At 66.1% G+C, this 113539-nt stretch carries 96 protein-coding genes, 3 tRNA genes, 3 rRNA genes and 2 pseudogenes (2 of these 104 running past the window's edge); 36 read left to right on the top strand and 68 right to left on the bottom strand.

Annotation, left to right across the window (positions count from 1 at the left end; translation table 11 throughout):
- The 6 genes from nadD to ABRZ00_RS10315 all read left to right on the top strand — a co-directional run.
- On the top strand, window positions 1-544 hold the 3' portion of the coding sequence (gene nadD / locus ABRZ00_RS10340) for a nicotinate (nicotinamide) nucleotide adenylyltransferase (RefSeq protein ID WP_368642072.1). It extends 62 nt beyond the left edge of the window; 544 of the gene's 606 nt are visible here — the last part of the coding sequence; the start codon falls outside the window, past its left edge; it ends in the stop codon at window positions 542-544.
- Window positions 541-936 (top strand): ribosome silencing factor, encoded by a 396-nt coding sequence (gene rsfS / locus ABRZ00_RS10335; RefSeq protein ID WP_343838982.1) that lies wholly within the window; start codon window positions 541-543, stop codon window positions 934-936. Before nadD ends, rsfS begins: the two co-directional genes overlap by 4 nt.
- Window positions 933-1403, top strand: coding sequence for a 23S rRNA (pseudouridine(1915)-N(3))-methyltransferase RlmH (rlmH, locus tag ABRZ00_RS10330; RefSeq protein ID WP_343838979.1), 471 nt, complete (start codon window positions 933-935; stop codon window positions 1401-1403). Before rsfS ends, rlmH begins: the two co-directional genes overlap by 4 nt.
- A 15-nt stretch (window positions 1404-1418) precedes the next feature.
- Window positions 1419-2861: a pyruvate kinase gene (gene pyk / locus ABRZ00_RS10325; protein ID WP_368642073.1), complete on the top strand. Its 1443-nt coding sequence runs from the start codon at window positions 1419-1421 to the stop codon at window positions 2859-2861.
- A gap of 1 nt (window position 2862) precedes the next feature.
- The gene (locus ABRZ00_RS10320) at window positions 2863-3498 is read left to right on the top strand and encodes a nucleoside triphosphate pyrophosphatase (RefSeq protein WP_368642074.1); all 636 of its coding nucleotides are present in this window, start codon (window positions 2863-2865) and stop codon (window positions 3496-3498) included.
- A gap of 153 nt (window positions 3499-3651) precedes the next feature.
- A complete protein-coding gene (locus ABRZ00_RS10315) occupies window positions 3652-5118 on the top strand; it encodes an Nramp family divalent metal transporter (protein ID WP_368642075.1) in 1467 nt (488 codons plus the stop codon).
- A gap of 83 nt (window positions 5119-5201) precedes the next feature.
- Here ABRZ00_RS10315 and ABRZ00_RS10310 read toward each other — a convergent pair whose 3' ends face one another.
- From ABRZ00_RS10310 to ABRZ00_RS10295, 4 genes are all read right to left on the bottom strand, one after another.
- Entirely contained in the window at window positions 5202-6479 is a 1278-nt protein-coding gene (locus ABRZ00_RS10310; protein WP_368647689.1) for a TRAP transporter large permease, read from the bottom strand.
- Window positions 6476-7015 carry a TRAP transporter small permease gene (locus ABRZ00_RS10305; protein ID WP_368642077.1) on the bottom strand — a complete coding sequence of 180 codons (540 nt, stop codon included), beginning with the start codon at window positions 7013-7015 and terminating at the stop codon, window positions 6476-6478. Before ABRZ00_RS10305 ends, ABRZ00_RS10310 begins: the two co-directional genes overlap by 4 nt.
- Before the next feature lie 64 nt (window positions 7016-7079).
- A complete protein-coding gene (locus ABRZ00_RS10300; protein ID WP_368642078.1) occupies window positions 7080-8081 on the bottom strand; it encodes a TRAP transporter substrate-binding protein in 1002 nt (333 codons plus the stop codon).
- 65 nt (window positions 8082-8146) lie between these two features.
- Window positions 8147-9148: a TRAP transporter substrate-binding protein gene (locus tag ABRZ00_RS10295; RefSeq protein ID WP_368642750.1), complete on the bottom strand. Its 1002-nt coding sequence runs from the start codon at window positions 9146-9148 to the stop codon at window positions 8147-8149.
- A gap of 164 nt (window positions 9149-9312) precedes the next feature.
- Here ABRZ00_RS10295 and ABRZ00_RS10290 point away from each other — a divergent pair, with 164 nt between their 5' ends.
- Entirely contained in the window at window positions 9313-11325 is a 2013-nt protein-coding gene (locus ABRZ00_RS10290) for a nitrogen regulation protein NR(II) (protein ID WP_368642079.1), read from the top strand.
- 51 nt (window positions 11326-11376) lie between these two features.
- Entirely contained in the window at window positions 11377-11967 is a 591-nt protein-coding gene (locus ABRZ00_RS10285) for a response regulator transcription factor (protein WP_368642080.1), read from the top strand.
- 95 nt (window positions 11968-12062) lie between these two features.
- On the opposite strand, the gene rrf is transcribed toward ABRZ00_RS10285, so the two are convergent.
- The 6 genes from rrf to ABRZ00_RS10255 all read right to left on the bottom strand — a co-directional run bounded on the left by rrf (window position 12063) and on the right by ABRZ00_RS10255 (window position 18372).
- Window positions 12063-12175: ribosomal RNA gene (gene rrf / locus ABRZ00_RS10280) — 5S ribosomal RNA — on the bottom strand.
- 191 nt (window positions 12176-12366) lie between these two features.
- Window positions 12367-15253 (bottom strand): 23S ribosomal RNA (locus ABRZ00_RS10275).
- 331 nt (window positions 15254-15584) lie between these two features.
- Window positions 15585-15660: transfer RNA gene (locus ABRZ00_RS10270), tRNA-Ala, on the bottom strand.
- 37 nt (window positions 15661-15697) lie between these two features.
- A tRNA-Ile gene (locus tag ABRZ00_RS10265) sits at window positions 15698-15774 on the bottom strand.
- Window positions 15775-15871: 97 nt separating this feature from the next.
- Window positions 15872-17412, bottom strand: a 16S ribosomal RNA gene (locus ABRZ00_RS10260).
- Together the 16S, 23S and 5S rRNA genes with 2 tRNA genes alongside form the textbook arrangement of a ribosomal RNA operon.
- 741 nt (window positions 17413-18153) lie before the next feature.
- Window positions 18154-18372, bottom strand: coding sequence for a hypothetical protein (locus ABRZ00_RS10255; protein WP_368642081.1), 219 nt, complete (start codon window positions 18370-18372; stop codon window positions 18154-18156).
- 177 nt (window positions 18373-18549) lie between these two features.
- On the opposite strand from ABRZ00_RS10255, the gene rng reads away from it, so the two are divergent.
- A complete protein-coding gene (gene rng / locus ABRZ00_RS10250; RefSeq protein ID WP_368642082.1) occupies window positions 18550-20022 on the top strand; it encodes a ribonuclease G in 1473 nt (490 codons plus the stop codon).
- A gap of 31 nt (window positions 20023-20053) precedes the next feature.
- Here the strand turns inward: rng and ABRZ00_RS10245 are convergent, their stop codons facing one another.
- Both ABRZ00_RS10245 and msbA read right to left on the bottom strand, forming a co-directional pair.
- Window positions 20054-20488, bottom strand: coding sequence for a hypothetical protein (locus ABRZ00_RS10245; protein WP_368639315.1), 435 nt, complete (start codon window positions 20486-20488; stop codon window positions 20054-20056).
- A complete protein-coding gene (msbA, locus tag ABRZ00_RS10240) occupies window positions 20485-22356 on the bottom strand; it encodes a lipid A export permease/ATP-binding protein MsbA (RefSeq protein ID WP_368642083.1) in 1872 nt (623 codons plus the stop codon). Before msbA ends, ABRZ00_RS10245 begins: the two co-directional genes overlap by 4 nt.
- Before the next feature lie 149 nt (window positions 22357-22505).
- On the opposite strand from msbA, the gene ABRZ00_RS10235 reads away from it, so the two are divergent.
- Both ABRZ00_RS10235 and ABRZ00_RS10230 read left to right on the top strand, forming a co-directional pair.
- Window positions 22506-23423: a glycosyltransferase family 9 protein gene (locus tag ABRZ00_RS10235; RefSeq protein ID WP_368642751.1), complete on the top strand. Its 918-nt coding sequence runs from the start codon at window positions 22506-22508 to the stop codon at window positions 23421-23423.
- Window positions 23420-24184: a YdcF family protein gene (locus tag ABRZ00_RS10230; protein ID WP_368642084.1), complete on the top strand. Its 765-nt coding sequence runs from the start codon at window positions 23420-23422 to the stop codon at window positions 24182-24184. The genes ABRZ00_RS10235 and ABRZ00_RS10230 overlap by 4 nt, the downstream gene beginning before the upstream one ends.
- Window positions 24185-24205: 21 nt before the next feature.
- Here the strand turns inward: ABRZ00_RS10230 and ABRZ00_RS10225 are convergent, their stop codons facing one another.
- From ABRZ00_RS10225 to hrpA, 9 genes are all read right to left on the bottom strand, one after another.
- Window positions 24206-25384 (bottom strand): glycosyltransferase family 4 protein, encoded by a 1179-nt coding sequence (locus ABRZ00_RS10225; protein WP_368642085.1) that lies wholly within the window; start codon window positions 25382-25384, stop codon window positions 24206-24208.
- Window positions 25385-25410: 26 nt separating this feature from the next.
- On the bottom strand, window positions 25411-26517 hold the full coding sequence (locus ABRZ00_RS10220; RefSeq protein WP_368642086.1) for a glycosyltransferase: 1107 nt from the start codon (window positions 26515-26517) through the stop codon (window positions 25411-25413).
- Between the two features lie 27 nt (window positions 26518-26544).
- Window positions 26545-27327, bottom strand: coding sequence for a polysaccharide deacetylase family protein (locus tag ABRZ00_RS10215; protein WP_368642087.1), 783 nt, complete (start codon window positions 27325-27327; stop codon window positions 26545-26547).
- Between the two features lie 63 nt (window positions 27328-27390).
- A complete protein-coding gene (locus tag ABRZ00_RS10210) occupies window positions 27391-28137 on the bottom strand; it encodes a glycosyltransferase family 2 protein (protein ID WP_368642088.1) in 747 nt (248 codons plus the stop codon).
- Window positions 28138-28140: 3 nt separating this feature from the next.
- On the bottom strand, window positions 28141-28977 hold the full coding sequence (locus ABRZ00_RS10205) for a polysaccharide deacetylase family protein (RefSeq protein WP_368642089.1): 837 nt from the start codon (window positions 28975-28977) through the stop codon (window positions 28141-28143).
- On the bottom strand, window positions 28974-30074 hold the full coding sequence (locus tag ABRZ00_RS10200) for a glycosyltransferase family 4 protein (RefSeq protein ID WP_368642090.1): 1101 nt from the start codon (window positions 30072-30074) through the stop codon (window positions 28974-28976). The genes ABRZ00_RS10205 and ABRZ00_RS10200 overlap by 4 nt, the downstream gene beginning before the upstream one ends.
- Window positions 30071-30841, bottom strand: coding sequence for a glycosyltransferase family 25 protein (locus ABRZ00_RS10195; protein WP_368647688.1), 771 nt, complete (start codon window positions 30839-30841; stop codon window positions 30071-30073). The genes ABRZ00_RS10200 and ABRZ00_RS10195 overlap by 4 nt, the downstream gene beginning before the upstream one ends.
- Entirely contained in the window at window positions 30838-34317 is a 3480-nt protein-coding gene (gene dnaE, locus ABRZ00_RS10190) for a DNA polymerase III subunit alpha (RefSeq protein WP_368642092.1), read from the bottom strand. The genes ABRZ00_RS10195 and dnaE overlap by 4 nt, the downstream gene beginning before the upstream one ends.
- A gap of 14 nt (window positions 34318-34331) precedes the next feature.
- Entirely contained in the window at window positions 34332-38174 is a 3843-nt protein-coding gene (hrpA, locus tag ABRZ00_RS10185; RefSeq protein WP_368647687.1) for an ATP-dependent RNA helicase HrpA, read from the bottom strand.
- 148 nt (window positions 38175-38322) lie between these two features.
- Here hrpA and argA point away from each other — a divergent pair, with 148 nt between their 5' ends.
- The 4 genes from argA (at window position 38323) to ABRZ00_RS10165 (ending at window position 42058) form a co-directional block, all read left to right on the top strand.
- A complete protein-coding gene (gene argA / locus ABRZ00_RS10180) occupies window positions 38323-39678 on the top strand; it encodes an amino-acid N-acetyltransferase (RefSeq protein ID WP_343838901.1) in 1356 nt (451 codons plus the stop codon).
- On the top strand, window positions 39675-40775 hold the full coding sequence (gene rfbB / locus ABRZ00_RS10175) for a dTDP-glucose 4,6-dehydratase (protein ID WP_368642094.1): 1101 nt from the start codon (window positions 39675-39677) through the stop codon (window positions 40773-40775). Before argA ends, rfbB begins: the two co-directional genes overlap by 4 nt.
- Entirely contained in the window at window positions 40772-41707 is a 936-nt protein-coding gene (rfbD, locus tag ABRZ00_RS10170) for a dTDP-4-dehydrorhamnose reductase (RefSeq protein WP_368642095.1), read from the top strand. Before rfbB ends, rfbD begins: the two co-directional genes overlap by 4 nt.
- A gap of 75 nt (window positions 41708-41782) precedes the next feature.
- A complete protein-coding gene (locus ABRZ00_RS10165) occupies window positions 41783-42058 on the top strand; it encodes an oxidative damage protection protein (protein WP_343838895.1) in 276 nt (91 codons plus the stop codon).
- Window positions 42059-42070: 12 nt separating this feature from the next.
- Here the strand turns inward: ABRZ00_RS10165 and phoU are convergent, their stop codons facing one another.
- Both phoU and rpiA read right to left on the bottom strand, forming a co-directional pair.
- Entirely contained in the window at window positions 42071-42838 is a 768-nt protein-coding gene (phoU, locus tag ABRZ00_RS10160) for a phosphate signaling complex protein PhoU (RefSeq protein ID WP_368642096.1), read from the bottom strand.
- A 155-nt stretch (window positions 42839-42993) separates the two neighbouring features.
- Window positions 42994-43674, bottom strand: a complete 681-nt coding sequence (rpiA, locus tag ABRZ00_RS10155) for a ribose-5-phosphate isomerase RpiA (RefSeq protein ID WP_368642097.1) — start codon at window positions 43672-43674, stop codon at window positions 42994-42996.
- A 141-nt stretch (window positions 43675-43815) separates the two neighbouring features.
- Between rpiA and ABRZ00_RS10150 the strand changes: the two genes are divergently transcribed.
- The gene (locus ABRZ00_RS10150) at window positions 43816-44625 is read left to right on the top strand and encodes an EcsC family protein (protein WP_368642098.1); all 810 of its coding nucleotides are present in this window, start codon (window positions 43816-43818) and stop codon (window positions 44623-44625) included.
- A gap of 119 nt (window positions 44626-44744) precedes the next feature.
- Window positions 44745-46220 (top strand): inorganic phosphate transporter, encoded by a 1476-nt coding sequence (locus tag ABRZ00_RS10145; RefSeq protein WP_368642099.1) that lies wholly within the window; start codon window positions 44745-44747, stop codon window positions 46218-46220.
- Here the strand turns inward: ABRZ00_RS10145 and ABRZ00_RS10140 are convergent, their stop codons facing one another.
- The 9 genes from ABRZ00_RS10140 to alr form a co-directional block, all read right to left on the bottom strand.
- Entirely contained in the window at window positions 46221-47027 is an 807-nt protein-coding gene (locus tag ABRZ00_RS10140) for an ABC transporter permease subunit (protein WP_343838885.1), read from the bottom strand.
- Complete coding sequence (locus tag ABRZ00_RS10135; RefSeq protein WP_368642100.1) at window positions 47024-47929, bottom strand: ABC transporter permease subunit; 906 nt, start codon at window positions 47927-47929, stop codon at window positions 47024-47026. The genes ABRZ00_RS10140 and ABRZ00_RS10135 overlap by 4 nt, the downstream gene beginning before the upstream one ends.
- 47 nt (window positions 47930-47976) lie before the next feature.
- On the bottom strand, window positions 47977-49104 hold the full coding sequence (locus ABRZ00_RS10130; RefSeq protein WP_368642752.1) for an ABC transporter ATP-binding protein: 1128 nt from the start codon (window positions 49102-49104) through the stop codon (window positions 47977-47979).
- Window positions 49105-49109: 5 nt separating this feature from the next.
- Window positions 49110-50207, bottom strand: coding sequence for a polyamine ABC transporter substrate-binding protein (locus ABRZ00_RS10125; protein ID WP_368639327.1), 1098 nt, complete (start codon window positions 50205-50207; stop codon window positions 49110-49112).
- A gap of 14 nt (window positions 50208-50221) precedes the next feature.
- On the bottom strand, window positions 50222-50926 hold the full coding sequence (locus ABRZ00_RS10120; protein WP_368642101.1) for a 3-deoxy-D-manno-octulosonic acid kinase: 705 nt from the start codon (window positions 50924-50926) through the stop codon (window positions 50222-50224).
- A 127-nt stretch (window positions 50927-51053) separates the two neighbouring features.
- Entirely contained in the window at window positions 51054-51830 is a 777-nt protein-coding gene (locus tag ABRZ00_RS10115; RefSeq protein ID WP_368642102.1) for a sulfite exporter TauE/SafE family protein, read from the bottom strand.
- Window positions 51831-51840: 10 nt separating this feature from the next.
- Window positions 51841-53196 (bottom strand): DNA repair protein RadA, encoded by a 1356-nt coding sequence (gene radA / locus ABRZ00_RS10110; RefSeq protein WP_368642103.1) that lies wholly within the window; start codon window positions 53194-53196, stop codon window positions 51841-51843.
- Window positions 53196-53912: an SDR family oxidoreductase gene (locus ABRZ00_RS10105; protein ID WP_343838874.1), complete on the bottom strand. Its 717-nt coding sequence runs from the start codon at window positions 53910-53912 to the stop codon at window positions 53196-53198. The genes radA and ABRZ00_RS10105 overlap by 1 nt, the downstream gene beginning before the upstream one ends.
- A gap of 10 nt (window positions 53913-53922) precedes the next feature.
- Window positions 53923-55050: an alanine racemase gene (gene alr, locus ABRZ00_RS10100; protein WP_368642104.1), complete on the bottom strand. Its 1128-nt coding sequence runs from the start codon at window positions 55048-55050 to the stop codon at window positions 53923-53925.
- Between the two features lie 143 nt (window positions 55051-55193).
- Here alr and hpnC point away from each other — a divergent pair, with 143 nt between their 5' ends.
- The 3 genes from hpnC to hpnE are packed head-to-tail and all read left to right on the top strand — an operon-like array spanning window position 55194 to window position 58257.
- Window positions 55194-56075, top strand: a complete 882-nt coding sequence (hpnC, locus tag ABRZ00_RS10095) for a squalene synthase HpnC (RefSeq protein WP_368642105.1) — start codon at window positions 55194-55196, stop codon at window positions 56073-56075.
- On the top strand, window positions 56072-56935 hold the full coding sequence (hpnD, locus tag ABRZ00_RS10090; RefSeq protein WP_343838868.1) for a presqualene diphosphate synthase HpnD: 864 nt from the start codon (window positions 56072-56074) through the stop codon (window positions 56933-56935). The genes hpnC and hpnD overlap by 4 nt, the downstream gene beginning before the upstream one ends.
- Window positions 56932-58257, top strand: coding sequence for a hydroxysqualene dehydroxylase HpnE (gene hpnE, locus ABRZ00_RS10085; protein WP_368642106.1), 1326 nt, complete (start codon window positions 56932-56934; stop codon window positions 58255-58257). Before hpnD ends, hpnE begins: the two co-directional genes overlap by 4 nt.
- Here hpnE and ABRZ00_RS10080 read toward each other — a convergent pair.
- From ABRZ00_RS10080 to alaC, 4 genes are all read right to left on the bottom strand, one after another.
- A complete protein-coding gene (locus tag ABRZ00_RS10080; protein ID WP_368642107.1) occupies window positions 58230-59315 on the bottom strand; it encodes an ornithine cyclodeaminase in 1086 nt (361 codons plus the stop codon). The two genes, hpnE and ABRZ00_RS10080, sit on opposite strands and share 28 nt — an antisense overlap.
- Window positions 59316-59515: 200 nt before the next feature.
- Complete coding sequence (thrC, locus tag ABRZ00_RS10075) at window positions 59516-60916, bottom strand: threonine synthase (protein WP_368642108.1); 1401 nt, start codon at window positions 60914-60916, stop codon at window positions 59516-59518.
- The gene (locus tag ABRZ00_RS10070; RefSeq protein ID WP_368639334.1) at window positions 60913-62217 is read right to left on the bottom strand and encodes a homoserine dehydrogenase; all 1305 of its coding nucleotides are present in this window, start codon (window positions 62215-62217) and stop codon (window positions 60913-60915) included. Before ABRZ00_RS10070 ends, thrC begins: the two co-directional genes overlap by 4 nt.
- Entirely contained in the window at window positions 62214-63401 is a 1188-nt protein-coding gene (gene alaC / locus ABRZ00_RS10065; RefSeq protein WP_368642109.1) for an alanine transaminase, read from the bottom strand. Before alaC ends, ABRZ00_RS10070 begins: the two co-directional genes overlap by 4 nt.
- Before the next feature lie 168 nt (window positions 63402-63569).
- On the opposite strand from alaC, the gene ABRZ00_RS10060 reads away from it, so the two are divergent.
- The 4 genes from ABRZ00_RS10060 to pdxA are packed head-to-tail and all read left to right on the top strand — an operon-like array spanning window position 63570 to window position 67296.
- The gene (locus ABRZ00_RS10060; protein ID WP_368642110.1) at window positions 63570-64019 is read left to right on the top strand and encodes an Mth938-like domain-containing protein; all 450 of its coding nucleotides are present in this window, start codon (window positions 63570-63572) and stop codon (window positions 64017-64019) included.
- Window positions 64016-64486, top strand: coding sequence for a peroxiredoxin (locus tag ABRZ00_RS10055; RefSeq protein ID WP_368642111.1), 471 nt, complete (start codon window positions 64016-64018; stop codon window positions 64484-64486). The genes ABRZ00_RS10060 and ABRZ00_RS10055 overlap by 4 nt, the downstream gene beginning before the upstream one ends.
- Before the next feature lie 22 nt (window positions 64487-64508).
- Window positions 64509-66293 (top strand): PhoH family protein, encoded by a 1785-nt coding sequence (locus tag ABRZ00_RS10050; RefSeq protein WP_368642112.1) that lies wholly within the window; start codon window positions 64509-64511, stop codon window positions 66291-66293.
- Window positions 66274-67296 carry a 4-hydroxythreonine-4-phosphate dehydrogenase PdxA gene (gene pdxA, locus ABRZ00_RS10045; protein ID WP_343838850.1) on the top strand — a complete coding sequence of 341 codons (1023 nt, stop codon included), beginning with the start codon at window positions 66274-66276 and terminating at the stop codon, window positions 67294-67296. The genes ABRZ00_RS10050 and pdxA overlap by 20 nt, the downstream gene beginning before the upstream one ends.
- Before the next feature lie 50 nt (window positions 67297-67346).
- On the opposite strand, the gene ABRZ00_RS10040 is transcribed toward pdxA, so the two are convergent.
- From ABRZ00_RS10040 to ABRZ00_RS10000, 9 genes are all read right to left on the bottom strand, one after another.
- Entirely contained in the window at window positions 67347-68717 is a 1371-nt protein-coding gene (locus ABRZ00_RS10040) for a replicative DNA helicase (RefSeq protein WP_343838848.1), read from the bottom strand.
- Between the two features lie 110 nt (window positions 68718-68827).
- Complete coding sequence (gene rplI, locus ABRZ00_RS10035) at window positions 68828-69283, bottom strand: 50S ribosomal protein L9 (RefSeq protein ID WP_368642113.1); 456 nt, start codon at window positions 69281-69283, stop codon at window positions 68828-68830.
- A gap of 16 nt (window positions 69284-69299) precedes the next feature.
- Window positions 69300-69572, bottom strand: coding sequence for a 30S ribosomal protein S18 (rpsR, locus tag ABRZ00_RS10030; RefSeq protein WP_066456389.1), 273 nt, complete (start codon window positions 69570-69572; stop codon window positions 69300-69302).
- A gap of 46 nt (window positions 69573-69618) precedes the next feature.
- Window positions 69619-69912, bottom strand: coding sequence for a primosomal replication protein N (gene priB, locus ABRZ00_RS10025; RefSeq protein ID WP_343838844.1), 294 nt, complete (start codon window positions 69910-69912; stop codon window positions 69619-69621).
- 20 nt (window positions 69913-69932) lie between these two features.
- Complete coding sequence (rpsF, locus tag ABRZ00_RS10020; RefSeq protein WP_325123994.1) at window positions 69933-70301, bottom strand: 30S ribosomal protein S6; 369 nt, start codon at window positions 70299-70301, stop codon at window positions 69933-69935.
- A gap of 149 nt (window positions 70302-70450) precedes the next feature.
- The gene (folE2, locus tag ABRZ00_RS10015; RefSeq protein ID WP_368642114.1) at window positions 70451-71263 is read right to left on the bottom strand and encodes a GTP cyclohydrolase FolE2; all 813 of its coding nucleotides are present in this window, start codon (window positions 71261-71263) and stop codon (window positions 70451-70453) included.
- The gene (gene dxs / locus ABRZ00_RS10010) at window positions 71260-73122 is read right to left on the bottom strand and encodes a 1-deoxy-D-xylulose-5-phosphate synthase (RefSeq protein WP_368647899.1); all 1863 of its coding nucleotides are present in this window, start codon (window positions 73120-73122) and stop codon (window positions 71260-71262) included. Before dxs ends, folE2 begins: the two co-directional genes overlap by 4 nt.
- A gap of 5 nt (window positions 73123-73127) precedes the next feature.
- Entirely contained in the window at window positions 73128-74045 is a 918-nt protein-coding gene (locus ABRZ00_RS10005) for a polyprenyl synthetase family protein (protein WP_368642115.1), read from the bottom strand.
- Complete coding sequence (locus ABRZ00_RS10000; protein ID WP_368642754.1) at window positions 74042-74320, bottom strand: exodeoxyribonuclease VII small subunit; 279 nt, start codon at window positions 74318-74320, stop codon at window positions 74042-74044. The genes ABRZ00_RS10005 and ABRZ00_RS10000 overlap by 4 nt, the downstream gene beginning before the upstream one ends.
- A 278-nt stretch (window positions 74321-74598) precedes the next feature.
- Between ABRZ00_RS10000 and ABRZ00_RS09995 the strand changes: the two genes are divergently transcribed.
- Window positions 74599-75759: an aromatic ring-hydroxylating dioxygenase subunit alpha gene (locus ABRZ00_RS09995; protein WP_368642116.1), complete on the top strand. Its 1161-nt coding sequence runs from the start codon at window positions 74599-74601 to the stop codon at window positions 75757-75759.
- Between the two features lie 59 nt (window positions 75760-75818).
- Here the strand turns inward: ABRZ00_RS09995 and ABRZ00_RS09990 are convergent, their stop codons facing one another.
- Together ABRZ00_RS09990 and ABRZ00_RS09985 are read right to left on the bottom strand one after the other, a co-directional pair.
- Window positions 75819-76682, bottom strand: a complete 864-nt coding sequence (locus ABRZ00_RS09990) for a sulfurtransferase (protein ID WP_368642117.1) — start codon at window positions 76680-76682, stop codon at window positions 75819-75821.
- Window positions 76679-77593 carry a DMT family transporter gene (locus ABRZ00_RS09985; RefSeq protein ID WP_343838832.1) on the bottom strand — a complete coding sequence of 305 codons (915 nt, stop codon included), beginning with the start codon at window positions 77591-77593 and terminating at the stop codon, window positions 76679-76681. Before ABRZ00_RS09985 ends, ABRZ00_RS09990 begins: the two co-directional genes overlap by 4 nt.
- 84 nt (window positions 77594-77677) lie before the next feature.
- Here ABRZ00_RS09985 and htpX point away from each other — a divergent pair, with 84 nt between their 5' ends.
- Window positions 77678-78553 (top strand): protease HtpX, encoded by an 876-nt coding sequence (gene htpX, locus ABRZ00_RS09980; RefSeq protein WP_343838830.1) that lies wholly within the window; start codon window positions 77678-77680, stop codon window positions 78551-78553.
- A 12-nt stretch (window positions 78554-78565) separates the two neighbouring features.
- Window positions 78566-80221 (top strand): Na/Pi cotransporter family protein, encoded by a 1656-nt coding sequence (locus ABRZ00_RS09975; protein WP_368647686.1) that lies wholly within the window; start codon window positions 78566-78568, stop codon window positions 80219-80221.
- Between the two features lie 37 nt (window positions 80222-80258).
- Here ABRZ00_RS09975 and polA read toward each other — a convergent pair whose 3' ends face one another.
- A complete protein-coding gene (gene polA, locus ABRZ00_RS09970; protein WP_368642119.1) occupies window positions 80259-82979 on the bottom strand; it encodes a DNA polymerase I in 2721 nt (906 codons plus the stop codon).
- Between polA and ABRZ00_RS09965 the strand changes: the two genes are divergently transcribed.
- The 5 genes from ABRZ00_RS09965 to ABRZ00_RS09945 all read left to right on the top strand — a co-directional run bounded on the left by ABRZ00_RS09965 (window position 82978) and on the right by ABRZ00_RS09945 (window position 86933).
- Entirely contained in the window at window positions 82978-83649 is a 672-nt protein-coding gene (locus ABRZ00_RS09965) for a TIGR00730 family Rossman fold protein (protein WP_368642120.1), read from the top strand. The genes polA and ABRZ00_RS09965 overlap by 2 nt on opposite strands.
- Before the next feature lie 149 nt (window positions 83650-83798).
- Complete coding sequence (locus ABRZ00_RS09960; protein WP_343838822.1) at window positions 83799-84587, top strand: transporter substrate-binding domain-containing protein; 789 nt, start codon at window positions 83799-83801, stop codon at window positions 84585-84587.
- Between the two features lie 161 nt (window positions 84588-84748).
- Complete coding sequence (locus ABRZ00_RS09955) at window positions 84749-85438, top strand: ABC transporter permease (RefSeq protein ID WP_368642121.1); 690 nt, start codon at window positions 84749-84751, stop codon at window positions 85436-85438.
- The gene (gene hisM, locus ABRZ00_RS09950) at window positions 85435-86145 is read left to right on the top strand and encodes a histidine ABC transporter permease HisM (RefSeq protein WP_368642122.1); all 711 of its coding nucleotides are present in this window, start codon (window positions 85435-85437) and stop codon (window positions 86143-86145) included. The genes ABRZ00_RS09955 and hisM overlap by 4 nt, the downstream gene beginning before the upstream one ends.
- 20 nt (window positions 86146-86165) lie before the next feature.
- Window positions 86166-86933, top strand: a complete 768-nt coding sequence (locus tag ABRZ00_RS09945; RefSeq protein ID WP_368642123.1) for an ABC transporter ATP-binding protein — start codon at window positions 86166-86168, stop codon at window positions 86931-86933.
- 3 nt (window positions 86934-86936) lie between these two features.
- On the opposite strand, the gene ABRZ00_RS09940 is transcribed toward ABRZ00_RS09945, so the two are convergent.
- Both ABRZ00_RS09940 and ABRZ00_RS09935 read right to left on the bottom strand, forming a co-directional pair.
- Complete coding sequence (locus ABRZ00_RS09940; RefSeq protein WP_368642755.1) at window positions 86937-87374, bottom strand: GNAT family N-acetyltransferase; 438 nt, start codon at window positions 87372-87374, stop codon at window positions 86937-86939.
- Between the two features lie 24 nt (window positions 87375-87398).
- A pseudogene (locus ABRZ00_RS09935) lies at window positions 87399-88025 on the bottom strand (YqiA/YcfP family alpha/beta fold hydrolase); the annotation flags it as partial.
- A 191-nt stretch (window positions 88026-88216) separates the two neighbouring features.
- Between ABRZ00_RS09935 and ABRZ00_RS09930 the strand changes: the two are divergent.
- Together ABRZ00_RS09930 and ABRZ00_RS09925 are read left to right on the top strand one after the other, a co-directional pair.
- The gene (locus ABRZ00_RS09930; RefSeq protein WP_368642124.1) at window positions 88217-88891 is read left to right on the top strand and encodes a helix-turn-helix domain-containing protein; all 675 of its coding nucleotides are present in this window, start codon (window positions 88217-88219) and stop codon (window positions 88889-88891) included.
- 120 nt (window positions 88892-89011) lie between these two features.
- On the top strand, window positions 89012-89923 hold the full coding sequence (locus tag ABRZ00_RS09925; RefSeq protein ID WP_368642125.1) for a DMT family transporter: 912 nt from the start codon (window positions 89012-89014) through the stop codon (window positions 89921-89923).
- Window positions 89924-89951: 28 nt separating this feature from the next.
- Here ABRZ00_RS09925 and typA read toward each other — a convergent pair whose 3' ends face one another.
- The 8 genes and pseudogenes from typA to scpB all read right to left on the bottom strand — a co-directional run.
- Complete coding sequence (gene typA / locus ABRZ00_RS09920) at window positions 89952-91772, bottom strand: translational GTPase TypA (protein ID WP_368642126.1); 1821 nt, start codon at window positions 91770-91772, stop codon at window positions 89952-89954.
- Window positions 91769-92527, bottom strand: coding sequence for a tRNA pseudouridine(55) synthase TruB (truB, locus tag ABRZ00_RS09915; RefSeq protein WP_368639349.1), 759 nt, complete (start codon window positions 92525-92527; stop codon window positions 91769-91771). The genes typA and truB overlap by 4 nt, the downstream gene beginning before the upstream one ends.
- A 35-nt stretch (window positions 92528-92562) precedes the next feature.
- Window positions 92563-92973 carry a 30S ribosome-binding factor RbfA gene (rbfA, locus tag ABRZ00_RS09910; RefSeq protein ID WP_343838807.1) on the bottom strand — a complete coding sequence of 137 codons (411 nt, stop codon included), beginning with the start codon at window positions 92971-92973 and terminating at the stop codon, window positions 92563-92565.
- A gap of 16 nt (window positions 92974-92989) precedes the next feature.
- On the bottom strand, window positions 92990-95872 hold the full coding sequence (gene infB, locus ABRZ00_RS09905) for a translation initiation factor IF-2 (protein ID WP_368642127.1): 2883 nt from the start codon (window positions 95870-95872) through the stop codon (window positions 92990-92992).
- Window positions 95873-95927: 55 nt separating this feature from the next.
- Window positions 95928-97412 (bottom strand): transcription termination factor NusA, encoded by a 1485-nt coding sequence (nusA, locus tag ABRZ00_RS09900; RefSeq protein ID WP_368642128.1) that lies wholly within the window; start codon window positions 97410-97412, stop codon window positions 95928-95930.
- Window positions 97409-97879, bottom strand: a complete 471-nt coding sequence (gene rimP, locus ABRZ00_RS09895) for a ribosome maturation factor RimP (RefSeq protein ID WP_343838802.1) — start codon at window positions 97877-97879, stop codon at window positions 97409-97411. Before rimP ends, nusA begins: the two co-directional genes overlap by 4 nt.
- Window positions 97880-98229: 350 nt before the next feature.
- Window positions 98230-99891 carry a pseudouridine synthase gene (locus ABRZ00_RS09890; protein WP_368642129.1) on the bottom strand — a complete coding sequence of 554 codons (1662 nt, stop codon included), beginning with the start codon at window positions 99889-99891 and terminating at the stop codon, window positions 98230-98232.
- A gap of 217 nt (window positions 99892-100108) precedes the next feature.
- A pseudogene (gene scpB, locus ABRZ00_RS09885) lies at window positions 100109-100636 on the bottom strand (SMC-Scp complex subunit ScpB); the annotation flags it as partial.
- 67 nt (window positions 100637-100703) lie between these two features.
- Here scpB and ABRZ00_RS09880 point away from each other — a divergent pair.
- Window positions 100704-100780, top strand: a tRNA-Met gene (locus tag ABRZ00_RS09880).
- A 43-nt stretch (window positions 100781-100823) separates the two neighbouring features.
- Here ABRZ00_RS09880 and ABRZ00_RS09875 read toward each other — a convergent pair.
- Both ABRZ00_RS09875 and ABRZ00_RS09870 read right to left on the bottom strand, forming a co-directional pair.
- Window positions 100824-103967, bottom strand: a complete 3144-nt coding sequence (locus tag ABRZ00_RS09875) for an EAL domain-containing protein (protein ID WP_368642130.1) — start codon at window positions 103965-103967, stop codon at window positions 100824-100826.
- A gap of 166 nt (window positions 103968-104133) precedes the next feature.
- Entirely contained in the window at window positions 104134-105552 is a 1419-nt protein-coding gene (locus ABRZ00_RS09870; RefSeq protein ID WP_368642131.1) for a 4Fe-4S binding protein, read from the bottom strand.
- Between the two features lie 219 nt (window positions 105553-105771).
- Here ABRZ00_RS09870 and ABRZ00_RS09865 point away from each other — a divergent pair, with 219 nt between their 5' ends.
- A complete protein-coding gene (locus ABRZ00_RS09865; protein ID WP_368644263.1) occupies window positions 105772-106791 on the top strand; it encodes a zinc-binding alcohol dehydrogenase family protein in 1020 nt (339 codons plus the stop codon).
- Between the two features lie 58 nt (window positions 106792-106849).
- Here ABRZ00_RS09865 and ABRZ00_RS09860 read toward each other — a convergent pair whose 3' ends face one another.
- The 8 genes from ABRZ00_RS09860 to ABRZ00_RS09825 all read right to left on the bottom strand — a co-directional run.
- Window positions 106850-107710, bottom strand: a complete 861-nt coding sequence (locus tag ABRZ00_RS09860) for an FTR1 family protein (protein ID WP_368642133.1) — start codon at window positions 107708-107710, stop codon at window positions 106850-106852.
- Window positions 107711-107725: 15 nt separating this feature from the next.
- Window positions 107726-108073, bottom strand: a complete 348-nt coding sequence (locus tag ABRZ00_RS09855) for a cupredoxin domain-containing protein (protein WP_343838790.1) — start codon at window positions 108071-108073, stop codon at window positions 107726-107728.
- Window positions 108074-108098: 25 nt separating this feature from the next.
- On the bottom strand, window positions 108099-108635 hold the full coding sequence (locus tag ABRZ00_RS09850) for an iron transporter (protein WP_343838788.1): 537 nt from the start codon (window positions 108633-108635) through the stop codon (window positions 108099-108101).
- Window positions 108636-108783: 148 nt separating this feature from the next.
- Window positions 108784-109359, bottom strand: a complete 576-nt coding sequence (gene phaR / locus ABRZ00_RS09845; RefSeq protein ID WP_343838786.1) for a polyhydroxyalkanoate synthesis repressor PhaR — start codon at window positions 109357-109359, stop codon at window positions 108784-108786.
- 2 nt (window positions 109360-109361) lie between these two features.
- Window positions 109362-110099, bottom strand: a complete 738-nt coding sequence (locus ABRZ00_RS09840; RefSeq protein ID WP_343838784.1) for a 3-ketoacyl-ACP reductase — start codon at window positions 110097-110099, stop codon at window positions 109362-109364.
- A gap of 13 nt (window positions 110100-110112) precedes the next feature.
- On the bottom strand, window positions 110113-111735 hold the full coding sequence (locus tag ABRZ00_RS09835) for a PHA/PHB synthase family protein (protein ID WP_368642134.1): 1623 nt from the start codon (window positions 111733-111735) through the stop codon (window positions 110113-110115).
- 81 nt (window positions 111736-111816) lie between these two features.
- On the bottom strand, window positions 111817-112647 hold the full coding sequence (gene pgeF / locus ABRZ00_RS09830) for a peptidoglycan editing factor PgeF (protein ID WP_368642135.1): 831 nt from the start codon (window positions 112645-112647) through the stop codon (window positions 111817-111819).
- Window positions 112625-113539, bottom strand: partial view of an RluA family pseudouridine synthase gene (locus ABRZ00_RS09825; RefSeq protein WP_368642136.1) — the 3' portion only. Its footprint extends 63 nt past the window's final position; only the last 915 of its 978 coding nucleotides appear in the window; its start codon lies off the right edge, out of view; its stop codon occupies window positions 112625-112627. The genes pgeF and ABRZ00_RS09825 overlap by 23 nt, the downstream gene beginning before the upstream one ends.

The following is a 113539-nucleotide window of genomic DNA, read 5'->3' as shown; positions in this document are numbered from 1 at the left end:
TATCGCCCTGGCGCAAGCCGCCCGGGATGCGCTGGGGCTGGCCCACGTCGAACTGCTGCCCGCCGCACGCCCCTGGCAGCGCGGCCGCCTCGGCGCCGCTCCGGCACACCGTCTGCGCATGTTGGAACTGGCCTGCGCCGGCGACCCGGGCCTGCGCGTCAATCCGATCGAATTGCATCGCGGCGGCGACACCTATACCATCGATACGCTCGCCGCCCTGCCCTCCACGGCCCGTTACACCTGGATCCTCGGCTCCGACCAACTGGCCAATTTCTGCACCTGGCATCGCTGGCGCGACCTGCTGAGCCACGTCCGGCTGGCGGTCGCCGAGCGCCCCGGCATTCCCGCCGCCCCGCCCTCCCCGCTGGCCCAAGCCCTGTCTCCCGGGGGGCTGGTCCGGATCCCCTTCGTTCCGCAACCGATCTCCGCCACGGCGATCCGGCAGGCCCTGGCCGCCGGACGGCCCGTCGACGCCGCGCTGGATCCGCGCGTGCTGGACTATATCCACGCCCACCGGCTCTATCAGGACTCCGCAAGCCTATGAATCTGCAAAAACAGCAACGCCTCGTCATCGATGCCCTGGAAGACGCCAAAGCCCAGGACATCAAGGTCTTCAACACCACGGGCCTGACCAGCCTGTTCGACCGCGTCATCATCGCCAGCGGCACCTCCAACCGCCAGACCCGGGCCATCGCCGGCCACGTGGCCGAACAGGCCAAAAAGCAGGGCCTGGAAATCGTCGCCTACGAGGGCGAGGATACCGGAGAATGGCTGCTGATCGATCTGGGCGACATTGTGGTGCACTGCATGCAGCCGGCCATCCGCGCCTATTACAATCTGGAAGAAATCTGGGGCGCCAAACCGGTGCGCGTCCGGCTGCTGTCCACCGGTCCCGCGCAGGCCGGCGCGTCGGGCGGTTTCGACGAAGACGAATGAAACTGCGGGTCTACGCTGTCGGCACCCGTATGCCGTCCTGGGTCCAGACGGCCTGGCAGGATTTCGCCAAGCGCATGCCGCGCGACTGCGCCCTCGAACTGCACGAGATCCGGCCGGAACCCCGCACCAGCGGCAAGACCCCGCAGCAACTGATGCATGCCGAAGCTCAGCGCATCGAAGCCGCGCTGCCCGCGCAGGCCTGGCGCGTCATCCTCGATGAGCACGGGCGCGACCTGACGACCCGCGACCTGGCCGGCCACCTCGAAACCTGGCGGGCCGGCGGCAGCGACATTGCCTTCATCGTCGGCGGGCCGGATGGCCTGGATCCGGCGATCAAGCAGACCGCGCGCCAGACGCTGAGGCTGTCCTCGCTGACCCTGCCTCATCCCATGGTCCGCATCCTGCTGGCCGAACAGCTCTACCGGGCCTGGACACTCCTGGCAGGCCACCCCTACCACCGCGACTGAAGGAGACTCGCCACCATGACCGCGCGCCGCCGCACCAAAATCGTTGCCACGCTGGGGCCTTCGACCTCCAGCCCCGAACGCATCGAGGCCCTGATCCTGGCCGGCCTGGACGTGGCCCGGCTGAATTTTTCCCACGGCACGGCCGACGATCACCGGGAACGGGTCCGGCTGGTTCGCGAGATCTCCGCCCGGCTCGACCGCCACATCGCCCTCATGGGCGATCTCCAGGGCCCCAAGATCCGCATCGGCCGCTTCGCCGATGGCGCCGTCACGCTGAATCCGGGCGACGCCTTCACGCTGTCCATCGAACATCCGCTGGACGCCGGCAACCCCGGGATCGTCGGCATCGAATACCCGCCGCTGGTCCAGGACTGCGCGCCCGGCGACGAATTGCTGCTGGACGATGGCCGCGTGATCCTGCGGGTCGAATCCGTGGATGCCGGCGCCGTCCACACGCGGGTCGAAGTCGGCGGGCCGTTGTCCAACAACAAAGGCATCAACCGCCGGGGCGGCGGCATCTCGGCGCCCAGCCTGACCGACAAGGACCGCCAGGACATCCGCCTGGCGGCCGAACTCGAACTGGACTACGTGGCGGTCTCCTTTCCCCGCGCCGGAGCCGACATCGAACAGGCGCGGCGCCTGGTGCGCGAAGCCGGCAGCCCGGCCTGGATCATCGCCAAGATCGAGCGCGCCGAAGCCGTGGCCGACGATGCCGCGCTGGACAATCTGATCCGCGCCAGCGACGGCGTGATGGTGGCCCGGGGCGACCTGGGCGTGGAAATCGGCGATGCCCGGCTCGCCGGCATCCAGAAGCGCATCATCCAGCACGCCCGCACCCAGAACAAGCTGGTGATCACGGCGACCCAGATGATGGAATCCATGATCGCCAGCCCGATCCCGACCCGCGCCGAGGTCTCCGACGTCGCCAATGCCGTGCTCGACTACACCGATGCCGTCATGCTGTCGGCCGAGTCGGCCTCAGGGCGATATCCCGTCGAGGCGGTCCAGGCCATGGCGCGGATCTGTCTGGGCGCCGAACGGGAACCCACCAGCATTCAATCCCACCACCGCCTGGGGGAAACCTTCTCGCGTTGCGACGAGACCATCGCGCTGGCCAGCATGTACGCCGCCAATCACTTCCCCGGCATCAAGGCCATCATCAGCCTGACCGAAAGCGGCCACACCCCGCTCATCATGTCGCGCATCCGCTCCGGCGTGCCCATCTACTGCTACACCCGGCACCCGGCCACCCAGCGACGCGCCGCGCTGTTTCGCGGGGTCTACACCATCCCCTTCGATGCGGCGGCGCTGCCGCCGGCCGAGGTCAGCGATGCCGCCATCGATATCCTGCGCAACCGGGGACAGTTGCAGACGGGCGACTGGATCATCCTGACCAAGGGCGATTTCTACAGCGACAGCGGCGGCACCAACGGGATGAAGATCCTGCGCGTGAGCTGACATGACGTCCTTCATCCTCCTGGCGTCCGCCAGCCCCCGACGCCATGAAATCCTGGATCAACTCGGCATTCCCCACGGCATCCTGCGCGTGCCCGCCCCCGAAGGCGAGGACGAGCCCCGCCTGCCGGGCGAGCCGCCCGCCGACTATGTCCGCCGCACCGCGCGGGACAAGGCCGAACGCGCCGCCGCCTGGCTGGCCACCGGGGGACAACCCGACCCGCTGCCGAGCGCCTGGCCCGCCGGCTGGCGCGAGGCGCCCATTCTGTGCGCCGACACCACGGTCATCCTGGACGGCGAAGTCCTGGGCAAGCCGCGCGACGCGGCCGATGCCGCCCGCATGTTGCGCCGCCTGTCCGGCCGCGCGCACGCAGTCCACACCGCCGTGGTACTGGCGGCCGGAGGCGGTTTCCACGAAGCGGTCAGCATCAGCACCGTCCATTTCCAGCCGCTGACGACCGGCGACATTGCCCGCTACGTCGCCAGCGGCGAGCCTTTCGGCAAGGCGGGCGGCTACGCCATCCAGGGCCGGGCGGCCGCCTTCGTAGCGCGCCTGGAAGGCAGCCACAGTGGCGTGATGGGCCTGCCGGCCCATGAAACCTTCCAGTTGCTGACGCTCAACCTTCAGTGTACTGGTTAACCCTTGATTGTCCTTCCCGACCTTGACCACCGCCGCGCACACTCCTAGCATGAACTGACGTCCCGCTGAATCCAGCGGGCGCGCGGTGGTGGCCAGGGCTGCATCGCATGGCCATCTCGGCAAATACCACTCACTCTCAGAGAGGTCTTGCACATGGTCGATTCAGCCGTCAGTCCAACGCCTTCCAACTCCCAGGTCGCCGAAGAGATCCGCAGTCGGAACCTGCCTCCCACCACTTACCGGGATCTTCCCGAACCCTTGCCGATGAAAAAAGTCATCGGCCCCAGCGTGCTTTTGCTGGCAGGCTCGATCGGTTCAGGTGAATTCGTGCTGTGGCCCTACATTTCCACCCAGACGGGCCTGGCCCTGGTCTGGCTGGCCACCATCGGCATCCTGACCCAGTATTTCCTCAACATGGAAATCACACGCTACACGCTGGCCACCGGGGAAACCGCCGTCACCGGCTTCACCCGGCTCTGGAAACCCTGGAGCTGGCTGTTCATCATCATGGCTGTCGTTCCCTGGATGTGGCCCGGATGGGCAACCGGCAGTTCCACCGCGCTGACCTATGCCTTCGGCCTGTCGGGGGACGCGGTGATCCCGATCACCATCGCCTCGCTGGTGCTGATCGGCATCATCCTGACCGTCTCGCCGGTGGTCTACCGAACCGTGGAAAAAATCCAGTTCTTCCTCGTCGCCCTGATCGTGCTGTTCATGATCTACATCGTCGTGGGCCTGCTCAACGGCGAGACCTGGGGCGCACTGGTTGCCGGCTTCACCACCGAGGTGCCGAAGATCCCCGAGGCCATCGGCAAGCTGCCCATCGCCTTGCTGTTGGGCGCCATCGCCTTCGCAGGCGCCGGCGGGGTCATGAATCTGGCCCAATCGAACTGGGTGCGCGACAAGGGGCTGGGCATGGGCGCCCATCTGCCGAAGATCGTCTCGCCCATCACCGGCCAGGAAACCACCGACGCCGCGATCGGTTACTTCTTCCGCCAGGACGAAGCCAATATGCGGCGCTGGCGCGGCTGGTGGAAAGTGGCCGACCGCGAGCAATTCATTACCTTCTTCCTGCTCGGCCTGTTTGCCATCATGCTGTTCATGATGCTGGCCTATCTCTACGTCGGCGTCGGCAGCACCGCGCAGAATTTCGATTTCGTGCGGCTGCTGGGCGAAAATCTGAATGAGCGGGCCGGCCCCTGGGTCGGGCCGGCATTCTGGTTCACCGGCGTGGTGGTGCTGCTTTCCACCAACCTGACCGTGCTCGACATGATCGGCCGGATCGTGGCCGACATCGCCAAGACCAACTGGCTGCGCGACAGCCAGACCTGGACGGAAAGCCGCCTGTACTTCCTGATCGTCTGGCTGATGGTGGCTTTCGGCTCCATCATTCTGCTCTCGGGCGTCAGCCAGCCGCTGCTGCTGCTGGTGATCGCCTCGGCGCTCAACGGCCTGGTGATGTTCGTGTACTCGGTGCTGCTGATCCAGTTGAACCGCTGCATGCTGCCGCGCGCCATCGGGCTGGGCGGCGTGCGCTTCGCGGCCATTCTGTGGGCGGTGCTGTTCTACGGCGGCTTCTCGATCTATCTGCTCATCGCCCAGTTCGGCAAGCTGTTCTGATCCCCGCCACGTCGCCTGTGCGGCATTGAAAAGGCCGGCCGCCCAGGGGCGGCCGGCCTTTTTTCAGCGCGGAGCCTGACCGATCAGCCCAGCAGGCTGGGCAGCCAGAGGCTGACGGCGGGCACGTAGGTGATGAAGACCAGGTAGACCAGCAAAAGGGACAGCCACGGGAACGCGGCCCGGATGACCTGCCCGATGCTCATCTTGGTAATGCCGGCCGTCACGAACAAGTTCAGGCCCACGGGCGGGGTGACCATACCGATTTCCAGGTTGACCACCATGATGATGCCCAGGTGCACCGGATCAATGCCCATCTGGGTGGCGATCGGGAACAGGATCGGGGCCAGGATCAGGATGATGCCGGTCGGTTCCATGAAGGCGCCGGCCACCAGCAGCAGAATGTTGACCACGATCAGGAACTGCCAGGCGCTCATGTCCCAGGCGATGATCTGCTCGGCAATGGCCTGGGGAATGCGTTCGGTAGTCAGCACATGGGCGAACAGCAGCGCGTTGGCGATGATGAACATCAGCATGATGGTCACCTTGGCCGCATCGATCAGGACCTCGGGCACCTGCTTGAAGCCAATGTCGCGATAGACGAAAACCGCGATGGCAAAGGCGTAGACGGCAGCCACGGCGGCCGCTTCGGTGGGCGTGAAGATTCCGCCGTAGATTCCCCCCAGGATGATGATGATCAGCAGCAGCCCCCAGATCGAGTCGCGGCCCGCGCTCAGGACCTCGCCGATCGAGGCGCGCGGCTGGCGCGGCATGTTGCGCACGCGCGCAACGATGTAGATGGCCACCATCAGCACCAGGCCCAGCAACAGCCCGGGAACGACGCCGGCCATGAACAGGGCCCCCACCGATGTCTCGGTGACCGCGCCGTAGACCACCAGAACGATGGATGGCGGGATAAGAATGCCGAGCGTACCGGCGTTACAGATCACCCCCGCAGCGAAACTTTCCGTGTAGCCGGCGCGTACCATACCGGCAATCACGATCGAACCCACAGCCACCACGGTGGCCGGTGAAGAGCCCGAAACGGCGGCGAACAGCACGCAGGCCAGCACCGAGGCAATCGCCAGGCCGCCGTGCAGATGGCCCACGGCAGCGATGGCAAAGCGGATCATGCGCCGGGCCACGCCGCCGGTCGTCATGAAAGCGCCCGCCAGCACGAAGAAGGGGATCGCCATCAAGGTAAAGTGCTCGGACGTCTCATAAAGCTTGAGCGAGAGCGAAGCCAGCGAATCGTGGCCGAAGGCCATGATGGTCAGCAGCGAGGACAGGCCCAGGGCCACGGCCACGGGCATGCCCATGAACATGAAGACGAACAGCAGGATGAAAAGGGCGGTGGTGGTCATGCGGCGTCTCCCTTGGAATCATCGCTGCGGTATTTCATGGCATCGGCGACCTCGTCACCCAGCAACGAGGCGTGCCCGCCCTTCAGCAGGTTCCACAGGACCTCGCCCAGGCGCCACAGGAGCAGGATATAACCCAGCGGCAGCACCACGCGCGGCACCCACTGCGGGACGGGCAGATCCTGGGCCAGGATGCCGATGGTGTAGATCTTGTCGACGTAGATCCAGGCGCCGTAGACGACGATGGCCGCATACAAGATGCACAGCAGGGTGCTGACGATCGTCACCGCATGGGCCGCCCGGGCGGGCAGAATGCGCACGAGCGCATCCACCCCGATATGCGCGCCCACGCGCACGCCGTAAGAGATGCCCAGGAAGATCAGGGCGCCGAAGAAAAACATGGTCAGCTCCAACGCCCAGACAAAGCTGTAGTTGAAGACGTAGCGGGCCACGACCTGGGCGAACGTCACCACGGTCATTGCCGCCAGGAGAAAGGCGATCAGGCCCTCCTCGATATGTTCCAGCCAGGTTCTAGGCATGGAGAACTCCTTTGTCAGGACACGAAACGGCCGCCTCCTGGCGGCCGCGCGATCAAGCCGATTCTCAGTCGCCGTTGGACGCCCGGGCCTTCGCGATCAGGTCTTCGCCGATCTGGTCGGAGAACTTCGCCCAGACAGGCCGGACGGCTTCGCGCCAGGCGGCGATATCCCGCTTGGTCAGGGTCTGGATCTTCGCTTTGCCGGCTTCGGCGATGCGCTTCTGGTCGCGATCGTTGATTTCGGCAGCCAGCTTGTTGGCATGCTCCGTCGCCCCCGCCATGGCTTTTTGCAGACCCGCACGGATATCCTCGGGCAGACCATCCCACCAGCCGGAATTGGTGATCACCATGTAGTCCAGCGCGCCGTGGTTGGTGACCGCGATGGTCTTCTGGACCTCGTGGAATTTTTGCGAGTAGATGTTCGACCAGGGATTTTCAGCGCCATCGACCACGCCGGTCTGCAAGGCCTGATAGACCTCGGCAAAGGCCAGCTTCTGGGGATTGGCGCCCAACTGGCGGAACTGGGCTTCCAGCACGTCGGAAGACTGGATGCGGAACTTCAGGCCCTTGATGTCTTCCGGACGGACAAGCGTGTCCTTGTTGCTGGACATCTGCTTCAGGCCGTTATGCCAATAGGCCAGGCCCTGGATGCCCTTGGATTTCATGGAGTTCAGCAGTTCCTGCCCGGCGTCGCTGGACTGAAAGCGGTCCAGCGCGGCCATGTCGTCGAACATGAACGGAAGATCGAAAATCTGCAGCTTCTTGGTATAGCGGTCGAACTTGGCCAGGGACGGCGCGATGATCTGCACGTCGCCCAGCAGCAAGGCTTCCATTTCCTTGCCGTCGCCAAAGAGCTGCGAGTTGGAGAACACCTGGACTTCGACCTTGCCCGGCAGGTTGGCCTCGGCCAGTTCCTTGAACTTGAGCGCGCCCTGCCCCTTGGGGGTGTTTTCGGCGACGACGTGGCTGAACTTCACGACGATGGGCTGATCGGCCAGCGCTCCGGAGGAAAAAGCCAGCGCGATGCAGACGCTCAAGGCCTTGACGGCGGGGATGCGGATTTTCATGACAAAGTCTCCCTATTTATGATGGGTCTTGAAATCAAACGCTAAAAACCTCGATCGGCCCCGCCCTAACGGGTTCCGATCGTTCGCCGGATATCGGCGATCAGTTGCCTGCCGATCACGTCTTCCATCTCGACGCTGACGGCGGACAGAGCTTTCTTCCATGCCTGACGCTCCGTTTCCGTCAGGACATGCACTTGCGTCTTGCCGGACGCACGGATCGCATTCAAGGCGCGGTCGTTCTCGGCTTGCGAAATCGAGGCGGCATAGGCCGTCGCCTTGCGCATGGCCTCTTCCAGCGCTTCGCGGACCTCGGAAGGCAGATCTTCCCAGAACTTCCGGTTGACGATCACCGCATAGCCCAGATAACCGTGATTGGACACCGTGAAGTGCGACTGCACGTCTTGCATGCCCTGGGTATAGAAATTCGAAGGCGGATTCTCGGTGCCATCCACCACCCCCGCCTCAAGGGCCGCGTAGACCTCGCCAAAACGCATGGTCATCGGCTGCGCGCCCAGCGCCCTCATCTGGGCATCGAGCACCCGGGAGGGTTGAATGCGCAGGCGCAGACCGGTCAGATCGGAAGGCGCGAGCAGCGGCCTGTTGGCCGAGAAAGACTTGAATCCATTGTCCCAGAACGCCAGACCGATGACCCCCTTGAGGCGCAACCGCTGCAGCATGCCGGCGCCGATCGGCCCATTCGTGATCTGGTGCAGCGCCGCTTCGTCTGGAAACAGGAACGGCAAATCAAAGACTTCAAACTCACGCACGCCCAACGGCCCGAATTTGGACAAGGAAGGCGCAATCATTTCGACCGCGCCTAACTGAAGCGCTTCCAGTTCCTCGCGGTCACGGTAAAGCTCGCTATTCGGATAGACCTGCACGCGCACCCGGCCGTTGGTTGCCTCTTCGGCCAGTTGCTTGAAGCGGACCGCCGCTTTGCCCTTGGGCGTATCCGCAGCCACCACATGGCTGAACCGGATGACAATAGGCTCCTGCTGCGCCTGAACCGCATGCGATGGCAACAGGCATGCGAATATCCAGGAGAACAGAATGGCAAATAATTTCATCACTGCGGCGGTATTCGGGCTTGGCATTCGCATCATTGATACATTTGCCGCCATTCTGAGCAACCGGGCCACTGCTTTCAACTGTGGAAATCCACAAGCGGGCCGGGCGCCGATCCAGCGCCGGGGCCGCAAGGCTCGGATACACTAAGAAAAACTCATCCGGCATGCCTCCCTTGACCGCCCACACTCCGCTCGTTCACCGGCGCACCTGGCAATGGCTGGTGCCGGTCCTGTGCGCGCTGTTGTTCCTGACCACCGTCATCTGGCTGCCGCATCAGGCGCAGCAAATGGAATCGACAGAGCGCCAGGAGCAGTTGATCGCCGATACGCTCTGGGTCGAGCAGACCATCCGCTTCCAGCTTGGGCGCAATGAAGACGATTTCCGTTCGCTGGCCAATGAAATCGCCGTCGGCCATCTGGCCGGCGAAAAGCTGCAGAAGCGGATGCGCTTTTTGCTGCGCACTCATCCCGAGCTCACGCGCATCATCTGGATCGGCGCGGACGGCCGGGGCGCGGGCTCCGACCGGAACACCTCTTTTTCACTGACCGAACTGCCCGAACCGCTGCGCTTGAAGCTGGACCGCATCCGCGCCACCCTGGCGCCGGAATACAGCCAGCCAGATCCGCCTGTAGACGATCAGCACCCCGCCGTCATGGATTATTTCTTTCCAATCCATCAGGACGGGCGCTACGCCGGCAGCGTGATCGCCACCTACTCCCTGACCGGCATCCTGGAACAAATGGTGCCCTGGTGGTTCGCCCAGAAGAACGAGATCCACCTCACCGACCGCTACGAGCGCACTTTGGGGCGGCGCACCGCGGGCGGCGCCGGGCGGGGCGTGTATACCTACGCGCACGACCTGCACCTGCCCTATGCGGACATCACGCTGCGCACCAACAGCGTCAGGGGTGCGCCCAAGCTGCTGCCCAACCTGTTGATCGTCGTCATCGTCGTCTTGACGTTGGGCCTGTTCTGGAGCCTCGCCGCCCTGTGGCGCGACATCAACCGCCGGATGGCCGTCGAACGCGCGCTGCGCGAACAGATCGCTTTTCGCACTGCCATGGAGGACTCCCTGGTGACCGGCTTGCGGGTGTACGACCTGAGCGGCAGGATCACCTACGTCAACCCCGCCTTTTGCCGCATGGTCGGCATCCCCGCCCAAGATCTGATCGGGCGTTCACCGCCCATGCCCTACTGGGCCCCGGAGGTCATGGATGAATACCAGGAACGTTTTGCCCTGCGCATCGCAGGCAAGATCAACACTCAAGGTTTCGAGACGATCTTCCTGCGCCGGGACCAGGAGCGCTTTCCCGTGCTGGTGTACGAATCCGCGCTGGTCGATGAAAACGGCCGCCAGACGGGCTGGATGGGATCGATCCTGGACATTTCCGATCGCAAGCGGTTCGAGGATCTGAACCGGCGCCAGCAGGAAAAGCTCCAGGCCAGCGCCAGGCTGGTGACCATGGGAGAACTCGCCTCGACCCTGGCCCATGAACTGAACCAGCCGCTGGCCGCGATCACCAGCTATACGACGGGGGCGCTCAACCTGCTGAACGATCCCGACGCGCAGCCGGGCGAGGCCCGCATGACCCTCATTCGGGAGGCCCTGGAGAAAGCCAATACCCAGGCGCAGCGCGCCGGGCATGTCATCCGCAGCGTCCACACCTTCACCAAACGGCGCGAACCCCATCGGGAGCCCGTGGAGTCGTCCGCCTTGATCGCCGATGTCGTCCAACTGGCCGAATTGCAGGCCAACCAGCATTTCATCACGATCAAGACCGACATCGCGCCGGACACGCCGCCGGTGCTGGCCGACCAGATGATGCTCGGGCAAGTGCTGCTCAACCTGACCCGCAACGCCATCGAATCGATGCGGGACATGGAGCCCTCCCGCCGGACCCTGCACATCGGCGCAGGCATCGACCCGCTTGTCCCCGGCAACGTGTTCATCAGCGTCACCGACCGCGGCTGCGGCATCCCGCAGCATGCCCGCGAGAAACTGTTTTCCCCCTTCTTTTCCACAAAGGTCGATGGCATGGGCATGGGCCTCAAGATATGCCGCACCGTCGTGGAATCACACGGCGGCACCCTGAGCTACGCCGACAATCCCGGCGGGGGCACGATCTTCCGTTTCTCGCTGCCCGCCGCTGCGTCCGCCGATCGCGTAAAGGCATAAAATGGCTGCACACACGCGGGCCGTGCGCGCCCCAGGGAGGGAAACGACAAGGTGCTACATATCGTTGACGACGAAGAGGTCATCCGGGACTCGCTGATCTGGCTGGCCCAATCCCGCCGCATCGAAGCCATGGGATACGATGGCGCCCAGCCCTTTCTCGACATGCTGGGCACGGACTTCGCCTTCAGCCACGAAGGAGACTGCCTGCTGCTCGACATGCGCATGCCTGACATGAGCGGCGCGCAGCTATTCGACGCCCTCGAGGCGCGCGGCTATACCCGGCGCATGCCGGTCATTTTCCTGACCGGCCACGGCGACGTCCCGATGGCCGTCGACAGCCTGAAACGCGGTGCTTTTGATTTCTTTGAAAAACCATTCAACGACAATTCGCTGATGGACCGCGTGCAAGAAGCGTTGCGGGCATCCCTGGAGGCCGGCGACCAGGCGCAAGTCCAGGCGCGCCTGGATTCGCTATCGGCGCGCGAGCGCGAGGTCATGGATCTGATCCTGGAGGGCAAGATGAACAAGGTGATTGCCGACATGATGGGGATCACCATGCGGACGGTGGAAGTCCACCGCGCCCACGTCTTCGCCAAAATGGGCGTGCGCACCGCGGTCGAGCTGGCGCGCCTGCTCAAGTAGCACCCGCCGCCTCGGCAACAGCCGCTGCCGCCATCGGCGACGGCAAAAAGACAAAGCCCCTGCAGAATACTCTGCAGGGGCTTTGCGGTATAGAAGCCTGACGATGACCTACTTTCACAGGTGTCCACCCACTATCATCGGCGCGAAGGCGTTTCACTGTCCTGTTCGGGATGGGAAGGAGTGGGACCGCCTTGCTATGGTCGTCAAGCATAACTGGTTGCGAATCAGTCTTTCGAGGGACTGGTTCGCCAATTTGGAAGAAGCACACAGGCGCGCGTCTTGCGAGGGCTGCATGGCAGCGGTCTCACAAGGGCGAAGCCCGGGGTTGCGTTGTTTCGTTCAATTGTGTCGGCTACTACACGATCACTCTAATTCCGTTGCGGTACTCCGCAAGGTTATAGGATCAAGCCGCACGGGCAATTAGTACTGGTTAGCTGCACGCGTTGCCGCGCTTCCACACCCAGCCTATCAACGTCCTGGTCTCGGACGACCCTTCAGGGGGGTCAAGCCCCCGGGATACCTAATCTTCAGACGAGTTTCCCGCTTAGATGCCTTCAGCGGTTATCTCTTCCGTACATAGCTACTCGGCAATGCCATTGGCATGACAACCGATACACCAGTGGTACGTCCACTCCGGTCCTCTCGTACTAGGAGCAGGCTCCGTCAAGTATCCAACGCCCACGGCAGATAGGGACCAAACTGTCTCACGACGTTTTAAACCCAGCTCACGTACCTCTTTAAATGGCGAACAGCCATACCCTTGGGACCGGCTACAGCCCCAGGATGAGATGAGCCGACATCGAGGTGCCAAACACCGCCGTCGATATGAACTCTTGGGCGGTATCAGCCTGTTATCCCCAGAGTACCTTTTATCCGTTGAGCGATGGCCCTTCCATACAGAACCACCGGATCACTATGACCTGCTTTCGCACCTGTTCGACTTGTCAGTCTCACAGTCAAGCACGCTTATGCCATTGCACTATCAGCACGATTTCCGACCGTACCTAGCGTACCTTCGTACTCCTCCGTTACACTTTAGGAGGAGACCGCCCCAGTCAAACTGCCCACCATGCACTGTCCCCAACCCGGATCACGGGCCAAGGTTAGAACCGCAAACAGACCAGGGTGGTATTTCAAGGTTGGCTCCACCGAATCTAGCGACTCGGTTTCAACGCCTCCCACCTATCCTACACAGGCCGGTTCACAATCCAATGCAAAGCTACAGTAAAGGTTCATGGGGTCTTTCCGTCTAGCCGCGGGTAGATTGCATCATCACAAACATTTCAACTTCGCTGAGTCTCAGGAGGAGACAGTGTGGCCATCGTTACGCCATTCGTGCAGGTCGGAACTTACCCGACAAGGAATTTCGCTACCTTAGGACCGTTATAGTTACGGCCGCCGTTTACCGGGGCTTCGATCAAGAGCTTGCACCCCATCACTTAACCTTCCGGCACCGGGCAGGCGTCACACCCTATACGTCGACTTTCGTCTTTGCAGAGTGCTGTGTTTTTAATAAACAGTCGCAGCCACCGATTCACTGCGGCCCCTTCATGCTCAGTGCGCAGGCACCTCACACTACCAGGGCATACCTTCTCCCGAAGTTACGGTATCAATTTGCCGAGTTCCTTCTCCTGAGTTCTCTCAAGCGCCTTGGAATATTCATCCCGTCCACCTGTGTCGGTTTGCGGTACGGTCTCGTGAGACTGAAGCTTAGAGGCTTTTCCTGGGACAACTTCCAATCAGTCCAGGAACCGAAGTTCCTGTCCAGCCACACCCTTGAATTCCGCGCCCGGATTTGCCTAAGCGCCTTCTATGGTGCAGCAACGGGGATATCCAACACCCCGATGACCTTCCGTCATCCGTCCCCCCATCGCATCTCACGACGGTGCTGGAATATTAACCAGCTTCCCATCAGCTACGCATCTCTGCCTCGCCTTAGGGGCCGACTCACCCTGCGCCGATGAACGTTGCGCAGGAAACCTTGGACTTACGGCGAGGGGGCTTTTCACCCCCTTTATCGCTACTCATGTCAGCATTCGCACTTCTGATACCTCCAGCAGCCTTTACAAGCCACCTTCGCAGGCTTACAGAACGCTCTCCTACCGCGTGCAATAAATTGCACACCCGCAGCTTCGGTAACTGGCTTAGCCCCGTTACATCTTCCGCGCAGGACGACTCGATCAGTGAGCTATTACGCTTTCTTTAAAGGATGGCTGCTTCTAAGCCAACCTCCTGACTGTCTATGCCTTCCCACTTCGTTTCCCACTTAGCCCGTTTTAGGGACCTTAGCTGGCGGTCTGGGTTGTTTCCCTCTTGAGTCCGGACGTTAGCACCCGGTGCTCTGTCTCCCACACTGTACTTGCCGGTATTCGGAGTTTGCCATAGGTTGGTAAGTCGCCATGACCCCCTAGCTATAACAGTGCTCTACCCCCGGCAGTAATCATGTGAGGCACTACCTAAATAGTTTTCGGAGAGAACCAGCTATCTCCAGGCTTGTTTAGCCTTTCACCCCTATCCACAGTTCATCCCCTAATTTTTCAACATTAGTGGGTTCGGTCCTCCAGCACGTGTTACCGTGCCTTCAACCTGACCATGGATAGATCGCCTGGTTTCGGGTCTACACCCAGCGACTGAATCGCCCTATTCGGACTCGCTTTCGCTACGCCTTCCCTATCCGGTTAAGCTTGCCACTGAATGTAAGTCGCTGACCCATTATACAAAAGGTACGCAGTCACCCCACAAGGAGGCTCCTACTGTTTGTATGCATACGGTTTCAGGATCTATTTCACTCCCCTTCCGGGGTTCTTTTCGCCTTTCCCTCACGGTACTGGTTCACTATCGGTCGATCACGAGTATTTAGCCTTGGAGGATGGTCCCCCCATCTTCAGACAGGATTTCACGTGTCCCGCCCTACTTCTCTGACGCTTAGTTCCACGCACTCGATTTCGTCTACAGGGCTATCACCATGCTGCGGCCGGCCTTTCCAGACCGTTCGACTATCGATTGCGCTAAATCGTCAAGGCTGCTCCGGTTTCGCTCGCCGCTACTGCCGGAATCTCGGTTGATTTCTTTTCCTCGAGCTACTGAGATGTTTCAGTTCACCCGGTTCGCCTCGTTACCCTATGTATTCAGATAACGATACGGCATCGCTGCCGTGGGTTTCCCCATTCGGACATCTGCGGATCAAAGCTTGTTTGCCAGCTCCCCGCAGCTTTTCGCAGGCTACAACGTCCTTCATCGCCTGTGATCGCCAAGGCATCCACCATATGCACTTATTCGCTTGATCCTATAACTTTGCAGATTACAGGAACTGAGTTTCGCGTGTTTGTGCCGTTCAATTCCAACAAGGTTCGTTCAATCCACCCTGGGTAGAGCAGATCGAAGTCTTTCTTGAGAACTTTTGAACAATTGATTTTGCAATCACAACCCGTAAATTACCCTGCTCGACAATCAAGTCGATCATGATATTTACATTGTTGTGCTTCTTCCAGATTGTTAAAGAACATGGTACTTCCACCGAGGGCTCATCTCGCGATGCCCCGCTCAGTCAGCAACACCCTAGTCGCCCAGGATGCTCTTGACTGAAGGCCTGATGCCCCGCTTTCCCCATGAATCGCTGGTGGAGGATGACGGGATCGAACCGACGACCCCCTGCTTGCAAAGCAGGTGCTCTCCCAGCTGAGCTAATCCCCCAGAACCCATCGCCAGCCTACCGCCCGACAATGAATCGTGGTGGGTCAAGATGGATTCGAACCATCGACCCCCGCCTTATCAAGACGGTGCTCTAACCGACTGAGCTACTGACCCCTTGAGTCTGCTTTTCATGCAGGCCTGGACTTCAGACCATGTACCAAACAGCCGATAAGCGTGGACGCTTCAATAACGAGCTTTGCTGTGAGCTCTTAAAGGAGGTGATCCAGCCGCACCTTCCGATACGGCTACCTTGTTACGACTTCACCCCAGTCATGAATCTCACCGTGGTAAGCGCCCCCCTTGCGGTTAGGCTACCTACTTCTGGTGAAACCCACTCCCATGGTGTGACGGGCGGTGTGTACAAGACCCGGGAACGTATTCACCGCGACATGCTGATCCGCGATTACTAGCGATTCCGACTTCACGCAGTCGAGTTGCAGACTGCGATCCGGACTACGATCGGGTTTCTGAGATTGGCTCCACCTCGCGGTTTGGCAACCCTCTGTCCCGACCATTGTATGACGTGTGAAGCCCTACCCATAAGGGCCATGAGGACTTGACGTCATCCCCACCTTCCTCCGGTTTGTCACCGGCAGTCCCATTAGAGTGCCCAACTTAATGTAGCAACTAATGGCAAGGGTTGCGCTCGTTGCGGGACTTAACCCAACATCTCACGACACGAGCTGACGACAGCCATGCAGCACCTGTGTTCCGGTTCTCTTGCGAGCACTCCTCTATCTCTAAAGGATTCCAGACATGTCAAGGGTAGGTAAGGTTTTTCGCGTTGCATCGAATTAATCCACATCATCCACCGCTTGTGCGGGTCCCCGTCAATTCCTTTGAGTTTTAATCTTGCGACCGTACTCCCCAGGCGGTCAACTTCACGCGTTAGCTGCGCTACTAAGGTTAATAAACCCCAACAGCTAGTTGACATCGTTTAGGGCGTGGACTACCAGGGTATCTAATCCTGTTTGCTCCCCACGCTTTCGTGCATGAGCGTCAGTATCATCCCAGGGGGCTGCCTTCGCCATCGGTATTCCTCCACATCTCTACGCATTTCACTGCTACACGTGGAATTCTACCCCCCTCTGACGTACTCTAGCCCGGTAGTTAAAAGTGCAGTTCCAAGGTTAAGCCCTGGGATTTCACACCTTTCTTTCCGAACCGCCTGCGCACGCTTTACGCCCAGTAATTCCGATTAACGCTTGCACCCTACGTATTACCGCGGCTGCTGGCACGTAGTTAGCCGGTGCTTATTCTGCAGGTACCGTCATTGACCCGGGGTATTAACCCGGGCTGTTTCTTCCCTGCCAAAAGTGCTTTACAACCCGAAGGCCTTCATCGCACACGCGGGATGGCTGGATCAGGGTTGCCCCCATTGTCCAAAATTCCCCACTGCTGCCTCCCGTAGGAGTCTGGGCCGTGTCTCAGTCCCAGTGTGGCTGGTCGTCCTCTCAAACCAGCTACGGATCGTTGCCTTGGTAGGCCTTTACCCCACCAACTAGCTAATCCGATATCGGCCGCTCCAATAGTGAGAGGTCTTGCGATCCCCCCCTTTCCCCCGTAGGGCGTATGCGGTATTAGCTGACCTTTCGGCCAGTTATCCCCCGCTACTGGGCACGTTCCGATACATTACTCACCCGTTCGCCACTCGCCGCCAAGAAAGCAAGCTTTCTCGCGCTGCCGTTCGACTTGCATGTGTAAAGCATCCCGCTAGCGTTCAATCTGAGCCAGGATCAAACTCTTCAGTTCAATTCCTGTAATCGTATTTCCTCAACCAATCAAGGTCGGTTCATACGTCGCTATGCTCAAAGAAAGACGAAGTTCGGTCAAAAACCTTACTTCTTCATTTCTGTAGTATGAGCACTTGGTTTGTTGCTTTGCTTCTCCGGCATTGCGACCGGTCCGTGAGAACCTATCGCACCGGTCAGCGTCGCTTGTCATCAAGCGCCCACACTTATCGGCTGTTAAGTTTTTAAAGAGCAATTCTGCAAGAAGCAGAGAAACGAGATTATGAAGTACTTTTTACGTCGTGTCAAGCGGCTGGCTTTTTTCGATCGGCCCGGACTTCGTCCGAACCACATCCCAACCCCCTGACCGACAAGGCCTTCATGCCTCGCTGTCGAGCCCGAAATTAAAACATTTATACGTTTCAATGTCAAGCCCCTTCAGGCTCCGGACCGGAACCGAAATCCCCGCCGGTCTTCGCTGCCGGTTTCGGTTCGGAAGCCGGGCCTACGCCTGCAAGCTTCTGAACTCCGGCCTGGCCCGCGGACCCTGATCCCTATCGGTAAAACCTAAGAATCTAGGGGTTAACCCGTGTGCCTGGCGGCGAAGAAACGAGACTATAGCACGCTTTTTTAAAGCCGTGCAAACCACCTCGAAAAAAGGCAGAAACGGAGTGGTCGCCGCCTGAGGCGGCGGCCGGCCGCTTCCGAAAGAACCGGCGAACCAAGCCCTTGGAAAGAAACGGGTCAGGTTCGCGCCGAATGGTCAGGCACTGGCCTTGGCGTCACGCTGCATGGTTTGCGCAATGAGGAATACCGCCGCGCCGACGGCCAGCGGGGGCCACGAGGGCAGGAACAAGGCGACAACACCCAGTGCGATGCCGGCCAGGGAACCCAGCATCAGGACGATGTCGCGCTTGCTCAGACAGGCGCCAATGGAAGTGCCGATGAGAATGGCCGCAAGAATCTGATAGATGGAATGCATGGATGCCCCCTCTTGTATTTCTAATGGAAGGGCGGGCGGCACGGAGCCTGCCCCCGCGTCGTCGTCCGTATCGGACGCCCCGAGTGTAGGACATCGGCCCCGGCCGGGCAAACATGGGGCCGCCGGTGGTGATAAATTGAGCCCATTGGAACCGATACGGCAGAATGACAGCGCCTCATGACAGAAGACATCCTCATCAACGTCACCCCCTTTGAAACCCGCGTCGCCCTGACCGCCCAGGGGGTGGTGCAGGAACTGCACATCGAGCGCAGCATCCAGCGCGGCCACGTCGGCAATCTGTACCTGGGGCGCGTCGCCCGGGTGCTGCCCGGCATGCAAAGCGCCTTCGTGGACATCGGCCAGGAACGCGCCGCCTTCATCCATGTCGCCGATCTGCGGCAGAACCGCCATGCCCGGATCGGCCACGGCGATCATCCGCAACAGACGCCCATCGAAAAATTGCTGTTCGAAGGCCAGCCCCTGCTGGTCCAGGTCATCAAAGATCCGCTCGGCACCAAAGGAGCCCGGCTGTCCACCCACATCAGCATCGCCGGCCGGATGCTGGTCTACCTGCCGCACGAACCGCACATCGGCATTTCCCAGCGCATCGGCGACGAGGCGGAGCGCAATGCCTTGCGGGAACGGCTGCTGGCGCTGAAACCGGAGGACGAACCCGGCGGCTTCATCGTGCGCACTCAGGCCGAGGGCGCCAGCGACGAAGAGCTGGCGGCCGACATCGCGTACCTGCGCACGCTGTGGGCCAACATCCAGGCGCGCGTCCGCCAGGCGGCGGCGCCCTCTCCCGCCTACATCGAACTGACTCTGGCTCAGCGCGTGCTGCGCGACATGGTCACGCCGGACACGGCCTCGATCACGGTCGATTCACGCACGGTGACCCAAGAACTGGTGGAATGGGCGCAGCGCTACACCCCTTCGGTCACGGACCGCATTCACCACTACAGCGGCAACCGGCCGTTGTTCGACATGGCCAATGTGGACGAGGAAATCGCCCGCGCCCTGTCCCGCCGCGTGGAGCTGAAGTCCGGCGGCTACCTGATCATCGACCAGACCGAGGCTTTGACGACGGTGGACGTGAATACCGGCGGTTTCGTGGGCGGGCGCAACTTCGACGACACGATCTTCAAGACCAACCTGGAGGCGGCGGTCGCCATCGCCCGCCAACTGCGGTTGCGCAACCTGGGCGGAATCATCGTGCTGGATTTCATCGACATGGACGACGCCGGACACCAGGCCTCCGTGCTGGCCGAATTGAACAAGGCGCTGGCCCGCGACCGCACCCGCACCACGGTCAGCGGCTTCAGCCAGTTGGGGCTGGTGGAGATGACGCGCAAGCGCACCCGGGATTCGCTGGCGCATCAGTTGTGCGAGCCTTGCCCCACCTGCGAATCGCGCGGCACCGTGCGCACGCCGCGCACGCTGTGCTATGAGATCCTGCGGGAAATCCTGCGCGAGGCGCGCCAGTTCAATCCCAGGGAGTTTCGCATCGTCGCCGCGCAACCCGTGATCGACCTGTTCCTGGAAGAAGAAAGCCAACACCTGGCCATGCTGGGCGACTTCATCGGCAAGCCGATCTCGCTGGAGGTGGAGGTCGGCTACAGCCAGGAGCACTACGACATCGTGCTGCTGTAGCGGCGCCCTGGGCCGCCGGGGCCTGACCGGGTCAGTCGCCGACGTCCAGCTTGTTTTCCCAACTGGTGTTCGCCTCGCAGGCATCCGGCTTCATCATGGCAGTCAGCATTTCATGGACCCGGTCCATCTGCCCGGCGCGGTAGCTGTAGGCTTTGACGTTGACGGTGCGGTTGTGCAGCCGCGTCAGGCTGAGCACGATGCTGTCCTCCCAGCCGGCGTCGGGGGCGGGGCGCGAGACGACGCGGGCGAAGGCCGACTCATTGGGCACCATCTCGAAGACATACGTCCGGCCGCATGCTTCAGCGTGCTTGAACAGGTTTTGCTGCACCTGCGGAAAATCGATGGGCAGGCGACGGCGCTCCGTCACCAGGTAGCGGTCGGTTTCCAATTGATCGACGGTCAGGCCGGCTGTGGAAGCGCAGGCGGTCAGGACCGCTAGCGCGGCCAGGGCGAATACGGTTTTCATGAAGGTCTCCGGGAATCCTCGCCATGATCGGCGGGGCTGGGCGCCAGGGGCACCGGGGATTGCGGGCGTTCTTCTGGATCGGCCGGCACGGACTGGGCATCGTCCCGGAACTGCAAACGATACAGCTTGGCATACAGCCCCGCGGCCGCCAACAGCTCGGCATGCCCGCCCTGCTCGACGATGCGGCCCTGGTCCAGGACGACGATGCGATCCGCCTTCTGCACTGTGCTGAGCCGATGGGCGATCACCAGCGTGGTGCGGCCGGTCATCAGGCGCTCCAACGACGCCTGGACCTGGCGCTCGGACTCGTTGTCCAGCGCCGAGGTGGCTTCGTCGAGGATCAGGATCGGCGCATCCTTGATGAGGGCGCGGGCGATGGCCAGGCGCTGGCGCTGGCCGCCGGACAGGGCACTGGCGTTGCTGCCGACAGGGGTGTGGATGCCTTCGGGCAAGCTGTCGACGAAAGCCAGCAGGTTGGCCGCGTCCAGGGCGGCGCGGATGCGGTCTTCGGACACGTCGCCCTGGACACCATAGGCCACGTTCTCAGCGATCGACCCCTCGAACATCACGACGTCCTGGCTGACCAGGGAGAGCTGGGAGCGCAACGCACGCAGGCGGAACTCCCGGATGTCGACGCCGTCGATCAGCACCTGCCCGCCGGTGGGCTCGATAAAGCGCGGCAGCATGTTCACCAGCGTCGTCTTGCCGCTGCCCGAACGGCCGACCAGCGCCACAGTCTGGCCGGCCGGAACGGAAAGCGACACCTGATCCAGCGTGTTCCGGGATGCGTCGGCAAAGCGGTGCGTGATGCCCCGGAAGACGACCTCGCCATTCAGACGCGCCTGGATATCCCGGGTGCCGGTGTCGGATTCGACCGGCTCGTCGATCAGGGCGAAGACGCTTTCGGCGGAAACCAGCATGCGCTGGGTTGCCCCGGCGATGTTGGTGAGCCGCTTCAGGGGATCGAAGATCTGCCCCAGCGCCGCCATGAAAGCCGCGAAACTACCCACCGTCAGCCCTTGGTGGTTGGCCTGGTACAAGGCCACGGCGACGACGATGGCGACGGACAAGGCGACGAAGAACTGGGAGATCGGCGACATGGCCGAATCCGCGCTGGCCGCGCGCATGGAAAAACGGCGCAGGCGGGCGTTGACATAGGCGAAGCGGCCGCGTTCGCGTTCGTAGCCATCGAACAGCTTGATGACCCGCTGCCCCGCGATCCCTTCGGAGACCACATGGGTCAGTTCCGCATTCATGTTGATGGTATCGCGATTGATGCGTCGCAGACGGCGGATGAAATAACGGCTCGTGATGACGGACAGGGGCAGCATCACCAGAACGATCAGTGTCAGTTGCCAGGACATGTACAGCAGCACCGCCAGCAACGCCACGACCGTCAGGGATTCGCGCACGATGACGCGGATGACCTCGGTGGACAGACCGCTGACGTTGCCGGCGTCGATGGTGAACCGATTGAGCAGCCGCCCGTGGTCGCGCGCCCGGAAGACTTCGTCGGACATCCCCATCAGACGGTCGAACATGTCGCGCCGCAAGGCCAGCAGCATGTTGTTCGCGACCCAGGACATCAGATAGGTGCCGCCGAAGGTGCACAGGCCGCGCAACAGCATCAAACCGACGACGGCCAGGGGGATGGACCAGATGTAGGAAGGCTGCGCGCCCGTGAAGCCCTCGTCGAGCAGGGGCTTCATGATGACGGCCAGCAGGGGCTGCGTCGCCGAGGCGATGCTGAGCAGCACCAGGGCCAGCGCCCCGATCTTCCAGTCCCGGCCGAGCCGGAGGTAGATCTGCCGCCACAGCTCCCGCCGCACGGGGCGGCTGTCTGCGGGATGATCGGAGGAGGTCTTCACCCGGCGCACTCTCTTATATACTTTGGGAATCACGCATTTTAGCCCGTTCGCGCCGCTTGGCTGCCGCGGGCGCCGGAGCCGACGCGTTGCCCTCCTGCCCCAATACCGCTTTGTACGTCCGCCTGCCCAACTGGGTCGGCGATGTCTGCATGAGCCTGCCCAGCCTGGAAGCCCTGCTGGACACCGGCCTGCCCGTCATCGCCTGCGCCCGGCCCTGGGCGCGCGACCTGCTGGCGGCTTATCCGCTGGCCGGCTTCATCCCCATGACAGGCGGCTGGCGCGCCGATCGGGCGGCCGTGCGCAACGTGCGCCGCCAGGCGCCGGCCGGACGGCGGCCGCTGGGCCTGCTGCTGCCCGATTCCCTGTCCAGCGCGCTGGTGTTCCGCTTCGCGGGCATTCCCTGCGCCGGCTACCGTGACGATGGCCGCAGCCTGATCCTGCGGTGGCCGTGCGCCAAACCGGCGGGGCCGCTGCACGCGGTGCAATCCTGGTACCACTTGACCCGCCACGCACTGGCGCAATGGCGCCTGGCGGAACCTGCGCCCCAACCCGCCGATGAATTGTGCTGGCGGGCCGCCGTCGCTCACGAGGATGAGGCCTCCCGGGCGCTTTCCCAGGCGGGGCTGGCCAGCGGGGGCTTTGTCCTGATCGCGCCGACGGCCACGGGCCTGCATAAAGGCCGCGTCAAGGTCTGGCCGGGCTTCGACAGCCTGACCCGGTCCCTGCAGGCGCGCGGCCTGACGGTCGCCATGGCGCCGCCCGAGGCCGAACGGCAGGCCGCGCGCGAGACGACTCCCACCGCCCTGCTGCTGCCGCCTCTGGGTCTGGGCGCTTTCGCGACCCTGACCCGCCGCGCCGCCCTGGTGATCTGCAACGACTCCGGGGTCTCGCATCTGGGCGCCGCCGCTCAGGCACGGCAGATCACGCTGTTCGGCGTCACCGACCCCGCCCGCACCGGCCCCTGGTCGAACCGGGCTGTGCGCATGGGCCGCATGGGCGCCTGGCCCGCCGCTGCGGAAGTCCTGTCCGCCGCTCTGGAAATCCTGGATACCTCGCCTGTCGCATGACGATCACTGTTTTTCTCGGAAACCTGCTGATTCCCCTGAACCTGTCCGTCACCCTGCTGGTGCTGGCCCTGCTGCTGTTCATCCTGCGCTGGCGCAAGACAGCCGGCCTGCTGGCCACCGGCGCTCTGGCCTGGGTCGTGTTCTGGTCCTTGCCGACCTCTTCGCTATGGGCCGGCGGCCTGCTGGAACAGCGCTACCCCTACGCGCCGGCGGCCCAGATGCCGGCGGCCCAGGCCATCGTGGTCCTGGGCGGCAATTCCGCCAACGGCCGGCGCAACTGGTTCGAGCCCTATGATCGCGACACCGCGATCCAGCGCACCGATACGGCCGCGCAACTCTATGCCGCGGGCCGCGCGCCACTGGTGGTCGTCTCCGGCGCGGCGCTGGACGGCGGGCAGAGCGAGGCGGCCATGATGGCTTCGGCGCTCGAGCGCAGCGGCGTCCCCGCCGAAGCCATCATGAAAGAAAACCAGAGCGACACCACGCGCGAAAACGCGGTCTACTCGGCGCAATTGCTGCGTGAGCGGGGCATCGAGCGTTTTCTTCTGGTCACGTCCGCCCTGCACATGCCCCGGTCCATGGCCAGCTTCCAGAAGCAGGGCCTGAATCCGATCGCGGCGCCCTCTCCGCCCCAGATCGTGGTTCCCGACGACCCGGACTTCGCATTCTGGCTGCCGGACATGCGCGCGCTGAACGCCAGCCGATCGATCATCAAGGAATATCTGGGCCTGCTGGTTTACTGGGCGCGCGGCTGGATCTGAGCCCGTTGCACGGCGCCGGATTCAGCATGCGGCAGCGCCGCGCTCCCGGAGGATATCCGCATAGATGTTCAGGTAACGGCGGGCGATTTCCGGCCAGGCATGGCGGGCCAGCACATCTTGCGCCCCCGCGCGCAGCCGGAGCCGCAATGCCGCATCCGAACGCAGCCGCCCGATGGCATGCGCGAGTTCGTCCGCTCGCTCGGGGTGGCTGAGGACCAGGGCTTCGGTTTCCGGCCTGACATACTGGGCGAAGCCGCACCAGGGCGCCGGGCTGAGAATCACCGGCAGGCCGAAGGACATGGCTTCCAGGGGCGCCATGCCGAAGCTGTCGTTCAAGGTGGGATGCACGTACAGGTCGGCCGCCTGGTAATAGGGTTCGACCTGCGAGGTTTCCGCCACCAGATGCACGCGGCCGCGCACGGATTCCGGAGCGCGGGACACGCAATCGCGCGCCGCGGCATTGGCGCCGACCACCAGCAGCAGCACATCGTCCGGCAGTTCGGCCAATGCCTGCAGCACGGTGGGCAGACCCTTGCGCATCGGATTGCGCGCCACCAGCAGGCACAGCGTGCCTTCTGCCGGCAGCCCCAGGCTGGCCCGCATCCGGCGGCGCAGTTCGTCGGTGACCGGTTCGGCCTGCGCCACGCCGGGAGCGATCACGGGGGCGTCCAGGCCAGGACCATAGGCCTGCGCCAACTGATGCGCGATCAACTGCGACACCGCCACGACCCGGTGACCGGCGCGCGGCGCCACGCGCCGGGCCTCCAGGCCCAGATAGGTCTGCACCCGGGGACTGACATAAGACAACATCCGGCGCAGCACGGACATGGAGCGCACCCGCCAGCGATAACGCACCGGCGTGACGTGCACCACTTCCACGTTGCCGCACCAGCCGTTCATGTGGGAATGGACAATATCGTAACCGCCGCGCGTGGCGCGCGCGGCGCGCCGAGCGAACAGCCAGACCCGGATCCAACTGGGCCAGCGCCGGCTGACGGCGATCGGCCGGAATGGCAACTCCAGGCCGCAGGCTGGATCGTATTCGCGTGCAAAAACCGTGACGCGGTGGCCGGCGGCCGCCAGTTCCCGCATGAGTTCGACGCCGTAGGCCTCCGCCCCGCCGAAACGATTGCCGAAGCGATCCACGACGAAGGCGATGGACAGGGGCTGGGCGACACCGGAGAATGCGGGATCAGGCATGGACGGATTATATCGGCCGGGCAGGCTCAGGCGCAGATTTCGCGATAAAGCGCCATGGTCCGCTGCGCAGCCTCCGGCATGGCAAAGCAGGCCAGCGCACGCAGCCGCGCGGACTCGGCCACCTCGGGACGCACCGGCACGTCGAGGCGCTCCAGCAGCCAGGCATGGAGGGCATCGACGTCGCCGGCCGGGACCACCCAGCCGTCCACGCCGTGTCGAACCAGTTCCGGCAAGCCGCCGGCATCGGACACCAGGGTCGGCAGCCCCATGGCCAGCGATTCGCACGTCGCATAGGATCCCGCCTCGTGCAGGGACAGCACGAAGCCCACGTGGCAGGCCGCCAGCACCCGTCGGGGGTCGGCCACCTGGCCCGGAAAGACCGTCGCGTCTCCCATGCCCAGCGCCTCGACTTCCTGTCTCAGGAGCGGCGGCGGCAAGTCCCCGGCGATCAGCAGGCGTAGACGCATGCGCTGAGCCTGGGGCAAGCGGGCGGCGGCCCGGACGAGAAAGATCCATCCTTTCTCCAGATCCGTGCCGCCCACGCTGCCCAGCACCAGCACATCCTGCGAAAGCTCCCCCAACAGTTCCCGGCGCGCCTGGGCGGCGGCGGACGGCGGAAGCGGCATGAAATGATCGGTGTCGACCCCCAGGCGGATCGTATGGACCGGCAGGCGTCCGTAGGATGAAGCCTGCAACTGGCGGCTCACGAAATCGCAGACCCCAATGACGCCCTCCGTGCCGCAACGGGCGCGGATCACGTTTCCGAGGCTTGAGACCGGTTTGGTATTGTGCTTGGTCCAGACGATGCGCGGCGCATGACTCAGGCCGAGGCGCGCCAGCATGATCTGCCGGTGGTCCGCCGAGCCGTTGACGTGCGCTATGTCGAAGCGCTCTTCGCGCAGCAGGCGCCGCAACCGGCGCGTTTCAGCCAGCATCGGCCACACCCTCGTACTGTAGGCCACATCCACGCAGCGCACTCCTGGTATCTGTCGGGCCAGCGCGAACAAACGGCTCGTGCCAGGCGTGGCCAGGACGATTTCATGTTCATCCTGAAAAGAGCGGATCAGATTGATGATGTAGGGCGCATGACCGCCGCTGCCCCGAGGGTGAAAATTGGTATAGAGGATTCGCATATGTTCACAGAGAGGGCGCAGGCCGGGTCAGTGAAGGTCTCCAGGGGGATGGGCGGCATCAGGGACGAGCGGCCGGGATGCTTGTTCATTCCGGATACGCTTGTTGTCTTCGAGCCGTGTCAGGCATTTTTGCAGGAAGCGCAGCAGATGCGTCGAGCGCATGACGGCGACACGCGGCAAGGCATAGGGATCATCGTCCAGCCGCGCCAGCCCGCGCGCGGTCGTCGTGGCGCTGTCGTAGCCGGCTTCGCGCGCGACCGCCGCCAGCGCAGCGTTGAAATGGCCGTAGGGATAACAAAACGCCCGCACCGGGGCGCCCGCGATCTGCTCCAGGGCCTCGCGTGAATCGCGGATCTCGTTGACGGCCAGTTCCGGCGAAATGCGCGACAGATCGGGATGGTTCAAGGTATGCGAGCCGACCTCGTGGCCGGCGGCCGCCCAGGCGCGCAAGCCGGCGGCATCCATGAGCGGCGAAGGCGGCACGCCCTCGTCGGCGTCCCAGACGTTGCTGCCGCCCAGTTGGCGGACGACGAAATAGTTGGTCGCCAGGAAGCCGCACTCTTCGAGCACCGGCACCGCGTTTTCCAGCACATTGGCGTAGCCATCGTCGAACGTGATGCCGACCACCTTGCCGTGTTTTTCTCCCCGCAAGTAGGGTATCAGCCGGGCCATCGACAAGCCCCGGTAGCCCAGCCGCCGCAGCCACAGCATCTGGCGCCGGAAATCCCGGGGATGCACGGTCAGGCCCCGGTAGGGCATGCCGCGCGGGCTGGGTTCACCGATCTGGTGATACATGAGGATGGGGATCATGGGCGGATTATAGGAAAGTCCGGACACGGCGCACAGGACATGCGGCGGGAGACCGCGGGATGCTTACAGACCGCGTCCGAGACGATACAGTTTGACGTAGCGATAGAAGCTGCCCGTCGCCGCCATGCCGGCCAGCACCAGCCCCTGCCAGCCGTCGAGGAAACCGCGCCGCAGAATGTAATGGCGGATGAACGTCCAGGCGGCATGCCCGAAAGGACCAAGCACGCTGGTGCGCCGTCCCCGCTCGAAAGCGCTGCGCGCCGCCTCGGTCGAGTAGCGATTGATCTTGTCGACGAAAACCTCAAGACTGGCATAGGGATCATGCAGGAAATGCCCTCGCAGCGTCCCCGTACGGCCTCGCACCTGCACCCGTTCATGTACGGCCGCATCGGTGAAGCGCCCCGCATCCCGGCGGAACAGCCGCACGACGTAATCCGGCCACCAGCCGCTATGCCGGATCCAGCGTCCGCAAAAGCGGGACAGGCGGGCGATCCGATAGGCATCGGCATCCGGCGCCTGCACCGCCGCCTGGATCGCCTGCGCCAGCTCGGGCGTCACTTGCTCGTCCGCGTCGATGGACAACACCCAGTCGCCTGTCGCCAGATCCAGGGCCCGGTTTTTTTGCGGTCCGAAGCCTGGCCAGTCCGCCGACGTCTCGACCCGGGCCCCATGCCGGCGGGCAATGGCGCACGTCTCGTCGGTGCTGCCGGAATCCAGCACGATGATTTCATCGGCAAACGAGACGGAAGCCAGGCAGGCATCGAGACGCTCCGCTTCGTTCTTGACAATGAGGATCACGGACAATTTCATGGCTCAATCCGTATAGCTCAGGCCGCGCTTCCAGCGTTTCCAGGCATTGAAGACGGGGGCCATCAGCGGGTGGGCGGCCACACGAATTCGGCGCCCCAGCGAAGCGCCCGTCGTATCGCGCACGGCAAACCGGAAAATCGAGGCGGGATCCGTACCCGGCCGGTTGCGGCCGAACGCGCGGGTCGTGTAAAGATGGCGAAACCCCGCCTCCTGCGCGATCCGCACATAATCCTGATCGAAATAGCCCTGCGGCCAGCACAATTGATCGGACACCTCGCCCAGGTTCTGCTCCAGGCACCGGCGGGACAAAATCAGCTCTTCGCGCATCCTGGCGTTCTTGTCGCCCTCTTGCAGATCCCAGCGGGTATGCGTGTGCGTATGGCTATGGAATTCCATGACGCCCTGTTCGCGCAAGGCCTGGATTTCCGACCACCGCATGATGACCTCGTCCGCACGGCCCTGGCCGATACGGTGTTCGCATTCGCGATGATCCGGCGTCTCGGGCAGGGGCTCACCACAGAAGAGATCGGGCCGCACAGGCCCCCGCCCCACCCAATCGGTCACCACGAACACTGTCGCCCGCATGCCGTACCGCCGCAGCAAGGGTGCCGCATAGACCCAGTTGTCCAGATAGCCGTCGTCGAAGGTGATCAGGACGGACCGGCGCGGCGCACCGCCGTGCGCCAGATGGCGGGTGAATTCCTCGGTGCCCAGCGTCCGGTAGCCGTGGCGGTCCAGCCAGCGCAACTGGTCTTCGAAATGCTCCGGAGTGGCCGCAATCATGCCTCCTCCGGGCCGGACATGATGGTACATCAGGACCGGAACGATATCCGCGCTCATGGTGCAAGCTCCTCCAGCCAATGCCGATAACAGGTTTCCGTCCGTTCGCCCAGGGCCGCCCGCGTGAAGCGGCCTTCTTCCAGACAATACCGGCGCCCCGCCTGGCCCATCCGCCGGCGCAAAGCGGGATCCGTGATCAGGCGGTCCAGTGCCGCAGTCAAGGCCGGAATATCGAACAAAGGAACCAGCAACCCGCTTTCATCCTCGCGCATCATCTCGGGCACGCCACCGACGCGCGTGCCGACGACGGGCAGACCGGCGGCGCCCGCCTCGACGAACGCCGTGCCCGAGGCTTCAATGTGCGTCGCCAGGGCGAACACATCGAAATCCGGCAGCAGCGCGGGAACATCGGACCGGGCTCCCAGCAAGTGGATCCGCCCGGCCATGCCGGCCGAGGCGGCCTGCCCGCGCAACCTGGACAGGGCGGCGTCGCCGCCGCCGACGATGACCAGATGGACGTGCGGGTACCGGCCCAGCAAGGGTTGCATGGCTTCGATCAGTTGTTCATGCCCTTTTTCGGTCCGCAGCACGCCGACGCTGCCGACGATGACCGCCTGGGCATCCAGTCCCAGCTCGGCCCTGAGCGCAGGCCGTGGCATGGGGTCGGGAAAATCCACCGCGGGCGGCACGACCGCCACATGGCCGGGAGGCACGCCCCGGTCGATCAGATGCCGGCGCACGAACTCGCTGGGTGCAATCACCCGCTTGGGCACGCGGGTGTACGACAGCAATGAACCCACGGGCTTGGCCAGATGCCGGGTCCGCACCACCAGCGGCACGCCGGCCAGCCGGGCGGCGGCGCCGACCAGCAGGGTCTCGCGGCGGCTGTGGGTATTGACGACGTCGAACGCGCCCCGCCGCAACAGGCCCACCAGATGCGGCAGCCCTTTCAAGTGATTCCACGGCCCGTCCATTTCCATCGCATCGACCTGAAACCCGGCCTGCCGCAGCTCGCGCGCCAGTTGGGCATGCGGCTGGCAGACGGCCTGCACGACGTGGCCGCGCTCCCGCAGCGCGTGCATCAGGCGGAAAATATAGCGTTCCTGTCCTGCGAACCCGGTCGCCGCCTCGGCGTGAAGGATACGCAAGGGCCTCATGAAACAGGCCGCCGGAAACGCAGGCGAACGCGCAGGTTGTGCCATACGCGCCGGATTTCGTCGCACGCTTTGTAAAATTCGCGGCGGATTTTGTCAGGCCAAGGCATGGGCCGGTTCTCCGCACCCCGGATATCCGAGGGCGAGTCGTGATCCTGGGCCACGCAAGGCGGCTGGAGCAGGATGCTCTCCACCCCGTGTTCGTAAAAACGGATCATCGTATCGTCCACCGGGTAAATCCAGGATCCGCAATGCGCCTGCAAGGCTTCGGCGCCCGCGGGGGACAACAGGTAGGCGACCGTGCAGGAATGGCGTTTGAGTTTGCGGACCAGCGTAAAGGGCCCCATCCGCCCGACCGCCATGACGGGATCCCGGCCGGACCGGTCGTACCCATGCAGCCAGATCAGAGGCCAGCGCTCGGCCAGTTGCGACGCCCGGATCAGCAAGTCTGGGAAATTGTCCTGCAAAAGCGCGTCATCCTCGACCACGACCATCGGCCGCCCGGACGCGGCGCACTCCTGCCACAGCAGGTAATGACTGGCAAAGCAGCCCAACTGGGACGGTTTCAAGTCCCGTCCACGCCCCTTGCGGCGCGCGCGCGCGGCCGGATCGTAATGGGCGAACAGCGGATGGTCGGGCTGCTCCTTGCCATTGACCGCATCCAGGAAGCTGTAGCCGGCCACGCCCAGGCGGGCGAACTGCTCCGCGACCTGCCGCCGCCGGTCGATGCGCGACGCCAGACTGATGACTCGAATCGGAATCGTGCTCATCCGTAGTGGACCTCTACATTGTCATGGGACAGCCACTGCCGGGCCTCGGCGATCAGGGTCTCGTCCATGCGCACGCGCCAGTCCTCGCCCAGGCGCAGCAGGCAGGAAAAGCGCGGGCCGCGCAGACGCAATTCGACGGGCACGCTGGATTCGGCTGATCGCCAGGGCGTCAGCAACGCCTGCAGACGGTCGGCGTCCAGACTTTCGGGGACGGACAGACGCAAGCTGCGGGCGCGGCTCTCGCGAATCCGCTGCAGATCGTACAGGTCGTCGGCCGACACGCGCAGGCCGCCGGAATAGTCATCGTGGCTGACGCGCCCCTGGATCACCAGCGGGCGATCCTCTTTCAGGCTTTCGCGGTGCTGTTCGTACAGTTCGTTGAAAATCGCAACCTCGACCTGGGCGCTGCCGTCGTCCAGCAGGGCATAGAGCATTTTGCCGCGCCGGGTCATGCGCACGCGCACTTCCGCCAGCACACCCGCCAGCCATTGCGGCCCGCGCGAGGGCGCCAGCCGCGCCAACGGCGTGGGCGCCACGCGGCGGATTTCGTCGCGCCAGGCATCGAACAGGTGGCCGCTGAAATAGAAGCCCAAGGCGGTTTTTTCTTCCCGCAGGCGGGTTTCCAGATCCCAGGGCGTGACGCGCGCGACCTCGTCTGCCACGAGTTCGTCCGTATTGTCGTCGAACAAGGAGACCTGGTTGGCGTTGCGTTCGGCCTGTTCGGCGGCCTCGATGGCGCTGCTCAGGGCTTCGAGCAGGGCGGCGCGGTTGGGTTCCAGCGCATCGAAGGCCCCGGCGCGGATCAGCGCCTCGATGGTGCGCCGGTTGACGCTGTGACGATCCACCCGGGCGCAGAAATCGAACAGGCCGGTGAAGGGGCCGCCCGCCGCGCGGGCCGCGATGATGGCCTCGACGGCAGCCTGGCCGGTGCCCTTCACCCCGCCCAGCCCGTAGCGGATGGTGCGCGGCGGGCGACCCTGGGCGGTGTGCTCGTCGGCCACCGGCGCGAAGCGATAGCCGGATTCGTTGACGTCCGGCGGCAGGACGGCGACGCCGTTTTCCAGGGCGTCGCGCCAGAAAATCTGGACCTTGTCCGTGTCGTCCATGTCCGACAGCATGGTCGCAGCCAGAAATTCGGCCGGATGGTAGACCTTGAGCCAGGCGGTCTGGTAGGAAATCAAGGCGTAGGCGGCCGAGTGGCTTTTGTTGAAGCCGTAGCCCGCGAACTTTTCCATCAGATCGAACAGATGGGTGGCAAGGTCCGGATCGTAGCCCTTCTTGACCGCGCCCTCCTGGAAGATCGCCCGGTGCTTGGCCATTTCTTCGGCTTTTTTCTTGCCCATGGCGCGGCGCAGCAGGTCGGCGCCCCCCAGGGAATAGCCGCCGATGATCTGCGAGATCAGCATCACCTGTTCTTGATAGACGATGACGCCGTAGGTGCTTTTCAGCACGGGTTCCAGATCGGGGTGGAAGTAATCGACCTCGGCACGGCCATGCTTGCGGTTGACGAAATCGACCACCATGCCGGACTCCAGCGGACCGGGACGGAACAGCGCCAGCAGGGCGACCACGTCTTCGAACGTGTTGGGGCGCATGCTTTTCAGCAGTTCCTTCATGCCGCGCGATTCAAGCTGGAACACGGCCGTGGTGTTGGCGGCCGACAGCAGGTCGTAGGTGGCCTGGTCGTCCAGCGGCAGGGCCATCAGGTCGAAATCGCGCTTGTCCGGATTGAATTCGCGCACGTAGCGCACCGCCCAGTCCAGGATCGTCAGGTTGCGCAAGCCCAGGAAGTCGAACTTGACGAGCCCGGCGGCCTCGACGTCGTCCTTGTCGAACTGGGACACGACGCTGGACTCGCTGCCGGGCTGGCAATACAGGGGGCAGAAATCGGTCAGCTTGCCCGGTGCGATCAACACCCCGCCGGCGTGCATGCCGATGTTGCGCGTCAGGCCTTCCAGCGGCCGCGCCAGATCGACGAGCGCCCGGATTTCTTCGTCCGTGTCGTACAGCTCGCGAAAGGCGGGTTCGTGCTCCAGCGTGCGGTCCAGCGACCAGGGATCGGCCGGATTGAAGGGAATCATCTTCGAGAGCCGGTCGCAGACGCTGTAGGGCATCTCCAGCACGCGGCCGACGTCGCGCACCACGGCTTTGGCGCCCAGAGTGCCGAAGGTGGCGATCTGGCTGACGGCGTCGCGGCCGTATTTTTCCTTGACGTACTCGATGACCCGTTCGCGGTTGTCCTGGCAGAAGTCCACGTCGAAATCGGGCATGGACACGCGCTCGGGATTCAGGAAGCGCTCGAACAGCAAGTCGTAGCGCAGCGGATCCAGGTCGGTGATCCCCAGGCTGAAGGCCACCAGGGAGCCCGCGCCCGAGCCCCGGCCCGGCCCCACCGGCACGCCGTGACTTTTGCCCCAGTTGATGAAGTCCTGCACAATCAGGAAGTAGCCGGGAAAGCCCATGTCGACGATGGTCCGGCATTCCAGGTCCAGGCGCTCCTGGTAGTCGGGCATCCGCCGGGCGCGCTCATCGGCGTCCGGGTACAACTGGACCATGCGGCGCTGCAGGCCCTCATTGGCCAGTTGCACCAGGTAGTCGTCCAGCGAGATTCCATCCGGTGTAGGAAACAGCGGCAACTGCGGCTCGCCCAGCGTCAGGGTCAGATTGCAGCGGCGGGCGATCTGCACCGCATTGGCCAGCGCCGAGGGCACGTCCGCGAAACGGCGCGCCATGTCGGCGCTGTCGGGCATGTACTGCTCGGCGGTAAAGCGCCGGACGCGGCGCGGATTGCCCAGCAGTTCGCCCTCGGCGATACAGACGCGCGCCTCGTGCGCGCGGAAGTCGGACGGCGCAATGAACTGGATCGGATGCGTGGCCACGACCGGCAGGCCGCAGTCCGCCGCCAGGCGCAGCGCCGACTGGACGTAGGCCTCGTCGCCGTCGAATCCGGCGCGCTGCAATTCGATGAAATAGCTGTCGGGAAAATCGGCCGCCCACTGGCGCGCCAGGCGCCGGGCCTCGTCCTCGCGGCCCGCCTCCAGCGCCTGCCCCACATCGCCTGCGCGGGCGCCCGACAGCACGATCAGGCCGTTTTTTCCCGACAGCCATTCGCGGCGGATTTCCGCCCGGCCGCGCTGGCTGTTTTCCGTCCAGGCGCGGGCCAGCAGTTCGCACAGATCCAGATAGGCGGCATGGCCCGAGGCCAGCAGCAGCACGCGAAAGGGCTTGTCCTCGTCGGCCGGATTGTGCAGCCAGATGTCGCAACCGGCGATGGGCTTGATCCCCGCCTTGCGCGCCGTCTTGTAGAACTTGATCCAGCCGAACAGGTTGGCCAGGTCGCTGATCGCCATGGCCGGCTGGCCGAATTCCCGCGCCCGCTCGATCAGTTCGGGAATGCGCGCGATCCCGTCCACCACTGAAAATTCGGAGTGGCTGCGCAGGTGGACGAACAGGGGGGTATCGGGGGACGTGGTCATGGGGTGGATTGTACCTATCGCGGCAGAGCCGCCCAGGCTTTCTCCAGGCGTTTGACCGAGACCGGGAAAGGCGTGCGCAGCGTTTGCGCATAGAGCGCCACGCGCAGTTCCTCCAACTGCCAGCGAAAGGCATCGAGCCGGGCGTCGGGCGCCCCCTTGAGCGCCGCCCGCGCGCGCTGCCAGGGCACGGTCAGGCGGGCGATGTCGGCCATCGCGGCGGCATCGCGGGCGGGGTCGGCGCGCAGTTTGTCGATGCGCATCTGCGCCGCCTTCAGGTAGCGCGGCAGATGCCCAAGCTGTTCCGGCGGCGTATCGCGCACGAAGCCGGGCCCCACCAGGGCGTCGAGCTGCTGGCGGATATCCTGCTGGGCCTGCGGCCAGGGCCGGGCCTGGGGCAGTTTCTTGACCAGCGCGGCGCGTTCGGCCAGGATGAGGCCCGCCAGGCGAGCCCGCTCCTGGGCCAGCAGGCCCAGGCGCGCGCGCCCTTCCGTGCAACGCTGCTCGAAGGCGGCCGCATCGGCGGGCCATGGTTCCGCCAGGCAGGCCTGGTCCAGGGCCGCATCGATCAACTGATCGCGCAGCTCCTGCTGCGTGCCCAGATCCATGTAGAGCATGCCCATACGGGTCAGATCCGGCAGATTTTTTTCCAGGTAGCGGACCTGTTCCCGCAGCGCCAGGCGGAACAGCCGCCGCAGGCCGACCGCATGCACGCGCCGGGCCTCCTGGGGATCGTCGAAGACGTCCAGGTCGCAGGACTCGCCGCGATCACGCAGCGCCGGGTAGCCGATCAGGGACTGGCCGCCGCGCTGGATTTCCAACAGTTCGGGCAGGACGCCGAAGGTCCAGGCCGTCAGACCCTCGTGGTCCAGAACCCGGGATGCCTGCTGATCGCGGGATGCCAACTGCTGGAAGGAAACCTGGGCCTGGCGGCCGTGCTCGGCGCGCAACTGGTCCAGGCTGCGCCCCCCGGACAGCATGCGGCCGTGCTCGTCCACCACCTTGAAATTCATGAACAGGTGCGGGGGCAAGGTCTCCAGCTTGAAATCGGTCGTCTGCACACGGACCCGGCATTGTTCCCAGATGTCCTGCGCCAGCGCATCCTGCAAACCCATGCCCGGATCGGCGGCACGCTCGAACCAGCGTTCGTGAAAGCCGGCCGCGTACTCCGGCAACGGCACGCAATGGCGGCGCAGCTTTTGCGGCAGGGATTTCAGCAACAGGTGGGCTTTTTCCTTGAGCATGCCCGGCACCAGCCATTCGCAGCGCGCGGCATCGATCTGGTTGAGCGCGAACAGCGGCACGGTCAGCGTCATGCCATCGCGCGGAGAGCCAGGCTCGAAGTGGTAGTCCACCGCCAGCTCGGTCCCGGCCCAGGCCAGACGGCGCGGAAACACTTCGGTGGTGACGCCGGCGGCGTCGTGGCGCATGAGTTCGTCGCGGCTCAGATTCAGCCGCGCGGCCGCCCGCGCGTCCAGCCCCTTGAACCAGGCCTCCAGCGAAGCCGTCTGACAGACGTCGGCGGGAATCTGCCCGTCGTAGAAAGCGTAGATCAGCGCGTCGTCCACCAGGATGTCCGGGCGCCGGCTTTGATGTTCGAGCCGCTCGATGGATGCGATCAGCCGCCGATTGTGAGCGATGAAAGGCAGCTTGCTGTCGATGTCCCCGGGCACCAGGGCATCGCGGATGAAGATCTCGCGCGCCGCCTTGGGATCGATGCGGCCGTAGTGCACGCGGCGGCCGGTATAGACCGGCAGGCCGTGTACGGTGCCGCGTTCGTTGGCGACGACCTGGCCGGCTTTTTTTTCCCAGCGCGGATCCGACCAGGCGCGCTTGAGCAGGTGCGCCCCCGCCCGCTCGACCCAGGCCGGTTCGATCTGCGCCACGCACCGGGCATACAGGCGGGAGGTCTCCACCAGCTCTGCGGCCAGCACCCAGCGGCCGGCTTTTTTCTGCAGCGGCGAAGCGGGATGGATGGCGAAACGGATGTCGTGCGCGCCCTGATACAGGCCGCCATCCTCGGATTTCATGCCGATGTTGCCCAACAGCCCCGCCAGCAGCGCCATGTGGATCTGTTCGCGTGTGGCGGGCGTCTGGTTCAGCCGCCAGCCCTGCTCCCGCGCCAGGGTCAGCAACTGCGTGTGCGTATCGTGCCATTCGCGCAAGCGGATCGGCGAAAGGAATTTGGCGCGGATCTGGTCCACCAGCTTGCGTTGGGAGGCTTTGTGAGCGACCTGCTCGCCATACCACTGCCAGAGCTTGAGCCAGGCGAGAAATTCCGACTGCTTGTCGTTGAACTGGGCGTGGGCGTTGTCGGCGGCCTCGCGCGCCTGCATGGGGCGGTCGCGCGGATCCTGGACGGACAGCACCGACGCGATGACGAGGATTTCGGCCAGACACTGCTGCTCGTGCGCGGCGAAGATCATGCGCGCGATACGCGGATCGACGGGCAGACGCGCCAGGGTGCGGCCCACGTCGGTCAGGCGGTTGCGCGCATCGAGCGCGCCCAGTTCTTGCAGCAGTTGATAGCCATCGGCGACGGCGCGGCCCGTGGGCGGTTCGACGAAGGGAAAGGCCTCGATATCGTCGAGCCGCAGCGACTTCATCCGCAAGATGACCGACGCCAGGGACGAGCGCAGGATTTCCGGATCGGTGAACGCGGGACGCTGCTTGAAATCGTCTTCGGCATACAGGCGCACGCACACGCCCGGGCCGAGGCGGCCGCAGCGCCCGGCGCGTTGGTTGGCCGAAGCCTGGCTTATGGGCTCGATGCGCAGTTGCTCGACCTTGCTGCGCCAGGAATAGCGCTTGATGCGCGCCAGACCGCTGTCCACCACATAGCGGATGCCCGGCACCGTGAGCGAGGTCTCGGCCACGTTGGTGGCGAGCACGATGCGCCGGGCGTTGCCGCGCGGATGGAAGATCTGTTCCTGTTCCGCACGCGAGAGCCGCGCATACAGGGGCAGCACCAGGGCGCCGGCCGGATGCCGCTTGCGCAGGGCTTCGGCGCATTCTCGGATTTCGCGTTCGCCGGGCAGGAAGACCAGCACGTCGCCGCTGCCGTGGCGGGCGCACTCATCCACGCCATCGGCCACGGCCTCGATCAGGTCGCGCTCCTCATCGCCCTGTGCCGGCTTGCGGCCGGCGGGGGCGCCGTCATCCGTGTCGCGCCGCACGGGACGGTAACGCATTTCCACGGGAAACAGCCGGCCCGAGACCTGGATCACCGGGGCCGGGCGCTCCGGCGTGCCGAAATGCCGGGCGAAGCGGTCGGCGTCGATGGTGGCCGAGGTGATGATCAGCTTCAGGTCCTTGCGGCGTTCCAGCAGGCGCTTGAGAAAACCCAACAGGAAATCGATGTTCAGGCTGCGCTCGTGCGCCTCGTCGATGATCAGCGTATCGTAGCGGCGCAGCAGCGGATCACGCTGCGTCTCGGCCAGCAGAATGCCGTCGGTCATCAGCTTGATCGCCGTCGCCGGGCCGGCGCGCTCCGAAAAGCGGATCTGGTAGCCCACCCAGTCGCCGATCTCGGTGCGCAGCTCTTCGGCCACGCGCTGGGCGACCGAGGTGGCCGCCAGACGGCGCGGCTGGGTGTGGCCGATCATGCCAGTGCGACCGCGCCCCAGCTCCAGGCAGATCTTGGGCAACTGCGTGGTCTTGCCCGACCCGGTCTCGCCGCAGACGATCACCACCGGATGCTGGGCGATGGCGCGCGCGATGTCCTGGCGGCAGGCGCTGACGGGCAATTCTTCCGGATACAGGATGGACGGCAAGGGGCGATCACCGGCGCCGGAGGCCGGGCGCGGCGCCGTAGCCCGGGCGGCTGCACGGCGGGCTGGCTGCGATGGATTTTCTGGCAAAACGTCGGGTTCCACGTAGGGATGGAGCGTGCTGTCCGCCCGGCGCCACGGAAACCGGCCGGGAAAAGACAATCGCTCATTATAATTTCGCTATTGCAAGACCCGGATCCGCCGTGCCGGGACCCGCCCTCCGACCTCTTCCGCCGCCATGAGTTCTGCTGAAACCGACACCTATTCCGCCCAGGACGCCCCCGAATTCGCCCCCGCGCAATTCGTGCGATGGTTTCGCGAGGTCGCGCCCTACGTGCACGACTTCCGCGGCAAGACCTTCGTCGTGGCGTTCGGCGGCGAGCTGATCGAAGACGGCGGCCTGGAGGACTTGGTGGCCGACCTGTCGCTGCTGTCCGCCTTGGGGATCAAGCTGGTCCTGGTGCACGGCTCGCGCCCCCAGGTCAACGAGCAGTTGCGACTGAAAGGCCAGACCACCCAGTTCGGCCGGGGCACGGAGCCCACCAGCCCGGAAGCGCTGGAATGCGCCAAGGAAGCCGCGGGGGAAATCCGGCTGGATATCGAGGCCGCCTTCAGCCAGGGGCTGCCCAATACGCCCATGTCGCACGCCAAGATCCGCGTCATCTCGGGCAACTTCGTGACGGCGCGCCCGGTCGGCGTGATCGACGGCGTAGACTACCGCCGCGCCGGCACGGTGCGCAAGCTCGATATCGAGGCCATGCGCAACGTCATCAGCCAGGGCGCCATCGTGCTGCTTTCGCCGTTGGGCTTTTCCCCCACCGGCGAGGCCTTCAACCTGGCCATGGAAGACCTGGCCACCAACGCCGCCGTGGCGCTGCGCGCCGAGAAACTGATCTTCCTGACCCAGAACCGGACCGTCACCGAAACCGACGGCTCGGTGGACACCGAGCTGGCCCGCAAAGACGCCGACGAACTGCTCGCCCAGGACATCCTGGACGAGGACACGTCCGCCTTTCTGCGCCATGCCTCGCTGGCGGTCAAACGCGGCGTGGCGCGCGCCCACCTGGTGCCCTACACCATGGACGGCAGCATCCTGCTGGAAATCTTCACCCACGACGGGGTGGGCACCATGGTGGTCGAAGACACGCTCGAAGACCTGCGCCCGGCGGTGGCCGACGACGTGGGCGCCATCGTCCAGTTGATCGAACCGCTGGAGGCGGACGGCACCCTGGTGCCGCGCGGCCGCGCCATGATCGAGCGCGATGTGGAAAAATTCACGGTGCTGGAACACGATGGCGTGATCTACGGCTGCGTGGCCCTGATCCCGTACCTGGAGGACGGCATGGCTGAAATGGCCTGTCTGATCGTGCATCCCGAATGGCAGGGCACGGGCGACGGCGAGAAGCTGCTGCGCCACGCCGAAACCAGCGCGCGCGCCCAGGGCGCCCGGCGCCTGTTCGTGCTCACTACACGCACTTCGCACTGGTTCCTGAAACGCGGCTTCGTGCAGGGCGGCGTCTCCGACCTGCCCCACGAAAAACGCGCCCACTACAACCATTCCCGCAACAGCCTGGTCTTCATCAAGCGGCTATGAAAATCCTCGTCACCGGCGGCGCCGGCTTCATCGGCTCGGCCCTGATCCGGCACCTGATCGGCCGCACCAGCCATGCGGTCGTCAACGTGGACAAGCTGACCTACGCCGGCAATCTCGAGTCCCTGGCATCCGTCGCGCAAGATCCGCGCTATGCCTTCGAGCATCTGGACATCTGCGACGCGGCGGGCCTGGCGGACGCCTTCGCACGCCACCGGCCGGACGCCGTCATGCACCTGGCGGCGGAATCCCACGTCGACCGCTCCATCGACGGCCCCGCCGCCTTCGTACAGACCAATATGGTCGGCACCTACACGCTGCTGGAAGCCGCCCGCGCCTACTGGAACGGGCTGGACGCCGCCGCACGCACCGCCTTCCGCTTCCACCACATCTCCACCGACGAGGTCTACGGCGACCTGGCCGGAACCCAGGACCCGTTCACGGAAGCCACGCCCTACGCGCCCAGCTCGCCCTATTCCGCCAGCAAGGCGGGATCGGACCACCTGGTGCGGGCCTGGCATCGTACCTACGGCCTGCCGGTGCTGGTGACCAATTGCTCCAACAACTACGGCCCCTGCCATTTCCCGGAAAAACTGATCCCGCTGATCATCCTCAACGCCCTGGAAGGCAAGCCCCTGCCCGTCTACGGCCAGGGCTTGCAGATCCGCGACTGGCTCTATGTCGAAGACCACGCCCGCGCCCTGCTGCGCGTGATCGAATCCGGCATGCCCGGTGAAACTTACAACATCGGCGGCCACAACGAACAGCGCAACATCGACGTGGTACGGGCGATCTGCGAACTGCTGGAGGAACTGGCGCCGGACCGCCCCGCGGGCGTGGCGCGCTATGCCGACCTGATCACCCACGTGGCCGACAGGCCCGGGCACGACCAGCGCTATGCCATCGATGCCGGCAAGATCGAGCGCGAACTGGGCTGGACGCCGCGCGAGACCTTTGCCTCCGGACTGCGCAAAACCGTCCAGTGGTACCTGGCGCACCGCGGCTGGTGCCGCCGCGTGCAGGACGGCAGCTACCAGCGGCAGCGCCTGGGCCTGGGCGACGGAACGGCTGCGCCGCCCGCCCGAGGACCGGCCGCGTGAGCCCGCGCGGCGCGCCCCGGAATGCGCTGCGGCCCGACGCGCCCCGCATCCTGGTCACGGGGGCGGACGGTCAACTGGGGCGCTCTCTGCGTGCGCTGGCGGCACAGGCTCCCGGCGCGGCGCGCTACACCTTTCTGAACCGGTCGCAACTGGACATCACGCAGGCCGGCGCCATCGGCGCCTGGCTGGACGCGCACCCCGCCGACTGCCTGATCAACGCCGCCGCCTATACGGCCGTGGACCGCGCCGCCAGTGAGCCGGATCTCTCCCGAGCCATCAACGCGGCCGCGCCCGGCCTGCTGGCCCGGGCCTGCGCGGCGCGCGGCCTGCGGCTGCTGCATGTGTCCACCGACTACGTCTTTGACGGCCGACTGGACCGCCCCTACCGGGAAGGCGATCCGACCGCGCCCCTGAACACCTATGGGCGCGGCAAGCTGGAAGGGGAGCACGCCGTCCTGGCTGCCGACGCGCGCGCCATCGTCGTGCGCACCGGCTGGGTCTTCAGCGCCTGGGGCGGCAATTTCGTGCGCACCATGGTGCGCCTGGGTTCACAACGCGATGCGTTGCGCGTGATCGACGACCAGGTCGGCGGCCCCACCTGGGCCGGCCATCTGGCCCGGGTCCTGCTCACGCTGGCCCTGCGGCCGGCCAACGAAACGCCGGGCGGCGTGTATCACTTCGGCGGCCAGCCCTGGGTCAGTTGGCATGGTTTCGCCCTGGAAATCCAGGCCAGGGCCCTGGCCTTGGGCCTGATCGCCTGCCGCCCCCGCGTGGAGGCGATCTCCTCGGCCGAATGGCCTTCGTCCGAACCCCGCCCGGCCAACGGCCGGCTGGATTGTGCCCGGCTGGAAGCCCTGCTCGGTCCGCTGGAGCGCGACTGGCGCATCGGCCTGGATCGGGTCCTGGAGACCTGGCGGTCGGAAGGGTCTTGAGACGGCCGGAGCCGGCGGGCAGGGCTACAATGCCCGTTTCCCATTGCACGATACGAGGCGCCCGATATGCCCGATATGGCAGTACGCATGATCCAATGCCGCAAGCTCAAGCGCGAGGCCCAAGGCCTGGACTACCCCCCGTACCCCGGCGAACTGGGCGTGCGCATCTGGCGGGAAATCTCCAAGGACGCCTGGGCCAAATGGCTGGACATCCAGACCCGCCTGGTCAACGAAAACCATCTCAGCCTGGCCGACCCCGAGGCGCGGAAATTCCTGGCCGAGCGCATGCAGGCATTTTTGTTCGACGACCAGGACGTCGACGCCCAGGGCTACGTGCCGCCCTCGGCCTGAGGGCCGGCGGAATCAGCCGCGCGGCGGATCGGACGACTCGCCGCGCGGCTGACCGGGCGATGGGTCGCGCGGTTCCAGCGGCTCGCCGCGCGCCAGGCGCTCGGTATTGGTGACGCCCGTGTGGCGCACGTCGTCGCCGCGCACCATGTAGATCACGCGCTCGGCCATGTTCTTGGCATGGTCGCCGATGCGCTCCAGCGCCCGGGCGATGAAGATCAGGTCGATGGAGTGCGAAATCGTGCGCGGATCCTCGATCATGTAGGTAATGATGTGGCGCAGGGTCGCCTTCCATTCCTTGTCGACGTCCTTGTCGTTGCGCACGACCTGGGCGGCGGCGATGGGATCCTCCCGGGCAAAGGCGTCCAGGGCGGCGCGGATCATGCTGGCCACCGCATCGGCCATGTGGCGCAATTCCACCACCGGCTCATAGGACGCGTTGGATTCATGCAGGCGGCGGGCGACCTTGGCGATTTTTTCGGCTTCGTCGCCGCAGCGTTCCATGTCGGTCAGCATCTTGGACACCGCCAGCAGCAGACGCAGGTCGCCGGCCGTGGGCTGGTTGCGGGCGATCAATTGGCTGATGCGCTCGTCGATGTCGACCTCGAACTGATTGACCTGCCGCTCGTGCTCGCGCACCCGGTCGACCAGATGCAGTTCGCCCTGCGACAAGGCGTGGATGCCGTCCAGCACCATGGATTCGACCAACCCGCCCATCTGCAGGAACAGGGAGCGCGTCGTTTCGAGTTCGCCGTGAAATTGCTTGTTGGTGTGTTCCAGCATCCGGGGCCTCTATCTGCCTGAATCCAGGCGCGTTCAACGAGCGCAAAGCGTACCATCACGCCCGCTGCTTGGAAAGAATGCCCCAGCATAGCAGGGCCATGTGACAAAAACATGACGGCGCGCCGGCCGGCCCGGAGCGGCGTCCGGATGCGGCCTCAGTCCTGCAATTCCAGCCGCGACACGCCTGCCTGCCCCGCCACCAGCGCCACCTGGGCGCCGGAGATCGCAAACAGGCCGCAGCAGACCACGCCGGGGATATTGTTCAGCAGCGCCTCGAATTCGGCGGGATCGTCATAGCGCAAGCCCGACACATCCAGAATCTGGTTGCCATTGTCCGTGGTGAAGCCTTCGCGCAGGCGCGGCTGGCCGCCCAGTTGGCGGAGTTCGCGGGCGACGGCCTCGCGCCCCAGGGGAATGACCTCGATCGGCAGCGGAAATCCGCCCAGGCGTTCGACCAGCTTGGATTCATCGACGATGCAGACGAAGCGATCCGCCACCGAGGCTACGATCTTCTCGCGCGTGAGCGCCCCGCCGCCGCCCTTGATCATGTTGAGCTGGTGGTCGATCTCGTCGGCGCCATCCACGTACAAGGCCAGCGAGGACACCCCGTTCAGGTCCAGCACTTCGATGCCCGCCGCCTGCAGGCGGCGCGTGCTGCGCTCGGAGCTGGACACCGCCGCGCGAAAGGCCGCGCGATGCGGCGCGAGCAAGTCAATGAAGCGGTCCACGGTCGACCCCGTGCCCACCCCCAGGATGCTGTCGGGCTGCAACTGGGGCAGCACATGGTCGAGCGCGGCCTGGGCCGCCTGTTGCTTGAGTTCGTCCTGGGTAAGCATGGGGATTCCGGTCAAAGGTCTGGGAGGCCTGTATTGTAAAGGCGCCAAAGCCTGTCCCGCATGCGCGGCGGCACACTGCACACGCCGCCGCGCGCAAGCGCCATAATGGCTTTACTTGCGCCAATCTTGCCGATTCATTCCATGGATGACATGCCCTTCACCCCGGCCGACCTCGAAGCCCTGCGCCGCGCGCATGCCCTGCTGGAGACGCCGGGCCTGGCCGTGCGGATCACGAACCTGATCGGCACGCCCGTCGAAAAGCTGCTGGACAGACTGCCCGCAGGCTGGAGCGGCCAGATCGGCAAGGTCACCCGGCTCGCCCTGAGCAAAGCCGCCGACGCTGCTCTGTTCACGCTGAACGACCAGCCAGGAAACAGCAGCTCGAACCGCTGGCACAAAATCGGCGCGGCCGCCACCGGAGGCGTGGGCGGCTTCTTCGGCCTGGCCGGCCTGGCGGTCGAGCTGCCGATCTCCACCACCCTCATGATGCGCTCGATCGCCGACATCGCCCGCAGCGAAGGCGAATCGCTGTCCGACCCCGGCACCCGGGTCGCCTGCCTGGAAGTCTTCGCCCTGGGCGGCAAGAGTGCGGCCGACGATGGGGCGGAAAGCGGCTACTACGTCGTGCGCACGGCCCTGGCGCGCGCCGTCAGCCAGGCCGCCGAGTACGCCGCCGGCCAAGTGGCGGTGGAACACGCCGCACCGCCCGCCCTGATGCACCTGATCACCTTGGTCGCCAAGCGCTTCGGCCTGCAGATCAGCGAAAAAGCCGCAGCCCAGGCGGTGCCCGCCCTGGGTGCGGCAGGCGGCGCACTCATCAACACCTTGTTCATCCACCATTTCCAGGACATGGCGAGAGGGCATTTCATCATCCGGCGGCTGGAGCGGCGCTATGGGAAGCAGGCCGTGCGGGCCGCGTACGAGGCGCTGGGCCAGCCCCAGGAAGACTGACTCTCCAGAGAGAAACCCGCCGGCCGGCGCAGCCGGAATGCCGCCGCGACAGGAATATCCAAACATTCCTTCACAAATTTGCAATAATTCGGCGTCTCCCGAACCTACCCCCCCCCACCATGTTCGACCTATTTTCCGGCTTGCACCTTGCGGTCGGGCTCAGCCTGGTCCTGGCTCTGTTTCTCGTCCTGGCCTTCGAGTTCATCAACGGCTTTCACGACACCGCCAACGCCGTCGCCACGGTCATCTACACCAAAGCCATGCCACCGCACCTGGCGGTGCTCTTCTCCGGCATCTGCAATTTCCTGGGCGTGCTGTTGGGCGGCGTGGGAGTGGCCTACGCCATCGTCCACCTGCTGCCCGTGGAGCTGCTGCTCAACCTGAGCGACGGGCGCAGCCTGGTCATGGTGTTCTCCATGCTGACCGCGGCCATCGTCTGGAACCTGGGCACCTGGTATCTCGGCATTCCGGCCTCCAGCTCGCACACGCTGATCGGCGCCATCCTGGGCGTCGGCCTGGCCAATGCGCTGCTGACCGACCTGCCGGTGGGCGCCGGCGTCAACTGGGGTAAGGCGCTCGACATCGGCCTGTCGCTGATCATCTCGCCCCTGGCCGGTTTCATCCTGGCGGCGCTGCTGCTGCTGGGCTTCAAAAAGCTCTTCGCCGGCTCGAAGATGCACAAGACGCCCGAAGAGCGCCGCGCCATCGACAACAAGAAGCACCCTCCTTTCTGGAACCGTCTGGTGCTGGTGCTGTCGGCCATGTGCATGAGCTTCGTGCATGGCTCCAACGACGGGCAGAAAGGCATCGGCCTGATCATGCTGGTGCTCATCGGCATCGTCCCGGCCAAGTTCGTGCTGGATCCGGCCAGCACCCCCTACCAGGTCCAGCGGACCTACGACGCCGTCGTCCATCTGGGTGATTTCTACCAGCGCAACGAAGCGGCCCTGGGCGATTTCCTGGCGCTGCGGCGCGAGCCCGGCGACGAACCGCCCGCCGCCTTCCGCTGCGATCCCCAAGACACCGTGTCCACGCTTCAGGCGGTACGCCGCGAGCTGGACGGCGTGCGCACCTACGACGCACTGCCGCCCGAGGCGCGCGGACGCGTACGCGGCTACCTGCTCTGCCTGGACGACACCGCCCGCAAAGTGGCCGGACTGGGCAAGCTGCCCGCCGGCGAACAGACCGACCTGCGTCGCCTGCGCGCCGACCTGACGGTGACGACGGAATACGCGCCGCTCTGGGTGATCGTCGCCGTCGCGCTGGCTCTGGGGATCGGCACCATGGTGGGCTGGCGCCGCGTGGTGCTGACCGTGGGTGAAAAAATCGGCAAACAGGGCATGACCTACGCCCAGGGGATGTCCGCCCAGATCACCGCCGTCGGCGCCATCGGCGTGGCCAACCTGTTCAGCCTGCCCGTCTCGACCACGCAAGTGCTGTCCTCGGGCGTGGCGGGCACCATGGTGGCCAACGGCAGCGGCCTGCACCGCAGAACCGTGCGCAATATCCTGCTGGCCTGGGTGCTGACCTTTCCGGCCAGCATGCTGCTGTCGGCGGGATTGTTCGGCCTGGCGGTGTGGGTGATGGGGGTGTAGCTACCCCGCCCGCTTCGTCGCCTGGATCTGCATGCGATTGACCGCCACCACGACCACGCCCACGGCCACCATGAACAGCGTCGCCAAGGCGTTGATTTCCGGCTTCAGACCCAGGCGCACGCGGGAAAAAACTTCCAGCGGCAGCGTGGTGTAGCCCGGGCCGGACAAGAACGAGGCCACCACCACGTCGTCCAGCGACAGGGTGAAGGACAGCAGCCACGCGGCCAGCAGCGCCGGGGCGATCAGGGGCAGCGTGATCAGGAAAAACACCCGCAACGGCGACGCGCCCAGATCCAGGGCGGCTTCCTCCAGCGAGCGGTCCAGGTCGCGCACGCGCGACTGGATGATGACGGCGACGTAGGCCGTGCACAGGGTCACGTGCCCCACCCAGATGGTGAACATGCCATTGCCGTCGGGCCAGCCGAACACCTTGGACATTTCCACGAACATCAGCAGCAGCGAGATGCCCAGGACGACTTCGGGCATGACCAGCGGCGCGCTGAGCATGCCGATGTACAGGCCGAAACCCCGGAACCGCCCCATGCGCGCCAGCACATAGCCGGCCCAGGTGCCGATGGCGACCGCCGCGGTGGCGGTCAGGGTGGCGATCAGCAGCGACAGTTTCGCCGCCGACAACAGCGCCTCGTCTTGGAACAGCTCCGCATACCAGCGCAACGAGAAACCCGACCAGGTCGTCATCAGGGTGGAGTCATTGAAGGAGAACACCATCAGGCAGGCAATGGGCACGTACAGAAAGCCGTAGCCGACCACCAGCGTCAGAAAGCGAAACCAGCCGCCGCGCTTCATGACCGCCTCCCCAACTGACGCGCCTGGTTGTACTGGAAGATCGACAGCGGCACCAGTAACAGCAGGACCATCACGCAGGTCACGGCCGCCGCCATCGGCCAGTCGGCGTTGTTGAAGAACTCGTTCCACATCACGCGGCCCATCATCAGGGTGTTGGCGCCTCCCAGCATCTCGGGAATGACGTATTCCCCCACCGAGGGGATGAACACCAGCATGGCGCCGGCCACCACGCCGGGCATGGACAAGGGCAGCGTGATCCGCAGAAAGGCGCTCCAGGGCCGCGCGCCCAGATCGTAGGCGGCTTCCAGGAGGCGGTAGTCGAGTTTCACCAGGCTGGCGTACAACGGCAGGATGAAAAACGGCAGGTAGGCATAGACCAGGCCGATGTAGACGGCCAGGTCGGTGCGGTAGATTTCCAGCGGCGCATCGATCAGGCCCAGGCCCATCAACAGGTTGTTCAGCAATCCGTCATTGCGCAGGATGCCGACCCAGGCATACACGCGCAGCAGCAGCGAAGTCCAGAACGGCAGGATCACACCCAGCAGCAGCAGATTGCGGATATCCGGCCGCGCGCGGGCGATGTGATAGGCCATGGGATAGCCGATCAGCGCGCAGCAGACGGTGGTGATCAGCGCCATCTTCACCGAATTCAGGTACACGGCGGCGTAGAGGCTGTCGGTGAACAGCAGCACATAGCCGCGCAGGTGCAGGGACAGCGACAAGGTCTCGTCCTGCAGAGTCGCGATCGGCATGTAGGGCGGAATGCCGAACTGCAGGTCGGAAAAGCTGATCTTCAGCACCAGCAGGAAAGGCACCAGCAGGAACAGCGCCAGCCAGACGTAGGGCACGCCGATGGCGAACTGTCGGGCGCTGGGACGATGGCCGGGAAGTTTCAGATGCATCGGCGGCTCCGGACGCTGGGGTCGTTGAAGGCGGGGATCGGCGGCCGTCAGGACGCCAGCACCGTCCCGGCGTCGTGGGACCAGGTCACGAAGACCTCTTCATCCACGCCGGGCGCGTCGGACTGGCTCCAGTCCAGGCTGGGCACGCTGGCCTCGATGGTCTGGCCGGCGTCCAGACGGATCTGATAGCGGGTGGTGCTGCCCATCCAGGCGACGTGCGACACCATGCCGTGGCCCCAGTTCGATTCCGCCCCGGGCGCCTGGCGGCCAACGCGGATCTGCTCGGGCCGGATGGAGACGTGGACCTCCATGCCCAAGGGCTCGCTGATGCCGTGGCTGACATACAGGGGGCGCGACAGCGCGTCGGTTTCGATCAGCACATGATCGGGCTCGTCGACCACGATGGTGCCGGTGAACAGATTGGTCGAGCCGATGAAGCCGGCCACGAAGCGGGTGCTGGGAAAGGTGTAGACATCGTGCGGCGTGCCGCACTGGACAATCTGGCCTTCGGTCATGACCGCCAGGCGGCTGGCCATGGTCATGGCCTCTTCCTGGTCGTGGGTGACCATGATGCAGGTGACTCCGACCTGATCGAGGATCTTCACCAGTTCGATCTGCGTGGCCTGGCGGATCTGCTTGTCCAGCGCCGACATGGGTTCGTCGAGCAGCAGCAGCTTGGGCCGCTTGACCAGGCTGCGCGCCAGGGCGACGCGCTGCTGCTGGCCGCCCGAAAGCTGATGCGGACGGCGGCGCGCATAGCCGGCCATCTGCACCAGATCCAAAGCCTCGAAGACTCGCTCATGGATCTCGTGGCGCGGCACGCCTTCCTGCTTCAGGCCGAAGGCGACGTTGGCCTCGACCGACATGTGCGGGAACAGCGCGTAGGATTGGAACATCATGTTGACCGGCCGGCGATGCGGCGGCAGCGCCGTGATGTCCTCGTCGTCCAGGATGATGCGCCCGGACGTGGGTTCCTCGAACCCCGCCAGCATGCGCAGCAAAGTCGATTTCCCGCAACCCGAGCTGCCCAGCAGGGCGAAGATTTCGTGCCGCCGCACCGACAGGGATACGGACTGCACCGCCACCGTGTCGCCGAAGATCTTGACGACGTCTTCCATGCGCACGAAGTCGTCGGCCTCGCCCTGGCGAGGCATGCCGCGCGGATCCTGCGCCATCGCCGTCAGCGCCCGGTCTTGAGCTGGGCCCACATCTGCGTCTGCAAGCGCAGGATGTTCAGGGGCTGCGGCTGGATGACGAACAGCGTGCGGGAAACCTCGGGCGAGGGATAGATCATGGGGTTGCTCGCGACTTCCTCGACCACGTACTTGCGCGCCTCTTTGTTGGCGTTGGGGTAGTACATGGTATTGGTGATGGCCGCATGCACCTGGGGCGTCTCGATGTAGTTGATGAAGGCATGCGCCTCGTCCACATGCTCGGCGCTCTTGGGGATGGCCATGGTGTCGAACCAGACCGGAGCGCCGCCGTCCGGGATGATGTAGTCGATGGCGTAGGGCTGCTTGGCCTCCTTGGCCCGGGACGAGGCGATCATCACGTCGCCCGAGAACCCGTAGACCATGCACAGCCCGCCCGAGGCCAGCTCGTCGATGTAGCCCGAGGAACTGAACTGGCGCACGTAGGGCCGGATGGTCTTCAGCAGGGCCAGCGCGGCTTCGTAATCCTTGGGATCACTGCTGTTGGGATCCTTGCCCAGGTAGTGCAGCACGGCCGGAAAGACTTGCGCGGCCTCGTCCAGGATGGAAATGCCGCAGGACTGCAGCTTGGCCGCGTTCTCGGGCTTGAAGAGCATGTCCCAGGAATTCAGGGGCGCGTCCTCGCCCATGATTTCGCGCACCTTGGTCACGTTGTAACCCAGGCCATTGGTGCCGTAACCCCAGGGAATCAGGTACTGATTGCCGGGATCGACCGTGGCGACCAGGGCCATCAGATCGGGATCCAGGTATTGCCAGTTGGGAATCTTGGAGCGGTCCAGCTTCTGAAACAGGCCGCCCTGAACCTGCCGGGCGGCATAGTGGGTGGACGGCACGACCACGTCGTAACCCGACTTGCCCGTCAGCAGCTTGGCCTGGAGCGTATCGTTGGTATCGTAGACATCGTAGCGGACCTTGATGCCGGTGGCCTGCTCGAAACCGGACAAGGTATCGGGGGCCGTGTATTCGGCCCAGTTATAGACGTTGACGACGCGATCCTGGGCGGACGCCGGAACCGCAGCGATCAACGCGGCGGCGGCCAACAGGGTGTGAACGGTGCCGATTTTCATGGCGTGAGTCCCTATCATGAAGGTAAACAACGGGATAACGCATCCCACCACTGCGCTCCGCGCGCGCCGGCTACCTTAACCAAAGACCGGCGCAGGCGCAACCGGTTTTTTTGCGCCTGTTCCGGTGACACCACACCCAGGCGCGCGCGGTCGAAATCGATCAGCCAGACCTGGCCGTCGGCGTCGAAAAGGATGTTGTAGGCGTTCAGATCCGCATGCCAGACACCGGCCGCGTGCATCGCGGCAATGGCCCGGGCGACGGCGGCGGGATCGGCCTGATCCAGGCGGCCCGCCAGAGCCTGCGCTCCCGCAATCCGGGCGACCAGGATGGCGTTGCGGTAGAAGAAAGAAGAAGCCCCCCCACGCCAATAAATCGCACCCAGCGGCTCGGGCACGCGCAATCCGGCCCGGCGCAGGTGATCCAGCACCCGGGCTTCGGCCCAGGCGCGCACCCGGGGCTCTCCCAGCCACAGATAGGATTCACGGCCGCCCAGCCGGGCGCGCAGACCGCCGCGCCGATAGTGGCGCAGGACGGCGGGTCCGTGATCGCCCTCGACGAACCAGGCGGCCTGGCGGCCGCCCTCGCCCACCGGGATGGCATCGGGCCTGCGGGCATCGAACCAGCCCGGGCCGGCCCGGCCGGAAAAACGCGCCGGCACGCAGAAGGCGCCGCCGGGGAAGCGGTGTTCGGCCCAGCCCGGCGGAATGCGGTTCCTCATTCATGTCTCCTTGGATTTGATCGACTGGGTGCGTCCTGGCATGAGGCATTTCTCCACCTCGCGGTCTGCATGCCGCCCGGATTCGATCGGCACGACACAGTCCGCAGAGGCTGTGCCGTGGCCGGTCTCATCCCCGCATCAGCAGCAGCCCCATGATGACCAGCAGCATGCAGGCGAAGATCAGTTTCAGGCGCGCCTCGGGCAAGGCATAGGCCAGGCGCACTCCGTAGGGCACGCACAGCAGGCTGCCGACGGCCAGGGGAATGCCCACCAGGCCGTGCGCCTGGCCATGCCAGGCGTAGGTGGCCAATGCCACGCAGGTGCCCGGCACGATCATCGCCAGCGCCACTGCCTGAGCCGAGGTCTGGCGCAGGTGAAAGAAGCTGGTCAGGAACGGCACCGCCAGCACGGCGCCGCCCACGCCGAAGATCCCGCCGGCCAGACCGGCGCAGAGGCCGACGCAGAAATACCAGCTCTTGCGCACCTGGCCGACCTCACGATAGAACGCGGCCGGATGGGGCCGGGCCCGCCGGCCCAGGCTCTCGCGGAAATAGAAGACGGCGATCAGGAACACGAAACCGGCGTAGATGCGCCGCAGCAGCCAGGGATCCAGTCCCAACGCGATCCGCGCGCCGATCCAGGTGCAGAGAATGGAACCGCAGGCCCCGGCGGCGGCCGCACGCCAGTCGATGGGCGCATGCTGATGATATTTGCGCAGGGTCAGCAAAATGGCGGGCAGCACCATGATCAGCGCCGTCCCTTGGGCGGCCTGCTGCTCATAGCCCAGGAGCAGCCCCAGCAGGGGAATCGCGAACAGGCCCCCGCCGATGCCCAGCACGCCGCCGGAAAAACCGATCAGCCCTCCGGCCGCGAGGCAGGCGGGAATCAGCCAGAGCCCTTCCATCGCGAACCTATCAGGACAGCACGCCGAGCACGTCTTCGACGCGATCGACGGCCTGGATGCGCAACCCCTCGATCGGCTGGCGCGGCAAATTGGCACGCGGCACGACCGCATGCTTGAAGCCCAGCTTGGCGGCTTCGCGCAGGCGTTCCTGGCCGCGCGGCGCCGGGCGGATTTCGCCGGCCAGCCCGATCTCGCCAAAGGCCAGCAAGCCGGCCGGCAAAGGCCGGTCGCGCATGGAAGACAGGATCGCCAGGGCCACGGCCAGATCGGCGGCCGGCTCCATGATGCGCACCCCGCCGACGGCGTTGACGAACACGTCCTGGTCGTAGGTGGCCACTCCCGCATGGCGGTGCAGCACGGCCAGCAGCATGGCCAGGCGGCTGCTTTCCAGCCCGACGGACAGGCGGCGCGGATTGGGCACATGGGCCGTATCCACCAGCGCCTGGACCTCGACCAGCAGCGGACGGGTGCCCTCCTGGGTGGCCATGACGCAGGAGCCCGCGACCTCGCGCGCATGTCCGGCCAGAAACAGCGCGGACGGATTGCTGACCCCGCGCAGCCCCCGGTCGGTCATGGCGAACACGCCGAGCTCGTTGACGGCGCCGAAGCGGTTCTTGATCGCCCGCACCAGACGGAACGAGGAATGGGTGTCGCCCTCGAAATACAGGACGGTGTCGACAATGTGCTCCAGCACCCGCGGGCCCGCCAGCGCGCCGTCCTTGGTGACGTGACCGATCAGGATCAGGGTGACGCCGGTCTGCTTGGCGATGCGGGTCAGTTGGGCTGCGCATTCGCGCACCTGGGACACCGAGCCGGGCGCGGCGGTCAGTTCGCCCGAATACAAGGTCTGGATCGAATCGATGACGGCCACGCCGGGCTGGCGCTCGACCAGGGCCTGGGTGATCTGCTCCAGGCGGATCTCGGCCAGAAGATCCACGCCATCGCCCGATACGCCCAGGCGCTGCGCGCGCAGGGCGACCTGCTCGGCGGATTCCTCACCCGTCACGTAGAGCACGGGGCCGCGCTCCGACAGGCTGGCCAGCGCCTGCAGCAGCAGGGTCGACTTGCCGATCCCCGGATCGCCGCCGATCAGCACCACGGCGCCGGCCACCAGTCCGCCGCCCAGGACGCGGTCGAATTCCTCGATGCCGGTCGGGTTGCGGGCCTGCTCGCGGGCCTCGATGTCGGCCAGGCGGCGCACCGGCGTGGAAGCAGCCAGCGGCGCATAGCGGTGGCCTGCCGCCGCTGGGGATTCGCGGGTTTCCTGGAGCGTGTTCCAGGCTCCGCAATGCGGGCAGCGCCCCTCCCATTTGGCGGAAATGCCGCCGCAATCCGAACAGAGAAACTGGGTCCGGGCCTTGGCCATCAACGGCCCGCCAGGCTGCCGCCGCCGTCCACGCCGATTTCCTGTCCGGTGATGAAGGCCGCCCCGTCACCCAGCAGGAACACCACGGCGGACGCGACCTCGTCGGCCTGCGCCAGGCGGCCCATCGGGATCGTCGCCAGCACGGCTTTCTCGGCCTCGCTGCCGACCGGGCATTCGGCGCGGAACAGGCCGGTCTCCACCGGACCGGGCGAGACCGCGTTGACGGTCACGCCATAAGGCGCCAGTTCGAGAGCCCAGGTCCGGGTACAGCCGAGCAGCGCGCTCTTGGCCGCCGCATAGCTGGTGTGCCCGGTCTGGCCGTGGACGACGCGTCCGCACAGATTGACGATGCGGCCGGACTTGCGCGCCTTCATGCCGGGCACGAAGGCCTGTACCGCCTGGACGGCCACGCGCACGTTCAGGTCGAAAGCCTGGTAGAGCGAAGCCAGATCGACCTCGCCGAGAGGTTCGGGCATCGCCGGCCCGACGCAGTTGACCACGGCATCGACGGGATATTTTTCGCGGATGACGCGCAAAAGCTCTTCGGTCTCGCCGGCGTTGGCCAGATCGCAGGCGTACAGGTAGCCGGGGAAGTCGATGTCGGCCACGTGCCTGGCCAGGCCGACGACGTGACAACCCTGGTCGGCCAGGCGCTGGCTGACGGCCCAGCCGATGCCTTTGGTCGCGCCGGTGACGAGTACGCAGCTATTTTTCATGGGAGGTTCCTCAGGCCGGAATGGGCAGAATGCGGCGCGGCACCCGCGGCGTCACGGCGGTGAGCAATTCGTAGCCGATGGTGCCGCAGGCGGCGGCGACCTCATCCACCGAAGGCCCCCCCGCGCCCCAGAGCACAACCGGCGCGCCCACCGACGCCTCAGGCACGGGATCCAGATCCACGGCCAGCATATCCATGGAAACCCGGCCGACCAGCCGGGTGCGCACCCCCGCGACCGTGACCGGCGTGCCCGTCGCCGCATGGCGCGGGTAGCCGTCGGCATAGCCGCAGGCGACGATCCCGACCCGCATCTCATGGGGCGCGCGGAACGCATGGCCATAGCCCACCGACTCGCCCGCCGGGACGCGATGCACGCCGATCAACTGGGCAGACAGCGTCATGGCCGGGCGCAGGCCGAACGAGTCGGCCGAACGGTCGGCGAAAGGCGAGGCGCCGTACAGGCAGATGCCCGGGCGAACCCACTGGGTGTCGCCGGCGATGCCCGACGCGAGCCCCGGCGTCAGGGTGGCCGCCGAGTTGCACAGGCTGACCGGCCCGGACAGGCCATCGGTCACGCGCCGGAAACACTCGATCTGCGCCAGGGTGACGTCGGGATCGTCGTCCGCGCGCGCAAAATGGGTCATGGCGCCGAGCTGGCCCAGCACGCCGCCGGCCTGCAGGACCAGGGCGCGATCGTACGCGGCGCGGAACTCGTCCGGCTGGAAGCCCAGCCGGTGCATGCCGGTGTTCAGTTTGACGAAAACATCGACCTGCCGGGCGACGGGGCTGGTCGCCAGCATGTCCAGTTGCTCGGCGCAATGCACGGCGGCGCCGATCCGGTACCGGACCAGCGTGTCGAGATCGTCGGGCTCGAAGAAGCCTTCGAGCAGCAGCAGCGGACCCGTCCAGCCCAGTTCGCGGCATCGCACGGCCTCTTCGAGGTCCAGCATCGCCAGGCCGTCGGCCTCGCTGAAACCCTCGAGGGCAGCCTCGATGCCGTGCCCGTAGCCGCGCGCCTTGATCACAGCCCAGACGAAAGGCACTGAACCGGGGGCATCCTGCCGCAGGCGGCCGATTACCGTCCGCAGATTATGGGACATGGCTTCGGTGTCGATCGTCGCCAGAATCGGACGCGGCATGAACTCCCCCGGAAGGCAGAAAAAGACGGCGGCCCTGGAACCGGGCCGTGCATGGGCATTCGAGAATCGGCCTGCCGGGCCAGGGTGACCTACGGAAAAAAACCGGGCCAAGCAGACTGCCGGGCTAAGTATACTGCCTCATCATGAGCGTCGATCACTACGAAAACTTCCCTGTCGCGTCCCTGTTGCTGCCCGCCCGGCTGCGCCCGGCGGTGCGCGACCTGTACGCCTTCGCGCGCGGCGCGGATGACATCGCCGACGAAGGCGACGCTCCCGTGCAAGCGCGCCTGGCACGGCTGGAGGCCTGGCGCGCCGCTGTCCGCGACCTGGGCGCCGGCCGGCCGATCCAGGCGTCCTTGTCCGAAGACGACCGGGCGGTGTTCGCCCGCCTGGGCGATACCCTCGCACGCCACCGCCTGCCCATCCAGCCCCTGCTCGATCTGCTGTCGGCCTTCATCCAGGATCTCGAGGTCACCCGCTACGCCGATGAGCCGCGCCTGCTGGACTACTGCCGCCGGTCCGCCAACCCGGTTGGCCGTCTGATGCTGCACCTGTTCGGCCACACCGCTCCCGAAGACCTGGCTCAGTCCGATGCGATCTGCACCGGCCTGCAGCGGGCGAATTTCTGCCAGGACGTCGCCCTGGACCACGCCAAGGGCCGTTGCTACATTCCTCTGGACTGCCTGGCGCGCCACGGACTCGATCCGCACGATCTGGACGCCCTGTGCGCCGGCGCCCCCGTCCCGTCCCCCGATGCCTGGCGCGCCGCCGTGCGCGAGCAGGCCGGGCAGGCACGCCGCGCCCTGCTGGCCGGCAGCCCGCTGGCCTGGCGCCTGCCCGGCCGCATCGGCCTCGAACTGCGCCTGGTGGTGCATGGTGGCCTGAGGATCCTCGACAAGCTGGCGGCCGGCGGCTACGACCCTTGGCGCAACCGGCCCATCCTGGGCCGCGGCGACGCCTTCCTGCTATGCTGGCGCGCATTCCTGACGCCGCGACCCGACGCCGCATTGGCCCAGCTACCATGACGCCCGACGAATACTGCCAGCAAAAGGCCGCGCGCAGCGGCTCCAGCTTCTACTACGCCTTCCTGTTCCTGCCGCCCGAGCGGCGCCGCGCCATCACGGCGCTGTACGCCTTCTGCCGCGAAGTGGACGACATCGTGGACGAGGTCGGAGAAGCCTCCGTCGCGCGGATGAAGCTCGCCTGGTGGCGCAGCCAGGTCGACTTGATGTTCGACGGCACGCCCGATCATCCGGTGGCCATCGCGCTGTCCGGGCACGTCCGCGCCTTCGGACTGCAGCCCGGCCCTTTCTACGCCGTGATCGAAGGCATGGAAATGGACCTGGACCAATTCCGCTACGCGGACTGGCCGGCGCTGAAGGAATACTGCTGGCGGGCCGCCGGCGTCGTGGGCGATCTGTCGGCCGGCATCTTCGGGCATACGGATCCGCGCACGCTGGAATACGCCGAGACCCTGGGCCTTGCCTTCCAGATGACCAACATCATCCGCGACGTCGGCGACGACGCCCGGCGCGGACGCATCTATCTGCCCGCCGACGACATGGCCCGCCACGGCGTCACGGTGGACGACATCCTCGACGGCCATTACACCGAGAACTTCCAGGCGCTGATGCGCCAACAGACCGAACGCGCGCGCGGGCTGTACCGCGACGCCATGCGCGCCCTGCCCGAGGCTGACCGCCGCGCGCAGCGGCCCGGGCTGATGATGGCCGCCATCTACGCCGCCCTGCTCGACGAAATCGAGCGCGACGGTTGGCACGTGTTGAATCAGCGCATCGCCCTCACGCCGATCCGCAAGTTCTGGCTCGCCTGGAAAACCTGGGTCGGCGGCGGCCGGGGGCTGGTGCGCGACCTGGCAAAATGAGCATCGCCGTCATCGGCGGCGGCTGGGCGGGGCTGGCCGCCGCCGTCCGCCTGCGCCAGGCGGGGCGGTCTGTCCGGGTCTACGAGGCCGCCGCCGCGCCCGGCGGCCGGGCCAGGCGCATCGAGCATCACGGATTGGGGCTGCGCCTGGACAACGGCCAGCACATCTTGCTGGGCGCCTACACCGATACCCTGACCCTCATGCGATCCCTGGGCGTGGATCCGGCGCACGTCCTGCTGGCCCAGGACTTGGCATTGCAATCGGCCGACGGCGGCCTGAATCTCCGGTTCTGGCCCTTGCCCCCGCCTCTGCACCGGCTGGGTGTCCTGCTGGGCAGCCGGGGGCTGGACGGCTGGCGGGGGCGCCGCCACCTCGCCCGGGTCTTCGGTGCCCTGGCGCCGCCGGGCATCGACCCTTCCATGACAGTCGCGGATTGGCTGGACGGCCTGGGCTGCCCGCCCGGCCTGATGGCGCGCCTTTGGGAACCCTTGTGCCTGGCGGCCATGAACACGCCGGCGCAGGCGGCGCAGGCGCGTTTGTTCGCCCGGGTGCTGGCCGACAGCCTGGGCGCCGGGCCGGCCGCCAGCCGCGTCCTGATCCCGCGGGACGACCTGCACGGCCTCTGGCCCAACCGGGCCTGCGCGCTGCTGGGCGACCGCCTGCGGCGGCAACGGGTGCGTTCGATCGCGCCCGATCCGGCCGGCGGCTGGCGGGTGGACGGGGAGCCCTGCCAGAGCGTCATCCTGGCCGTGCCCGCCGCCGAGGCCCGCCGCCTGCTGGAACCCTTGCCGGATGCGGCGGATTTTCTGAACGCCTGGCCGGCACTGGCGCATTCCGCCATCGGCACCTTGACGCTGCGCCTGGTCCGGCCCTGGCGATCCGGGCAGCCCATGCTGCTGCTGCACGACGACCCTGCGCGCGATGCCTGGGGGCAGTGGTTGTTCGACCGCAGCGCCAGCGCCAGCGCGGACGCCGGCCAACGGTTGGTCCATGTGGTGATCGGCACGGCGGACCGCTATGCGGGCCGCGACCCGGCGCGCATCGCCGCCGGCGTCATCGCGCAGATCCGCGACCAGGCGGGCGCGGGGGCGCGCCCGTCGCTGCCCGAGGTCGAAGCCCACGCCCTGGTCACGGAGCGGCGGGCGACCTTCGATGCCATCCCGGGCCTGCGGCGCCCCGGTACCGTCACGCCCTGGCCCGGCCTGCTGCTGGCCGGCGACTGGACCGACACCGGCTATCCCGCCGTGCTGGAAGGCGCCGTGCGCAGCGGATTGCGCGCCGCGGACAGGCTCCGTCAGGAGGCCAGCGCCGAAGCCGCGTGAATCTCGCCGCGCAGCCAGCCGTACAGATCGCGCGGATCCGCCTGGCCCGGCTCGACATCCACCCAGCGGCCCACCTGGTGGGCCTGCGCCTGCGCGTAGAGAAAACGCAATGCGGAGTAGTCTTCGAGCGCGAAGCCGACCGAATCGAAAACGGTCACCTGCTCCGCCCGCGTCCGCCCCGACTGCTCGCCCGACAGGACACGCCACAATTCAGTGACGGGGAAGTCCACCGGCTTCTGCTGGATTTCCCCTTCTTTGCGGGTCTGAGGCGGGAATTCGACGAACACGTCGGCCCGGTCGAGAATCGCGGGATCCAGCTCGGTCTTGCCCGGGCAGTCGCCCCCCACCGCGTTCAGGTGCATGCCCGGTTCGATCAGGCTGGCGTCCAACACCCGCGCCTGCCCCTGAAAGGCCGTCACGGTGGTGACGATATCCGCGCCGCGCACGGCCTGGGCGGCCGAATCGCAGATCCGCACGGACAACGGCCGCCCGGGCAGTTCGGCCGCCGCCAGGTTGCGCGCCAGGCGCTCCGAGGCATGGCGGTCCAGATCATAAAGCCGCAACTCGCGCACGCCCAGCAGGCAGGCAAAGGCCAATGCCTGGAAGTCACTTTGCGCCCCGTTGCCGATCAGCGCCATCGAATGGCTGTCGCGCCGCGCCAGCGCCTGGGCGGCCAAGGCCGACATCGCCGCCGTGCGCAGCGCCGTCGTCAGCGTCAATTCGCTGAGCAGGCGGACCGCTCCGGTATCGCAATCCAGCAGCGCCCCCATGGCCATGACGGTCGGCAGGCCATGGCGGCCGTTGCCGGGGTGGCCGTTGACGCATTTGAAGCTGTAGTGGTTTCCATCGGTGATGGGCATCAGCTCGATCGTGCCTGCTTCGGAATAGGCCGCGATGCGGGCTTCCTTGTCGAACTCCTGCCAGCGCAGGTAATCGGCCCGCAGCATGCCGGCCAGGCTCTTCAGGCAGGCGGGAAGGCCCAGAATGCCGATCAGCCGGGCGACATCATGGGTATCCAGGAATAGCGTGCGGGGCTGCGCCAAAGCGGGGACGTGCATGATGGTCTCCTTGGGATGTGATGCATCCAGTGTGGCCCAAGGGGTTGGCAATGTATATCGCCAAAAATGCCTTCATTCCGTCATAAAACTAGCGAAATGCCATCAACTATTGAACCAAGTATTAATTTACCTGCTTCAAATCCGGCGGCGGCGCGGCAATCAGGCGGAGCCGATCCCGCACCCGATGGCCGTGCCGATGCCTACAGCGCGTGACGGCGCACGTAATCCGCCACCTGGCGGGCATCGCAATCCATGACCACGACCCGCTGGGGAAGCTGGTCCAGATCCCGCAGCCCGGCCGGGACATCCGGCGCCTCGCCGGTGGCTTCGAGGATGGTCTCGGCGAACTTCGCGGGCAAGGCGGTTTCCAGCACCAGCATGGGCACGCCGTCTTCCAGGTGTTCGAGGGCGACCTTGACGCCATCCGCCGTATGCGGATCGATCAGCACACCGGTTTCGCGACGGATGTCGCGGATCGTTCGCAGGCGGTCGGCATGGGTGCTGACGCCCGCCACGAACCCGTAGCGCTCGGCGAAAGCGGGCCGCAGGCCGGACAGGTCGAATTGACCGGTGGCGCGCAGTTCCTCCATCAGCGCCCGGACCCTGGCCGGATCGCGGTCCACCAGGTCAAAGACGAAACGCTCGAAATTCGACGCCCTGGAAATATCCATGGACGGGCTGGAAGTGGCGTGCGTCTGGTCGGCGGCGCGCGGCCGGTAGACACCGGTGCGGAAGAATTCTTCGAGCACGTTGTTTTCGTTGGTGGCCAGCACCAGACGGCGGATCGGCACGCCCATTTCGCGGGCGATATGGCCGGCCAGGATATTGCCGAAATTGCCCGAGGGCACAGCAAACGATACCGGCTGTCCGGGCCCCTGGGTGGCTCTGAGCCATCCCCAGACGTAGTACACCACTTGCGCGGCGATGCGCGCCCAGTTGATGGAATTGACCGCGCCCAGGCGGTGGGCGCTCTTGAAATCCAGGTCGCCGGCCAGGGCCTTGACGATATCCTGGCATTCGTCGAACACGCCGTGCAAGGCGATGTTGTGGATGTTGGCATCCTGCAGCGAATACATCTGGGCGCGCTGGAAGGCGCTCATGCGCCCGTGGGGAGACAGCATGAACACGGCCACGCCGCGCTTGCCGCGCAGCGCGTATTCGGCCGCCGAACCGGTATCGCCCGAAGTGGCGCCCAGAATATTGAGCGTTTGGCCGCGCTGCGCCAGCACATGCTCGAAGACCTGGCCCAGAAACTGCATGGCCATGTCCTTGAAGGCCAGCGTCGGCCCCTCCGACAGGCCCAGCAGCGCCAGGCCGGGGCGCAGCGGTTTGACCGGCGCGATGCGCGGAAACACATCGGGCGAGTAGGCCGCGCGCGTCATGCGCGACAGGTCGCCGGGAGCGATGTCATCGATGAACAAGCCCAGCACCCGGGCCGCCAGATCGGCGTAATCCAGCCCGCGCCACGATTCCAGGGTATCGGCATCCAGCTTGGGCAAGGTTTCGGGCAGCGTCAGGCCACCGTCGGGCGCCAGGCCTTCAAGCAGGATGTCGCAAAAAGGCTGGGAGCGCATGCCGCCCCGGGTGGACAGATACTTCAATTGATGTTCTCCACGCGCAGCCGGGTCACGTCCGAACGCACGAAAGGCAGGCGCTGGATGGTGCCCAGCGCCTGGTCCACGTCGCCCTCGCGCGCTTCGTGGGTGAGGAAGATGATGTCGGCCTGATGTTCGCCATGAGGCTGCTGGAACATCGAACCCACGGAAATGCCGGCATCCGACAGCACCCGCGCCAGATCGGCCAGCACGCCCGGCCGGTCGTCGACCCGCAGGCGCAGATAGAAACTGGTGTGCACCTGGGCCATGGGCAGCACGGGGATGTCGGACATGGCATCGGGCTGGAAGGCCAGATGCGGCACGCGGTGCTCGGGATCGGCCATCTGCAGGCGCGCCACGTCGACCAGGTCGGCCACCACGGCCGAAGCCGTGGGCAGGGCGCCCGCGCCCTGCCCGTAATACAGCGAAGGGCCGACCACATCGCCGCGCACCAGCACGGCGTTCATGGCGCCCTCGACGTTGGCCAGCAGGCAATGGTCGGGCACCAGCGCGGGGTGGACCCGCAACTCGATGCCGTCGGGCCGGCGGCGGGTGATGCCCAGCAGCTTGATGCGATAGCCCAGGCGTTCCGCGTGAACGATGTCCTCGGAAGCCAGATGGGCGATGCCCTCGATGTGGGCCTTGTCGAACTGCACCGGGATGCCGAAGGCCAGCGAGGCCAGCAGCGTGAGCTTGTGGGCGGCGTCCACGCCTTCGATGTCGAAGGTGGGGTCGGCCTCGGCGTAGCCCAGGCGCTGGGCCTCGGCCAGCACGGTATCGAACGGCAAGCCGCGCTGGCGCATTTCCGACAGGATGAAATTGGTCGTGCCGTTGATGATGCCGGCCAGCCACTGGATGCGGTTGGCGGTCAGGCCTTCGCGGATCGCCTTGATGATGGGGATGCCCCCCGCCACGGCCGCCTCGAAGGCGACCATCACGCCGCGCTCCTGGGCGGCGGCAAAGATTTCGTTGCCGTGCATGGCCAGCAGGGCCTTGTTGGCCGTGACGACATGCTTGCCCTGGGCGATCGCTTCGCGGATGCAGTCGCGGGCCACGGTATCGCCGCCCATCAGCTCGACGATGATGTCGATGTCCGGGTCGCGCGCCAGCGCCATGCCGTCGGTGGTGACCGCGACCTCGGGCCCCACCAGCGCGCGCGCCTTGGCCACGTCGCGCACCGCCACGGCGACCACTTCGATGCGCCGCCCGGCGCGCCGGGCGATTTCACCGCCGTTCTGGGACAGAACCGTCCAGACCCCGCCGCCGACGACGCCCAGACCGAGCAAACCTACACGGATCGGTTTCATTTCAGCAGCCCGTCCTTGCGGAACATGTCCTTGATGCCGCGCACCGCCTGACGGGTGCGCTGCTCGTTTTCGATCAGCGCGAAGCGCACGTATTCATCGCCGTATTCGCCGAAGCCGATCCCGGGGGACACGGCGACCTTGGCGTCGGCCAGCAAGCGCTTGGAAAATTCGAGCGAACCCTGGGCGCGGTAGGGCTCGGGGATGCGGGCCCAGATGTACATGGAGGCCTTGGGCACGTCCACCATCCAGCCCGCCTCGTGCAGCCCGCGCACCAGCACGTCGCGGCGGCTGCGGTATTGCTCGACGACCCCGGACACGCAGTCCTGAGGCCCCTCCAGGGCGGCGATGGCCGCCACCTGCAGCGGCGTGAAAGTGCCGTAGTCGTGGTAGCTCTTGATGCGCGCCAGCGCATTGACCAGTTCGCGGTTGCCCACCATGAAGCCGATACGCCATCCGGCCATGTTGTAGCTCTTGCTCATGGTGAAGAATTCCACCGCCACGTCGCGCGCGCCGGGCACCTGCATGATGGACGGCGCCACGTAGCCGTCGAAGGTGATGTCGGCGTAGGCCAGATCGTGCACGACCAGGATGCCGTGCTCGCGCGCCAGCGCCACGATGCGCTCGAAGAAGGACAGCTCCACGCACTGTGCCGTGGGATTGCTAGGAAAACCCAGGATCATCATCTTGGGCCTGGGGATGGTCTCGCGCACCGCGCGCTCGATTTCCTCGAAGAAGTCCAGGCCGGGCGTCATGGGCACCGAACGGATGTTGGCGCCGGCGATCACCGCGCCGTAGATGTGGATCGGGTAGCTGGGATTGGGCACCAGCACCGTATCCCCCCGGTCCAGCGTGGCCAGCATCAAGTGGGCCAGGCCTTCCTTGGAGCCGATGGTCACGATGGCTTCCGAATCCGGATCGATGTCCACCCCGTAGCGGCGCTCGTACCAGGTCGAGATCGCCCGGCGCAGACGCGGAATGCCCTTGGACACCGAATAGCCATGGGTATCCGGGCGGCGGGCGACCTCCACCAGCTTGTCGACGATGTGCTGCGGCGTGGGGCCGTCCGGATTGCCCATCGACATGTCGATGATGTCCTCGCCGCGCCGGCGTGCGGCCATCTTGAGTTCCCCGGTGATGTTGAACACATAGGGGGGCAGGCGCTCGATGCGCGGAAAGCTCGTCATGATGGTCCTCGGCGGATGGGCTGGAGTCGTGCGGATAGATGCGGTGCAGCAAACTCGATAATCTATCGCATGCGACCGCGACTCGCAAATGCCCGCCCGTGAAACGGCCCCGCGCGAGAATCGCGCTTGCATGATGCGCTATCATCACAGGAACACCGGAGCTTGCCCGTGCTATTGCAAAAAGACCTGAATCCCGCGCTCAACACCGTGACCGCCTACGGTGACGGCTTCCTGGAAATCAATCGGGTCCGCTACGACGGCGCCCTTTGTTTCGCTCCCGAAGGCCCGATCCGCAGCCTTGCCGTGCGCACCGCCGCCGACCTCGATGCCGCCTTCCTCCAGGATCTGATCGGCCTGAAGCCGGCCGCCCGCGATCCCCTGGCCTTCCTCGACGACGACGCGCCCGCGACCGAATTGCCCGCCGACGCCCCCGAAGTCCTGCTGATCGGCACCGGCCCGCGCCAGACATTCCTGCGCCCAGATATCCTGCAGCCCCTGTTGTCGCTGGGCATCGGCGTCGAAACCATGACCACCCAGGCCGCCGCCCGGACCTACAACATCCTCATGTCCGAAGAACGCCGCGTGCTGGCCCTGCTGCTACCCGGAGCCTCCTCATGACCACCATCGCCATCGGCCAGCCGTTGCCGCCGCTCACCGCTGAAACCACCCACGGCCTCTTTGATTCGACCGCCCTGCGGGGCCGCCCCTTCGTGCTGTATTTCTATCCGAAGGACAACACGCCCGGATGCACCACCGAAGCGCAGGATTTCCGCGACCGCCACGCGCAATTCCAGGCTCTGGGCTGCGACATCTATGGCATTTCGCGAGACACGCTGAAATCCCACCAGAATTTCACCGACCGGCAATCCCTGCCCTTCCCCCTGATCTCGGATCCGGACGAGGCCTTGTGCGCCCTGTTCGGTGTCATGAAACAGAAGAACATGTACGGCAAGCAAGTGCGCGGCATCGAACGCAGCACTTTCCTGGTTGACCGGCAAGGCATCCTGGTTCAGGAATGGCGCGGCGTGCGCGTTCCCGGCCATGCCGACGAAGTCCTGCAAGCCGCGCACAACCTGGCCGCCTGAGCGCGGCCCCTCTGGAGCCTTCATGCCCCTTCCGCAACCGCCGACCCGCCCGGGCGACATACTCCAAGCCGCCGCCCGCTCCGCACCGACCGAAGCCGTCCCGAACGCCATACCGGGGCCGGCCTTCGACACTTCGGAGGCTGCGCCCCGTTCGCGCCGCGCAAAATCCCGGCCGGTCGCCGCCATCCTGACCCGGGCCGCCGACCGCCCGGCTGCTGCGCCCGCGGCCGCCCCGGCTGCGCCCGCCAAGGCATCGGAACCGCGGCCGTCCGCCGCGCAGACCGCCGACAAAGCGGCTCCGCAGGCCCCGACCAAGGCGGACAGCCAGCCCACCGCCCAGGCGGCGACGCCCGCGCCGGCCCAGCCTGCCCCGCGCGCCGCGCGGCCAAAGCGGCTCCCGGTTTCGCAGCGCAAGCTGTTCGTGCTGGACACCAATGTGCTGCTGCACGATTCCTCGTCCCTGTTCCGCTTCGCCGAACACGACGTCTTCCTGCCCATGATCGTGCTCGAGGAGCTCGATCATCAGAAAAAAGGCATGTCGGAGGTCGCGCGCAACGCCCGGCAGGTCAGCCGCCACCTGGACCAGTTGATCGGCACAGGCGACCTGTCCAAGGGCGTGCCGCTGGACGCCCTGGGCAATACCGACGCCCTGGGTTCGCTGCATTTCCAGACCCGACCCACCGACATGCACCTGCCCCTGGAACTGCCGATGGGCAAGGCGGACAACGTCATCCTGGGCATCGTCCACGGGCTGCGCAAAGAAAACCCCAAGCGCGAAATCGTGCTGGTGTCCAAGGACATCAACATGCGGCTGAAGGCCCGGGCGCTGGGCCTGCCGGCCGAAGATTACCTGAACGACCACGTCCTCGACGATTCCGACCTGCTGTACGACGGCGTCATGCCGCTGCCGGAAAATTTCTGGAACAAGCATGGCAAGGACATCGAATCGTGGCAGCAGAACGGCCTGACCTGGTATCGCGTGAGCGGGCCGCTGTGCGGCCAGTTCATCGTCAATGAATTCGTCTACTACGAAGGCGAGATGCCACTGTATGCCCAGGTGCGGGAGGTCACCGGCAAGAGCGCCGTGCTGTCCACCCTGCGCGACTTCAGCCACGCCAAGAACAGCGTCTGGGGCGTCACCACGCGCAATCGCGAGCAGAATTTCGCCATGAACCTGCTGATGAACCCCGACATCGACTTCGTCTCGCTGCTGGGCCAGGCGGGCACCGGCAAGACCCTGCTGGCCCTGGCCAGCGGCCTGGCCCAGACCTTCGAGACCAAGCGCTACACCGAGATCATCATCACCCGGGCCACTGTGCCGGTCGGCGACGACATCGGCTTCCTGCCCGGTACCGAAGAAGAAAAAATGCTGCCGTGGATGGGCGCGCTCGAGGACAACCTGGAAGTGCTGCATCAAGGGGCGGCGGGTGCGCTTGGCGTCTCGGGAAACGGCAACGGCCAGGACTGGAACAAGACGCCCGCCATGGATCTCATCCGCTCCCGCATCAAGGTGAAGTCCATGAATTTCATGCGCGGCCGCACCTTCCTCAACAAGTTCCTGATCATCGACGAGGCCCAGAACCTGACCCCCAAGCAGATGAAGACCCTCGTCACGCGCGCCGGTCCCGGCACCAAGATCGTGTGCCTGGGCAACATCGCCCAGATCGACACCCCGTACCTTACCGAAGGCAGTTCGGGGCTGACCTACGTGGTGGATCGCTTCAAAGGCTGGCCTCATGCGGGCCACATCACCTTGCAACGCGGCGAGCGATCCAGGCTGGCCGACTATGCCAGCGACGCGCTCTGATCCCGGCCTTCCGGCGGCTCCCGCCGACGCGCCCCTGGCTTTCACGCTGGGGGACGCCGCGGGCGTCGGCCCGGAACTGATCGCACGCCTGTACGCCGAAGGCCTGCCCCACCCCGCCGTCGTCTACGGCGACGCGGGCGCTCTGCGGCGCGCCTGCCGGTCACTGGGCCTGGAAGACCGCCTGGCGGTCCGCCCGCTGGATGCGCCCGGCGCAGGCACCACGGGCGGCACGATCGGCGTGCTGAACCGCTGGGACGCCCTGCCGGCCGATCTGCCCTGGGGCCGGGAAGATCCGCGCGCCGGGCGCGGCGCCTATGAGTACCTGTGCCACGCCATCGACGACGCCCTGGCCGGCCGGGTGCGTGCGCTGGTGACGGCGCCGCTGCACAAAGGCGCGCTGCACGCGGGCGGCGTCGATTTCCCCGGCCACACAGAAATCCTGGCGCAACGCACCGGCACGGCGGACTACGCCATGATGCTCGCCAACGACGAACTCCGGGTGCTGCTGGTCACCATCCACATCGCCCTGTCCCGCGTGCCGGCGGCGCTCAGCCCCGAGGCGGAACTGCGCGCCATCCGCCTGGCGCAGCGGGCCTGCCGCCAGGCCGGCATCGCCCGGCCGCGCATCGCCGTGGCGGGGCTCAACCCGCATGCGGGCGAAGGCGGCGCCTTCGGCGACGAAGAGGCCCGCCACATCGCGCCGGCCATCGCCCGGGCCCGGGCCGAAGGGCTGGACGCCACCGGCCCCTGGCCGGGCGACACCGTGTTCATGCGCGCCCGCCGGGGGGAATTCGACATCGTGGTCGCCCAGTACCACGACCAGGGCCTGATCCCGGTGAAATACCTGGGCCTGGACGAAGGGGTGAACGTCACCGTAGGCTTGCCGTTCGTGCGCACCAGCGTGGATCACGGCACGGCCTTCGACATCGCCGGGCGCGGCCTCGCCGATCCGGCCTCGCTGCGCGCGGCCGTGCGCATGGCATTGAGGATGACCGCGTCCTGACGCCCCCCTCGGGGGCAGCAAGCGGCCGAAGGCTGCGCAGCGTGGAGACGCTAAAACCCCGGCGCCGCCGAGAAATTCAGGAAGCGGGTGCTGGCCCCCTGGAAGGTCAGGCGCACCGTGCCGATGGGACCGTTACGCTGCTTGCCGATGATGATTTCGGCCGTACCCTTGTCCGGCGAATCGGGGTTGTAGACCTCGTCGCGGTAGATGAAGATGATCACGTCGGCATCCTGCTCGATGGCTCCGGACTCGCGCAGATCGCTCATGACGGGCCGCTTGTTGGGCCGCTGCTCGAGGCTGCGGTTGAGCTGCGAGAGCGCGATCACCGGACAGTTCAGCTCTTTGGCCAGCCCCTTCAGCGAGCGGCTGATCTCGGAAATCTCGGTGGCGCGGTTCTCGCCGCCGCTGCCCGACATCAACTGGATATAGTCGATGATGATCAGCCCCAACTGCCCGCACTGGCGCGACAGCCGGCGCGCGCGCGCGCGCAACTCCATCGCCGTCAGCGCCGGGGTCTCGTCGATGTAGATCTGGGCTTCCTCGACTTTCTGCACGGCGTGGGTCAGGCGCGGCCAGTCATCCTGGTTCAGCTTGCCGGTGCGCATGCGATGCTGATCCAGCATGCCGACCGAGCCGATCATGCGCATGGCCAGTTGCACCGCGCCCATTTCCATGGAAAACACGGCCACCGGCAGGCCCTGCTCGATGGCGACGTGCTCACCGATGTTCATGGAGAAAGAGGTCTTGCCCATGGAAGGCCGGCCCGCCACGATCACCAGATCGCCTGCCTGCAGGCCCGACGTCATGCGGTCCAGGTCGTTGAAACCGGTCGGCACCCCGGTGACGTCGGAGTCGCCCTCGCGGTGGTAGAGCTCGTCGATGCGCTCGACCACCTGGGCCAGCAGCGGCCGGATTTCCTGGAACCCGGCCATGCCGCGCGCGCCCTCCTGGGCGATCTGGAACACGCGGGACTCGGCCTCGTCGAGGATCTGCCGGGCTTCCTTGCCCTGGGGATTGAAAGCCGTCGAGGAAATCTCGTCGGCGATCGAGACCAGTTTGCGCAGCATGGAACGCTCGCGCACGATCTCTGCGTAACGGCGGATGTTGGCCGCCGAAGGCGTGTTGTGCGCCAGCGCATTCAGATACGGCAGGCCGCCGCATTCGTCGGCCTTGCCCGCCGTGGCCAGGGATTCGTGGACCGTGATGACGTCGGCCGGCCGTGCCAGCCCCACCAGCCGGGTGATGTGCTGCCAGATGAGGCGGTGATCGAAACGGTAGAAGTCATCCTCGGTGAGGACGTCCGCGACCCGGTCGAAGGCGGCGTTGTCCAGCAGCAGACCGCCCAGCACCGACTGCTCGGCCTCGATGGAGTGCGGGGGCACACGCAGATAGTCCAGTTGCGCGTCGGCTTCGATGTCCAAACCTTGTCCTTGCATTCAAAAAAGAAAAGGCCGGCGGAAAGCCGGCCTTTTCAGCGGCGCCGTGCCATTCCTACCTTACCACGAGGAATGGCGCACGACGATGCGGCGCGTCAGGCCATTTCGCCTTGCACGGTCACCGAGATGTCGGCCACGACATCGGCGTGCAGCGCGACCTGCAGCGGGAACTCGCCCACGGTCTTGATGGCGCCGTCCGGCATGCGGACCTGCGCCTTGTGCACGTCGGTGAAACCGGCAGCCTGCAAGGCCGCGGCCACGTCCATGTTGGTGACCGAGCCGAACAGGCGGCCGTCCACGCCGGCCTTCTGGCCGATGACCAGCACATAGCCGGACAGCTTTTCGCCCACGGCCTGGGCCGCAGCCAGTTTTTCGGCCTGGTGCTTCTCGAGCTCGGCGCGGCGGGCTTCGAATTCCTTCAGGGCGGCATCGGTCGCCCGGCGGGCGATCTTCTGGGGGATCAGGTAGTTGCGGGCATAGCCGTCGCGCACACGGACCACATCGCCCAGATTGCCGAGATTGACGACTTTTTCAAGCAGGATGACTTGCATGACGGGAGACCTCGGATCAGTTGTGGTTGTCGGTGTACGGCAACAGGGCCAGGAAGCGCGCGCGCTTGATGGCGGTGTCCAGTTGACGCTGGTAGTGCGCCTTGGTGCCGGTCAGACGGGCCGGAATGATCTTGCCGTTTTCCTGGATGAAATCGCGCAGGGTGTCGAGATCCTTGTAGTCGATCTCTTCGACCTTGGCGACGGTGAAGCGGCAGAACTTGCGGCGCTTGAACAGCGGATTCTGTTGCCCGAACTTGCGCTTTTCCTTGGATTTCTTGAAGTAAGCCATTTGGATTGCCTTTCTTGGTTGCCGGGTTCGTACCCGGCATATTCATTCAGTGTGCCTGCGCGATCCGCTGGATGTGGAACACCAGCCGGTCCGAACCCTGCCGGAGGGGCGCCAGGAATCCCGTGGCCTGGATCAGCGCGCCGATGGGCGCTGCGGCCAGATCCCGGGCCACATCCCCTAGTGCCACCGCCTGCAATTCCATGCGGACGATGCGGGGGGATCCGGCTTCCAGGACCTCGGATTCGTGTGCCATCCGGAGTCTCAGCACCGGCGTTCCCGCCGGTGTGTGACGCAGCGGCTCGGCCTCGGCCACGCGCGCTGCAAGTTCGACCCGGTTCACGGAATGCGCGGACTTGCGGATCAGGAATTCGTGGACTCGGTGGCGGTCGCCTTGCGGGCTTCCTCGCGCTCGACCGACTTCATCATGATGGACGGCTCGGTGTGGGCGTGCTTGGTCTTGACGAACAGGTGGCGCAGGATCGCGTCGTTGTAGCGGAACGAGTGCTCGAGCTCATCCAGGGCGGCCTGGCCGCACTCGATGTTGAAGCACACGTAGTGGGCCTTGACGAGCTTCTGGATGGGGTAGGCCAACTGGCGGCGGCCCCAGTCCTCGACGCGATGGATCTGGCCGCCATTGCTGGTGACCATGGCCTGGTAGCGCTCGATCATGGCGGGCACTTGCTCGCTCTGATCGGGGTGCACGATGAACACTACTTCGTAGTGGCGCATGTAAGACTCCTTGTGGATATCTGTGGTGTTGACAGACAGCCCGCCGGCACTGCGCAGCCCCCGTCCCGGGGCGCTGCGGGCGCACCCAAAAACGGTACGCCACAAGCACGGTCGAGCAAGTAACCAATCATTCTAGCACATAAGACGCCTTAGACGCTGTGCACGACCGCGTAGGCGGAATGATTGTGGATGGACTCGAAGTTTTCCGCCGTGACCCGGTAGGACGACACGCCGGGCAGGCGCTGCAGCATCACGGCCACATCGCGCACCAGATCTTCGACGAACTTCGGGTTTTCATACGCGCGTTCGGTCACGAATTTCTCGTCGGCGCGCTTGAGCAGCCCCCACAGTTCGCACGAGGCCTGGGATTCGACGCCCCGGATCAGCGCATCCAGATCCACGGCCTCGGCCGAGTCGTATTCCAGATCCACGCAGACGTGCGAACGCTGGTTGTGGGCGCCGTACTCGGAAATCGCCTTGGAGCAGGGGCACAGGCTCGTCACCGGCACCTGGACGGACAGCGAAAAACGCGGCGCCTCGCCCCGGCGCGCCCGGGCGGACCAGCGTATCTGGTAATCCATCAGGCTGCGCACGCCAGACACAGGCGCGGGTTTTTCGATGAAGTAGGGAAAGGCGGCCGCCACGTCGCCGGCATCGGCATGCAGCAGGTCCAGCATCGACTGCGCCAGGGCGCACAGGGCCGCGGGCGTCATGGGCTGGGCGCGGCGCGACTCCAGCAAGGCGATGAAACGCGACATGTGCGTGCCCTTTTCATCGGCCGGCAGCGCGACGGTCATTTCCCAATCGGCCACGGTCGCCTGGGGCTGGCCGTCGCCGGCCGCCACCACCAAAGGGTGGCGCACGCCGCGCACCCCCACCCGCTGGATGGCGATCCGCCGGGTATCCGGCCCGCTTTGCACATCCGGCATCGCCGTCGTCACCGGATCCAGCAGGGTGTTCATGACGCATTCCTTTTCAAGCGTTGGCGTATCGACGCCTCGATACCTCCGGCATCCAGGCCGAGTCCGGCGAGAATGGCCTTCTGGTCTCCATGATCGATGAATTCATCCGGCAAGCCCAGTTGCAGGATCGGGCGGACGATCGCCTCCCGGTTGAGCCATTCAGCCACGGCGCTGCCGGCGCCGCCCATGACGGCGCCCTCTTCGATCGTGACGAACAATTCGTGGCGGTCGGCCAGGCGCCGCAGCAACGCTTCGTCCAGCGGCTTGACGAAGCGCATGTCCACCAGCGTGGCATCCAGCACCTCGGCCGCCTGCGCGGCTTCGGGCAGCAGGGTGCCGAATACCAGCAGCGCCACGTCCCGGCCCTCGCGGCGCACCACGGCACGGCCGAGTTCGACGGGGCCCAGGTCGTCGCCCGGCTCGGCGCCGCAGCCGGCGCCGCGCGGATAGCGGACCGAGGCCGGCCCGGGATGGAGAAAGCAGGTATTGAGCAGCAGCCGGGCCTCGTGCTCGTCCGAGGGCGTGGCGACCACCAGGTTCGGGATGCAACGCAGATAGGCGATATCGTAGTTGCCGGCATGGGTCGCTCCGTCGGCGCCGACGATGCCGGCCCGGTCCAGGGCGAAAGTCACGTCCAGGTTCTGCAGGGCCACGTCGTGGATCAGTTGGTCGTAGCCGCGTTGCAGAAACGTGGAGTAGATCGCCACGACGGGTTTGCAGCCTTCGCAGGCCAGACCGGCGGCGAACGTGACGGCATGCTGCTCGGCGATGCCGACGTCGAAGTAGCGCTGCGGAAAGCGGCGCTCGAACTCGACCAGACCGCTGCCCTCGCGCATGGCGGGGGTGATGCCCACCAGGCGCGTATCGGCGGCGGCCATGTCGCACAGCCACGCGCCGAAGACCTGGGTGAAGGAGCGTCGTGCGGGAGTCGCGGGTTTCTGGATGCCGACCGAGGGATCGAATTTTCCCGGGCCGTGGTAGAGGACCGGATCGGCTTCGGCGAGCTTGTAACCCTGGCCCTTGCGCGTGACGACGTGCAGGAACTGCAGGCCGCCGAGCTTGCGCAGGTTTTCCAGCGTGGGAATCAGCACGTCCAGATCATGGCCATCGATCGGCCCCATGTAGTTGAAGCCCAGCTCTTCGAACAGCGTGGCCGGCGACAGCATGCCCTTGGCGTGGCCTTCCAGTTTGCGGGCCAGTTCGAGCACGGGCGGCACATGCTGCAGCACGGCCCGCCCCATGATCTTGGCGCGCGCATAGAACTGGCCCGACAGCAGGCGGGCGAAGTAGTAGTTCAATGCCCCCACCGGCGGCGAAATCGACATGTCGTTGTCGTTCAGCACGACCAGCAGGTTCACGTCGGGCGTGACGCCCGCATTGTTCAGGGCTTCGAAAGCCATGCCGGCCGTCATGGCCCCGTCGCCGATCACGGCGATGTGCTGGCGATCGACGCCTGCATTGCGCGAGGCCACGGCCATGCCCAGCGCCGCGGAAATCGAGGTCGAGGAATGCGCCGTGCCGAAAGCGTCGTACGGCGACTCGGCGCGTTTCGGGAAGCCGGAAATCCCGCCCTGCTGGCGCAGGCCGGACATGGCTTCGCGGCGGCCGGTCAGGATTTTGTGCGGATAAGACTGATGGCCCACATCCCAGATCAGCCGATCATCGGGCGTGTCGAACGCATAATGCAGCGCCAGGGTGAGTTCGACCGTGCCCAGGTTGGAGGACAAGTGGCCTCCGGTGCGAGACACGGAGTCCAGCACGAACGCCCGCAGTTCGGCGGCCAGTTCTTTGAGGTCCCGACGGTCCAGCCGGCGCAGGTCCGCCGGCGATTGGATCCCTTCCAGTAATCTAGTCATGATGTTTTCTAATGGGACCGGCCGATGATGTAGTCGGCCAGTTCGCGCAGTCGGCAGGCCGAGGGCCCCAGAGGCAACAATGCGGCGCACGCCTGCTCGCGCAGCCCGGCGAGCATCTCGCGCGAACCCTCCAGCCCCATGATGGAGACGTAGGTCGGTTTGCCCTGGGCGGCGTCCTTGCCGGCGGTCTTGCCCAGGGTGGCGGAATCGGCGGTCACATCCAGGATGTCGTCCACCACCTGAAAAGCCAGGCCCATGGCTGAAGCATAGGATTCCAGACCGGTGCGGACCGCGCTGCTGGCCCCGGCCACCACCCCGCCCAGCAGCACGCTGGCTTCGAGCAAAGCGCCGGTCTTCATGCGATGCATCTGCTGCAGTTCTTCGATCGGCAGCGGGCGGCCGACGCTGGCGCAGTCGATGGCCTGGCCGCCGACCATGCCGTCGCCGCCCGCCGCGCGGGCCAGCAACTGGACCGCCTGAACCGTCAGGGCCGGCGCAATGGGCATCTGCGCCAGGCACTCGAAGGCCAGCGGCTGCAGGGCGTCACCGGCCAGCATAGCCAGGGCTTCGTCGCCGAACTGGCGGTGCACCGTGGGCCGGCCGCGCCGCAAGTCGTCGTCGTCCATGCAAGGCAGATCGTCATGGATCAAGGAATAGGCGTGGATCAGTTCCACGGCAGCGGCGGCGGCATCCAGCGCCAGATCCTGGACGGCGGCTGTTCCGGCCGGCGGGCGGCTGGCTTCGCCGGCCGCGTAGACCAGCGCGGCGCGCACCCGCTTTCCCGGCCCGAGAACGGCATAGCGCATGGCCTCGCGCAGGCGCGCAGGGTCATCCTGGAGGGAGGGCAGCAGGTCATCGAGCACCGTTGCGATGTGCTCCACCCGGCCTTGCAGCCAGGCGTCGAAATGCCCCGGCGAAGCGGTCATGTCGCATCCCGCGCGGCAGCGGGGTCGAAAGGCTGGAGCATTTGATCTTGAAGCACCTGAACTTGCTGCTCGGCAACTTCCAGCCGTTCCTGGCATACCTGGGCCAGCGCCACGCCGCGCTGGTACAGGGCAACGGATTCCTCCAGGCCCAGATCGCCGTCGCTCATGCGGGCGGCCAGGGCTTCGAGCTCGACCAACGCCGTCTCGAAGTCCTGGGGCAATGGATCCGCAGGCTGAGGCGGGGAGGCCGGCAGCGGGGTTTGATCGTTGACCATGGGTTTCATCTGAACATTCCAGATTGGATTGTACGGGAACCTCGCCGGACCATGAAACAGGCCCACCCCCGCGCCGGCCGCGTAGGGTACAATTTCGTCCCCTGTCCCGGACCGGGCGCTGCATCGTGCCGGGGCCATGCGGTCGGGCCGCTTCGCGCGACCGACCAGCTCGGGTGTTTTTCTTCGCGCCGACCCGGCTGCCGTCCCCGCCCCGCACATCCGAAGCGCCGGGCGTCCCGGCGGCGCTCCGGGCGGTTTCATTCTTGCGGGGGGAACCAATGACCAACCCTTTCATCCCTTCCGGTTCGGATCTGGCCAGCCAGCTCCCGGCAAACCACTATTTCGACCCAGCCGTCCTGGCGCGGGAACGCAGCCGCATCTTCGAGCGCAGCGCATGCTACGTAGGTCACGAGAAGATGGTGCCGAACCCCGGCGACTGGCGCACGCTGGCCCATGAGGGCGGCGGGCGGGTTCTGCTGCGCGACCGCACCGACCTGCGCCTGCTGTCCAACGTCTGCCGTCACCGCCAGGCCCTGATGCTGGGCAGCCAGACCGGCCGCGAGACCGATTGCGCCGCCGGAAATCTGTGCAGCACGGGCGGGCGCATCCTGTGCCCCATCCATCAATGGAGCTACGACACCCAGGGCCGGCTGCTGAACGCCCCGCTGTTCCCGGAAAAACCGGAGCTGCGGCTGCGCGAGTTCCCGCTGCGCAATTGCCACGGCCTGCTCTTCGAAGGCGCCCGCGACCCGCTGGACGATATCGGCGGCCTGTTCGGACGGCCGGAATTCGATTTCTCCGACTATGTGCTGGATCACGTGGAAATCCACCCCTGCCACTACAACTGGAAGACCTTCATCGAGGTCTACCTGGAGGACTACCACGTCGGCCCCTTCCACCCCGGGCTGGGGCGTTTTGTCACCTGCGACGACCTGGAGTGGGAGTTCGGCGCCTTCCACAGCATGCAGCGGGTCGGCATCCACCAGGCCCTGGGCCAGCCGGGCACCGAGGTCTACCGGCAGTGGCACGACCGCCTGCTGCAGTACCGCTCGGGGGCGGCGCCCGATTTCGGCGCGATCTGGGTGACGTACTTTCCCACGCACATGATCGAGCTCTATCCCCATGTCCTGGTGCTGTCCACGCTGCACCCCGTCGGCCCCCAGGAAACCGTCAATGTGATCGAGTTCTACTATCCAGAGGAAATCGTCGCCTTCGAGCGCGAGTTCATCGAGGCCCAGCGGGCGGCCTACCTGGAAACCGCGATCGAAGATGACGAGATCGGAGAACGCATGGACGCCGGCCGCCGCGCCCTGATGGAGCGCGGCGACGATGAACGCGGCCCTTACCAAAGCCCCCTGGAGGACGGCATGGCGCACTTCCATGCCTGGTACCGCCGCATGATGAACGAGGCGCCCTTGGAATCCGCGGATCCGGACTAGGCCGCCGCGTCGCTACGCCCCGTCTCCACAGCCGGCCGCTTGCAAGCGGCCCGGCTGCGTCAGGCGCGTGCCACGGGACGCATGGCGTCGGCGCACCACTCGCTCCAGGAACCCGGGTACAGGGCCGAGCCGCGCAGGCCGGCCAGTTCCATGGCGAACAGGTTGTGGCAGGCAGTGATGCCCGATCCGCACTGGTGCACGATGCCGTGGTCCAGCCGGTCGCCCAACAAGGCCTCGAATTCCGCGCGCAATTCGCCGGCCGGCTTGAACCGGCCGTCGGGCGCCAGATTGAGGGCGAACGGCCGGTTCAACGCCCCGGGAATATGCCCCCCGACCGGGTCGATGGGCTCGACCGCGCCGCTGAAGCGTTCGGGGGCGCGGGCATCCAGCACGGTGAAGCGCGGTTCGTCCAGATTGACCAGCACGGCCCGGGCGTCGACGACCGGCATGGACGGCTTGCCCAGGGGCGAAAGCCCCTGGACCGCCTGAGCCTCGCTGAGGGACGGCGCGCGCGCGCCGGTCTCGACCGCGCCGCCAGCCGCCTGCCAGGCGGCCCAACCCCCATCGAGAACCGCGACGGACTCATGGCCCAGCCAGCGCAACATCCACCACAGGTGCGCCGCGAACATGGCGTTGCCGGCATCGTAGACCACCACGTCGGTGCGGGCCGTCAGGCCCTGGGCACGCATCAGGGCGGCAAAATCGGCGCGGTCCGGCAGAGGGTGGCGCCCGTTGCGGCCGGTCTTGAGGGCGCACAATTGGGTTTCGTGGTCCAGGTAGAGGGCGCCGGGCACATGGCCCTCCTCGTAGGCCCGCCGGCCCGCGCCATGGTCGGCCAGATCGTGGCGCACGTCGAAGACCAGGCAGCCCGGCCGGGCCAGGCGTTCTTGCAGCGCCTCAGGCTGAATCAGCAATGTGGTCATGACGGGTTTACCTCCTTTGTGGATATGCCTTGGGACTGCATCGGGGAACCGCTCCCCCGCAAGGCGCGGGCTTCGGTGTGCGTGCGCCAGACCGACAACAGGCCGGAGCCGATGATCAGCGCCATGCCGGCCCAAGCCAGCGGCGCCGGCCGATCCCCCCAGAACAGGACGCCGATCAGCGCGGCAAAGATGATGGTCATGTACTGCAGCGCAGCCGTCAACAGGGTAGACCCCAAGCCGAAAGCCCGGGTCATGGCCAACTGGCCCACCAGCCCCGCCAGCCCCAGTCCGGTCAGCGCCAGGAAAGCCAGGGGCTCGCCGGTGCGCCAGCCCTGCAGCGCGATACCGGCCGCGCCGCTGCAGCAGGCGCCCAGCGAGAACAGCAGCACCGTGCGCCACTCGGGCTCGCCGATCCGGCCCAACTGGCGGATCTGCATCATGGCGATGGCGGCGAATCCGCCCGCCCCCAGGCCCATCAGGGCCGCAAACCATTGATCCTGCGCGATGCTGGGGCGCAACACGCCCAGCACACCCAGAAAACCGGCGAGCACGGCAAGCACACGCACCGGATCGCGCTGGGCACCGCCGAAAAACAACATCCATCCCGCGATGAAAAGCGGCGCCGTGTAATTCAGGCTGATGGCCGTGGGCAGGGCCAGGTGGGACAAGGCGAAAAACCCGAGCCACATGGACAGAATGCCGCTGAGATTGCGCCACAGATGCAGCCGCCAACTGGACGGGCGGATCGTGCGCCGCGTGGCACGCGCCCAGAAGAACAGCAACAGGACGGATGGCAGGCTGCGAAACAGGACGATTTCCGGCAGGGAAGCGTCGGCGTCGGCGGCGACCTTCACGAGGGCCCCCATCACGGCAAACATGGCGCAGGCCAGCAACATCCACAAAGACTGCATGCGTCACCCAGGACAGGGATACGAACCGGAATCCGATACTATACACTTTGATCCTCGTTCTTCTCTTGCAGAGACCCACCTCCTATGAAACGAATCATCCTGTTTCTCGTGACCAACATGGCCGTCATGCTGGTGCTGAGCATCACCATGAATCTCCTGGGCGTCGGTCGCTACCTGACGGCCAACGGCATCGACCCGGCCGCGCTGCTGGTGTTCTCGGCGGTGCTGGGCTTCGCGGGTTCGTTCATCTCGCTGCTGATGAGCAAATGGATGGCCAAATCCAGCACCGGCGCCCGGGTGATCGACCCTCAGCGGCCGCGCGACCAGCGCGAAGCCTGGCTGGTGGCGACCGTCCACCAGTTGGCCGACCGGGCCGGCATCGGCCGGCCCGAGGTCGCCATCTACGAAGGCGCGCCCAACGCCTTTGCGACCGGCGCCTTCCGCAACGATTCCCTGGTGGCGGTGTCCACCGGCCTGCTCTCCTCCATGACCGAAGAGGAAGTCACCGCCGTGCTGGGCCACGAAGTCGCCCACATCGCCAACGGCGACATGGTCACCCTCACCCTGATCCAGGGCGTGGTCAACACCTTCGTCATCTTCCTGTCGCGCCTGGTTGGTTATTTCATCGACCGCGCCGTGCTGAAAAACGACCGAGGCGTCGGCATGGGCTACTACGCCAGCGTCTTCATCTGTGAAATCCTCTTCGGCGTGCTCGCCTCGATCATCGTCGCCTGGTTCTCCCGCCGCCGCGAATTCCGCGCGGACGCGGGCTCGGCCCACCTGCTGGGTTCGCGCGAACCCATGATCCGCGCGCTCGCCCGCCTGGGCGGAGTCGAAGCGGGCGACCTGCCCAAGTCCTTCGCCGCCTCGGGCATCGCGGGCGGCTCGCTGGGCGCTCTGTTCGCCTCGCACCCGCCCATCGAACAGCGCATCGAGGCCCTGCGCCGGCAAGCATCCTAAAGAGAACCCGATGTGCGCGAACTTCAGGTTCTGATCGCCTTTGGCGGCTTCGTCGCCCTGCTGCTGTGGGGCGTGCGCATGGTGCAGACCGGCGTGCAGCGGGCTTTCGGCAAGTCGCTGGGCCTGTGGATGAACCGCGCCATGGGCTCGCCCTCGCGAGCCTTCGGCACGGGACTCCTGGTGACCGCCGCCATCCAGAGCAGCACGGCCACCGGCCTGATGATCACCGGCTTCGCCCTGGACGGCCTGGTGCCGCTGGTGCCGGGGCTGGCCGCCATGCTGGGCGCCAACGTCGGCACCACCCTGATCGTCCAGGCGCTGGCCTTCGATCCCACGGCGCTGGCGCCCGGCCTCATCCTGGCCGGCGTCTGGATGTTTCGCCACTATGAGCCGGGCCGCACCCGCGACCTGGGCCGGGCCCTGATCGGCCTGGGCCTGCTGTTGCTGGCCCTGCACCAACTGGTCACCCTGTTCGAGCCGCTGCAGAAAGCCCCGCTGCTGGGCAGCACCCTGCTCGCCCTGACCGACGCCCCCGTGATCGCCCTGGCGGTGAGCGCCGCGCTGACCTGGGCTTCGCATTCCAGCGTGGCCGTGGTCGTGCTGATCATGTCGCTGGCGCACCACGGCCTGGCGCCGCCCGAGCTTGCCTATGCGCTGGTGTTGGGCGCCAACCTGGGCACCGCCGTCAATCCGGTGCTCGAGGGCGGCGACAACGGCAACCCGGCCGCCCGCCGCGTTCCAATGGGCAATCTGGGCACCCGCATCGCGGGCGGCCTGCTGGGCCTGGCCTTGCTGCCCTGGTCCGGGCCCCTCATGACGGCGCTGGGCGGCGGAGCGCATGGCGTAGCCAATTTTCATCTGCTGTTCAATCTGACGGTCGCCGCCTGCTTCCTGCCCGTATTGCGGCCCTATGCCCGGCTGCTGCAGTGGCTGCTGCCGCCCCGCACCGACCCCCATGATCCGGCCCGCCCCCAGTATCTCGACGAATCCGCCCGCGAGGTCCCCGCAGTGGCCCTGGGCCAGGCCGCCCGCGAGGCCTTGCGCCTGACGGACCTGCTGCGCGAGTCATTGCGCCTGACCGAACAGGCGCTGCTGCGCGAAGATCCCCGGGCGGCCGGCCAGGCACGCTACCTGAACGGCGCCATCAGCCAACTGGACCGGGCGGTGACCACCTATCTGGCGACCCAGGACCAGGAAAGCCTCAGCGCCGAGGACGCGCAATACCTGAAGTCGATCCTGACCTTCTCCATGAACATCGCCCATGCCGCCGACGTCTCCGGCATGGGCCTGCTGGGCCACGCCAGCCGGCTGCACAAGCAGCACTGGGCGCTGGACGCGGAACAGCGGACGGAACTCGTCGAGGTTCTGGCGCGGCTGCAGCGCAATCTGCGCCAGGCCGCCGCCCTGTTCGTCTCGGGCGACCGCACAGTGGCCCGCGCCCTGGCTTTCGAAAAGGAACACTTCCGCGACCTGGAAGCCCGGGCGGCCGAACGCCACCTGGAACGCATCAAGACCGGCCACATCGCCGCAGCCGACATCAGCGCCTTCTACCTGGAGATCCTGCGCGACGCGGGCGGGGTGAATGCCTGCCTGGTCAATGCGGCGGCCTACCCCATCCTGGACCGCCACGGCGAACTGCGCCCCAACCGGCTGCGCAAATCGGAATGAAGCGCCGCCCGGGCGATCTGGCGGCGCCCGTCGGCACTCAGTGGGCGGCGCCCCAGTCGGGGCCCACGCCCACTTCCGCCACCAAGGGCACGGACAGCTCGGCCACCCGGCTCATCAGGGACGGCACCCGTTCGCGCAAGACTTCGACCTCGTCCTCGAGCACGTCGAACACCAGTTCGTCATGGACCTGCATGACCATCAGGCTGCGCAACCCCTCGGCGTCCAGCCAATCCTGGACCGCCACCATGGCCATCTTGATGAGATCGGCCGCCGTGCCCTGCATGGGCGCATTGATGGCGGCCCGCTCGGCGGCGGCCGCGCGCGGCCCCTTGGCGCCCGACAGTTCCGGGAAGTACAGGCGGCGTCCGAACACGGTTTCCACATAGCCCTGCTCGCGGGCCTGCCGGCGGATGCGGTCCATGTAGTCGGCCACGCCGGGATAGCGCATGAAATAGCGATCGATATAGGATTTGGCCGCCGCCCGGGTGATGCCCAGGTTGCTGGCCAAGCCGAATTCGCCCATGCCGTAGATCAGGCCGAAATTGATGGCCTTGGCCGCCCGGCGGTGCTCTGCATCGACCTGATCGGGCGCCAGGCCGAATACCTCGGCGGCCGTGGCGCGGTGGATGTCCTGCCCCTGGGCGAAAGCCCGGCGCAGATTCTCGTCGCCCGAGACATGCGCCATCACACGCAATTCGATCTGCGAATAGTCGGCCGATACGATCTTTCCCAGGCTGGACACGAAAGCCGAGCGCACGCGGCGGCCCTCGGCCGTGCGCACCGGGATGTTCTGCAGATTGGGATCGGACGAAGCCAGCCGCCCCGTCACCACGGCCGCCTGGGCGTAGCGCGTATGCACCCTGCCGGTGCGCGGATCGATCATGCGCGGCAACTTGTCGGTGTAGGTGGATTTCAGCTTGGCGATGCCGCGATAGTCCAGCAGCAGGCGCGGCAGAGGATAGTCGGCCGCCAGCCGGGTGAGGACTTCCTCGTCGGTGGATGGCGCGCCGCCCGCCGTCTTGCGCAGCACCGGCAGTTGCATGCGCTGGAACAGGATTTCACCCAGTTGCTTGGGAGAGTTCAGATTGAAGGGCTGCCCCGCCAGGGCATGGGCCTGCGATTCGAGGTCGATCATCTGGCGGCCCAATTCGTGGCTCTGCGCAGCCAGGACCCCGGCATCGATGGCCACGCCGTTGCGCTCGACGCGCATCAGCGCATCCGAGGTGCGAATTTCCAGCGCGTAGATGCGTTCCAGTCCGGCCTCGGCCTGGACCTGAGGATACAGAACCCGGTGCAGGCGCAGCGTGAAATCGGCGTCCTCGGCGGCGTAATGCGCCGCCTGGTCCAGCGCGACCTCGTCGAAACCGATCTGGCGCGCGCCCTTGCCGCACAGATCCTCATACGTCGTGCCCGTCAGCCCCAGCCACTGGATGCACAGATCCTGCAGATTGACCCGCCGGTGGGACTGCAGCACATAGGCCTGCAGCATGGTGTCGTGCCGCACGCCGCGCAAGGCGACCCCCTCGTTGGCGAATACGTGGGCATCGTACTTGGCATGGTGCAGCAGCTTGGGCGCGGCCGGATCCTCCAGCCAGGGCTTCAGGCGCTCAAGCACCAGGGCGCGATCCAACTGCTCGGGCGTGCCCGGTGCGCGGTGACCCACGGGAATGTAGGCGGCGCTGCCCGGTTCGATGGCGAACGACAGCCCCACCAGGCGGGCGGCCATGGGATCCAGGCTGGTGGTTTCGGTATCCAGGGCCACCAGGGGGGCAGCCCGCAGCCGCGCCAGCCAGCCGTCCAGCGCCGCCTCGTCGAGGATGGTTTCGTAGTGCACGGCGTCGGGCGCAGGCGGCGCCTCGCGCGCGGCGCGCGCATCCTGGGCCGGAATCCGGTCCGGTTCGCCGGTCTCCTCGCGCAGCCAGGTCCGGAAACCGTAGGCTTCGTACAGCTCGACCAGCGTCTTGCGGTCGGGCGCACGCAGATCCAGCGCGCCCGGCTGCCAGGAGGCCTCGAGTTCGCAATCCAGACGGATGGTCAGCAGTTCGCGGGTCAGGGGGAAATTCGGCGCCGCCGCGCGCAGATTCTCGCCGGCCACGCCGCGCACCTCGCCGGCACGGGCGATCAGCGTCTCGATGTCGCCATACTCGCCCAGCCACTTGGCGGCGGTCTTGGGGCCGACCTTGTCCACCCCCGGCACATTGTCCACGGCGTCGCCGGTCAGCATCAGATAGTCCACGACGCGTTCGGGCGGCACACCGAACTTGCGGATCACGCCCTCGCGGTCCTGGCGCTCGCCCGACATGGTGTTGATGAGTTCCACCCGGTCATTGACCAACTGGGCCAGATCCTTGTCGCCCGTCGAAATGATGGTATAAAAGCCGCTTTCGCCCGCCCGGCGCGCCAGGGTGCCGATGATGTCGTCGGCCTCCACGCCCGGCGCCGCGATCACGGTCCAGCCCAGCGCCGCAGCCGCGCGGTGGATCGGCTCGATCTGGCTGCGCAGCTCTTCGGGCATCGACGGCCGATTGGCCTTGTAATCAGGGTAGAGCGTTTCCCGGAACGACCCGCCCGGCGCATCGAACACGCACGCCCCATGGGTTGCCACGTCCTTGTAATCCTGCAATAGCCTCCGTAACATGGAGATGACGCCATACAGGGCTCCGGTGGGTTCTCCCCGCGCATTGCGCAGATCGGGCATCGCGTGAAAGGCGCGGTACAGGTAGCTGGACCCATCCACGAGCAACAAGGTTTTTTTCATGACGGACAATAAAACAAAACGTATTTCAGCCGAACAGCAGATTCCCACGATTATTGCAGAGATGCGTGCGGCGGCTGAGGCTTTCCAGAAAATCGGCCTGGGCGTCAGCCTGTTCGGCAGCGCCCGCATCCCCCGCGACCACCCCTTCTACGCCGTGGGCCTTGAACTGGGCGCGCGCATCGCCCAGTTGGGCCTGCCGGTGATCGCCGGCGGCGGCCCCGGCCTGATGGAAGCCGCCAACCGCGGCGCCTTCGAGTCGGGCGGGCGCAGCATCGGCCTGAATATCCGCCTGCCGCGCGAGAAATCCAACAATCCCTACCAGACCGACAGCCTGGACTTTGAGTACTTCAACTCGCGCAAGTCGGCGTTCTTCATGTACAGCCTGGCCTACGTGGTTCTGCCCGGCGGCTTCGGCACGCTGGACGAGCTCTTCGAAGCGCTCACGCTGGTGCAGACGATGAAGCAGCCGCCCGCGCCCATCATCCTGGTCGGCTCGGCCTTCTGGTCCGGCCTGGTGGACTGGATCCGCGATCAGTTGCTGGCCCACGGCATGATCGGCCCCTTCGATCTGGACCTGCTGCTGGTCACCGACGACCTCGACGAAGTCATCCGCCTCATCCAGGAAGCCGCCCAGATCGAGCAGCGCCGCGAGCCGGCCCTGCCGACCTGATTCCCTCGCACAGGGCGGCCTGTCCCGCCCGCAAAAGACGATCCTAGGGGTAATGCTCGATGCGCCCCGGCAAAAACCTGGGTTAACATCACGCCTTGTTACCGTCGGCCGGCGCCACCCGCCGCCCGGTTCCCCAGGAGAACGATTCGATGAAAACCACCCTGCTTGGCGCCGCGCTGCTGATCGCGGCCGGCCTGATCCCCGCAGTCGGCTCCGCCGCCGACGCCAAAGAACTCAAGATCGCCACCGAAGCCGGCTACCCGCCGTTCGAATATCGCAATCCCAACGGCCAGCTCGAAGGCTTCGACATCGACATCGGCAACGAGGTCTGCAAGCGCCTGAACCGCACCTGCGTGTGGATCGACCAGTCGTTCGACAGCCTCATCCCGGGCCTGCAGGCGCGCAAATTCGACCTGGCCAACTCCACCATGACCGCCACCGAAGCACGGAAAAAAGTCATCGACTTCTCCACACCGATGTACATCGTGCCCGTCAAGCTGATGGTCAAGAAGGGCAGCGGCCTGGAACCGACCGCCGAATCCCTCAAGGGCAAGCGCGTCGGCGTCCAGCAAGGCACCACGATGGAAACCTACGCCCGCAAGCATTGGGCGCCCAAAGGCGTCGAAGTCGTCTCCTACCCCAGCTACACGAATGCCTACGTGGACGTGACGGCCGGCCGCCTGGATGCCACCTTCCAAGAGGCGCAAAGCGCAGTCGAAGGGTTCCTGAACAAGCCCGAGGGCGCCGACTACGAGCTCGCCGCCATGATGCTCGATGATCCGATCCTGAACGAACCCATCGCCATGGGTATCCGCAAGGGCAATGCGCTCAAGGCCGACGTGGACAAGGTCCTCAAGGCCATGCTGGCCGACGGCACGATCCAGGGTTACGCGAAAAAATACTTCGCCGAAGGTCTGATCCGCTTCCCCGCCCAGTAATCCCGCGCCATGCCGCCTGACCACGCCCACGGGCCCGGTTTCCGCCGGGGCAACCCGGCGGCGCGGGCCCCAGGCGGCGTGGCCGGTTTTCCCGAACCCGGGCGCCGCCACCCCGGCGCACGCGCCAGGGCGGCTCGTTCCTTCGCTGATCCCCGATTTCCATGTTTCTAGACGGCTACGGTCCCCTGCTGCTGGCAGGGACCTGGGTCACCATCAAGCTGGCGCTGCTGTCCCTGGCCGTCGCCGTGGGGCTGGGGCTGCTGGGCGCCTCGGCCAAACTGTCGGCCTCGTGGGGTGCGCGCCTGGTCGCCACGGCCTATACCACCCTGATCCGCGGCGTGCCCGACCTGGTGCTGATGCTGCTGATTTTCTTCAGCATGCAGATCTACCTGAACGACCTGACCGACCTGCTCGGCCTGGACCCGATCGACATCGATCCTTTCGGTGCCGGCGTGCTGACGCTGGGTTTCATCTATGGCGCCTACTTCGCCGAGACCTTCCGGGGCGCTTTCATGGCCGTGCCCCACGGCCAGATGGAAGCCGCCACGGCTTACGGCATGCGCCAACTCCAGGTCTTCCGCCGCGTCCTGTTTCCGCAGATGATGCGCCATGCACTGCCCGGCATCGGCAACAACTGGCAAGTCCTGTTGAAATCCACCGCCCTGGTGTCCCTGATCGGCCTGACCGACCTGGTCAAGGTCGCCCAGGACGCCGGCAACGTCACCTTCCGGGTGTTCCTGTTCATCAGCCTGACCGGCCTGATCTACCTGGCCCTGACCACCGTGTCCAACGGCATCCTGTACTGGCTGAACCGGCGCTACAGCGTGGGCGTGCGCGAGGCGCAGCTATGATCGACGTCCTCGAGCAATTCTGGCGCGGCTACCTATACGCCAGCAACGGCAGCCCGTCGGGCATGGCCGTCACTTTGTGGCTGCTGGTGCTGTCGGTGTCGACGGGATTCTTCATCTCCATCTTCCTGGCCGTGGCGCGAGTTTCCTCGCGCCGCTGGCTGTCGATCCCCCTGTGGGCCTTTGGCTACGTCTTTCGCGGCACGCCGCTGTACGTGCAGATCCTGTTCATCTACGCTGGCGTCTACAGCCTGGATTTCGTGAAGAATACCGCGACCCTGGCGGCTTTCTTCCAGAGCGGTTTCAACTGCCTGGTGCTGGCCCTGACGCTGAACACCGTTGCCTACACCACGGAAATCTTCGCCGGCGCGATCCGCGCCACCAGCGCCGGCGAGATCGAGGCCGCGCGCGCCTACGGCATGACGCGCTTTGCCATGTACCGCCGGGTGATCCTGCCGTCCGCCCTGCGCCGCGCGCTGCCGGCCTACAGCAACGAGGTGATCCTGATGCTGCACGCCACGTCCCTGGCCTTCACCGCCACCGTGCCCGACATCCTCAAGATCGCACGGGACGCCAATTCGGCCACCTACCAGACCTTCGCCGCCTACGGCCTGGCCGCTCTGCTCTACCTGTGCCTGTCGTTTACACTGATCGGGCTGTTCCGCCGCTTCGAGCGCCGCACGCTGGCCTACCTGGGCACCCGCCGCTAGGGCCTGTTCATCTTAATCCCATGTCCAAACTCGACGTACTCAACATCTACAAGCGCTACGGCGACAATGAAGTCCTCAAGGGCGTCTCCCTGACGGCCAACGCCGGCGACGTCATCTGCATCCTGGGCTCCAGCGGCTCGGGCAAGTCGACCTTCCTGCGCTGCATCAACTTCCTGGAGAAGCCCAACCAGGGCTCGGTATCGCTGAACGGCGAATTGCTGAAGATCGTCCACGACAAGCACGGCGAACCCCACGCCGCCGACCTGGACCAGCTCCGCCGCCTGCGCTCGAAGCTGGCGATGGTGTTCCAGCACTTCAATCTGTGGGCGCACATGAACGTACTGGGCAATGTGATCGAGGCTCCGATCCAGGTACTGAAGCTCAGCCGGGCCGAGGCCGTCGAACGGGCGCGCCACTACCTGGCCAAGGTCGGCCTGGACCCCAAGGTCGAAACCCAGTATCCCTCGTCCTTGTCGGGCGGCCAGCAGCAACGCGTGGCCATCGCCCGCGCCCTGGCCATGGAACCCGAGGTCATGCTGTTCGACGAGCCCACGTCCGCCCTTGACCCCGAGCTCGTGGGAGAAGTGCTCAAGGTCATGCAGAAACTGGCCGAGGAAGGCCGCACCATGCTGGTCGTCACGCACGAAATGGGTTTCGCCCGCAACCTGGCATCCCAGGTCATGTTCCTGCATCAGGGCGTGGCGGAAGAGGTCGGCACCCCGGCCGACCTCTTCGACAACCCCCAAAGCCCCCGCCTGCGGCAGTTCCTGTCGGGAAATTTGAAGTAGGCCTCAGAACCGCCGCCGCATCACCCGGTGCGCAATCCCCGCGTCCATGAAGGTTCCGCCCTCCTCCACGAAACCGTGACGGGCGTAGAACGGCCGGGCATGCAGTTGGGCATCCAGCACGACCTCGGTATCGCCCCGGCGGCGGGCTGCGTTCATCAACGTCGTCAGCAGCAGCGAACCCACCCCCTGGCCGCGCCAGGAGCGGCGCACGGCCATGCGGCCGATATGGCCGTCGGGCAGCAGGCGGCCGGTGCCGATGGCCTGCCCATCAGAGTCATAGACGACGGCATGCAGGCACTGCGCATCACGGTCGTCCAGCTCCTCTTGCGGCGGCACCTGTTGCTCCTGGACGAAGACCTCGAAGCGGATGCGGCCGGCGTCGGCGCCCAGTGCCGCCCAACTGCCCGTGAGAGTGCGGCGTTGCGCAGCGCCCGACCCCATGGGTGGCAAAGGCTCCGCATCCGCCAGGGCGAACGCCAGCACCTCGGGCAACCATTCGGCGAAATCCGAAAGCCCGTGGTCGCCGCCTTCGATGATGCGCTGCCGGCAACCGGTAAAACGATCCCGCATTTCCCGCCAGTCCAGGACCTCGTCGCCGGTGGCGGCCAGCAGGAAATACCGTTCGGGGCGCGTCAGCACTGGGATGTCGGCCTCGGCCCGGGCCAGTTCGTCCACATGGCCAGGCAGGAATTCGAACGGCTCGCCGCCGTGGAAAGTGCGATGCGAGCCGACCTGGGTCGCCAGATCGCGCGCCGCATGGACGACGGGATTGAGCAGTACGGCGCGGCAACTCAGGCGTTCGGCCAGCCAGGTGGCGTAGAAACCGCCCAGGGACGAACCGATGACGGTCAGGCGGGCCGCCGCCTCGCCCCGCACCGGCACGGCCCCCCGGTGTTCGCCCCGGAATGCCGCCTCGGCGTTCAGGCCCGCCTCGGCCAGGTCGAGCGCCAGTTGCAACGCGGCGGCCGGGCTGGCGGGCAGTTGCGGGCAATGCCAGGCGGCGGCCAGGCCGCGCTCGGTCATGGCCTGGGCCATCAGACGGGCTTTGAGGGAATCGGGGGAAGAGCGGAATCCGTGCAGATAGAGAATCATGGCGTCCAGGCGAGGCGGTCCGGGCATCCGGTGGCGCGCGACGGAGCCTCGCATCTTATTGTAAGCAGCCCGGCGCGAAGCCGCCGGCGCCCGGCCCGCCGCATGCCAGGCAGACCGGATCGATCGCCCGGGCACGGCGCAACGCGGTAAGATCGGTGACTCCTTCCCCACGATTCCAGCCTTGTCCCGCCATGCCGCTTTTCGAACCGGTCAGCACGCTGCGCCGCTATGACGGCCAGGCCCACGTCCACATCCATGATCATGCCCAGGTCATGGTGCCGCTGGCCGGCCGCATGGATCTGGAAGTGGACGGACATGCCCTGTTCACCGACCCCTCCTGCGGGATGCTGATTCCGGCGGGCGCTCGGCACGCCTATTGTGCCGAGCCCGGCACCCGCATCCTGGTGATCGACGCGCCCGAATCGACCGGCCTGGAGCGGCTGCGCCGCTTCGCCCTGACACCCGCCTGCCGCACGCTGGGCAGCCTGGGCGACCCCAGGCTGCAGTTGGCCCTGCTGCTGGATCTGCCCACCGTGCTGTCCTCGCGCCGGGGTCTGGACCTGGCGCAACTGGACGCCGCCCTGGCTTCGGCGCTGCACGAGCCCTGGCCCACGGCCCGCATGGCGCGGCTGTTCCATCTCAGTCCGCAACGGTTCCATGCCCGGCTGGTGGAACTGACCGGCCGGGCGCCGGGCGGCTACCTGCGCGCCCTGCGGCTGGAGCACGCCGGCCGGATGCTGGCCCGCGGCGCGACACTGGAAGCCGTGGCTGCCCGGGTCGGCTACCGCTCCGGCAGCGCCTTGGCCTTTGCACTGCGGCGCGACCGGGGCGTGGGCGCGCGCGCATTGCGCCGGCCGGCCCCCTGATCACCGCCAAGGCTGCGCGCCGACGACACCGCTCGCCACCCTAGGCCCGGGCCGCGTCCGCCTGCGCCACCACAAGCATTTCTCGACAAATCCCCACGCTCGCGCTGCCATCATCACAGCATGAGCACGACATCGACCTCCCCCTCATCCGCCATCATCCGGCCCGCCCACGGCATTGCGCTGGTGCTGTGCGCCGGCATGCTGTGGGGCGCCACGGGCACGGCGCAGAGCTTTTCCAACAGCGCCTTGTCCCCCTACTGGGTCGGCGCCCTGCGCCTGGGCGTAGCAGCCCTCTTCTTCCTGGCCTATGCCGGATCGACCCATGGGCTGCCGCACCTGCTCCGCCAGCTCGCGGCCCTGGACTGGCGCCGCGCCGTCTGGGCGGGCGCCTGCATGGCGGCCTACAACCTGACGTTTTTCGCCGGCGTGAAGGCCACGGGCGTGGCGGTGGGCACGGCGCTGGCCATCGGCAGCGGTCCGATCTGGGCCGGCCTGCTGCAATTGGCGGGCGGCAGGCGGCCCGGCCTGGACTGGTGGACGGGCACGCTGCTGGCGGTCTGCGGCGGCGTGCTGCTGGTGCTCGGCCGCGGCGGCGACATCCAGGCCGATCCGCTGGGCATCGTGCTATGCCTGGCCTCGGGCCTGACGTACGCGCTCTATACCCTGCTGAACAAGCGGCTGGTGGACCGTTCCGCGCCGGCCGTCACCACGCTGGGCGTGTTCCTGGTGGGCGCCCTATTGGCCCTGCCCGCAGCCGGATTCTGGGCCGGGCCGCTGCAGATCACAGTTTCGGGTTGGCTGGTGGTGGGGTTTCTGGGGGTGGCCTCGACCGGAATCGCCTATCTGCTGTTCACCACCGGATTGCGCAGCATCAGCGCCGCCACCGGCGTATCGCTGGCCCTGATGGAACCGGTCACCGCCTTCCTGCTGGCGCTGGCGGTGGTGGGCGAGCGCCCCGGTGTCCTGGCCTATGCCGGCCTGGCGGCGCTGCTGGCCGGGCTGGCCCTGGTGATCCGGGCCGAAACCCGATGAGGCAGACTCGCCAGGCCGTGCGGCCCGATCAGGCCGATTCGCGCAGGCTGCGGCGGCGCTCGTGCTCCTGCAGATAGCGCTTGCGCAGGCGGATCGACTTGGGCGTGACTTCGACCAGTTCGTCGTCGGAGATGAACTCGACGGCGTATTCCAGGTTCAGCGCGATGGGCGGCACCAGGTCGATGTGCTCGTCCTTGCCGGAAGCGCGCACGTTGGTCAGCTTCTTTTCCTTGATCGGGTTGACCACCAGGTCGTTGTCCCGCGAATGGATGCCGATGATCATGCCTTCGTAGACCGGGTCCTGGGGCGAGACGAACATGCGGCCGCGTTCCTGCAGCTTCCACAGCGCATAAGCCACGGCGGTGCCGTCGTCCTGGCTGATCAGCACGCCGTTGCGGCGCTCGCCCACCCCGCCTTCGCGCACCGGCGCGTAGTCGTCGAAAATGTGGCTCATCAGGCCGGTGCCGCGCGTCAGCGTCAAGAATTCACTCTGGAAGCCGATCAGGCCCCGCGCGGGGATGCGGTATTCCAGGCGGGTGCGGCCGCGGCCATCGGGCTGCATGTCCTGCAGATCGCCCTTGCGCCGGCCCAGCTCTTCCATGACGCCGCCCTGGTGCGTATCTTCCACGTCCACGGTCAGCAATTCATAGGGTTCGCACTTCACGCCGTCGATGTCCTTGAACATCACACGCGGCCGCGAAACCGCCAGCTCGTAGCCCTCGCGGCGCATGTTTTCCAGCAGGATGGTCAGATGCAGTTCGCCCCGGCCGCAGACCTCGAACACGGTGTCGTCGTCGGTATCGTTCACGCGCAGGGCGACGTTGGACTTCAACTCGCGGTCCAGGCGGTCGCGCAACTGCCGGCTGGTGACGAACTTGCCTTCGCGCCCGGCCAGGGGCGAGGTGTTGACCATGAAGTTCATGGTCAGCGTCGGCTCGTCGATGCGCAGCATCGGCAACGCCTCGGGCACCGCCGGGTCCATCAGGGTGCAACCGATGCCGATATCCTCGATGCCGTTGATCAGCACGATGTCGCCGGCTTCGGCGCCTTCCACCAGCTCGCGTTCCAGGCCCTTGAATTTCAGCACCTGATTGACACGGCCCTTGAAGGCCTCGCCCTCGGGGCCGAACTTCACGGCCACGTCCTGGCCCGCGCGGATGCGGCCCCGGTTGATTCGGCCCACGCCGATCTTGCCGACGTAACTGCTGTAGTCCAGGGAAATGATCTGCAGTTGCAGAGGGCCGTCGGCATCGTCGTCGCGCTGCGGCACGTACTGCAGGATGGCGTCGAACAAGGGACGCATGGTGCCGGAGCGCACATCGTCGGTCAGGCCGGCGTAACCTGACAGGCCCGAGGCGTAGATCACCGGGAAATCCAGTTGCTCTTCCGTGGCGCCCAGCTTGTCGAACAAGTCGAAGGTGGCATTGACCACATAATCCGGACGCGCGCCCGGCCGGTCCACTTTGTTGACCACCACGATGGGCTTGAGGCCCAACGCCAGCGCCTTGCGCGTCACGAAGCGAGTCTGCGGCATCGGCCCTTCGACGGCATCGACCAGCAGCAGCACGCCGTCGACCATCGACAACACGCGCTCGACCTCGCCGCCGAAGTCGGCGTGGCCCGGGGTATCGATGATGTTGATGTGCGTGCCTTCGTATTCGACCGCGCAGTTCTTGGCCAGAATGGTGATGCCGCGCTCGCGCTCGATATCGCCAGAATCCATGACCCGCTCGGACACCTGCTGATTGTCGCGGAAGGTGCCGGACTGGCGCAGCAGTTGGTCGACGAGAGTGGTCTTGCCATGGTCCACGTGGGCAATGATGGCCACGTTGCGCAAAGCTCGTTTCATAGAATGTTTTCCTCGGTGGAAGCACCGGCCGGACGCAGACCGTCCGGCAAGGCGTGTAAAGGGATCAGCGCCGTCGCCGGCGACTCCATGGCTTGCAGGGCTTCCAGCCCCACGGCCTGTTCAATCGGGAACGGCCCGACAGCGGTGCGCCGCAGGGCCGACAGATGCGCCAGGCAACCCAGGCGGCGGCCGATGTCCTGCGCCAGGGTGCGCACATAAGTACCCTTGCTGCAGTGCACCCTCAGCCGGGCGGTCCGGCCCTCGCAAGCCAGCAGGTCCAAGGCGTGAATCACGATCCTGCGCGGCGGACGCTCCAGCTCGATCCCCTGGCGCGCGTACTCATACAAGGGCTTGCCGTCGCGCTTGAGCGCCGAGATCATGGGCGGAATCTGCTCGATCTCGCCCCGGAACGCTGTCAGCGCGGCTTCGAGCGCGGCAGCGTCCACGCCGCCGAAATCCGCGGGGGCGCGCGCCGTGATATGCCCCGTGAGGTCGCCGCTGTCGGTTTCCTCGCCGAAAGTCAGCGTCGCCTCGTAGACCTTGTCGGCCTCCAGCATGGCGGCGGAGATTTTCGTCGCCCGGCCGAAACAGCAGATCAGCAGGCCCGTGGCGAAGGGGTCCAGCGTTCCGGTGTGGCCCGCCTTGCGGGCATCGACCGTCCGTTTGGCGCGCTGCAGCGCATGGTTGCTCGACAGGCCCTCCGGTTTGTCCAGCAACAGGACTCCGTCGAGCATCTGCCCGCGTCGGGAAGCCATCGTTCAATCCGTCCAGATGAGTGACGACCGCCCTGTCAGGGCTGGCCATCCGGGTCTTCGAGTTCGGGAATATCCGATGCGCCCGCCTGGGGACGGTTGGCCCGATCGATCAATTGCGTGAGTTCGATGCCGCGCGCCAACTGCTCGTCGTGCATGAAGCGCAGGGTGGGCACCGTATGGATGTGCAGCAACCGGAACAACTGCGAATGCAGCCAGCCCGCTTTTTCGTTCAAGGCCTGGGCGGCAACCTCGGGTTCGGCGCCCAGCACCGTGAAATACACCTTGGCATGGGCGTAGTCGACCGACAGATCGACGCCCGTGAGCGTGATCAGCCCGGCGCGCGCGACATCGAGTTCACGCTGCACCAAGGCCGCCAGATCCTTCTGGATCTGGTCGGCCAGGCGCGTATTGCGTCCGGGATTCGGTTTGGATTTATGACGGCCCATGATTCATGCCGCACGATCAGAGCGTGCGGGCGACTTCCTTGATTTCGAAGACTTCGAGCTGATCGCCGATCTCGATGTCGTTGTTGCCCTTGAGCGTGATCCCGCAATCGAAGCCAGCCTTGACTTCCTTGACGTCGTCCTTGAAGCGGCGCAGGGATTCCAGGGAGCCGGTCCAGTGCACCACATGGTTGCGCAGCAGGCGGACCTGGGAATCGCGGCGCACCACGCCTTCGAGCACCATGCAGCCGGCGATGTTGCCGATCTTGGACACGGAGAAGATCTCGCGGATCTCGACCAGGCCGATGACTTCCTCGCGCTTTTCCGGCGCCAGCATCCCCGACATGGCGTTGCGCACGTCGTCGATGGCGTCATAGATGATGTTGTAGTAGCGCAGATCGATGTCGTTGGTCTCGGCCTGCTTCTTGGCCGGCGCATCGGCCCGCACGTTGAAGCCGATCACCACGGCGCCCGAGGCGATCGCCAGGTTGACGTCGCTTTCGGAAATACCGCCCACGGCCGCATGCACCACCTGCACCCGGACTTCGTCGGTGGACAGCTTGAGCAGCGACTGCACCAGGGCTTCCTGGGAGCCCTGAACGTCGGTCTTGACGATCAGCGGCAGCGTGCGCACGCCTTCGCCCAGGTTGTCGAACATGGATTCCAGCTTGGCCGCCTGCTGGCGGGCGAGCTTGACGTCGCGGAACTTGCCCTGACGGAACAGCGCGATTTCGCGGGCCTTGCGTTCGTCGTTCAGGACCAGGACTTCGTCGCCGGCGGCCGGCACTTCGGCCAGCCCCTGGATCTCGACCGGAGTCGAAGGCCCGGCTTCGGCGGCAGGCTTGCCGGTGTCGTTCAGCATGGCGCGCACCTTGCCGAACGCCACGCCCGCGAGCACGGCGTCGCCGCGATGCAGGGTGCCGCTCTGGACCAGGATGGTCGCCACGGGGCCGCGGCCCTTGTCCAGGCGCGCCTCAATGACGATGCCCTTGGCCGGCACATCGACGGGCGCCTTGAGCTCGAGGATCTCGGCCTGAAGCAGGACGTTTTCCAGCAGTTCGTCGATCCCCTGGCCGGTCTTGGCGGACACGGGGATGAAGGGGACGTCGCCGCCGTATTCTTCGGGCACGACTTCCTCGGCGACCAGTTCCTGCTTGACGCGCTCGGGGTTGGCTTCGGGCTTGTCGATCTTGTTGATCGCCACCACCAGCGGCACATTGGCGGCGCGGGCGTGATGGATGGCTTCCTTGGTCTGGGGCATGACGCCGTCGTCGGCCGCCACCACCAGGATGACGATGTCGGTGGCCTGGGCGCCGCGGGCACGCATGGCCGTAAAGGCCTCGTGGCCCGGGGTATCCAGAAAGGCCACCACGCCGCGATCCGTCTTGACGCTGTAGGCGCCGATATGCTGAGTGATGCCGCCGGCCTCGCCCGTGGCGACCTTGGTGCGGCGGATGTAGTCCAGCAGCGAGGTCTTGCCGTGGTCGACGTGGCCCATGACGGTCACGACCGGCGCACGCGGCAGGGCCTCGGCCTCGCTGGCCGCCTCGGTGTCGGCCAGGAAGGTCTCGGGATCGTCCAGCTTGGCGGCGATGGCGGTGTGGCCGAGCTCTTCGACCACGATCATGGCCGTTTCCTGGTCCAGGATCTGGTTGATGGTGACCATCTGGCCAAGCTTCATCAGATGCTTGATGACTTCGGCCGCCTTCACGGACATCTTGTGAGCCAGGTCGGCAACGGAAATCGTTTCCGGCACGTGGATTTCACGGGCGATGAATTCGACCTGCATCGGTTCCTGATGCTCGGCCTGGCGGCGGCCCTTGCCGCGTCCGCCCTTGCCGCCGCGACCGCCGCCCTTGCCGCCCGCGCGCCAGGCATCGCGGCCGGCTCCGGGTGACAGGGTTTCGGCTTTGGAAGGCTTCTTGCGGCCATCGTTGGACCAGCTCGAAGACACATCGGAAGTCTTGATGACCTTCTTGCCTTCGGATTCTTTCTTGACCGTGGTCTTGGTGCCGGCGGGCTTGTGCAGCGTGCCGGTGGTGGCCGCCTCCTCGGGCTCCGGCGCACGCAGCACCTTACGCGGCTGGCGCATCATTTCACGCAGAGCGGCGGCTTCCTCTTCGGCGGCGCGGCGCGCGCGCTCGCGGTCAGCATCGGCCGGAGCGCGGCGGGCCTTGCCCGGCGTAGCCTGGGGCGCGGATACCGGCGCGGAGGAGGCCGGCACGGGCTCGACGCGCGGCGCCGGCTCGGCGGCCGGGGCGGGTTCTGATGCGGTGGCGGGCGCTTCGGCCACAGGAGTTTCGCTCACAGGATCCTGATGGGTTGCTTCCGGGGCCACGGCCTCGGCGGGTTCGTTCTGTGCGGCGGCCTCGACCGGCGCGGATTCGGGCTGTGCGGATTCAGCCGGCGCGGGAGAGGACTCGGCCTCGCCGGCCGGGGCCGGCGGCGCAGCCGGCGCGGCGGGTTCGGCCGCACGGAGAGCGGCAACCGGTTCGGCGGCGGGGGCGGCCGGCGCCTGGGGCGCGGGGGCTTCCTCGGGAGCGGGCGCGGCGGCTGCCGCAGCCTGGGCGGCGGCTTCGGCGCGCGCGGCCTCGGCCAAGTCGGAGCGATCGCGCTTGACGAGCACGCGCTTCTTGCGGACCTCGACCTGAATCGTGCGCGAGCGGCCGGAGCCGTCGGCCTGATGGATCTCCGACGTCTTGCGGCGCGTCAGCACGACCTTCTTGCCCGTATCGGAGCCGTGCGAACGCCGCAGGGATTCGAGCAAGGCGCTCTTGTCTGCTTCGGTCACGTCGGCGTTCACCGAATCCAGCTCGACGCCGGCCGAGCGGAAATGATCCAGCAGGACGTTGGCGGGCATGTTCAGTTCTTCGGCGAATTGGGCGACGGTGTTACTCGGCATTCGACTCTCTCTTTGACTACGTTGAAGGGCTGCGTGGTGCGATGCGACGAAGCGATCAGGCCTCGTCGTCCTCGAACCAGTGGGCCCGCGCCTGCATGATCATGTCGCTGGCGGTGTCCTCGGGCAGCCCGGTCAGCTCGGCCAGCTCGTCCGCAGCCAGCTCGGCCAGGTCGTCCAGCGTGGTGATGCCGTTTTCAGCCAGCTTCGCCACCAGGGACGGGTCCATCCCCCGGATCTCAAGCAGATCGCGGGCGGTCTGCACGCGCTCTTCCTGGGCGATGGCCTCGGTCAGCAGGGCGTTGCGCGCTCGCGTGCGCAACTCGTTGACGGTTTCCTCGTCGAAGGCTTCGATGTCCAGCAGTTCCTGCAGGGGCACGTAAGCGATTTCCTCGAGGCCGGTGAAGCCTTCGTCGATGAGGATGTCGGCGACTTCCTCATCCACGTCAAGCTTCGTGATGAAGGTATGACGCAGCGCGGCGCGCTCCGCATCCTGGCGGCTCTGGCTTTCCTCGGGCGTCATGATGTTGATCTGCCAGCCGGTCAGCTCGGAAGCCAGGCGGACGTTTTGTCCGCGCGCGCCGATGGCCTTGGGCAGATTTTCCTCGTCAACCACGACGTCCATGGCGTGCTTGTCTTCGTCCACCAGGATGGATTCGACGTGCGCCGGCGCCAGGGCCCCGATCACGAATTCCGCCGGGTCGTCGGCCCACAGGACGATGTCGACCTGCTCGCCGCCGAGCTCATTGCGTACGGCCGTGACGCGCGATCCACGCATCCCGACGCACGTTCCGATGGGATCGATCCGCTTATCGTACGCCACGACGGCGATTTTGGCACGCACGCCGGGATCGCGGGCAGCCGCCTTGATTTCGAGCAGACCCTGCTCGATTTCAGGGACTTCGTTCTCAAACAGCTCGCGGATGAAGTCGGAGGACGTGCGCGACAGGATGACCTGCTGGCCGCGCGCCGCGTGATCGACTTTCAGGACGTAGGCGCGCACGCGATCGCCGGCCCGGATGTTTTCCTTGGGAATCATCTCGGTGCGGGGCAGGCGCGCCTCGACCTTGCCGATCTCGATGATGCAGTCGCCCTTGTCCAGACGCTTGACCGTACCGGACACGATGGTCTCGCCCCGGTCAAGGAAGTCATTGAGCACTTGCTCGCGCTCGGCATCGCGGATTTTCTGGAGGATGGCCTGCTTGGCCGCCTGCGCGCCGATGCGGCCGAACTCAATGGGTTCGAGGGGTTCTTCGATATATTCACCGACCTCGATGCCGGGCACGATATCCTGGGCGTCCGTGTAGAGTTCCTGGGCATCGGGCTCTTGCAGCCCGGCCTCGTCGGGCACGACCAGCCAGCGGCGAAAGCCTTCGTGCTCGCCGGTCTGGCGGTCGATGGCCACGCGGATGTCCACGTCTTCCTTGAACCGCTTTTTCATGGCCGAGGCCAACGCGCTTTCGAGAGCGCCGAACACCACATCGCGCTCAACGTTTTTTTCACGCGCCAGGGCGTCGACCAACAGCAGAATTTCGCGACTCATCGCTTCTTACCCTTGAAATCGAGAACGGGGTCCAGCCGGGCCCTGTCCACATCGTCAAAAGAAAACGGCAGCGTCCGCAACTGGCCGGACGGATCTTCCCAATCCAGGCTGAGCACGGGCGTTTCATCCCCGTCGACCCGCAGGATGCCGGTAAAAGTCTTGCGGGATTCGACCGGCTCGTGCAGGCGCAGCTCGATGCGCTCGCCGGCGAAGCGGACGTAGTCCGCAAGGCGGCGCAAGGGCCGGTCCACGCCGGGAGAACTGACCTCCAGGCGCTTGTAGTCGATATTTTCGACCTCGAATACATGCGACAACTGGCGGGAGACTTGTTCGCAGTCCTCGATGCGCACTCCTTCGGGGCGATCAATCACCACGCGCAAAAGCCCCAAGGGCGCGCGCTCCACATCGACCAACTCCACATCGAAACCCAGCAATGCCTGCTGGGCGACCGTCAAGATATCCGCCATAAATTCCAAAAAAAAGGGGCTGTCCCGCAGCCCTTTGTGCGCCCCGGGGAAACCCGAGGCCTATTCAGGAACCGCCGACGGCCTGCCCGATCCGGCCCACACACGCCCGACAGGGCCTGCTGCGCCGGGATCGCACGCCACGCCTCTACGGCGCGCAGCAAACAACCCTCGGTGGACACAGCACAAAGGTGCTGTAAAGCCTTACATTATAACAGCATTTCTTTGCCCGAAGACCACCTTTTATGAAACCCCCGCGCATCTTCGGACGCCCCGCACAGCGGCCCGTCAAGCACTGGCCCCAGACGCCCGCCGCCAGGACGATGGACCAGGCGAGCAGCACCACGACGGCATCAGCGGCTGCGGCCCAGAAACCCCAGACGGGATTCATGCGCATGGCTGCCACGGGGCTGGCGATCGCCGCCGCCCCCGCCGACCGCCTGTTTGCGAGGCGCTTTGTTGCCGCCCGCCGGCTTGCCGCCCGGTTTGCGGCCGGACTTCTGGACAGCCTGGGGCTGCTCCGCCCCGCCCTGGCCCTGCTTGCCGCCCGCCCTGGCCTTGCCCTGCCTTGCCGGCTTGCCTGCGGATTGACCCGCTGCGCCGCCCGCCTGCTTGTCGCCGGGTTTGCCCGGACGCGCCCCGCGTGACGGCCGGTTGGAAGCCGGCCGGTTTTCACCAGCCACCCCCTGGGCATGCTGTGCGCCCTGGCCATGGGGCTTGGCCGATTTCCGGCCGGATTTCGCCGCCTGACGGGGTTGCTTGTGGCCGTCCTTGCCGTCCGGATGGCCATTGGCCAGCCCGCCGCTGATCAGCAGACCGGTCGTAAACGGATCGATACCGCCTTTGCGGCCGCCCGACACCCGGCCCCGGCGATTCAGGCGCGCACCGTTCTGGCCGTTCTGGCCCGGCGTGCCGAATCCCGGCGGCAGGGCGCTGGCATGCGACAACGGCTGCCGCTCGACCTGGCTCTCGTCTTCTTCGCCGCGCAAGAGGCCCAACTGGACCATCAACGCCCCGACCAGTTCGGAATCCAGTTCATCCCAACGGCCGCGGCGCAGATTGGGGGGCAGCATGACATCGCCGAAGCGGGTGCGGATCAGACGGCTGACCGTCACGCCCGCCGCCTGGAACATGCGCCGCACTTCGCGGTTGCGGCCTTCGCTGAGCGTGACCCGGTACCAACGGTTGCTGCCTTCCCCGCCGATGTAGTCCAGCGAATTGAATTGAGCCAGTCCGTCTTCCAGTTCGATGCCGCTGATCAGCCGGGCCTTTTCGTCGTCGCCCAGTTCGCCCAGGACGCGCACGGCATATTCGCGTTCCGCCCCGTAGCGCGGGTGCGACAGCCGGTTGGCCAGATCGCCCGACGTGGTCAGGATCAGCAGACCCTCGGTATTCAGGTCCAGACGCCCCACGGACAGCCATTTTCCGGTGCGGATGCGCGGCAGGCGGGCGAATACGGAGGCGCGTCCCCCCGGGTCGTCGTGGCTGACGATTTCACCGGCCGGCTTATGGTAGAGGATGACACGGGGCAGCCGCCCCGCCTTCGGACGCGTCACCAGACGGCCGTTGACGCGGACCTTGTCTTCGGGACCGACACGCTGGCCCACATAGGCGGGCTCGCCGTTGACCGAAACACGGCCGGCGACGATCAGTTCTTCCATGTCGCGCCGCGAGCCCACGCCCGCATCGGCCAGCACCTTGTGCAGTTTCGGCATCAGGACGTCGCTCTTCAGGTAACGATCCAGACGGCGGGCCGTCGGGTGAGCGTCGTTCAAATAGGTCAAGGCGCGATCCGCCTCTTCGGCCGTGCCCGCATCAATGTCTGCGGCGTTGCGCGTCTCGCGGGCTTCTTCGCCCTGCGCGCCAGCCTGCTGCGCATCCCCACGGCGGCGGCGAAACGGCGTGCGCAGCTTGCGCCCGCGCGGCTTGCCGTTTTCCGGCCGGGGCCCGGTGGCGGACGGTGTGTCGGCCGCCCCGGGGGCGGCCTTCTGCATCGTTTCGATTTCATCTGTCATGGGGTTCGGTGACTCCTGCACAAAATTCTGTTCTTCATTCATCCGGAACGCGCGGCGCCGGGTGGTCTTCAGCATCCGCGCCCAGGCGCGGGTCGGTATCCGGACGCGCCGGTTCCGGCGCTTCGGCGCGGATCGCGTCGTCGTGGCCGCCCTCGCCGCCGGGGACGAGCGCACCGCCGGCGCTTTCGCCCTCCGCCGTCTCGAAGGCCAGGACACCCAGCGCTTCCGCGGAATCTTCCGCATCGAGCGCCGGCAATTCGTCGAGCGCCCGCAAACCGAGGTCTTCGAGAAAACGGCGCGTCGTCCCCAACAGGGCCGGACGCCCCGGCGCATCGCGATAGCCCAGCGTTTCGATCCAGCCCCGGTCTTCAAGGGTACGGATGATCTGCGCCGAGACCGTGACGCCGCGGATATCCTCGATGTCCCCACGCGTTACGGGCTGCCGCCATGCGATGATGGCGAGCGTTTCGAGCACGGCACGAGAATAGCGAGGCGGTTTTTCGGGGTTCAGGCGCCCCAGGTAACGCTGCATGTCGGGACGACTCTGGAAGCGCCAACCACTGGCGAGCTGCACCAGTTCGAGCCCCCGGTCCTGCCAGTCGAGCTGCAGGGCAGCCAGATGGCGGCGGACGTCGTCCCCGGAAATCGTGTCTTCGAAGAGGCTGCGCAGATCGGTGACCGTGAGAGGCGCATCGGCGCACAGCAAGGCCGCTTCCAATACGCGCAGGATTTCCGTTTCCGTCATTTTAGCTTGAACTCCGATCAGTTGCTTGCATTATTTTCGCAGACTTGTTATAGTCTTGTTCTCCAGACGCGGGGTGGAGCAGTCTGGCAGCTCGTCGGGCTCATAACCCGAAGGTCACAGGTTCAAATCCTGTCCCCGCAACCACAATTCGAATCAAGCCCGGATACCCCAAGGTTCCGGGCTTTTTTCATTGCGCCGCCGCCGCGCCGGCTGATTTTTCCCGCACCAGCGCCTCGAATTCGGCGACCGGCAACGGGCGGCTCAGCAGATAGCCTTGCCAGGCATGGCAATGATGCCGCTCCAGAAAAGCACGCTGGGCTTCGGTTTCCACCCCTTCGGCGATGACGCGCAAGCCCAGGCTGATTCCCAGGGCGACGATGGTGCGGGCGATCGCCGCGTCGTTGGGGTCGGTCAGCACGTCGCGCACGAAGCTCTGGTCGATCTTCAACTGGTCCAGCGGCAGGCGTTTCAGGTAGGCCAGCGATGAATAGCCCGTCCCGAAATCGTCCAGAGAAAACCCCACGCCATAGCCCTTGAGCTGCACCATCTTGCGAATCGTGTCCTCGACGTCCTGCAAGAGCAGCCCTTCGGTCAATTCGAGTTCGAGCCGGCTGGCATCCGCGCCAACCCCTGCCAGGGCGGCCAGGACCTGATCCACGAAGCCGGGCTGGTGGAATTGCCGCGGGCTGACGTTGACGGCCAGGCTCAGGTGCGCAAACGCGGGATCCTGCGCCCAGCGGGCCAGTTGCTCACAGGCGGCCCGCAGCACCCATTTGCCCAGCGGCAGGATCAGGCCGGTTTCCTCCGCCAGGGGAATGAAGGACGCCGGCGCGACGAAACCGTCCTGGGGATGATGCCATCGCAGCAGCGCCTCGCAGCCGATGATGCGGCCCCGGTCCACCTGCGGCTGGTAGAACAACTCGAACTGTCGTTTTTCCAGGCCGGCGCGCATGTCCAGCTCCAGCGCGGCCCGTTGATGCACTGCGGCCTGCATGAGCGGATCGTAGAAGCGCAGGGTGTTGCGTCCCGCCGCCTTGGCCTGGTACATCGCCAGATCGGCCCGCTTGAGGTGCTCGTCCACCCCCTGCTCCAGCCCATGGAACACGGACGCCCCCATGCTGACCGTCGCGTGATAGTGCTCGGCGCCCAACAGGTAGGGTTCGCTCAACAGCCTCAGGATGCGCTGGCCGGTTTCCTCCGCCTGCGCAGCGGCTTGTTCGGGCGACGTGCCCAGGTCTTCGAGGACCACCACGAATTCGTCGTCTCCATGCCGAGCCACGGTCTGCGAGTCGGACACGCAATCGAGCAGGCGCCCGGCCACCTGTTTCAGCACCAGGTCTCCGCTGTCGTGGCCACGGGTTTCGTTCAGGGTCTTGAAATGATCCAGGTCCAGCATCAGCAATGCTCCCCAGCGCTGATGCCGCGCCGCCGACGCCAGCGTCTGCTGCAGGCGGTCCAGCAGCAGACGCCGGTTGGGCAGCCGGGTCAGGGAATCGTAGAAAGCCAGATAATTGATTTCTTCTTCGGCCGCCTTGCGCGGGGTAAGATCCTCGACCGTCAGCAGATAATCGTCGTCCAGCAGAACCCCGGTCACCTCGACCGTCCGGTGACCGCCGCGGCCCGGCACAAGATATTCACCCGCCTCGATGACGCCCGCGCCCGACTTGCGCGCCTCATCGTGCAAGCCGTCCCAGCGCCGGCGCATGCGCGCGCGGATTTCCGGATCGGGGCAAAGCTGCGCCCACCAGGCACTCACGTCGGCCACGTCCTGACCCGCCGCATCGAAAAGCTGCATGAACTGCCGGTTGCGGAACATGATCCGCTCATCATGCCGGACCAGGCACAGCCCCACCGGCAGGTGATCGAGAATGCCGCACAGATAACGCTCCCGGTCCCGCAACGCATCCTGCATCCGGCGCCGCTCGTCGATGTCCTGGATGACGGCGACATGGTAGTCGGGCGGCTCACCCGGCTGCCAGATGGGGGAGACGGTCAGGTCCACCCAGATCGTCCGGCCGTCTTTGCGGATGACCCGTTTTTCCAGCCGGTATTCGCGGATATCCCCCGTCCGGACGCGCTGTATCTGCACGAGGTCCGAGGCCAGGTCGTCGGGATGGGTGAGCCGCTGGAAATCGAGCCGCAGCAGTTCGGCGCGCGTATAACCCAGGATATCGCAGTATTTCTGATTCACCCGGACCAGAGCGCCGGTCTTGACGTCGGTCAGGGATACGCCGACCGCCGCCTGGTTGAAAACGGCGCGGAAACGCTCCTCGCTACGCCGCAGGGCCATGTGCGTGGAGGCGACCTCAGTGAAGGCCCGCGTGCGCTGACGCGTCAGCAGGCTCGCCAGCACCGCCAGCAGCAGGGTCAGAGCCAGGCCCGCGCCGCCGATCCACCACGGCATCATTCGCTCGGCATGCGACAGCAGGGCGCGGCCAGGCGTGAAATGCAGACGCCAGGTCCTGCCCATCACATCCAGCAGGCGGGTCTCCTCGATCCCAAGCCGGGGCATCGCGTCGCCCGGCGGCAGCAGCGCAGCGCCCAAGGCAGCCGGCACGCCGGGCACGCCGGCGGCGCCGACGTCCTGGATCCGCAGCGACAAGCCGCGCAGGAAACCGGCGGCCCGGACGGCCGCCAGCATTTCCTCGACATTGACCACCGCGGCCACCCCGCCGATGAAACGCCCGCTCTCGTCGCGGTGAAACACGGGATAGCGCAAGACAAACGCGATGCTTTCTTCTTTTTCCTGCAGCAGGGCGAAAGGCGCGGAGAGCGCCGGGCGGCCCGTCGCCCGGCCTTTCAGCAACGCGGCCGCATTGGCGGGCTGGGAAGCGATGTCCAGCCCCCGGATGCCCGGGTTGCCGTCGATGGGCCAGAGATGTTCGACGATGTAGTGGTCGGGCTGGTCGATCTGCGGGTGAATGATCGGCTTTGCCGGATCGGCGTCCGGAAGACGGGCGCGCAACAGCGCCTCGTATGCGGGCAGTTCGGCGGCAGGCACCCAGCGCACGAAAGACAGGTTCACCAGTTCCGGGTAGTTTCGACGCACATCGTGTTGCGCAACCACCCGCCCGAACAGCGCATCATCCAGATCGGGGTTCACCATGAACACATCCCGCAGACCGGCCACGACCTGCGCATAAGCGGCGATCCGCTGAGAGATCGCATCGCTGGAAGAGCGGACCTCCTCGGAAAACCGGAGCTGGGCGATCGACCGCCCGGCCTCCCGCTGCTGCTGCACCAGCCCATAGGTCAGGCCGAGCCCGAACAGGGCCGCCACAATGCCGGGGAACCACAAGCTGAATGTTCGTCTTGCAGAAGATGCCGCCATGAGGCTCCTTGGATGAAAAGGCCGGCAAAGACGCAGGGAGACGTGACGCACCCCGCCGAAGGCGGGGCCCACGGCTCAAGGATAGCGGCTTTTCAATGCCGGTTGTCAAACGCTTCAAATCCGGACGCGCCCGACGCCGGAATACGCAGTCAGCCCCGGCGCGCGCTTACCAGCGCACGAAGAACAGGACCCAGGCCCAGCAGAACGGCAGCAAGCCGGCGGTCACCAGGGCGACGGCGCCCAGCCTGGGCGCCGTCCTGACCGTGCGCAGGCCCGCGAGCCGCCATTCGAACCGCAGGCTCCAGGCCAGCGCCAGCGCCAGCAACGTAAAGCGCACGGCGTTGGCCCAGCCCGTGGAAACGCCCTCGTGCTGCAGCAGGGTCAGCGTCGTGGCCGACAACCCCAGGAAGACTCCGGCTCCCGCCGCCGGAATCAGCCCCTGGGCGAGCTTGTGAACGCCCGCCAGGCGGCTGCGCAGCAGCCGGCCGTCCGCATCCCGCACCCCCGGCATCTCCAGAGCCGGCAACAGCCGATCCGCCAGCCAGAGTCCGCCGAATGCGGCGCCGCCCACGATGACGGCCGCGCCGCCGATGAACAACAGGATGACGGCGCCGTCCAGCCAACTGAAGCTGTCATTGACTTCCGGATAGTGTGTCAGGATGAACCAGGGCGCGTCATCCATCAGCGGCCAGTAGATGTCCCGCGCCACCAGCCAGGCGGCGGCGGACTGCTTGATCGAGACGAACCAGGGACTGGCGCTCCAGAGAAAGGCGCCCACGGCCAGGCCCATCAGGCCGAACACGATCAGCGCCGTCTGCCAGCCGCTGCCGTCCTCGACATGGACGATTTCGGCCTCCGGCGAGCGGGGCGTCAGCGTGATGGCGCCCCGATAATCGCTGCAGCGTCCGCACATGTGGCATTCGGCCGCTCCCTGCATATTGCGCAAGGGCAGCAGGGGCGCGCAATTGATCGATCCGGTGCGGCGCACGGGCGCGCGCCAGGCGGCGGCATCCACCCGGTAGTGCCAGGGCGCAAGCTTGGCCAGCAGATTGAACACCCCGTTGACCGGGCACAAGTATTTGCACCAGACGCGTTTGTCGCGCCCATAGAGCCAGCCGACGACTATCGCGGCCACGGTGGAGCCGCCCAGCACGGCGGCAACGGCCCAGGGATACTGGTAGACGCTGACCAACTGGCCGTAAATGGTGGTCAGGCTGAAGGCGACGAAAGGCCAGCCGCCCCACCGCATCCAGCGTGGAATGGCATGGCCGCGCCCGTGCCGGCTGGCCCATTCGGTCAGGGCGCCCTCGGGACAGAACAGGCCGCACCAGGCGCGTCCGAACAAGGGAATGGACACCAGCACGAACGGCCACCAGATGCCCCAGAAAGCGAACTGGGCCAGAACGGTGAGGTTGTTGAAGACGGACGCGGTGCGGTCCGGCAATGGCGTGACGGCCGGAATCGCCAGCAAGGCGATGTAGACGACGACAATCACCCATTGCACCCGCCGGATCGCGCGCTGATGATCGCGCAGGAAGTCTCCCGCGCGCGCGACACCGGAACGGAAGGAATGCGACCAGACCATGCAGCTACCTCACGACACGTCCCCGGCCGGGGACGGCAGGCCGCCAGTGTATACCGCGGCCGGCTTCGCCGGCTTGCCGTGCAGGCCGATGCGCGTGCCGGATCGTGGTCATGACAGTATCCTTTGGGTCGTTGCGGGCGGGTATCGCGCATGGTCACGGCGCGAGACAGGCGGTATTCTCCTCCCCATTCCCCTTTCCAAGCAAACAGGAGCTGTCTCATGAAAGCCATCGGATACCGGCAGGCCGGAACCCTCGAGCGCGACGACGCGCTGGTCGATATCGAACTCGAACGTCCGGCGCCGGAAGGCCGCGACCTGCTGGTCGAAGTCGCGGCGGTATCCGTCAACCCCGTCGACACCAAGATCCGGAAAAACGTATCCCCGGGCGCCGGCCAATGGAAAGTCCTGGGGTGGGACGCCGTCGGCCGGGTTGCGGCGGCCGGTTCCCAAGCCACGCGCTTCCGGCCGGGCGATGCCGTGTTCTACGCCGGCGATCTGAACCGCCCAGGCACCAACAGCGCATTCCATCTGGTCGATGAGCGCATCGTCGGCCGCAAGCCCGCCACGCTTGCCGATGCCGAGGCGGCCGCCCTGCCCCTGACGGCCATCACCGCCTGGGAAATGCTGTTCGACCGGCTCGATGTGCGCCGTGCCGTGCCCGGCGCGGCGAATGCCATCCTGATCGTCGGCGGCGCCGGCGGCGTGGGCTCGATCGCCATCCAGCTCGTCAAGGCGCTCACGGACCTGACCGTCATCGCCACCGCGTCCCGCCCGGAAACCCGGGCCTGGGTCGAGTCGCTGGGCGCGGATCATGTCGTGGACCACAGCCGCCCCCTGGCCACCCAGGTCGGAGCGCTGGGGCTTGGCCAGCCGGCCTTCGTCTTCTCGACCACCGCAACCGACCGGCATGCGGCCCAGCTCGCCGAAGTCATCGCCCCGCAAGGCCGCCTGGGCCTGATCGACGATCCCGAAACCATCGACATCAAGCTGTTCAAGCGCAAATCCGTCTCCCTCCACTGGGAATTCATGTATACCCGCTCGATGTTCGAAACCGTGGACATCGAAGCGCAGGGGCGCCTGCTGGACGAAGTGGCGGATCTGGTGGATTCTGGCCGTCTGCGCACCACATTGACCGATATCCTGCAGCCGATCAATGCGGCCAATTTGAAAAAAGCGCACGCCCTGCTGGAAAGCGGCCGCGCCCGGGGCAAGATCGTGCTGGAAGGATTCCAGGACTGACGCCCGCCGGCCGCAGCGCGGCGGCGGCGAACGGCTTCAGGCGGCATCGCCTGGCCGATCAGACCGCCGCAGGCGCCTTGGAACGTCCGGCGGCCGGCGCCGTTGCGGCGCGCGAAGCGCGGCGCAACAGCCAGGCCACGACGCACCAATAGGCCAGCCAGATCAACAACTGCGACAACGCGGGATAGGCGCGGTACCCGGCGAAATCGGCCAGGACCTTGCCCAGCCCGCCTTCGGTGCCCAGCAGCCAGGCGCTGTCCCACACCGGATCCACCAGGGTCGGCAGCACGCCCAGAGAGATCAGGCGATCCGTGGCCGACACCAGCAACGCGCCGGCCAGCAACAGCAACAGGATCTCGGTCAGTTTGAAAAACCGCCGCCACGTGATGACCCGTCCCCCCAGTTGCAACAGCCAGAACGTCAGCAGCGCTGCCGCAAATCCGCCCAGGCCGGCCAGGGCCATGGCACCGGTGCCGCCCGACCCCTGCGACGAGAGGACGGAGCCGTAGAGGAACACCACGGTCTCGCTGCCTTCGCGCGCGACGGCGATCATGACCAGCGCAAGCAGACCCCACCAGTGATTACCGCCGACCCGCTCGGCGGCGCCGGACTCCAGTTCGCGCTGCAGGCCGCGACCGCGGGTGCGCATCCACACGACCATCTGGACCACCAGCCCGCAGGCCGCCAGCGCCATCAAGGCCTGGAACCACTCCTGGCCTTCGTCGGACAACCAGGAGGAAATTCCCAGCAGCACCAGCGCCAGCGCGCCCGCCAGCAGCAGCCCGGCGCCGACACCTCCCCATAGCCACGGCAAGCCGCGCCGGCCCTCGGGCGAAACGCGCAGCCAGGAATACAGGATGCCGACGACCAGCAGGGCCTCGACACTTTCACGCCAGACGATGAAGGCGACTTGTTCCATGATGAAGGGGGGTGATCAGGGTTTGGGCAGCACCACCAGAGTGCCTTTGACCTGGGGATGGAAGTCGTCGAAGAAGGGATATTCGCCCGGCCGCGACAGAGTCAGAACCACGAACGAAGTGACCCCCGGCCCGAGGACCTTTTCTTTGCGCAACGGCAGGCTCTCGAACTCGACCGCCTCGGTGCTTTCATTGACCAGGATGATCTTGAAGCGGCCCGCCGGCACTTCCAGACGGGCCGGCTCGAAGGTGCCGTCAGGCTTGAAGGTGAGCGTATAGACCGGCATGTCGGCGGCGAGGGCCGCCGGCATCGGCGCCAGCCAGCCAAGCCCTGTCAGGAGGGCCAGGGCAATCCAGATCCGCATGCGCGCCGCCATCTCCGCCCCGCGATCAGTAGCCGCCCTTCTTGCCGGTGCCGGCATAGACGAACTCGTATTTGACCTCGAAGGGCTCGAACCACGGCGCAACGCCGGTTTCCTTGTCGACATGGCGGCCGAAATGGTTATTGTGCGCCGTCTCGGGCGAGCCGACGATGAAGGTCAGGTTGTACTTGCCCGGGCCTTCGAGCTTGACGTTGTCGCCGTAGTGCGGCCCGTCGTTGGCCACCATGGGCATCAGATCGCCCTTCAAGACCTTGTCGCTGCCCTGCTTCTGCAGCACGTATTGAATGTTCAGGTACGGGGCCCAAGCGCCCTCGGGCAAGCCGTTCTTGTTGTCGGCCGTGGCATGGATATCGGCTTCCAGGTGGATGTCGGAATCCTTGGCGGCGCGCATCATGCCGGCCGGTTCCATTTCGACCGGCTGGAGGTAGACGGCGGCCACTTCCAGCCCGTTGAGTTCGCTGGGTTCGCCGATGGGGTACTCGGCCGCCAGGGCGGAAGAAGCCAGGCCGATGCCTGCCAGTGCGAGAAACAGCTTGTTCACCATGCGCGATCTCCGTGTCGATAAGAAGAATGATTCTCGTTAATATAACACCGGAGATCCACCCCGAAATCACGCGGAAACAAAAAAACCGGGGCTGCGCCCCGGTTCGCCCAGACCGGCATCCCATGCCCGAGCCTGGACCGCGATGCAGTCATTTCTTCTTTTTCGCGCCTTCGGGCGGCTCGCCCGGGAAGGGAAAGGCCGAGAACATGGTGCGTGCCTGATCCTGCATCTGATCCTGCATCTGGACGAACAGGCTGCGGCTTTGCTCCAGGTAGTTGTTCATCATGTTCTGCAGGGCCGGGGTCTGCATGTTCATCAACTGCGCCCAGGCCTCCGGGCCGAAATGCTGCTGGTACAGCCCCTGAGACTGCCCCGCCATGCGATCCTGGATGTCCATCAGCACCTGGATGTTCTTTTCGAGGAACGTGCCCATCACGCCCTGCATGGCATGGCCGTAGAAGCGGATGATCTGCGCCAGCGATTCGGCCGAGAACATGGGGACGCCGCCGGATTCTTCTTCAAGAATGATCTGGAGCAGGATGCTGCGGGTCAGGTCGTCGCCGGTCTTGGCATCGACGACCTTGAATACCGTGTTGTCCAGGACGAGCTGCTTGATGTCGGCCAGCGTGATGTAGGCGCTGGACTGGGTGTCGTAAAGGCGGCGGTTGGGATACTTCTTGATGAGTCGTTCCGCCTGGGGAGAGGAAGTGCTGTGCCGTGCCATGATCACCCCATGTGCAGGCCGCCATTCAGGGAGAAATCCGCCCCTGTGGCAAAGCCGGAATCGTCGGAAGCCAGCCAGGCGACGATAGAGCCGATTTCCTCGGGCGTGCCCAGACGCTTGACCGGGATGGTGGCGACGATTTTTTCCAGCACGTCGGGGCGGATGGCCCGCACCATGTCGGTGCCGATGTAGCCGGGGGAAATGGTATTGACGGTGACGCCCTTGCTGGCCACTTCCTGGGCCAGGGCCATGGTGAAGCCATGGATTCCGGCCTTGGCGGTGGAGTAGTTGGTCTGGCCGAACTGGCCTTTCTGGCCGTTGACCGAACTGATGTTGATGATCCGCCCCCACTGGCGTTCCACCATGTCGTCGATCACCTGCTTGGTCACGTTGAACAGGCTGTTCAGATTGGTGTCGATGACGGCGCGCCAATCGTCCCGGCTCATCTTGCGAAAGACGCCGTCCCGGGTGATGCCCGCGTTGTTCACCAGCACGTCGACCGGGCCGAACTGCTCCTTGACCTTGACGAAGGCCTCGACCGTGGAATCCCAGTCGGAGACGTTGCCGACCGAGGCGCTGAACTTGTAGCCCAGCGCAGCCTGCTCTTCCAGCCACTTGGCATGATCCCGGCTGGGGCCGCAACCGGCCACCACCGTGAATCCTTCCTTCGCGAGACGCTGGCAGATCGATGTGCCGATACCGCCCATGCCTCCGGTCACGTAAGCCAGTTTGCCGCTCATGGTGTTCTCCTTTTCAGACTGCTTTGACTTTGACATAGCGCCCGGGTGCGGGTTCTATGGCGGGATAGGTTCGGTTGCCCAGGGTGCGGCGAGCGGCCCGCCAATCGCCCGAATGGCCGGCAAGCCAATCCAGCCAATCGGGCCACCAACTGCCTTTGGCGTGGTCCGCCTGGCTCAGCCAGATCTCGGGGTCGCCCGGCAGGGCGGTATCCCGGGAGCGGAACCAATAGCCGCGCCGGCCGCGTTCCGGCGGGTTGACGACCCCCGCGATATGGCCGGACTCGCCCAACACGAAGCGCAACGGCCCGCGCAGCAGCCGCGTCGAAGCATAGGCCGAGGTCCAGGGCACGATGTGGTCCTCGCGCGAGGCATACAGATACGCCGGCATGTCCAGGGCGCACAGATCGACCGGCACGCCGCAGATGCGTAGCTGGCCGGTCCCGAGACGGTTTTCAAGATAGGTGTTGCGAAAATACCAGGTAAAGAACGGCCCCGGCAAATTGGTGCCGTCGGCGTTCCAGGCCAGCAGGTCGAAAGCACGGGGCGATTCGCCCATCAGGTAATTGGAACCGACGTAGTTCCAGACCAGCTCGGCCGGCCGCAGGAAGGAAAAAGTGGTCGACAGCTCGCCCGCCGTCATCAGGCCGCCCGCACTCAATTGCTGCTCGCGCACCCGGGCATGCTGCTCGTCGACGAACACGTCGAGGATGCCGGTTTCGCGGAAATCGAGAAAGGTGGTGAGCAGGGTCAGCGCGGCCACAGGATCTTCGCCCCGGGCGCGGGCCACGGCCAGGGCGCTGGAGAGCAGCGTGCCGCCCACGCAAAAACCCAGGGCATTGATCTGAGGCTGGCGGGTCACCTCGCGCACCACCCGCACCGCCTGCAGCACGCCGTCTTCGACGTAGTCGTCCCAGGTCTTGCACTCGATGCCGTCGCCGTCGTCCGGGAGCGGATTGCGCCAGGACACCATGAAGACTTCGAAGCCGGCCTGCACGGCATGCCGCACCAGGGAATTGGCCGGCTGGAGATCCAGGATGTAGTACTTGTTGATGCAGGGCGGCACCATCAGCAGGGGCCGGCGGCGGACCTTGGCGGTCTGCGGCCGGTACTGGATGAGCTGCATCAAGGCGTTTTCATAGATGACCGCCCCCGGCGTGACCGCCAGGTTCTCGCCCGGAACGAACGCGGACTCATCGGTCTGCGTCATGCGGCCCCGCGCCAGGTCGCGCATCAGGTTGGCCAGACCTCGTTGCAGGGATTCGCCCCCGCTGTCGGCGGCGGCCTTGAGCGCATCGGGATTGGATGCCAGGAAATTGGAGGGCGCAGCGGCCTCGATCCACTGCATGACCGAAAAGCCGAGACGTTCGCGCGCATCGTCTTCGAGATCGGCGACCTGCGCCAGACGCCGCAGGGCATCGGCCATGAGGAGATAGGCGTGCGCCGAAAACAGGGCCTGGGGGTTACCGGCCCAGGCATCCGAGGAAAAACGGCGGTCTGCGGGCGGGGCGAGCGTGCCCTGCCGGAATTGATCCAGCAGCGACTGCCAGGATTGGATGAAATTGGATCGGATGGCCGCCAGTTGGGCGGGCGCAACCCGGGGCGGCGCCCGCCTTTGTGAAGAATTCCGATCAGTCATTCCGCCATCCCTTGTACCGCCAGGGTTCCAAGACCACCCGGAACCTCACATTTGTCTATTCTGTCATTCTCGCAAATTGCGTCAATCGGGGTAAGTCGCTAGCCCCGATCCGGCCATTCCAGTCAACCATGCCAGCGTCGCCTGCCGCCCCGAACCGGGATCCCGCCGATGGGAAAAATACCGGTCCGCCCGAGCCCAGGTGCACTCCCCGCTGACTTCCACCCGGGCCACGCCGGCCTGCTGCAGCCGGGCGTGCGCCAGACCGGCCAGATCGGCCAGCCAGCGGGCGCCATCGGCTCTCTTCACCTCGGCGGCAAAGAACCTGTCGAAGCCGGGGTCCCGGTCCAGAAACGCCGCCCGCACCTCCGGGCCGACCTGGAAGGCCTGTGGCCCGATGCCCGGTCCGATCCAGGCGCGCCAATGCCGCGCCTGCGGCGCCCTGCGGCGCATGGCATCCAGCGTGCTCTCCAGCACCCCGGCCGCCAAACCGCGCCAGCCGGCATGGGCGACGCCCAACACGGAACCCGACTCGTCGGCCAGCACGACCGGCAGGCAGTCGGCCGTCATGATCACCAAAGGCCGGTCACGCCGGACCGTCACGGCGGCATCCGCGCGCGGAAGGCCGCCCGGGCGCCCCGATCCGTCAGGCGGCGCATCGGCATCGCACACGTCCGTCCCGTGGACCTGTTCCAGCCAGAACGGCGCCCCCGGCAATGCGCGCCGCAAGCGCTGCCGGTTTTCGCGGACAGCCGCCGGATCGTCCCCGACGTGCGCGCCCAGGTTCAGGCTGTCCCGGGGCGCCGTGCTGACGCCGCCGACGCGCCAGGTCGAAAAATACTGCACGCCGGCCCAAGGCTCGCCCGTCACGCCCCGCAGGCCGGGCGCTGGCTCAAGAATGGTCGTCGTCATCATGCCCCCAGAGAATGCCGTCCAGCACCCGGAGGAAGTCCCCCGGAGGGTCTGCCGTAAAGGCGCACGGCCGCCCGGAGACAGGGTCGTCGAAACCGAGGGCGCGCGCATGCAGCATCTGGCGCCCGGCGCCGGCTTCCAGCCGGCCGCCATACAGGGTGTCGCCCAGCAGAGGGTGCCGCAGACGGGCCATGTGGACACGGATCTGATGCGTGCGGCCGGTCTCCAGGCGGCACAAGACCCGGGAGACGACGAGCCCGCCGCACCGGCCGACGCCCGTGGATTCATAATGCGTGACGGCGGGCTTGGGCGCGACCGGCCGGTCGGCGCTCATGCGCACGGGCACCCGGGCATCGCGGCCGATCGGGGCATCCACGGTGCCCCGCCCCGTCAGCGCGCCGTGCACCAGCGCGCAGTACTCGCGCTTGACGGAGCGCGCCTGGAGCTGGCGCACCAGGTTGGTCTGGGCGACTGTCGTCCGCGCCACGACCAGCAGCCCGGACGTTTCTTTGTCCAGCCGGTGGACAATGCCGGCGCGGGCCACGCGGGCCAATTCCGGATAGCGGAACAGCAAGCCGTTGAGCAGCGTGCCGTGCCAATTGCCCGCGCCCGGATGGGTGACCAGGCCAGCGGGCTTGTCCACCACGATCCAGTCGGGGGAATCGGCCACGATGCGAAAAGCGACGTCCTCGGGCACGAAGGCCAGATCCTCGGGCGCCTGCTGGGGCCATACCCGGATCAAGGCGCCGGGGCCCACCCGGGTGCGGATCTTGCCCACGGCGCCGTCGACTTCGACGTGGCCGTCCTCGATCCAGGATTGCAGACGGCTGCGTGAATGGCTCGGCATGAGACGCGCGAGCGCCTTGTCCAGCCGATCGGGCAGGACGTCCGGCGG

Source organism: Castellaniella ginsengisoli (assembly GCF_040955415.1).
In the GTDB taxonomy this organism is placed as follows: Bacteria; Pseudomonadota; Gammaproteobacteria; order Burkholderiales; family Burkholderiaceae_B; genus Castellaniella; species Castellaniella ginsengisoli.
Note: the sequence above shows the minus strand (reverse complement) of the source record. Positions and strands in the feature narration are given on the sequence as shown.

Excerpts from the sequence above, each read along its gene's own strand:
- ABRZ00_RS10205 (WP_368642089.1), bottom strand. The coding sequence starts at position 28,977 with ATGAGCGCGGATATCGTTCCGGTCCTGATGTACCATCATGTCCGGCCC.
- pgeF (WP_368642135.1), bottom strand. The coding sequence starts at position 112,647 with ATGATGACGACGACCATTCTTGAGCCAGCGCCCGGCCTGCGGGGCGTG.
- hisM (WP_368642122.1), top strand. The coding sequence starts at position 85,435 with ATGATCGACGTCCTCGAGCAATTCTGGCGCGGCTACCTATACGCCAGC.
- infB (WP_368642127.1), bottom strand. The coding sequence starts at position 95,872 with ATGCCGAGTAACACCGTCGCCCAATTCGCCGAAGAACTGAACATGCCC.
- ABRZ00_RS10300 (WP_368642078.1), bottom strand. The coding sequence starts at position 8,081 with ATGAAAATCCGCATCCCCGCCGTCAAGGCCTTGAGCGTCTGCATCGCG.
- ABRZ00_RS10115 (WP_368642102.1), bottom strand. The coding sequence starts at position 51,830 with ATGGAAGGGCTCTGGCTGATTCCCGCCTGCCTCGCGGCCGGAGGGCTG.
- ABRZ00_RS10200 (WP_368642090.1), bottom strand. The coding sequence starts at position 30,074 with ATGAGGCCCTTGCGTATCCTTCACGCCGAGGCGGCGACCGGGTTCGCA.
- ABRZ00_RS09995 (WP_368642116.1), top strand. The coding sequence starts at position 74,599 with ATGACCAACCCTTTCATCCCTTCCGGTTCGGATCTGGCCAGCCAGCTC.
- ABRZ00_RS10070 (WP_368639334.1), bottom strand. The coding sequence starts at position 62,217 with ATGAAACCGATCCGTGTAGGTTTGCTCGGTCTGGGCGTCGTCGGCGGC.
- ABRZ00_RS10255 (WP_368642081.1), bottom strand. The coding sequence starts at position 18,372 with ATGCATTCCATCTATCAGATTCTTGCGGCCATTCTCATCGGCACTTCC.
- ABRZ00_RS10220 (WP_368642086.1), bottom strand. The coding sequence starts at position 26,517 with ATGCGAATCCTCTATACCAATTTTCACCCTCGGGGCAGCGGCGGTCAT.
- ABRZ00_RS09855 (WP_343838790.1), bottom strand. The coding sequence starts at position 108,073 with ATGCGGATCTGGATTGCCCTGGCCCTCCTGACAGGGCTTGGCTGGCTG.
- rpsF (WP_325123994.1), bottom strand. The coding sequence starts at position 70,301 with ATGCGCCACTACGAAGTAGTGTTCATCGTGCACCCCGATCAGAGCGAG.
- rpsR (WP_066456389.1), bottom strand. The coding sequence starts at position 69,572 with ATGGCTTACTTCAAGAAATCCAAGGAAAAGCGCAAGTTCGGGCAACAG.
- ABRZ00_RS10295 (WP_368642750.1), bottom strand. The coding sequence starts at position 9,148 with ATGAAATTATTTGCCATTCTGTTCTCCTGGATATTCGCATGCCTGTTG.
- ABRZ00_RS09850 (WP_343838788.1), bottom strand. The coding sequence starts at position 108,635 with ATGGTGAACAAGCTGTTTCTCGCACTGGCAGGCATCGGCCTGGCTTCT.
- rfbB (WP_368642094.1), top strand. The coding sequence starts at position 39,675 with ATGAAAATCCTCGTCACCGGCGGCGCCGGCTTCATCGGCTCGGCCCTG.
- ABRZ00_RS09990 (WP_368642117.1), bottom strand. The coding sequence starts at position 76,682 with ATGACCACATTGCTGATTCAGCCTGAGGCGCTGCAAGAACGCCTGGCC.
- ABRZ00_RS10235 (WP_368642751.1), top strand. The coding sequence starts at position 22,506 with ATGAGCCTGCCCAGCCTGGAAGCCCTGCTGGACACCGGCCTGCCCGTC.
- ABRZ00_RS10320 (WP_368642074.1), top strand. The coding sequence starts at position 2,863 with ATGACGTCCTTCATCCTCCTGGCGTCCGCCAGCCCCCGACGCCATGAA.
- ABRZ00_RS09875 (WP_368642130.1), bottom strand. The coding sequence starts at position 103,967 with ATGGCGGCATCTTCTGCAAGACGAACATTCAGCTTGTGGTTCCCCGGC.
- ABRZ00_RS10050 (WP_368642112.1), top strand. The coding sequence starts at position 64,509 with ATGCCCCTTCCGCAACCGCCGACCCGCCCGGGCGACATACTCCAAGCC.
- ABRZ00_RS10225 (WP_368642085.1), bottom strand. The coding sequence starts at position 25,384 with ATGCCTGATCCCGCATTCTCCGGTGTCGCCCAGCCCCTGTCCATCGCC.
- ABRZ00_RS10150 (WP_368642098.1), top strand. The coding sequence starts at position 43,816 with ATGGATGACATGCCCTTCACCCCGGCCGACCTCGAAGCCCTGCGCCGC.
- polA (WP_368642119.1), bottom strand. The coding sequence starts at position 82,979 with ATGAAAAAAACCTTGTTGCTCGTGGATGGGTCCAGCTACCTGTACCGC.
- ABRZ00_RS10210 (WP_368642088.1), bottom strand. The coding sequence starts at position 28,137 with ATGAAATTGTCCGTGATCCTCATTGTCAAGAACGAAGCGGAGCGTCTC.
- hpnE (WP_368642106.1), top strand. The coding sequence starts at position 56,932 with ATGAGCATCGCCGTCATCGGCGGCGGCTGGGCGGGGCTGGCCGCCGCC.
- rpiA (WP_368642097.1), bottom strand. The coding sequence starts at position 43,674 with ATGCTTACCCAGGACGAACTCAAGCAACAGGCGGCCCAGGCCGCGCTC.
- ABRZ00_RS10230 (WP_368642084.1), top strand. The coding sequence starts at position 23,420 with ATGACGATCACTGTTTTTCTCGGAAACCTGCTGATTCCCCTGAACCTG.
- ABRZ00_RS09955 (WP_368642121.1), top strand. The coding sequence starts at position 84,749 with ATGTTTCTAGACGGCTACGGTCCCCTGCTGCTGGCAGGGACCTGGGTC.
- rbfA (WP_343838807.1), bottom strand. The coding sequence starts at position 92,973 with ATGGGCCGTCATAAATCCAAACCGAATCCCGGACGCAATACGCGCCTG.
- ABRZ00_RS10055 (WP_368642111.1), top strand. The coding sequence starts at position 64,016 with ATGACCACCATCGCCATCGGCCAGCCGTTGCCGCCGCTCACCGCTGAA.
- typA (WP_368642126.1), bottom strand. The coding sequence starts at position 91,772 with ATGAAACGAGCTTTGCGCAACGTGGCCATCATTGCCCACGTGGACCAT.
- pyk (WP_368642073.1), top strand. The coding sequence starts at position 1,419 with ATGACCGCGCGCCGCCGCACCAAAATCGTTGCCACGCTGGGGCCTTCG.
- rplI (WP_368642113.1), bottom strand. The coding sequence starts at position 69,283 with ATGCAAGTCATCCTGCTTGAAAAAGTCGTCAATCTCGGCAATCTGGGC.
- ABRZ00_RS09835 (WP_368642134.1), bottom strand. The coding sequence starts at position 111,735 with ATGACTGATCGGAATTCTTCACAAAGGCGGGCGCCGCCCCGGGTTGCG.
- ABRZ00_RS10105 (WP_343838874.1), bottom strand. The coding sequence starts at position 53,912 with ATGAAAAATAGCTGCGTACTCGTCACCGGCGCGACCAAAGGCATCGGC.
- dnaE (WP_368642092.1), bottom strand. The coding sequence starts at position 34,317 with ATGACCACGTCCCCCGATACCCCCCTGTTCGTCCACCTGCGCAGCCAC.
- ABRZ00_RS10305 (WP_368642077.1), bottom strand. The coding sequence starts at position 7,015 with ATGCCTAGAACCTGGCTGGAACATATCGAGGAGGGCCTGATCGCCTTT.
- truB (WP_368639349.1), bottom strand. The coding sequence starts at position 92,527 with ATGGCTTCCCGACGCGGGCAGATGCTCGACGGAGTCCTGTTGCTGGAC.
- pdxA (WP_343838850.1), top strand. The coding sequence starts at position 66,274 with ATGCCAGCGACGCGCTCTGATCCCGGCCTTCCGGCGGCTCCCGCCGAC.
- rsfS (WP_343838982.1), top strand. The coding sequence starts at position 541 with ATGAATCTGCAAAAACAGCAACGCCTCGTCATCGATGCCCTGGAAGAC.
- hpnC (WP_368642105.1), top strand. The coding sequence starts at position 55,194 with ATGAGCGTCGATCACTACGAAAACTTCCCTGTCGCGTCCCTGTTGCTG.
- ABRZ00_RS10315 (WP_368642075.1), top strand. The coding sequence starts at position 3,652 with ATGGTCGATTCAGCCGTCAGTCCAACGCCTTCCAACTCCCAGGTCGCC.
- ABRZ00_RS10140 (WP_343838885.1), bottom strand. The coding sequence starts at position 47,027 with ATGAAGCGCGGCGGCTGGTTTCGCTTTCTGACGCTGGTGGTCGGCTAC.
- ABRZ00_RS10195 (WP_368647688.1), bottom strand. The coding sequence starts at position 30,841 with ATGAGCACGATTCCGATTCGAGTCATCAGTCTGGCGTCGCGCATCGAC.
- ABRZ00_RS10165 (WP_343838895.1), top strand. The coding sequence starts at position 41,783 with ATGGCAGTACGCATGATCCAATGCCGCAAGCTCAAGCGCGAGGCCCAA.
- ABRZ00_RS09865 (WP_368644263.1), top strand. The coding sequence starts at position 105,772 with ATGAAAGCCATCGGATACCGGCAGGCCGGAACCCTCGAGCGCGACGAC.
- ABRZ00_RS10125 (WP_368639327.1), bottom strand. The coding sequence starts at position 50,207 with ATGAAAATCGGCACCGTTCACACCCTGTTGGCCGCCGCCGCGTTGATC.
- htpX (WP_343838830.1), top strand. The coding sequence starts at position 77,678 with ATGAAACGAATCATCCTGTTTCTCGTGACCAACATGGCCGTCATGCTG.
- alaC (WP_368642109.1), bottom strand. The coding sequence starts at position 63,401 with ATGACGAGCTTTCCGCGCATCGAGCGCCTGCCCCCCTATGTGTTCAAC.
- alr (WP_368642104.1), bottom strand. The coding sequence starts at position 55,050 with ATGCCGCGTCCGATTCTGGCGACGATCGACACCGAAGCCATGTCCCAT.
- argA (WP_343838901.1), top strand. The coding sequence starts at position 38,323 with ATGAGTTCTGCTGAAACCGACACCTATTCCGCCCAGGACGCCCCCGAA.
- hpnD (WP_343838868.1), top strand. The coding sequence starts at position 56,072 with ATGACGCCCGACGAATACTGCCAGCAAAAGGCCGCGCGCAGCGGCTCC.
- ABRZ00_RS10145 (WP_368642099.1), top strand. The coding sequence starts at position 44,745 with ATGTTCGACCTATTTTCCGGCTTGCACCTTGCGGTCGGGCTCAGCCTG.
- ABRZ00_RS10135 (WP_368642100.1), bottom strand. The coding sequence starts at position 47,929 with ATGCATCTGAAACTTCCCGGCCATCGTCCCAGCGCCCGACAGTTCGCC.
- ABRZ00_RS09860 (WP_368642133.1), bottom strand. The coding sequence starts at position 107,710 with ATGGAACAAGTCGCCTTCATCGTCTGGCGTGAAAGTGTCGAGGCCCTG.
- radA (WP_368642103.1), bottom strand. The coding sequence starts at position 53,196 with ATGGCCAAGGCCCGGACCCAGTTTCTCTGTTCGGATTGCGGCGGCATT.
- ABRZ00_RS09965 (WP_368642120.1), top strand. The coding sequence starts at position 82,978 with ATGACGGACAATAAAACAAAACGTATTTCAGCCGAACAGCAGATTCCC.
- ABRZ00_RS10245 (WP_368639315.1), bottom strand. The coding sequence starts at position 20,488 with ATGAAAACCGTATTCGCCCTGGCCGCGCTAGCGGTCCTGACCGCCTGC.
- ABRZ00_RS10000 (WP_368642754.1), bottom strand. The coding sequence starts at position 74,320 with ATGGTCAACGATCAAACCCCGCTGCCGGCCTCCCCGCCTCAGCCTGCG.
- ABRZ00_RS10005 (WP_368642115.1), bottom strand. The coding sequence starts at position 74,045 with ATGACCGCTTCGCCGGGGCATTTCGACGCCTGGCTGCAAGGCCGGGTG.
- ABRZ00_RS09960 (WP_343838822.1), top strand. The coding sequence starts at position 83,799 with ATGAAAACCACCCTGCTTGGCGCCGCGCTGCTGATCGCGGCCGGCCTG.
- rng (WP_368642082.1), top strand. The coding sequence starts at position 18,550 with ATGACAGAAGACATCCTCATCAACGTCACCCCCTTTGAAACCCGCGTC.
- rimP (WP_343838802.1), bottom strand. The coding sequence starts at position 97,879 with ATGGCGGATATCTTGACGGTCGCCCAGCAGGCATTGCTGGGTTTCGAT.
- ABRZ00_RS09945 (WP_368642123.1), top strand. The coding sequence starts at position 86,166 with ATGTCCAAACTCGACGTACTCAACATCTACAAGCGCTACGGCGACAAT.
- phoU (WP_368642096.1), bottom strand. The coding sequence starts at position 42,838 with ATGCTGGAACACACCAACAAGCAATTTCACGGCGAACTCGAAACGACG.
- ABRZ00_RS09890 (WP_368642129.1), bottom strand. The coding sequence starts at position 99,891 with ATGACAGATGAAATCGAAACGATGCAGAAGGCCGCCCCCGGGGCGGCC.
- ABRZ00_RS10215 (WP_368642087.1), bottom strand. The coding sequence starts at position 27,327 with ATGATCCCCATCCTCATGTATCACCAGATCGGTGAACCCAGCCCGCGC.
- ABRZ00_RS10130 (WP_368642752.1), bottom strand. The coding sequence starts at position 49,104 with ATGGCGCAGGATCCGCGCGGCATGCCTCGCCAGGGCGAGGCCGACGAC.
- ABRZ00_RS10310 (WP_368647689.1), bottom strand. The coding sequence starts at position 6,479 with ATGACCACCACCGCCCTTTTCATCCTGCTGTTCGTCTTCATGTTCATG.
- folE2 (WP_368642114.1), bottom strand. The coding sequence starts at position 71,263 with ATGAACACCCTGCTGGATCCGGTGACGACGGCGATGCCGGATGTGCAA.
- ABRZ00_RS09930 (WP_368642124.1), top strand. The coding sequence starts at position 88,217 with ATGCCGCTTTTCGAACCGGTCAGCACGCTGCGCCGCTATGACGGCCAG.
- nusA (WP_368642128.1), bottom strand. The coding sequence starts at position 97,412 with ATGAGTCGCGAAATTCTGCTGTTGGTCGACGCCCTGGCGCGTGAAAAA.
- ABRZ00_RS10120 (WP_368642101.1), bottom strand. The coding sequence starts at position 50,926 with ATGAGGAACCGCATTCCGCCGGGCTGGGCCGAACACCGCTTCCCCGGC.
- ABRZ00_RS09870 (WP_368642131.1), bottom strand. The coding sequence starts at position 105,552 with ATGGTCTGGTCGCATTCCTTCCGTTCCGGTGTCGCGCGCGCGGGAGAC.
- rlmH (WP_343838979.1), top strand. The coding sequence starts at position 933 with ATGAAACTGCGGGTCTACGCTGTCGGCACCCGTATGCCGTCCTGGGTC.
- ABRZ00_RS09840 (WP_343838784.1), bottom strand. The coding sequence starts at position 110,099 with ATGAGCGGCAAACTGGCTTACGTGACCGGAGGCATGGGCGGTATCGGC.
- ABRZ00_RS09940 (WP_368642755.1), bottom strand. The coding sequence starts at position 87,374 with ATGGGGTCGGGCGCTGCGCAACGCCGCACTCTCACGGGCAGTTGGGCG.
- phaR (WP_343838786.1), bottom strand. The coding sequence starts at position 109,359 with ATGGCACGGCACAGCACTTCCTCTCCCCAGGCGGAACGACTCATCAAG.
- ABRZ00_RS09925 (WP_368642125.1), top strand. The coding sequence starts at position 89,012 with ATGAGCACGACATCGACCTCCCCCTCATCCGCCATCATCCGGCCCGCC.
- ABRZ00_RS10080 (WP_368642107.1), bottom strand. The coding sequence starts at position 59,315 with ATGCACGTCCCCGCTTTGGCGCAGCCCCGCACGCTATTCCTGGATACC.
- ABRZ00_RS09985 (WP_343838832.1), bottom strand. The coding sequence starts at position 77,593 with ATGCAGTCTTTGTGGATGTTGCTGGCCTGCGCCATGTTTGCCGTGATG.
- ABRZ00_RS10290 (WP_368642079.1), top strand. The coding sequence starts at position 9,313 with ATGCCTCCCTTGACCGCCCACACTCCGCTCGTTCACCGGCGCACCTGG.